We start from the raw sequence: 115,343 nt of genomic DNA on the forward strand, positions 1-115,343 counted from the left end.
TAGAAGGCTGTTCGGACCAGCGACGAACCAGAATTACCCACTGACGACAATTAGGGAAATGCCCAGTTGAAGGCGTCAACGTGACTGCGGCTAAGCTCCTGACATTTATGCTTAAGGAGTAAAAGCAATGACAGCCACCGACGCACAAGTGGGGATTGCTATGCGTGAACGAAAAAGGGGTAAGAATCAGGAACGGGAGGCGGCCAAAGCCAATCTGCGCGGCCGCAAAACAGTCCAGCAAATACGAGCAGTCGGGTTTGCTGCCCGTCAACTAGAAAGCGCGGACGTACAGACACGACCGGATGCTTGCTGCTGGTGGCCGATGTTAGAGAAAATGCTGACCGCGGCCCCGAGTTGGAAGCTAAGACATTGTTCAACTGGCTGTGCGAACAGCAGCCGGGCAAATACCGGGAGGGTCAACTGCGTACCCTGCAACGACGTGTCACGACCTGGCGGGCGCTGAACCAAGAGCAAACGGCCAGTCTGGACCAGATACGGGAGCCAGGCGAGATGATGCAGTTGGACAGCACCTGGATGACCGAACTAGAGTGACGCTGGAGGGACAACCGTTCAAACACATGTCATCCACAGCGTCCTGCCTTATTCCAACTGGGAATGGGGGCGTGACGCGGTAAGGAATCGTTGAGCGCGGTGCGCCTGGGCTTACAAAGCGCATTGCTGAAATTGGGCTAGGTACGCAAATTGTCCAGACAGACAACAGTTCGGCGGCAACCGCCCGCTTGCGCAGTGATGAAGAGGACGCGAGCGGCCGTACACCGATGAGTATCTGGCGCTGCTGGCCCGCTGTGGCCTGGCGCCGCAGACGTTGTCTGGGTGCGTCTGACGGGGAGGATGGGGATGTGGAATCGAGCAACGGCAATAAACAGTCGGTGGCGCAGCAGTTGTTGCTGCGTGGCGACCGCGATTTCGCCAGCCTGGCGGTGTATGAGACCCTTTTGTTTGACATCATGGACAAGCGCAACAAACGGCGCGGATGGGATTGCGCGGAAAGTGGCGGTGATGCGGCCGTTGTCAAGCCACGCCGCTGGCTAACTTTAGCGGAAACTGCGGCTGCGCGTCCAGTCAGGGCGACCTCGTTCGAGTACTGGAAGACTTATTCTGTGCTGCCCGTCGCTCATCGGCAAAATGGTGACGGTGGTTTATCCACACGGTGGTCGTTGGAGATTTATTACGCCCGGTCGACTGGTAGACCGACCGCCCGGCTCATTGGCAATAAGTCCGCCGGGTGATTACCGCCCGCGCATCATTGACCGGCTTGCTGCGCAAACCGGGGGCTTTCGCCGCTACCGGTATCAGGACGAGTTGTTCCCCTCGCTCGTCTTTCGGCAGGCGTGGGAGGCGCTGGACCGGCAGTATGCGCCACGCCAGGCCGATTTAGCTTATTGCGGATTCTGCATCTGGCGGCGCGTCATCTGGAGTGTGATGTGGCGGCGGCTTTGGAGCTGCTGCTGACCACCGGTCAGACGTGGAGCAGGTGGATGTGGCCGAACTCCTGCGTGTGGAAACGGCAGTCGTGCCGGCGCTGACGCAGCCGGTGGTGGATGCGCGCCTGTACGACCAGTTGTTGGTCGGCGGTGGCGCGCTGAGCGGTGGCGCGCTGAGCGGTGGCGCTGAACGGTGGCGCGCTGAGCGGTGGCGCGCTGAGCGGTAGCGCGCTGAGCGGTGGCGCGCTGGGCGGTGGGCATGACGACAGGCATGAATCAGAGCGAGATGGTGCGGCTGCATTGCAAGACGCTGCGGCTGCCGACGATGGCAGCGGCGCTTGAGGAAGGATGCGCTGCGCGAACTGGATAACTGGCCGCTGGATGCTTTTTGGCCCACTTGTTGGAACAGGAGGTGGCGACGCGGCAGCAGCGGCGCATTGAGCGTCTGCGGCTGGGTCAAGCTGCCGCCGGGAAAACGTTTGCCGTTTTTGACGAAGGCCGCTTGCCGCTGCGCATCCGGCGGCGGTTACCCTTTTTGCAGGCCGGGGACTTTGTCAATCAGGCCCAGAATGTGTTGTGCTTTGGTTTACCGGGCACGGGCAAAACGCATCTGGCGGCGATCAGTGAGCATCTGTTGGTGGTGAAAACGGCCGTTTCGGTTGCTGTTTACGCCGACCTTCAAGCTGGGGTGGGGCGGCTGTTGCCGGGCTAACCAGGAATATGAACTGGAACGAGAACTGCGGCGTTTAGACCGGTTTGGGGTGGTCATTCTGGATGATATTGGCTATGTGCAGCAGAGTCAAGGGAAGAGATGGAGGTGTTGTTCACCTTTTTGAGCGAGCGGTATGAGCGGCACAGTCTGGTGATTACCCCTCACCCTGGTCTTTTCGGGTGGGACAAGATGTTAAGGACCCATTGACGACGGCGACCGCCATAGACCGGGTGGTGCATCATAGCATCATCATTGAGTTTGGGCGAGACATCCAGGTATGCGCATGGAAGAGGCGCAACGGAGTCAGGCGGCGCTGCGACCAGAGGTGGGCGTAGGGCAACTTTTCATGGGGAGAAAATCGTGGCAAAAATGACGCCAGAAATCCGAGACCAACTCTTGTTCTGTTATCCCGACCCGTGCCTGTGTGCTCGGTGGAGTCACCCGCCTGGTTGCCTGGTTGGAAACGGCGTCGGCCTTCCGCTTATTGCAGTGGACAGCGGCGCAATCTGTCGCGGGCATGGCCCGTTGTATGGACCTGTGTCTTTCCGCAAGGAGCGGCGGCGGCAGATGGGACTGTGGTATGCCTATCGCCGGGTGCATGGCGTTTTGTACAAGCGGTATGTTGGTAAGTCGTATGGTTGACGCTGGCGCGGTTGGAGGAAACGGCCGTGTGGCTCAATGAGATATGGTGACAGATGGGAAGCATTAAGGAGGGCCTATGGTGGTGGTTGGCAGGCTGGCTGACGGCTTGTCGGGGCGTGTTTTTATGGGAACGGTATGGGCATTTCTAATTGTCGTTGATGGGCATTTCTAATTGTCGTTGACAGGCTGTTCGCGGCCCGACGGCTGCAACGCCGTCTATGCGCCGGTACTGGACCGATTTGGTCCGTAGTCAGTGAAGATGGTTGGCGAGTTGGTTAGCCAACCATCTCGCCAACTTAACCAACCCATTATCAGGAGAAACAACATGGCAAAATGTAAACTGAGCGGCCGTAAACCGATGAGCGGCAACAACGTCTCGTTTTCGCAAAGGAAGACGAAGCGTGTTTTCAAACCTAACGTGCAAAGCAAAAAAATCTACGTCCCCGAATTGGGGCGCAGCGTGCGCATCCAGATGTCCACCCGCGCCATGCGCACGGTGGACAAAGTCGGCCTGATGCCTTATTTGCGGCAGCAAGGGCTGGCCTTAAAAGACGTTTTATGAGAGCGAGAGCTAGAGCTAGAGCTAGAGCGAGAGCTAGAGCTAGAGGAAGAAGTCTACTCTAGCTCTCGCTCTCGCTCTAGCTCTCAAAGGAGAGACCAATGGCTAAGAAAAAAGGGCCGCGCCAGCTTATCAAGCTGCGCAGCACGGAGAGCAGTTACACCTATTACAGCCAGAAGAACCGGCGCAATACGGCCGCACGCCTGGAGCTGCGTAAGTATGATCCCACGTTAAGGCGGCATGTTACGTTTCGGGAAAGCCGGTAGGCAACGGGTGGCGAGTGAGGGACGCGGTTAACAAACAGCCCGCCAATCCGAAATCCGCAATCCGCAATCCGCAATCAAAATAACCTATGGATACTAAAATTCCTATCACCATCCTTACCGGCTTCCTCGGCGCGGGCAAGACGACGCTGCTCAACCACATCCTGCACGGCGACCACGGCCTGCGCATGGCGGTGCTGGTGAATGATTTCGGCGAGGTGAATATTGGGGTTCCCCAAAAAAGTGGACACACACAAGAGACAAATTGAGTCCACTTGTTTTGGAGGTAACCAATGAAAAAACAAATGGGAGAATATCCAGAGTTATTCAAAGCACAAGCGGTCAGCCTGCTGCGCCTAATCAACTGGCTCAGGATTTCGGCGCCAGCCAGCCGGCGGAAAAATGGTGTGGGGATATCACCTACGTTTGGACGGCCGTTGGCTGGTTGTACCTGGCTGTGGTGATTGACCTCTATTCCTGCCGTATCGTGGGCTGGGCGATGAATGCCCGGATGACCGCGCAATTGGTCAGAGATGCCTTTCAGATGGCTTGGCGGCAGTGTCGGCCCCAAGCAGGCCTTTTGTTTCACTCCGACCGAGGCAGTCAATACACCAGTCAGGAATTTCAACGATTGCTTCAGGCTTGTCAGGTCAAGGCGAGCATGAGCGGGACTGGCAATTGCTACCGACAGCATCGGCACTCTGCGTTAGGATACGTGAGTCCGCAAGCCTACGAAGCCAGTTATCAAAAACAGGCGTTAGCGGTATGACCATTATCTGTGTCTACTAAAACGGGGGGACCCCAGAAGAGGCCCCATCGGCCAAATGGATAAGTTATTTAAGTGCCATTCTAAGGACATTGAATAACACCCTGTGCCCATAAACAACTACCACAGGCCGGAAATTCATTGCCAAAACAATCCTCTTCGTTTGCTTCCGACAGCTCACAACCACCGCAGAAAGTGCAAGGCGCAAAGGCAAAGCTCTGCACTTTTTGCCGATACGTCACATAGTCATCGTCCAGCCAGATGTCCAACAGGTCCCGCTCGTTGACATTGCCGACAACGTGCCGCCGCGATTGGTGCGGCTTACCATGCAGGTAGCTGGTGTGCGTGTGCATCAGCGGCCAACAAGGACTGACGCCACCGTCCCAGCCAATAGAAACGGTACCGCTTTCGATGAAATTGCACGTCGCTGGCCCCGCCCAGACTATTCCCGGCAAAGGTAACATTGTAACCACTTTGCAGCGCCCGGAAAAAGGCAGCCTGCGTCTTTTCAGTCAGGTCCATACGTGGCAGGCTCAGTTTGGCGTGCCAGGGCGAATCCATGTAAGTCAGGTCGTGCAGGGTATGGGTGTAAAGCATCTCTGTCTGCATCTCGGCCGTATAGGGCATGACGTTGCTCACCGAGAAATGTTTGGCCCCAAGGGAACGGCCGATCCGCAGCACGTCGGGCAAATCGTGGATGTTACGAGCCATGGCCACAAACGCAATGCCAATTTCTGGGTGTGGTCTGTGGCTGCCCTGGCGCATTTTACGGAAGCGCGATAGGTTGGCAATCACTTTGGGCAGTTCGGCCCCCAGACGCACGTCGGCGTAACTTTCCGGCGTCGCCCCATCAATGGAAACCCAGATCACGTCCAGTCCGGCGTCAATCAACTCCCGGGACCGCTTTTCCGTGAGCATGGTTCCGTTGGTAATCAGTTCGGTGCGCGCCCCGGCTGCGTGCGCCTGCGCGATCCACTCTATGGTGTGTTTGTGGAACAGCGGTTCCCCCAACCCGCCGAAAAAAATCGTGGGAATTGGCGAGAGCCGCTGCACATTTTCCACAATCCGGTCAAACGTGGTTTGCCTCATGCGACCCAGGCTTTCATCCCAACTGTTGCGAATGCAGGTGCGGCAGGCGATGTTGCAGGCGTCGGTTGGCTCGACGTACACCTTGGTCAGATGGGTGACGGGTCGGTGCATTTGTACCTGGTTGCCGCTGTTTTCCAGGCGCACTTTGGCGCCTGGCTGCAAACCGTACTGCACTGCCAATTCTGGCGGCAAGATCAATCTTCCTTGCTCGTCAATTTCCCCCCAGAGTGTTGGCTTACTATTCATGCGATCACCTTGCCGTTATACTCAAAGGTGCCACTAATGCCCCCGTTTCTGGACGCAGTTTTCGGCGGCGCTAAGACCTGGCTAACCAGCGGCCAGTGCGCTTTTGACCCAACCAATCACTTCCGCATCTTTGGGGATGCGGCCGGCAGCGACCAGTTTTTCATTGATTACCAGTCCTGGCGTGGACAATAAGTTATAAGCCATGATTTGTCCGTAATCAGTGACCTTGATGATTTCAGCTTCAACCCCCAGAGTGGTTACTGCATTTTTGGCGGCCGCTTCTACTTTTTGACAGTTGGAACAGCCTGGACCTAATACTTTGATTTGCAACATACTTATCTCCAAATAATGTGCCTGCTACACAGACTGTAGTTCCGCAAAATCACTTCGACAACCATCGAAGTATATAATTGAGAACAGCGTGGTGTTAGTGACAAATGCAACGGGATTGATATGACTGTTCAGACAATCTTCCTGGGTGTCTATGCCGCCTCCGACACCATCCGGCACAACACCAGGTTCCCGGCCGCGTACAGCTCGTGGTGTCTACGCCAAAGTTTTGCCGTGACAGGCGAGAGTCGGAGCGCACTGGGGAGGCGTTGCTGACTTCGGGCAGGTTCAACTCGTGGCGCAGCCGGTTGGCGGACAGGGCGTCAATTTGCGCCGCCAGATAGTGAGCGCGGTGGTAGTACAATTCGGCCGTTTGTCGCAGCCCTTTTGTTTGCCTTTGAGCGCGTGCCACCATCTCAGTCATCTGCTGCAAATTGGCTAAAGGCTGCTGGCGGTGGGTCGTGTCCATCAAGATCCGTCCAGGTTCCGTGCGCCGACTTGTGCCTCCATCACCGCCCTTTTAGCGCCGCCGTAAACGTCCCGGCCAGGACGATGGGCACGCCCCGACTCCGTGCCTGGGACGTTGATTTCCAGCGCTCCCAGCATATTCAGCGCCAGGGCAAAGCAGACAATGGCGACGAGTTCGTAGCCCCAGCTATGCAGCCCGGTAAAGGCGCTGCCCAGCAGCGCGGCCGTCACGCCTAGAATCATAAACGTGGTCGCCAGCCCCACAGCGAAGCCCAGAAAAAGGGCAAAGCACGGCCGCGCGTGGGCGTTGTCGTACCGCCGACCTAGCCTGCCAGCAGCGGAATCATGGCGATATTGCAGGGGCCAATATTGGTGACAATGCCGCCGAGAAAGACGAGGCCAAAAGCGATGAGCCGGCCATGGTGGTATCAATTTCCATCAGGCAGGTTCCCCGGTTTAGCGGCGGCGTGAATGGCTGGACGGTGCGGGTTGTAGATGGGGCGCGGCCGTTTCCACGCTTATCAGCAACAGCAGCGTCATCAGTACGGCTGAAGTCAGGCACCAGGCGCAGACCGCGCCGATGACAAAGGGTTCCAGGTAGGTGAGGTAGATGGAGAAGAACACGCCAAAAGCGCTCATCGCCAGCAAGGCCAGCGCTGCCCGCTTATCACCCTGCCATTGGCCCCAGGCCCAGGCGGCCAGAATGGCGACGTAGCCCAGAACACCCAGGACGCCAATGGGGATGCCAAAGAGATAGGCGTATTCGCTGGTTTGCACGGCGTTGCAATCGCCGACCGGGCCGCAGACGGCGGCGACGGCCTGGGTTTCCACGTAGGCCAGGTAAGCGGCCACGCCCAGGCCAAGCACAGCCAGAATGGGCAGCACGGTCTGGATCCAGGTCGGGGGCGGCTTCCTTATTTTCCCCTGTCTGGCCTGCCACAGGCGCACGGCCGTATAACCCAGCGCCAACACCATGCCAATGAGGATCATCACCGCCAGTAGAAAGCCGTCACGGGCGGGTGGGGCGGCTGTGGCTGCCGGCTGGGGTAAATTCTCTGGCGTGAGCAGGGACGCGGCCGGTGCTGGGGCAACGGCCGTTTCTACAGGAACGGCCGTTTCTAACTCCGGCAGAAACCATTCCAGCCCCGGCGCCTGCGGCCAACCGACGCCGCCCGCCGCCAGATGGCGCTCAATCAGGTCGGGTAATTCGGCCGGAATCTGGGCAGAACCAATGAGAACGGCGTCGCCTATTAAAAGAAAAGGCACGCCAATGGCTTCTCGCGGTGCGCCCAGGGCCGCGCCCAGGTCAAACAGGTGATCAAACTCTTCGGCGTTGGTCAGTTCAATCAGTTCTAGCTGCCACTGGTCGCCATATTTCTCGGCCAGCGGCGGCAGCACATTTTCTTTGACCCAGGCGCAGTGGCCGCAGCCTTCCATCCAGAACATGACGGCTTTGACGGTGGGTTGTTCCTGGGCGTGGCTGGGGGAGGGGGCAACGGCCGTTGTGCTTATCAGCAAGCCAAGCAGCAGCAGAATAACAAAATACCACTTTATCTTTCTATTTTTTTTCTTCATCATTCATCCTTTATACGCGCTGATCAGGTAGGCGTTGGCGTCGCGCCACGCTTCTGTAATTTGGCTGAAACCGGCCTGTTGGAGCGCCTGTTTGATTTGATCCGGCCAGACGCGGTGGTCGCCGGGCGGGCCAGATTGGTCGGCGGCATCGGGCCGCCATTCTAAAATGGCGACCCATCCACCAGGACGGGCGACGCGCAGCATTTCAGCGGCTAAATCGCCCTCGACTTCGTGGTAAACAAAAGCGGTCCAGATGAAATCGGTAACGGCCGTTGCCAATCCAATCTCCGGCAGTTCCCCCAAAACGGGGATGACGCGCGCCGGGGGCAGCCCACGCCGATAATCTGAATTAACATGCGGAATTCTCCAGTTCAAACAGGCGGTGAACGGCCGTTTCTTTCATGCGACAAGATGACGCTTTCGGGATGTTCAATTGATTGACCAACACGCCATCCACCAAAATACCCGGCGATGAGCGCAGCTCATATTCAGCCATCATTTGTTGCCCTTTTTCCGTCTCCAGGTCAATGGGTGTATACGCAACCTGATTTTCGTCCAGGTAGGGCAGCACTTTCTGGCTGCGGCGGCAGTTGGCTGCCGGTAAGATGACAATCTCTTTCACAGGTTTTCCCTGTTGGTGAGATTGGTCCAATCTCCAAGATTGGACCAATCTCTACGTGGTCGGTTCGCCTTGAGCCGTATTATACTTCTCGCAGTAGGTGCGCGGCATCTCTTTGCTCTGGTGCAGCAGCTTTTCGTCGCGGACGAGCTGCCGCACGTAGTCAGCGGCAGGGAACTCGATGGCTTCGCGGGTGCAGCCGATCATGTACATCATCGGCTGCACCACGACCGGCACGTTGCGCTCGTAATCAAAGCTATAGACGCCCCGCCCACAGGAGATGGCGCACAGCCCGCAGCCCACGCAGCGGTCGGCGACGATAGGTCGAACAGCCCCAGGACCGGCGTGGCGATGGGGACCACCCCCAGTCCCTTCATGCCGGCGACAAACGAGAGGGTAAACAAGATGATAGTGATGACGACGTATAACATGGTGGCTCCTACAGACTACCGAAACAACCGGCAGCGCCGCCAACGCCCACTTCCACACCCCGACTTAATGTTTTTTCGCACGGTTTCGGTCTGTAAAAGAGCATCATGGCTCCGGCAAAAACCAGAAAGGCGGCAAACAGTCCCAGCAGCAGACGACGGTCTACATAGGGCGTCAGTCGCGCGCCAAAGGGGGCCAGGAGTACGGCCGTTATCAGCCCCGGCAGCCCCAGCCGCCAATTCACCAGCCCGCTGCGCCAGTAGTTGACAGAGGCAAACATCAGGCTGACCACATTGAGAAGAAGGGCAACGGCCGTGGCCTCAGCCAGCGGCACGCCCATGTAATAAAACAACGGTACAAAGAGGAACGCCGCCCCCAGGCCGGCCATCGCCATTAGTCCTGAAAAGAAAAAGACGACAACGGCGTTCACCAGGTAAAACATGGCGCTCAACTCGTTCATGGTGCTGTGCAACCGGCACAGTCCAACCAAAGCGGCTGGCCTTCTACCAACCGAAGGTAAGGCTCGGCTACCAGCTCACCGCAGCCGGTGCACACGGCAAAACGAATGATTTCCGCCGGTTCCTGCCAGTCGTAAGCCACTACTGGTCCCACCGTCATGATTTGTTCTGCTGGCGCGTCCCAGATTAGATTGACCAGTTCCAACTGTTCCGCTTCCGGGATTTGCGTCGGCGGTACGCCAGCCGAGCGCTTCTGCATGAAGGCCGATTCCTTGATTTGCTTTTGCAGCGTCGGTTTATAGGCCACGTGCACCGCTTTCTTGTGCGCCTTGTCAATCAGCGTCAATGCCAGTTTGCCTTTGGGGTCTTTGCTGATGTTACCCTTGCCAAAGGTGCAGCCGGTGGTGTTTGGACCAATCTGCATTAACGAACAATAAAGTTAAAGAGATAGCCGGTGAAAACAATTGCCGTGCCAACGATACCGATAAACATCATGATCAGGGGCGTCTTGATTACGCGCTTCAATATGAGCATCTCCGGCAGGCTGAGGGCCACCACCGACATCATGAAGGCCAGCACCGTGCCCAACGCCGCGCCTTTGGCCATCAGGGCGGAGACCACCGGGATAATGCCGGCGGCGTTGGAATAAAGCGGGATGCCTAACAAAACGGCCGCCGGCACTGCCCACCACGAACTGCGCCCCATAATGTTGGCGAGATAATCTTCCGGCACAAAGCCATGAATGGCGGCGCCGATACCAATGCCTATAATGACGTAGGGCCACACCTTGCCCACGATTTCTTTGGTGCTGCCGCCAGCATCGCGGATGCGGTCGTCCCAGGTGGGCTTGTAGGTGACGCCTGTATGTGGTCCGGCTTTGATCTGCCAGACAAAATCTTCCACGTAGCGTTCTGGTTTCAACCGGCCAATAATCATGCCGCCGATGATGGCGATGAGCAGACCGCTGACCATATACAGCCCGGCGATTTGCCAGCCAAACATGCCAAAAAGCATGGCTAAGGCGATTTCATTGACCATGGGCGTGGCAATGAGAAAGGAAAAGGTGACGCCCAGCGGCACGCCGCTCTCGACAAAGCCGATGAACAGGGGCACGGCCGAGCAGGAACAAAAGGGCGTGATGACACCCAAGCTGGCGGCCAGGACGTTGCCTACGCCTTCGCGTTTGCCACCCAGCGCCGCCCGCGCCTGTTCCGGGGTAAAGAAAGAGCGGGCCATGGTGATAAGGAAGATCATGCCGGCCAGCAGCATGAGAATTTTGGGCACGTCGTAAAAGAAAAAATTGACCGACTGCCCCAGGTGGGACAAGGGCGACAAACCGATGACGGTGTACGTGAGCCAGTCGGCAAAGTTTTGCAGTTGGCCCCAGGCCAGCCACCAGAGAACGGCCAGGGCAATAACCAGAGTCGGCAGCTTCCAGCCTTGTTTGGGTTGTGAAGTGGTGATTTGTTCTGTTGTTGTGGACATCAATACTGCTCCTCAATCAGTTTTGTATTTTGCGCCGGTGGTGCCGGCGAATAAGTCAATTTCTGGGTCGTGACCAGCGGTTCCTTCCGGGCCGCACAGATGCATTTGCAAGGTGACGCGGGTTGGATTTAGGAAGTCACCCAGCCATTGATGTATCGCGGCTAGAGTGGACACATCGGCTTGATAATAAATCCAACGGCCGTCCACGGCGTCACGCCTATCTTGCACCAACCCGGCCTGGCGCAGCACCTTCAGGTGGTGGGAAAGGAGATTGGCGGGCAATCCCAATTCCTCGGTCAACCAGCCATTGCAGGATGTACCGCGCAGCAGCGCAGCGAAAATACGCAGGCGGTTGGGGTCAGAGAGGGCCTTGAGAACGGCCGTCATGTTTTCTGGCACTAGTTCGTTTTCCATATCTTCCATGTTCATGATCTCACCCCAAATGCCTGTCGGAGCTGTCGTCAGGCAGAAAAGATTCAGTATCTATTGAAATAACTTCACTGGGAGTATATGCCTGTGTTGGTGGCAAGGTTCAGTGACATCTATCACAGGAAAATGTGACAAATGTAACAATTCAATAGGTATTGTACTATTTTAGCGACGACACTTGAGAAGTTCATCTACTTGCTGACTTCACTGACTAGAAAAGAAAGGGAGAGCATTGTCTGATATGCGAGCGACCTGGCAGCTAAGGAACAAGAGTTAATTAACTTACCCGCTGTGGCCGGTCTGCTGACAGGCCACAGCAAATGGACAAGTTATTTAAGTGCCATTCCTAAGTTGACCCCAAGGGGCTGTGTCTGTGGGTTTTGTGGGCAAGGTGGTGTGGCGGAACGGCCGTTGGTTGGCGGCCAAAGTCAGCCGATGGGTGGTTGAAAGCAACCAGAATTCATACACGACACGCAGCCAAAATCTTGTCCATATAGTTGCAATATGTACGTTTTTTAAGGGATCGCCGCGCAACCATTGCCGAAACTCACCTATTGGCACACAATCGGCTGGACTGGCTCTGTTTGAGAGAACGGGAGACTGGGAGAAGGGGAGAAGGGGAGACTGGGAGAACGGGAGACTTAGAGTTTTTATGGTTGATTCACACATGGAACAAGCAAAATCGCCGGGTTTCTGGCAAAAGCACGGCACAAAAATTGCCGCCCTGCTCTTTTGGCTGGTGGTGGTAGGCGGTTACTATGCCTATGCCCGCCAAAATGGACTGACCCTTGAAGAAAGCGTGACCAACATCGCCAATTGGGTGACCGGCAGTGTCTATGGGCCGCTGTTGTATATGGTGCTGTATGCGATACGGCCGTTGCTCTTCTTCCCCGCCACCATCCTCACCCTGCTCGGCGGCTTCCTTTTTGGGCCAATTGGGATCATTTACACCATTATCGGCAGCAATGCCTCGGCGATGGTGGCCTTTGGCGTGGGCTGGTTCTTTGGCAAAAATGTACTGAACAAGGAAGAAGACGCCGGGGTCATCCAACGATATACCCAGCGGATGCGCGACAACAGTTTTGAAACCGTCCTGATTATGCGCCTCATCTTCCTGCCCTATGATTTGGTCAACTACGCTTCTGGCTTCCTGAAAATTAGTTGGAAAGCGTTCCTGGCGGCAACGGCGATTGGCTCGATTCCGGGTACCATCTCCTTTGTCCTGCTGGGTGCGTCGTTTGGCACGCTGGATGAGCTGCTGGCGGGGGAGATTCAGGTCAATCCGGCAACGGCCGTTGCCTCTGTGCTGCTCATTGGGGTCAGTCTGGCTCTGTCGCGCTATGTGAAAAAGCGGGAAGCGGGGAGAGGGGAAGACGGGGAGAACGGGAGACAAGGAGAACGGGAGTAATGGTTAAGCGAATTGAGGTTGCCCCTTTTGATGAATATAACCGGGTGCTGGTGCAGAATGCGCATCCGGCCGACTGGCAGAACCCGACGCCAGACAGCCGTTACAATCTGCTCGTCATCGGTGGCGGGTCGGCGGGATTGGTGGCCGCAGTGGGCGCGGCCGGTGTGGGGGCGAAGGTCGCCCTCGTGGAAAAGCATCTGCTCGGCGGCGACTGTCTGAACGCCGGTTGTGTCCCGTCCAAAACCATCTTGCGCTCGGCCAAAGCGGTGGGCGACATTCGCCGGGCGGCTGAATTAGGTGTGCATGTGGGCGAGGTGACGGTGGATTTTGCGGCCGTCATGGAACGGATGCGCCGCATTCGCGCCGACATCAGCCACCACGATGCGGCGCAACGCTTCCGCGATTTGGGCATAGATGTGTATCTAGGCGAGGGACAGTTTACGGGGAAGCATACGTTTGAGGTAGACGGCCGTACCATCACCTTCAGCAAAGCAGTCATCGCCACCGGTGCTCGCGCCGCCTTCATCCCCATTCCCGGCCTGCAAGAGACGGGCTACATCACCAACGAAGGGGTGTTTGAACTGACCGCGCTCCCGAAACGGCTGGCCGTCATCGGTGCAGGGCCGATTGGGTTGGAGATGGGGCAGGCGTTTGCCCGTTTTGGCAGTGAGGTGGCTATTTTTGATATTACGGCCGTTGTCGGGGCGCAACGTGATCCCGAAGCCGCCGGACTCATCCTCACGGCACTGGCGGCGGATGGCATCCAATTCTTCCTCGAAAGCCAGACGCAAAAAATCGAGCGCGTGGGGGGCGAGAAAATCATCACCTTCACCCACGCCGGGCAGGCCGAAACGCTGGCGGTGGATGAGATTTTGCTGGCCGCCGGCCGTCGCCCGAACATTGAAGGGTTGAATTTGGAAGCGGCGGGGGTGGCCTATACCAAGAAGGGCGTCACCGTCAACGACCGCCTGCAAACGAGTAATCCGGCCATTTACGGCGCGGGGGATGTGGCAATCCCAGCCCAGTTTACGCACACGGCCGATGCCACCGCCCGCATTGTGGTGCAAAATGCCCTCTTTTTGGGGCGCAAAAAGTACAGCGACCTGATCATCCCGTGGACGATCTACACCGACCCGGAAGTCGCCCATGTCGGGCTGTCCGCTTATGATGCGGAGGCGCAAGGGATCGCGGTGGACACCTTTGCCTTTCAGGTGGAAGATACGGATCGAGGCCGCGCCGATAGCGATGATGGCTTTGTCAAAATTTACGTCCGCCAAGGAACGGATAAAATTGTCGGGGCGACGATTATCGCCCGCCACGCGGGCGAGATGATTAGTGAAATCACGACGGCGATGATGGCTGGGGCCGGGTTATCTACGATTGCCCAAACCATCCACCCGTACCCCACGCAGGCGGAAATCATCAAGAAAGCGGCCGATAGTTGGAATCGCACCCGCTTTACGCCGACGGTGGCGAAGTTGTTTGCGAAATGGCTTAGTTGGCAAAGATAGACAGGGAGAACGGGAGACAGGGAGACAAGGAGACTTGGAGACTTGGAGACCTTCTCCCGTTCTCCCCGTCTCCAAGTCTCCCGTTCTCTTCAAAAAAGGAGTTGGTATGAAGAAAATAGCGTTATTGTTGCTCATTCTGTCGTTGGCGGCGTGTGGGGGGGAAACGGCCGTTACCGAACCCACCCCATCTACCCCTGTCACAACCATTGTTGAATCCGCGCCGGAAGGGGCCGCGCCGCCACCCGGTTATGAAGGGCAAACATGGGCGGATATTTTGGCTGAGGCCGAAGGGCAAACAGTCAATTTTTATATGTGGGGTGGCAGTGACCTGATTAACAGTTGGGTGACGGGGTATGTGGCAACGGCCGTACAGGAGCAATACGGCATCACCCTGAACATGGTGCCCATCGTTGATGCCACCGAATACATCAACAAAGTGCTGGGCGAAAAAGAGGCCGGGCGCGACAGCGACGGCACTGTAGATTTGGTCTGGGTCAACGGCGAGAACTTCCGCACCATGCGGCAAGGCGATCTGCTCTACGGCAATTGGTCCCAATTTTTGCCCAGCGCCGCCTATGTCAATTGGGCTGATCCCAGCGTTGCCAACGACTTTGGCTTTGCCGTAGACGGCTACGAATCCCCCTACGGCAAGGCGCAATTTGTGATGATCTACGACAGCGCCCGCGTGCCGGAACCGCCACGCACCATCCCCGCGCTAATCGAGTGGATTAAGGCCAATCCCGGCCAATTCACCTACGCCGCGCCGCCCGACTTCACCGGCAGCGCCTTTGTGCGCCACATCTGCTACCACGCCGCCGGTGGCTACGAAACCCTGCTGGGCGAATTTGATCAGGCGGTGTTTGACGAAAAATCGGCCGCTTGCTGGGCGTTGTTAAACGAGATTGAGCCGTTCTTATGGCGCGAAGGGCAAACCTACCCGGAAAATCGCGCCCGCCAGATTGATCTGTTTGCCAACAGCGAAGTGAGCTTTGACATGGCGTACAACCCGGCCGAGGCGAGTAGTTTGGTGGAGAACGGCCGTTACCCCACCACCACCCGGACCTTCGTCTTCGATAGCGGCACCATCGCCAACACCCACTACGTCGCCATCCCCTATAACTCCCCCAACAAAGCGGCGGCGATGGTTGTCGCCAACTTCCTGCTCTCGCCGGAAGCGCAATTAAGCAAAGCCCAACCGGAAAATTGGGGCGATCTGCCCGTTCTCGACCCGGCGTTATTATCGGCCGATTGGCAGAGCCAATTTGCGGCCATCCCGCGTGGCACAGCCACCCTCTCTACCGAAGAGCTGGCCGCCGCCCGCCTGCCAGAACTACAAGCACCTTGGCTGACGGCGTTTGAGCAAGGCTGGCAGGAATGGGTGTTGCAGAGATGACAAGGTGACAAGGTGAAGGATGGTTTCCGACCTCTCCTCACTACTCTCCTGTGCTATGAAAAAGTTTTCAATCCTACTTATGCTTGCGCCCTCACTAATGGTGATCATTTTGCTGTTTGGAGGAGGGCTGTGGTTGGCGTTGCGGCAAAGTTTAGGTACTGTACCGGGTAGTGGGATGAGTGAATTGAGCTTGGAGGCGTATCGACGGGTGTTTAATGACCCGGCGTTTGGCCGTTCGTTGTTGTTGACGGTGTGGATTGCCGGGGTGAGTACGGCCGTATCCACCCTTCTCGCTCTTATTGCCGCCCTTACTTTGCGCCGCGCTTTTCGCGGCAAGCGCGTGGCGGCCTTTATCTTTCAATCCAACCTGCCCATTCCCCATCTGGTGGGGGCCATTGGCATCCTCTTTCTTTTTTCGCAGAGCGGCTTTCTGGCGCGGTTGGGACATACGCTGGGGCTAATTCAGGTTCCGGCCGATTTTCCGGCGCTGGTATTTGATCCGTATGCCATCGGCATTATTCTGGAATACGTGTGGAAGAGCAGTGTCTTTATGGGCATCATTTTGCTGGCGGCCATGCAAACCATTGGCGAAGATTATGAGCAAGCGGCGCAAACATTGGGGGCCAACCAGTGGCAACGATGGCGATTTGTGCTATTACCACTCTTACGCCCCAGCATCTTGTCGGCCTCCATTCTGGTTTTTGCCTTCACCTTTGGCGCGTTTGAAGTGCCGCTGTTGCTTGGCGCACGCTACCCATCCGCCCTTCCGGTGCTGGCCTACCGGCTCTACACCGATGTAGACCTGAATGCCCGGCCCGAAGCAATGGCGTTAAGCATCATCATCGCCGCGCTGATTACGATGTTGATTTTGGTTTACATGCAACTTTCTAAAAGCAGACCGTGAGAACTGGAGAACATGAGACAAGGAGAGGGTCTCCAAGTCTCCCCTTCTCCTTGTCTGGAAATGAATGAGTGACTATGACAACAACAAACTACGATATAGCCATCATCGGCTCTGGCATTGGCGGATCGGCGTTGGCGGCGATTTTGGCGCGGCATGGGCAGCGGGTGGTGGTGTTTGAGGCAAAGGCGCACCCGCGCTTTGCCATTGGCGAATCGCTGATTCTGGAAACGTCGGAGATGATGCGGGCGTTGGCTCATTTTTATGATGTGCCGGAGCTGGCTTACTTCAGCACGGAGAATTTCTTGCCGTTTGCCGGGACGACGCACGGCATCAAGCGGCACTTTGGCTTTTTGCACCATCAGCCCGGCCAACCGCATGATATTCGCCACACCTTGCAGGCGGTGATTCCCAAAGAGCCGCATGGCCATGAGCTGCACCTGTACCGGCAGGATACCGATTATTTCATGATGAGTACGGCCGTTGCCTACGGCGCCACCATCCACCAGAACACGGCCGTACAAGACATCACCCTCCACGACGATTACGTGACCATCATCCCGGCGCAAGGAGAGCCGGTGACAGCGCAATACGTCGTAGACGCGGGCGGCTTTCGCTCCATTCTGGCGCAAAAATTCGGCGTCCGCGATTTCGACCTGCAAACCCATGCCCGGGGGATGTTCACCCATATGATCAACGTCCCCTGCTACCATGAGATTGGCGGTTCGCAGGAGCAGTATGGTCTGCCCTTCCGCATGTCCGAAGGGACACTGCACCACGTTTTTGATGGCGGCTGGCTGTGGGTGATCCCGTTCGATAACCATGCCGAATCTACCAATCCGCTGTGCAGTGTGGGGCTGCTGCTCGACCCACGCCAGCACCCGCCGCGCCCGGAACTGACGGCCGAAGAGGAGTTCTATGCCTTCATCGCCCACTATCCCACCATTGCGGCGCAGTTTGCCAACGCCCGCGCCGTGCGCGATTGGACGCGGGCGGGCCGTCTGCAATACACCTCGACGCAAGTTGTGGGCGACCGCTGGGCGCTGATGGGGCACGCCGCCGGGTTTATTGACCCGCTGTACTCGAAGGGGCTGTATACGACGTTAACGGCCGTTTTCCTCCTCGCCAATCGCCTCCTGCAAGCCCAAGAAACGGGCGACTACTCGGCCGCCGCCTTTGCCGATGTGCAAACCGTGACGCAAAATTTCGTCCGCTCTGCCGACCGGCTGGTGGCGAACAGTTACCGCGCCTTCCGTGATTATCGGTTGTGGCAGGTGTATGCGGTGATGTGGCTGTTGGGCGCGTATACGGAATTGGTGAAGCTGAACATGATGCGGGCGCAAGCCGGTGATGACCGGCAGGCGTATGTGGACCAATTGGTGACGCTGAAGCTGGTGGGCGGGGGTTATGCCGAATTTGAGGCAGTGGCGGCGCGGGTGGATGGGATGATGGAGGGGGTGGATGTGGCCGATGAGGCGGCGGTGGCAACGGCCGTTGCCGAAATCAACCACATCTTCCGCTCGCTGGATTGGATTGCCGATCCGTTTTTGGCGTTGCTGGATGGCAAAACCTACCTGCCCAAGAACAAATTGCGCCTCAGTTTGCTCAAACCGGGGGCGGGCTTTATGCGGAGTGGGGCGTATAAGGCGCACTTTTTTGGCGATTTAACGCTGCGCGATTTGCTGGTCTATGGGGTGCAGGAGAAGGCGCGGTATGCGCGGCCGGTGTTGGCACGACGGAAGAAGAACGGGAGAGCGGGAGACGGGGAGAGGGGGAGAGGGTAGTGCAGACGTATTCGCATGGGTTGATAACGGCCGTTTTCGGGCGCAAATTCTCTCGTGATAAGCGGGCGGCTTTGCTGGCTGGCTCCGTTGCGCCGGATGTGCCGTTGGGCTTGCTCAGTGTGGGCTATGTGCTGGATCGGCGGTTTGTGCGCCCCCATTTGCCCGACAAAACGCGCTGTAGCCACACCTATAACGACCCCTACTTCCACAATCCGTGGTGGATTGCCGCGCACAACAGCTTGCACGCCCCCCTGCCCCTGCTGGCGTTGGGGCTGATTGGCTACGGCTGGCGGCGTACCGGCTGGGGGAATTGGCTCTTTTGGTTTGCGGTGGGTTGTGCCGGGCATACGGCCGTAGACATCTTCACCCACGCCGACGACGGACCAGCAGTCGCCTTTCCCCTCGATTGGCACACCCGCTTTCGCTCTCCCATCAGCTATTGGGACACCGCCCATCACGGCCGTACCTTCCGCCTGTTGGAGCATCTGCTGGATCTGTTGCTAATCGCCTATTTACTCTGGAAACGGTTATGAGAACGGGAGACAAGGAGACGGGGAGACTTGGAGACAAGGAGATGGGGAGACTTGGAGACAGGGAGACAAGGAGATGGGGAGACGTTCTCCCGTTCTCCCGTTCTCCCCGTCTCCCGTTCTCCCCGTCTCCCGTTCTCCTTGTCTTCATTCTGCTCGGTGTAGTCGCGCCCCTTGTGCCGCTGGTCATCTGGTCGTTTGCCCATCGTTGGTTTTTCCCGGCCGTTCTACCAACCGAATGGAGTTGGCGGGCGTGGGCGTATCTGGCTTCGCCAGCCTCGCAGGTGAACAAGGCGATGGTCAACAGCGTGACGGTGGCGCTGGCGGTGACGGCGCTATCGGCGCTGATTGGCTTGCCCGCTGGTCGGGCATTGGGCTTGTATGAGTTTCGCGGCAAAACGGCCGTCCTCTTCCTCATCCTCGCCCCGGCCATCATGCCCATGATCGCCGTTGTGATGGGCATCCACATCGCCTTTTTGCGCGTAGGGCTGGCCGACACCTGGCTGGGCGTGGTGTTGGTGCATTTGGTGCCGGTCATGCCCTACATGGTGCTGGTGCTGACGGCCGCTTTTGCCAACTACGACCTCGATTATGAAGGGCAAGCGCGAACCTTGGGCGCACGGCCGTTACAGGTTTTCCGTCACATCACCCTGCCCGCTATTTGGCCGGGGCTGATGGTCGGCTCGCTGTTCGCCTTCCTCATCTCGTGGAGCCAATACCTGCTGACGCTGATCATCGGCGGCGGGCAGATGATTACCCTGCCGGTGCTGCTCTTTGCCTTCGCCAACAGCGGCGACAATGCGATTACGGCCGCGCTGAGTTTGCTTTTTATTGCCCCGGCGCTGCTGCTCTTTTTGTTGACGGCGCGGTATCTCACGGGGCGAAATGTGGCGATGGTTTGAGGGAGAGGGGGAGAACGGGAGACTGGGAGACAAGGAGATGGGATTTTGACGGAAGTAGAGTTGGTTGGGTTGAATAAGCGGTATGGGAATCAGCAGGCGGCGGCGGTGGTGGATTTGTCGTTGACAATGCCGGGCGGGCAGATTACGGCGTTGTTGGGGCCGTCGGGCTGTGGCAAGACGACGGCGTTGAAGATGATTGCCGGATTGCTGACCCCCACCAGCGGCGACATTTTGTTCGAAGGCCGTTCCATCCTGCCCATCCCCGCCGAGCAACGAGGCGCAGTGATGGTCTTCCAAAACCACCTGCTCTTTCCCCACATGAGCGTCGCCGACAATGTGGCCTTTGGCCTAAAAATGCGCGGCGAGACCAAAGCGGTGATTGAGCGGCGCGTGGCCGAGATGTTGGAGTTGGTGCGTTTGCCCGGTTACGGCCGTCGCCAACCCCATCAGCTCTCCGGCGGGCAAAAGCAGCGGGTGGCGTTGGCGCGGGCGCTCATCGTCCAGCCCAAAGTGCTATTGCTCGATGAGCCGCTCTCCAATCTGGACGCCCATCTGCGCAACGAAATGCGCGACCTCATCTTTAACCTCCAGCGGCAGTTGGGCATCACGACCATCGTCGTCACCCATGATCAGGAGGAGGCGGTGATTTTGGCTGACCGCATCGCCCTGATGTTTGACGGCGTGTTACAGCAGGTGGGCGAGCCGAATGATTTTTACGAACGGCCGTACACCGAACCCATCGCGCGTTTCTTTGGCGGCGTCAACTTCATTCCCGGCCATAAACAGGGAGCGCGGGTAGAAACCAGTCTGGGTGTATTTCGGGCAGACGACGGCGACCATCTGCCCGATGGCCCCGTTAAGCTAACCATTCGGCCCGAAAACATACAATTTAGCCAAGGCCCCCAAGGTGAAAACAGCATACCGGGTTCCATTCTGAGCCATGTGTACGCCGGAACACACACCCGCTTCAAAATTGCCACGGACGATGTGGCCTTGCCACCGCTGGAAGTGGTGGCTGATGCCACCAGTCAACGGCGCCATCGAGATAACGAGAAAGTCCATATGCACTTGCCGACAGCCAAAATTTGGCTGTTGCCCAATGAGAAGGGAGCCGATGAATAGAGAAAAAACTATTTTGATCACCGGAGCGACTAGCGGAATTGGGTTGGAATTGGCGCGGTTGTATGCGCGGCAAAGTGGGCGGCTGGTATTGGTGGGGCGACGGCCGTTGTCCGAATTGAGCGATCCCCTGTTTACGGCCGCTACGTATTGCCAAGCCGACCTCGCGCAAGCGGAATGTGCTGAGCAAATCGCCAGCTTTTTGGCCGCACAAAGGCTTGATCGGCTCGATCTGCTCATCCACAATGCCGGTGTGGGCTATTACGGCGACATCGCCGCCCAATCGGCCGCCAGCATAGATGAACTGTTGGCGGTCAATCTGCTCGCGCCTATTCGCCTGACGTATGCGCTCTATCCGCTGCTGCGGGCGGCGCGGGGTAAAGTGGCTTTCATCAGCACGGCGGCAACGGCCGTTCCCACTGCCGATTATGCCGTGTATGGGGCTACCAAAGCGGCGCTCGAAGGGTTTGCCCGCTCCCTGCGCGTGGAGTGGCAGGGGCAAATTGCGGTGCAAACCATCCGCCCCGGCGCAACCGCTACCCCCATGCACGCCAAATTGGGCATCCCGCTGGAGAAGATGGATTGGCGCAAATTCCCCTCCGCTGAGGAAACGGCCGTCCAGATCGCCCGCGCCATCAAGCCAAACAAACGGCAGGCCACCATCGGCCTGAATAATCAACTGCTGACGTTTGCGGGGCGGAACGGCCGTGTTGTCCTCGACCCGCTTTTGAGAAGACAAGGAGAACGGGAGACTAGGAGAACGGGAGAACGGGAGAACGGGAGAAGGTCTTCCCGTCTCCTTGTCTCCTTGTCTCCTTGTCTTATTACTGGGGCGGCGGATGGCATTGGCCGGGCATTGGCGTGGGAATTTGGCCGCGCCGGGTATGCGGTGATTGGGGTGGATGTAGACGCAACACGAGCGGCAGTGACGGCGGCGGAACTGCAACAGGCGGGGCTGACGGCGCACTTTATCACGGCCGATTTAAGTAAGGATGATGATTTGGCGCGGCTGGTGGAAGAGATACGGCCGTTTGCCCCCCTGCAATGCCTCATCCACAACGCCGGTATCAGCGCCGTCGGCCGGTTTGAGCAGGTTGAGTTAGCCGCGCAAGAGCGGGTCATCGTTGTGAACTTACGCGCTCCTTTGCAGTTAACGGCGATGTTGGCGCGGGAAGGGTTGCTGACTGATGATGTCACTGTCGGCTTGTTGTCGTCGTTGTCCCATTACGCCAGCTATCCGGGAGCGGCCGTGTACGCCGCCAGCAAAGATGGGGTCGCCCATTATGCCCGCTCGCTTGCCGTCGCTTGGCCGCCAGCCCACACGCTGACCGTCTTTCCCGGCCCCACACGCACCGCCCACGCCCGCCGCTACAGCCCCGACAACAGCCGGGAAGCGAAGCGAATGCCGCCAGAGCAGGTGGCTGAGGTAATTGTGCGCGGGGTACGGAACGGCCGTCGCCGCATCATTCCCGGCGTGGGCAATCAGGTATTGGCCGTGGCGGGGCATCTATTCCCCCGCCTGCTGGAGTGGAGCATGAAGAAGGCGATTTTGGAGAAACTGGATGAGAATGGGAGAACGGGAGACAAGGAGATGGGGAGATGATTGATGAGCAGATGCGGTTGGTGAAGGAGAAGGTGTTTGCGCCGGTGGCACGGCGGTTTTTGGGTGTGCGTCCGTGGGTGTTTTCCCTGTTGGGTTTATTGATGGGCGTGGCGGCGGCGGTGGCCTTGTGGCAACAGATTTATTGGTTGGGAATGCTGTTTTGGTTTTTGAATCGGGCGTTTGATGCGCTGGATGGTTCGGTGGCGCGGATGGCCGGGGAGCAGAGTGATTTTGGCGGTTATCTGGATATTTTGCTCGATTTTGCCACCTATGCGCTGATTCCGATGGGGCTGGCTCTGGGACGGCCGTTGCCGGAAAACCTCATCGTCCTCAGCTTTTTACTGGCGACGTTCTATGTCAACGCCGCCTCGTGGATGTATCTGGCGGCCATTCTGGAAAAAAGCCGCCACATCCCCGGTCATCGGTTGACAACGGTGACCATGCCCACTGGTATCATCGGCGGCACAGAAACGATTATCTTTTACACTGTGTTTATCCTCTTTCCCGCCTGGCTGTTCTGGCTTTTTAGCCTGATGGCGTTGCTGACCGCCCTGACGGTCGTGCAGCGGCTCATCTGGGCGGCACGGCATGTTTGAAGAGACGGGGAGAACGGGAGACAGGGAGACAAGGAGAGGGTCTCCCTGTCTCCCATTCTCCAAGTCTCCCGTTCTTCCCATAAAAAGGAGTGTGACAAATGGCTCGACTGAAAACAGGGCAACCGGCCCTCAATGTGACCTTAGCAACGCTCGACGGCCGTTCGGTGGCGCTGGCTGATTATTGGGGCAACGGCCGTTCTTGCTTACTCCTCTTCCTCCGTCATCTGGCCTGACTGCCTTGCCGGGATCATGTGGCGCAGTTTGTGGCACATCAGGCAGAATTTGTGACATTGCAGGCCAATGTTGTGACCATCTCGTTCGGCACGGCGTATTGGTCGCAGGTCTGGTTGCAGGAAACAGGCTCCCCTTTCCCGTTTTTAATAGATGCGGATCGCGTGGCTTACCATGCCTACGGGCTGGAATCTTCCGTGTTCCGCTCGTGGAGCCCGGCCAATTTATGGTATTACACAAGGGCTGTCATGCAAAAGCGGGAAACGTTTGGCAAGCGGGGCAACCCGCATCAATTGGGCGGCGATTTCATCATTGACCCGCAGGGTATTGTGCGGCTGGCGCATCCCAGCCGGGAGCCGACGGATCGGCCGTCGCTGAACGAGGTGTGGCGCGCACTACAACAAATCAACGCGCAATTGGGTTGATTAAACCTGAGATGAAATGGTCAGCGGCCGTTGTCTGCCCTTGGTACCACATCAACCTGAAGCGCTTTGGCTGGGGCGGATGGGATGTGCTGAACCTGCTGCCAATCTCTCTGGCGCTGGCTTTTGTGTGCAGCCGTTTGCATTGCAGTCGCCCGGCAAAACGGCCTGACTGCGGCGAAGGTTTAGGATTTTAAGCGGCAGGTTGGTTGTGGAAGTTGTTGAGGGTGGCGCAAACGGTGGACAGAGAAGGGTCGTTTGGCAAACAAAAGTGGTTGTAGATTTTAGGGAATGAAGAGATGTTAGGTGGGAACGGCCGTTGGCGTTAGCAAAAGTGGTGGAGGGAGAATCGGCCGTTTTCCATTAAAATATGCAGCAACACTCAGCGCCGTTATCGGCCAAGTCAGTCAGCTTCGGCGCAGGTTTTAACAATTTTCGCTCAGACACAAAGGCAAGCGACAGGCGGGCAGGCCAGATACTCTGGATCACTTACCTTTTGAGAAGCGCCTTTATGTTAAGTAATCACACAACTTAGGGTTCATATGTTTTTAACCTGGTGAGATTGGACCAATCTCCAAGATTGGTCCAATCTGGAAACTCCAAAGTTAATTGCAAACGAACCCTTAGTTATTCACACAGGTAATGGAGATAGGAATGAAAACCGTTAAGATTCCATCGACTCTTCATGAGGTCTTTGGGAAAGAATCCACGCTTGTTGAAATGCTGCTGATTATGTTTTTTAGTGTCGGAGCAACTTGTGTCGTGTTCGCCAGTACCAAGGTTGAGTGGGAGGCGTTAGCAGCATGGAGGATTATCGTTATCTTAGTCCTGGCATTTGATATTTTTGCAGGGTTCATTGCAAACTTAACGTTTTCCACGAATGCGTTTTACCAGGCATCCAACAAAGCTCGCATGGCTTTTTTTGCTATCCATATACAGCCATTGATCTTTGTGTTTTTGACCGACAGTTCCCGTTCGCTCGGGATTGGCCTCTGGATTTACACAATACTTGCCGCACTATTGGTTAATAAACTCAAAGGTTATCCTGCACAGCGCGTCATTGCGGGGGCTTTGGTTGGACTGGGTTTGATAGGGTTAGTATTGTTTTCAGATAGAATCACGGTCTGGTTGCTGCTGGTGTTAGCCTTTTATCAATTGAAGGTCATCTATAGCTTTGCCGTCGATCATGACGCACCGAGGACTGTATGAGCCAATTTCAGGATGGTGTGCATAGTGTGTCGTTGTCTTTGGATAAAGCGCTTACCGTTCAGGCGATAGATATTCTCACACCCGCATTTCAGCATGGCCCCTTGATTCAGAACCTGTTTCCGCACGAAACGGCGCTTCGAAGCAGAATGTTTTTCCATTATCTTTTGCGAAAAAAGTGACTTGCTCGATGAAAAGTTATTTGGCATTTATGTTGATGGTGAACTGCGAGGTGTGGCATGTATTGAAGTCCCACAAGCCAAACATAGCTTTGGAAAAACATTGGCCTTCGTGGTTGAATCCATAAAACCGGTCTTCAAAATGTCACTTCGAAGATTCATTCTCCTTAATAACTATATGAAAACAACGCTCTCATCACGTCCGGAAGATCCTCATCACTACCTCGTTCTTATCGGGGTTGATCCTGCACTGCAAAAACAGGGTGCGGGGCGCGCTCTTCTGGACCATACTCACCAACTTGTGAAAAGCAACTCAAATTCAATAGGGATTGGATTGGATACGGAAAACCACCAGAATGTTCCGTTTTATGAACATTTCGGTTATGAACTGACTGGAACGGAATTGCTTGACCTGCAAACAGGAGACGCGCCACGTTTGTGACGGGGTGGCTCAAAAAGGTTGGGTGCATCGCAGCCGCGCGCTGATGATGCGAGATCGTTAGGCAATTCAGCCAGCAAGCAAGGATACATTTTGGCCTACAAATGGCGTTGAGAAATGGACACTAACCAATCACACCTACCGAATTTGACCAGGTAAGAATATCCTATAATCCAGATGTTGGAGGAACTCAGTCATGAGAAAAGTTATTGTGCTTGAACATATCTCCCTTGATGGTGTCATACAAGCCCCAGGCGGGCCAGACGAAGATACCAGCGGCGGCTTCACGTATGGCGGGTGGATAGCGCCATACTCCGACGCGATTCTCGGAACAGCCCTAAGAAAGCAGATGAACATGCCGTTCGACCTGTTGTTAGGACGCAAAACCTTTGATATTTGGGCGCCGTACTGGCCGCAACATGCAGACATATGGCCTGGCGTCAACACGGCGACCAAGTACGTCGTCTCGAATACCATGACGTCTAGCGAATGGCAGCCGTCCGTGTTTTTAACCGGAGATATTGCCGAAAAGGTCGCCGAAATTAAACGACAGCATGGGCCGGATTTGCACGTTTGGGGAAGTGGTCATCTCATTCAGACGCTCATCAAGCATGATTTGGTTGATGTGTTCTGGCTCATGATATATCCGATAACGTTGGGCGTTGGTAAGCGGTTGTTTGCCGATGGCACGGTCCCGATGGCGTTCAAGGTGACGGAAAGCAAAGTGACCCCCAATGGCGTCATTGTTGTGAATTATGAGCGTGAAGGCGCAATCACCACCGGAAGTTGATGAATATTCGCGCCGTGTCGGACCTCTGAAGGCAGGACCAGGGTGACACATTTCATTTTCACAACGGTCCGTGCCGATCAGCAGCAAATAGAAGCCGAAAGTCATGCCTCGCTTTCACTTGCAAAGATGAGAGGCGAGAAAGAAATCGCGAGTTTACGTCAAAGTTTACAATACAAAATGACGGTACTTTACAGAAACAAGTTGTTGGTTATTTCAACTCAGGCTAATAGTTCAAGGTTCTGGTTTCTGCTAACCAATATCCAGCCGATTTGCGAGATCGCCCGGAGGAATAACAATGCCTAAACATCGAATTTTCACGACAAAATTTGCCGGGGTATATCCGTTATATATTCAAAAAGCGGAACGCAAGAATCGTACGAAAGAAGAAGTTGATCAAATCATCTACTGGTTGACTGGCTATAACCAGGCGGGATTACAGGAGCAAATCGAACAGGAAAATGATTTTGAAACCTTTTTTGCCCAAGCACCATCCATTCATCCCAGTAGTTCGCTTATCAAAGGTGTAGTGTGTGGTGTTCGCGTGGAAGAAATAGAAGATCCGCTGATGCAAAAAATACGCTATTTAGACAAGCTGATTGATGAACTTTCAAAAGGGAAAACGATGGAGAAGATTCTCCGGCAATAGGTGGCCAGCCATCAGAAACAGCAGCTATTGAACGTTGAAAGCAAGTTTGGTGAAATCAAACCCACCTGAACAAGAAAAATCAGTCCGCTGGCAAGTGTTGTGGATAGCAGCAAGTGTGGGATGCGCTGCTCTACAAAACATCCATCAGCCGGGAGATTAAATTGACAACAACAGAGATAGGCCGCCAACGGTTGGCCCAGCAGCGGCTGGCACACAATCAATTTCAAACCCCAGAAGAGGTGGTGGCCTGGTTGGGCGCCGTCCAGGCCCAGGATTACCCGGGTACTCTGTGGTCGCTTGGTCTGCGCCTGCAGCCGACCACAGAGCGCGTCATCGAGCAGGCGTTCGACGAAGGCCGGATTTTACGCACCCATGTCATGCGCCCTACCTGGCATTTTGTCACGCCCGCCGACATCCGTTGGCTCCTGGCGCTTACGGCCCCGCGCGTCAACGCTGTCAACGGTTACCGGGTGCGCCAGCTTGAACTGGACGATGACCAGTTCAGCCGCAGCCAGGCCGTCATCGTCAAAACTTTGCAGGGCGGCCGCACACGTACCAGGGCTGAACTGGGCGCTGTGCTGACAGAAGCTGGTATCGGCGTACAAGGTCAGCGGCTGGCTTACATCATGATGCGGGCAGAATTGGATGCAGTGGTATGCAGTGGTCCCAGGCGGAATAAACAATTCACCTATGCCCTGCTGGATGAACGCGCCCCCCAGTCCCGCAGCTTGCCGCGGGATGAAGCGTTGGCTGAACTGACCCGGCGCTACTTCACCGGTCATGGACCGGCGGCCGTGTCAGATTTTGTGTGGTGGTCGGGCTTAACAACGGCCGACGCCCGGGCCGGTCTGTCTGCGGTCGCAGCGGACCTGGTCCACATGGTAGTCGGCGGCGAGACCTATTACTTCTCGCCGACTATGCCGCCTGCCTTTCCTTCTGAGACGGCTTTCCTGCTGCCCATGTTTGACGAATTCTGGCTGGGCTACACGTCTGCCGACCGCACCCGCCGAGGCGGCCCGGAAAAGGTGCAGAATGCCATGACCCGGCCTTCTGTGGTGATCAACGGTCAAAATGCAGGCAGTTGGCAGCGCACATTTAAGCAGAAAACGGCCGTTATCGAATTCACTGCATCCATCCCCCTTACCCCTGCCCAAGAAACGGCCGTGGCCGCCGCCGCTCAGCGTTATGGCGCGTTTGTCGGTTTGCCTGTTATGCTCATCAATATGTAAGGGTTCAGGCTGCGCCAACCTTTGGGGATATGTTTATGACACTGCATTGAGTCAAAAAATAATCTGACTTTTGGTGTTTCTGAGGTAACGGCTGATTGACTGACAAATCTCAGATTTTCACCGCGGAGAGCGCGGAGGACGCCGAGATTTTCTCTGGTACAGCCTCCGCGCTCTCTGCGTTCTCCGCGGTTAGATAAGTTTTGTCAGTCAATCAGGAGGTAACGGTTTATCCGCCATACTGTTGGGATAAGGCATCTTCGGAATAATAAAGAAGCCTTCAATGCGAAAATGCCTTAAGCGGATTCCGATGGTAGCGACTCTTGCAACCAGGCCCAATCATCTAATTTTCAGATTTTGATTTTAAAGTCTCTACCTCTTGCCCATCGTTACCAGCCAACGCCAGTGTCATGCCAGGTGAATGAACACGGTGGCAGCAGTGCCGACGCCCAGCCAATGCGCCAGTGGGTCACGCGGCTGAATAGTTGGGCCAAACCGGCGTGGTCGGTGGACACGGCCGTAGCACCCACCGCCGCCGACAGCGGCCCATACGCGCTCAGCAAATGCAGCCAGGGCGGGACGCCGCTGATGATTCCCTGCCCTTGCTGCGCCAGCGGCGCGGCAACCAGCCAACTCCAGGTAAACGCCAATAAAAAGTAGCCGCCCAACAGGCGAGAAGTGTTGGCCGCCATAAATAGTCGTCTCCGGGTTAAACTCTTGCCAGCCCAGCCGCCAATGCTTCTGCACAATCGGGGCCGGTACCAGTCGGCTGCTTTCGCGGCCCGTATGACGCCGCTAATGTATGCAGCAGCGCCATCAGCCGCCGGCGCCATTTATGCTTGTGGTTTAGCTTTATCTGCCTCCGGCAGGTTGGTAATAACGGCCGTACATTGATCCAGCCAATCCAGATACGTTCGCTCAATCGCCATGCCCAACTCCAGCGTCAGCCGCCACAGCGTGCGCATCCGATCAATCTGCGGGTCTTCCAGCGGCGGCATGGGGATCTGCGCGAATTCGGCCAGCCGCGCCGCGTGCCCCGCCCGCTGCCCGGCCACCAGTTCCAGCAAGGTCTGGTTGGTCAGCGTCCAGCCGAAGAACAACTGCACCAGAAACGCTTCCCGATTCACTGGCAGCGGCTGTGCCATGCGCAGCCAGCGGTCCAGCTCCGTTCGCCCGTCCGTGGTCAGATGGTACACCTTGCGGTTGGGACGGCCGTCTTGCACTTCCAGATCATAAGTCAGCCAGCCGTCCTCCTCCATTTTGCTAAGGCTGCGGTAAATTTGCGACTGGTCGGCCTGCCAGAAATGGGTTACCGATTCGTCAAACGCTTGCGTTTTCAGGTCATAGCCCGTCATCGGCATAACGGACAAAAGACCCAGGATGGCGTGGTGTAACGACATAGTTTTCTCCGCTGATCATCAAATTTGCACCTTGACAAGTATACATGATAAGTTTAATATATGCAATATCATATATAAACGTTATCCTGTATGGATAGTAAGGAGCAATTTTGCATGGCTTTGCAACTTAGCAGTACACAGGTATGGCAGGCAATAGAGAAAGAGTTGTTTGCTGTCGTTGGCATGGTCACGGCGCGGCAGGAGGCGCGCACGGCAGGCGTCGTCTACGTGACGCAGGCGGGCAAGTTGTACGTCGGCACGGGGAAGGATACCTGGAAGGCGCGGCACATCGGGGCCAATCCTCACGTCTCCATCACCATTCCCATCGCCAAACGGATTCCTTTCATGCCCTGGGTAAAAATACCGGCGGCGACGATCACCTTTTCCGGCGTGGCCCGCGTGCTGCCCGCCGCCGATGCGCCCCCCGACCTGCTGCACGCCATTTTTCGCGGCATGGCTGACGATGCGGCGCAGGTGGCCGAGTCTTGTCTGATTGAGGTGACGCCGCAAGGGGAGTTTCTCACTTATGGCGTGGGGGTATCGCTAATGCAGATGCGCGACCCGGCGCAGGCGCGTGGCCGGGCGGCAGTGGCCTGATCGTAAGGAAAAAGACGAAGCAATGTCAGAAATGATTTTCTTCCGCGAGTTAGGTGCTGGCCCACCGCTGTTACTGATTCATGGCCTGCTGGTAAACGGCGCCATGTTTGACCCGATTTTGCCGCTGCTCACGTCTCACTACCGCGTCATGCTGCCTGATTTATGCGGACATGGGCAAAGCGGCCGTTTGCCACCGCCGTACACTGTGCAGCGTCATGTGGCCGATCTGGTCGTTTTGCTGGATAGATTGGGCGTGGAACAGGCGGCGGTGTTGGGTTATTCACAGGGCGGGACGGTAGCGCAGCAGCTGGCTCACTGCCATCCCGACCGTGTGAACCGACTCATTCTCGTCTGCACCTACGCCTATAATTTGCTGACCTGGCGCGAACGGCTGGAAGGGTGGCTGATGCCCTGGTTGGTGCGCCTGCTCGGTTTGCGGCGGCTGGCCGGAGTAATGGCCGGTCAGGCGCGCGAGCTGACGTCACAACAAGCGGCGGAGTTACAGGAGATGATCGCCGCAAATGAGAAACGGCCGTCGCTGGCGGCAATCAAAGCTTTACAGGTTTTTGACAGCCGTCCCTGGCTGCACGAAATTAGCGTACCTACGTTGGTCATCGCTGGGGAGCAGGACAACGCTGTCCCTTTACACCACGCCCGTATGCTTTCACAGGCGATTCCAAACGCGGCGCTGCGCACTGTACCAGCCGGACACACCTTAATCTGGACCCACCCTGAACAGCTTGTGGCGCTGATTTTGGCGTGAATAAAGGCTCGCGCAGTTTGCACCGTCCTATGTGGGCGGCACCGTGCGGGCCGCAACCAAGGAGTACAAGTGATGACATCTCGTAACCAACTATCGCCAACGGCCGTTATCCCCTTAACCGGCAGTTCTCTCTGGCCGTTCCTGCTCATCACCTTTGGCGTCTCCTGGGTCTGCTGCTCGTTTTAGGCGGCTTTGGTTCGGCCATCGCTGGCGTCTGGCTCATCCAGCGACGTGGCGATCCGGCGCTGATCGGGGCGTATTGGCAGCGGGTGTTTGATTGGCGGCGCATCGGCTGGCGCTGGTATGGGCTGATTTTTCGGCTATATCCAACGGCCGTTTTACTTGCTTTCCTCATCAACGGCCGTCCGCCTGATTTTTCCCCGCTGCAAGCGCTGCTGCGCGAGCCGGCTTATCTGGCGGCTACCCTGATCTTCGTCTTCATCTTTGGTCCATTCTCGGAAGAGTTGGGCTGGCGCGGCTGCGTTCTGGATTGGCTACAAGCGCGATACAGCGCCTTCATAGCCAGCACAATCCTGGGTGTTATCTGGTGGGCGTGGCATTTGCCCCTGCTGCTGGCGCCCGGCTCTTTCTTGCAGTTGAGCGGCGGCGATCCCGTTTTTCTGGCCGGTTATCTGGGCACAGTATCCCCAGGTTGTTGCGTCGTGAAAACAGATATGAGCGAGTGACATCTGCTTAATGCAGGATAAATTCGCCGATCCGCGCCGCCAGTTCTTGTCGGGCACATTTTTATTCTGGCATCACCGAGACCAATTTGCTTCCCTTTAAAAACACCGATCGGTTATGTTCCCTGTCAACTGGAAAAGCATAATAGATGCGGCAATCGTATTCTGATGAATAACCTTCCGGGTACACATCAATCGAAATAGGAAAGGCAATTCTCCAAATTTCGGTGGGGCCTTTAGGTCGGTATTCGTCGCTTAGATAGAGATCATCAATATCAAGATTATCATCCGAGTTTAAAACCGTTTCCAATTCTTCATAGAGGGCTTTTTTCGATGGTGGGGTGATCTCTATGAGCTGCTGGGTCAATTTTTGCCAAACAGTTTGTTGGTAGACGGATGGCCCTTTTGTACCCCATACGGATACTTCGACCAGCTCCCTGGCTTGTGGAAAATCTTTATAGGACACCCAACTTCCCCCGTGTAGTGTCATCTCTCCAAATGTCGAGTTGATGAGACTTGGGGAAGGTCTAGCGAACCTCTGAATAATCCGGTGGAAGGATTCCATGGTTAAAATATCCTGAATGCTTCCAGGCTATCCGGCTCATCGTCGCTATCAATCGCAGTAAATGCCGCAGGCCAATGCCCTTCCCGAAACCAGTACCATTGAGCCTTGATTTCGAGAGGCGGTTCTCGGTCAGTCATCAGACAAAGAGCGATCAAACCAGCTGTCCAGCCCGCATGGTAAACGGCCGTGTTGGGTGCATAATTGCTATCTTCCGCTTCGTCATAGGGTACTCTTTTTTTCGCAAGTTCGATGACGATGCTTACCACTTGGTTGAAAAAATCTGCCAGGTCAGTTGAGTTCGAGACGTTGTTTTCGATGATCTCATCATACAGGTCTTGTTGTCGAATATGCAGCAGCGCAATCGGCAGGTCTTCGGGATTTCCCCATTTAGCCCAGGTATACAGACGAGGCAGTTCAGCATTTTTTATGGGCTTACCAATGTGTTCAAACCAAGGGATTGATTTTACAAGTTGGATGAATTCACCCAGTAAAACAAGCATAGTACCCTCTTGTTATGTGACCTTGCTTCGATAAGCTGCGCCGAACGCCACGGCCGTTTCCATTCCACTCCATCCATGCGGCGGTTTTGTCGTTTGTTAGACGGCCGTCTCCTTTACCCCATAGCACCCCGTTTGGGAATACAGGATGCAAGCTCGACCAATTTTCCTGCCGGGCCGTCTAACAAAGTAAGGATTCATGCGGCATGGAGTCTTCAGAACCGCCGCATAATCCGGAGTTGGACGAAGCCGCACTTAGCCGAAAATCTTGTATTTGGAATTTAAAGCCTGGGGATACCCGATAACCCTCACCTCACACCCCCCGACAAGGGTCATTGTAGCAGTCTGGACTCGAAAAGGTCAATACTAGAACGATTGCTTATTTGCGCGTTTCCCCCGGCTCGCCAGGATGTCGAAAAAAACAAGAGCGATATCCTGCACCTGGGGTTTTTTCCAGTCGGCGGGGTGAGCGCTTATCCCGCTGACTTGAGTAAACCGCAGCAACGGCCTCTTTTTTGCCATTCAATGTAATGTATATTTGACATACAGTAATAAATATATTACTATTTGTAAATCATAAATTACTTGATGTAAAGAAAAGAAGACCTGATAGGTTTGAAAAAATCTGTCAGGTCGGCAAAGGAGAACAATATGTCTTACAAAGAAAAGAATGTGGCCGTATCACTGGTAACGTTCACCCTTATTTTGGGATTCTATTTGGTGCAGATAACACGAATGTGGCGCGGCGGCGGTCTGACAGACGATGTCTTCGGCTTGTGGGCGGCCGTGGTTGTGCTGGGAATCATTGCCACCATTATCCTCACCATCATCGCCCATGTAGGTTTTGCCATTTTTGAGGTCATCAGGACGGGTGATGATGACCCCAAGATTGATGATTCTGAAGATGAACGTGACAGGCTGATTGATTTGCGGGGTACACAAGTGGCTTATCTTGTTTCATCCATCGGTACTCTGCTGGCAATGCTCACCTTTGCCCTGGGTTGGTCACCCTATGTGATGTTCAGCTTACTGATTCTCTCTGGGCTGGTAGCCCAGGTGTTGGGCGATATTTTCCGCTTAGTGATTTATCGCAGGGGGTTCTAAGATGGGTTCTAAAATAGGCAAGAGCCGCATTAGCAATAACATTCGCAAACTGCGTTTTTACCACGACGAGATGACTCAGGAGCAATTGGCCGAAAAGGTGGGCGTGACGCGGCAGACCATCATCGCCATCGAAAACGCCAAATACTCCCCTTCGCTGGAACTGGCTTTTCGTATTGCCCTTGTCTTTGACTCACCCTTGGAAGAAGTCTTCACTTATGAGCCTAAAGACGATCCTATTTAATGGTAATTTAAAGTGAACACAGGCAGAGAGAAACAGCTCGGACGAGCCTCCTCCATCGCGGTGTAAGCGAGGGGAGTTGCCGGCCGCTTCACTTGATTGAATGGGTCAATTAGACAGGGAAAGGATTAAGAAATGAAAGCAGCGGTTTATACAAAATATGGTTTACCAGAGGTGCTTCACCTTGAAGAGGTAGAAAAACCGGCGCCGAAAGAGAATGAGATATTGGTGCGCGTCTATGCAACGGCCGTGAACTATGGAGACCTCGCCGCCCGTAATTTCAAAAACATCTCCAATGCCGAATTCAATATGCCCACGCTTTTTATGCTGCCGGCTCGTTTCTCTTTTGGGTGGAGCAAACCGAAAAACCCTATCCTGGGCAATGAATTCTCCGGCCTTGTGGAGGCGGTGGGTTGCCAGGTCACCCGCTTCAAACCCGGCGACCCGGTCTTTGGTTATCGCGGCATGAACATGGGCGCTTACGCAGAATACCTCTGTATGCCGGAAACGGGCACAGTGACTCTCAAACCGGCCAATTTGCGCCACGCGGAAACGGCCGTTATCCCCGGCGCACTCATAGCCCTTAATATCCTGAAAAAAGTAAACATCCGGCCCGGCCAAAAAGTGTTGATCCACGGGGCCAGCGGGTCCATTGGCTCGGCGGCGCTGCAACTGGCAAAGGCGCAGGGGGCACACGTTACGGGCGTCTGCGGCACGCCCCGGCTGGCCTTTGTGCAGGCATTGGGCGCTGATGCAGTGATTGATTACACCAAAGAAGATTTCACCCAAAACGGTGAAACCTATGACTTGATTCTGGATGTTTTGGGCAAAAGCTCCTTTGCCCGCTGTAAAAATTCCCTCAAGCCCGGTGGCGTTTACCTGTTAGCCAGTTTTAAGATGAAGGCGGTTTTTCAAATGCTGTGGACTTCCATAGTTGGCGATAAAAAAGTGATTTGCGCCCTGGTCGGGGATAGTGCGGCCGATCTGGCGGTGATTAAAGAGATGGCAGAGGCCGGCCAGATAAAAGGGTTGGTAGACCGCTGTTTTTCGCTGGAGCAGGCGGCCGAGGCGCACCGCTATGTGGAAGCAGGACACAAAAGGGGCAACATAGTGATAATCATTGGTGGAGACCACGCATGAAAGCTGTCGTCATCACTTCTACCCAAACGGCAGTTCTTTGATTATGGAGAATGTGATGAAATTCAACGGGAACCCCTTGTTTGTTGGCAACCCTGAGCGCTACGCCGGCGTCCCGCCCATCAATGTTTACATCATGCGGGCAACCTTTTTGCTGATGGCCACCCTGCTGGCTAAAGATGTGTGGACCTATATTTTCACACCGGCTCTTGGGATACCCTGGAAGCGGTGGCCTGGAGTGTCTGGGCAGCCTTTGCCACTTTAGCCATACTTTGGGTCTTCCGCACAGTCCAGATGATTCCCCCACAGAAATTGGCCATAGACAAAATTTGAAGCAGTGGTGGACGCCAAGATTGTGACGTTGAGTGGCCATCCCTGTAATAATGATTACTTGTGATTACTTGATGTGTTCGGCTGCAGCAGACCTAGAGAAACCAAAATGGACTTGTCAGGCATACATGTCCGAGTACCTCATGGACAACCTGATCGAGAGGGATAGTTGTTTCTATCTCGTATGTGGCCCCACGTCGTAGTAGCGGCTCAACTGTTTTAAGATAGGAGAAAATTTCTTCGAGTTCCTCTGGCCGCTTTCCGTAGAGGTTATTCGTTCTGGTTCTCAATCGTTCTTCAAGAACCTCAGCCGGCGCGCTCAAAAGGATGATATCAGTGAATTGGGGATAGAAATTCACCTGGTTCTCGGCACAGCCACTTATAAATAGCACGGCTTCACTGGCAGAGTCTATCGCTTCTTGTAGCCGCGGCTCGCACCATTGTTGGTTGCCATCATGGTCGTGTTCCGACCAACCTGGTTCATCCATATCAATTGCTTTAAACCCGCGCTTCCGGATCTCTGCAATAACACTTGATTTCCCCGTTCCAGACATCCCTGTAAGTAAAACCCGCTTCATCGTTGTACATCCTCCGTGTATGCCAACGGTTTGCGTTACCCGCGTGTGGGTGGGCATTGACTATGCCTGGGAGCGGGAAAAACGCAAAGCCCGAAAAATGCTTGAAAATGGCCCTGGTTCCCCCACGTCGGGTACACGCTGTGTTGTTGGGCAGCCTCAAATTCTAGTCGCAACTGCCTGCCGGTAGGTATTGATTGCCCTTCTGAATCAATGTTGAGCAAGAGGCAAAGATGTGCAGCGTGTTCCTCAAAATGCTCAGCCGGGCAATGAGCCATTTGGTCAACGGTTCGATATTGCCGAGGATTGGCGGCTACGTTATGCCATGCTTCTTCAGACAATTCCTTGTCAACCACTCCCAGCCTCTTATCAATGACGAAGGGCGTATCCGGGTCGTCGTACGCCTCTCCGAAAATAGGGGCAGCCACCATACTGCCGGCGCCCACACCCACGCAGACTGTCTCGCGCAGCGACGGTAGGAGGTCTGCCAGTCTGGACTCCTGCATCCAGCGGCCCAATACTCTTCTTTGACGCTGGGTAGGGCGGCGAGTTCCAGCATGCCTTACGACTTCCAACCCAATTCGCACATGGGGCTGGCGGTTGATCCGCTGATGAACCGGTAGGCCATTGTAGGCCCGCCAGGGAAGGGGTAGATCGCAGTGGGAATGCAGAGGGCGCTGGACTCGGCAATCGGTTTGCCGAGTAGTTCGATAGTTCGACCAGCGCGTCGTGGATGCTCGTGTCTTTGACGCCAGCGGAAGTGAGAAGAAATTTCAAGATAGTTCTCCTTGCTGATTTAATCGGAGCCGAAAGGTTCCTCCAGTCCCTCTTATTATGATGTACCATGTGGATGCTGATACGGCGCTTGCCTTCACGCTTCTTTGGCAGTCAGGTCCTTGTCTTCCATTTCCCAGGCATGGTCCAGGACGTGAAAGGCGGTGTGCCGAATCAGGAAGCGCAACGGCCCATTCGCCCGCTTGCCGGCCAACTTGCCCTGTGAATGGTACTCCCGTATTGCCTGGCAATAGGCATCTCGATGCGCTTTCGCCCTTCATCAGTCAGCATCGCACCGTCCGGGGTGAGTACACCGACCTGCTTCGCCCAATCCTGCTCCGCGGCAAATGTATGACGGACGATGTGGTCCCGGTCTCGCCCTCCCCCTCACGGACCCTTCTGCATCTCAGCCGACACCCGCCGGCGCACATCGTCGAAAAACGCCCAGCACGCCTGCATCAGCATCAGCTCACGTTCCAATTCGTCACCCGACATGCCTTGCTTGTCTATGCTCGAAAACGCGAACGAGATGCCCCAGAAGTCAGTTGAGCCTGTCCTGGATACTGCTCGACCACGTCGACGTTCTTGATGGTGTCAAACGCCGCGTTCATTTGAGCCAGCTTTGCTACTTGTGAATATCGCGGAATATAGGAACGCAGCCTTTCGATTGCTTCCTCCCCGGTCTTCGCCCCGCGCTCCAGTCCGGGCCAATCAGGCGCCACCGCCACCACCTTCTTGCCCTTCGGCCCGATTTCTAACGTCACCCGAATACGGTTAGTCACAGTTCCTCCAATCAGCAGATCCTACTACCGCACACCTGAGATGGAGCGCAGTGCTGGTAATTCTATCCCACAAGCCAGCCAAGTTGCTAACAAGATCAAGTATGAGGGGGAAGATACCTGGCCTCATATGTCGTCGCTTCGCCCCTTTACACCAATTTTGGACGCATCGGTGTGGCGCAGCTTTCTTGCGCTTTGCGGTTGAATCCGTTATGCTGCCTTTCAGTTGACATGTGGGTCCTGATCCGGTGAACTGCGGCGGGAAATTGACAATTGATGATTGACGATTGACGATTGACGATTGAACCAGTCGCCAATCTCAGTTTTGTGAGCTGCTTGGTTTTCGTTCCGAAACGACGGCAAGCAGCGGTTTGTGGATACGCCCAGGTACATCAGGCGTTGGCTGCTTTATGAACCGTTTTCGCTTCTCCGATCTCAGCCTGCGACGCAAAATCCTTGGGGGATATGCCGTCGTTACCATTTTGCTGCTGCTGGTTTGCGTCTGGGCGATTGCCAATCTCTACCGGCTGGGGCAGGCCAGCGAAGCCATCCTCCAGGAGAATTACCGCAGCATTCTGGCGGCGGAGAACATGGTGGCCGCTCTGGAGCGGCAGGACAGCAACGTCCTGTCGCTGCTGTGGGGGCACAGCGGCAACGCCCAGGCGGAGTTTCAGGCCAACGCTGCCGAATTCCTCATTTGGCTCGGCCGGGCGCAGGACAACGTGACCATCGCCGAAGAACCGGCCGAACTGGCCGCCATCCAAACGGGTTACAGCGCCTACCTCACGGCCGTTTCCCAACTCAACAGCTTGCAAGAACAAACGCCCGAAGCCGTGCCGGATTTCTATCTGGAAACGGTCTTCCCCCTGTTCCAACAGGTTCGCGACAGCTGCAACCGGCTGCGCGACATCAATCAGGAGCAGATGGTCATCGCCTCAGACAACGCCCGGCGCGTCTCTGCCGGGGCGATCTGGTCTACGCTGCTGATTGGGGCGGTAACGGCCGTTTTCGGCCTGGCCTTTGGTCTCATTCTCTCCGACCACCTCACCCGCCCCCTCAAGGAGATGGCCGCCGCCACCGACAAAATTGCCGCGGGCGACTACGACGTACGCCTGGGCAGCCAATCCGGCGACGAAGTCGGCCACCTGGCGGGCAAAATCAAGGCCATGAGCCACACCTTGCAGGAATTCCATGCCCTTAATGTCGGCCAACTGCTGGCAGAAAAACAGAAAAACGAAGCGATCATCCAGGCCATTGACGACGGCATCGTGCTGCTGGATGGGCAGTGCCACGTCATGACCCTCAATCCGAAGGCGATGGCGATCTTTGGCGTCAGCCGGGAGCAGGCGCTTGGCCGCCATCTGTTTGACCTGACCCGGTATCAGCCGCTGCATGATGCGGTGAAACAGACGTGGGAAAACGGCCGTTTTTCCCCCCTCAACGAAGAACAGGCCACCCTCACTATTCAGCAAGGCGAGAAAACCACCCATTACCGCTTTTCTGTCAGCCCTGTCCAGTTGGAGCCGGGCCACCGGGGCAGCGTGGCGCTGCTGCTGCAAGATGTCACCCGCCTCAAGGAGCTAGACCGCCTGAAAAGCGAGTTTGTCATGACCGCCTCCCACGAGCTGCGTACGCCGCTCACCGGCCTGTCCATGAGCGTCGGCCTGCTGGTGGAGCAAGCCTTCCCGCGCCTGTCGCCTCAGGAGCAAGAGCTGCTGCTGGCCGCCCAGGAGGAGATTGGCCGCCTGCGCGCCCTGGTGGACGATTTGCTCAACCTCTCCAAAATCGAATCCGGCCGCATCGCCATGCAGCGCGAACCGGTCCCGGTGCGCTTCCTGATTGAGCAAGCCGTCTCGCTGCTGCAACAGCAGGCTGAGGAAAAGGGCATCCATTTGACTGGCGAGGTGGGGGAGGAAACGGCCGTTGTCCTGGCCGACCCCAACAAAATCCTCTGGGTTCTCACCAACCTCATCGCCAACGCCCTGCGCTACACGCCGCCAGACGGCCACATCACCCTGGCAACCCACAACGCCGGCAGCCTCACCTACATTTCCGTCAGCGATGATGGCGAAGGCATCCCCCTGGAATACCAGGCCAGCATCTTTGACAAATTTGTCCAGGTACAGGGGCGCTCCTCCGGCGGGACGGGCCTCGGTTTGGCCATCAGCAAGGAAATTGTGAAGGCCCACCAGGGCACAATTTGGGTAAAATCTGACCCTGGCGCAGGCAGCACCTTTACGTTTGTCCTGCCCAATGTCGTAGAGAACTAACCGTTCAGACCCGACAGGTTTAGAAAAACCTGTCAGGTCTTCGGTCACAGTAATGGAGAACGTAACATGGGTCAGCCAAAAGAACGCATTTTGATTGTGGATGATGAGAAAAATATCCGCCTGACGGTCAGCTATACCTTGCAGCCATTGGGGTATCAGGTGGAAACGGCCGTTAACGGCGAAGAAGCCCTGCACAAACTCAAAGAAGCCAGCTACAGCCTGGTCCTGCTCGACCTGCGGATGCCCGGCATGGATGGCATGCAACTCCTGCGCCACATCGCCCGCGACTACAGCGACGTGCCGGTAGCCATCATCACCGCCCACGGCACCGTCGAAAACGCCGTAGACGCCATGAAACTGGGGGCCATAGATTTCATCCGCAAACCCTTCACCCCGGCCGAACTACGCGATCTGGTAGCGGCTATTCTGGAGCGCCGCCAGATGCTCGCCACCGCCCAGCGCGATTACGCCGGGCTGCTTACCCTCGTCAAACACCTCATCAGCGTCCGTCAATTTGATGAAGCTGGCCGCTACGCCAAAGAAGCAGTAGGCCGCGACCCTTCCCGCCCGGAAGCCTTCAACCTGCTCGGCGTCTTGCACAGACTGCTCGGCCACGAGGGCGACGCCCAGAAAAACTTCCGCGTCGCCCTGGACCTGGACCCTGCTTACCAACCGGCGCGGGAGAACCTGAGCCGCACCGCCGACCCGGTGCGACGCCACGAAGCGCCCAATTTAGGGTAAGAGACCGGCAATCGCCAATCGTCAATCCACAAAAGGATCCCATGACTCCATCTTAGATCGTCATCATTGGCTGTGGCGGTTGGGCGGGCTGCTGGCTAATCAGTTGAGCATCGCCGGGCACAGTGTCGTCGTTGTGGACCACCACGAGGCGGCGTTTGGCACATTAACCGCCGAGTTTAGCGGCTGTCGCATCCATGCCCACGCCGTCGAACTGGCCACCCTGCGCGCCGCTAAAGTTGATCAGGCTGACTGCGTGCTGGTCACCACCGGCAAAGATAACATCAACCTGGTGGTGGCCCAAATCGCCCGAACGACCTTCGCCGTACCGATGGTGATCACCCGTAGACACACTGCGCATTTGCAGAGATTGAACCTGGTTAGTTGGCCAGATTTTTTCATGGGTCAGATGACCAGGTTGAGATCAAGCCATCCGCCTGCTGTCTCTCCACCCATTTAAATCTTCCTCAACAGGCAAAACACGCCCCCTTTTGATACAATTTTGTCTATGAACGCTTCCTCATATACTCCCGACCCCGCGGCCAAAGCCGTTTCTGATATGCAGACATCGGATGAGGTAGGCGCAGCCCTGGCTGCGTTCGTGCCTCATCCTAACCCGGCGCCACAGGACAATTTTCTGGAATTGCTCTTTGAACGCATGCCCATGGGAATCGCCATTCTTGACCGGGAGTTCCGCATTCAGCGGTACAACCCCACCTGGGAAGAGTTCGCCGCACGCTATGCCCCATCCTCCGGGGCGCCGTTAGCGCCAGGGGTTGGTTACTTCGACCATTTGCCTGGGGCTGAAGCAGTCGTGCTGCCTCTATTCAAGCGTGCCCTGGCGGGCGAGATCGTGCAGGGTAATGAACTGCGCCTGGAATCGGATGAAATCACCACCTACTGGAATATTGTCCTGGCTCCGCAGACTGAAGGCAACAGCATTGTGGGCCTCCTGAATGTGGCTGTGGATGTCACCGACCAGGTGAAGCTGCGCCAAAATCTGGAACAGCACGTCCAGGAACGCACACAAGAACTACAAGTGCTGCTAGATGTGGCCGCCACTGCCAATAGCTCTCTAAATCTGTCAGAGGTGCTCGAAAAAACGCTGGATTTACTTGTTGACCTGGTAGGCGCATCCCGTTCCGGGGTGATACTGCTTGACGAGGATACCGGTGACCTGTCACCCTATGCCCTCCGACCTGAGCAAGTTGTCTCGCCGGATGAACTGTCCACCATGCTCTCGGCCTGCCAATCTGTCCTGGCGGCCGGTCAAGCCTTGTACATTGCCCCCAATATTGACCAGGGGCTGTGTGAGCCTGGGGCGTTACTACCGCTGCAAACCAGGGGAGGCAGTTTAGGGGTGCTGGTCATCATCGGATCTGAGGGCGCCGCATTCTCCCCGGACAAAGTGGCCTTGTTTCAGTCCATCGCCGACCAGTTAAGTATCGCTGTTGACAATGCGCGTCTGTTCCAAAAGAATGAACAAGCGGCCATCGCGGCTGAACGCAACCGGTTGGCGCGCGACCTGCACGATGCGGTTACGCAAACCCTGTTTTCCGCCAGCATGATTGCCGAAGTGCTGCCCAAAATCTGGGATGATAATCCTGAGGAAGGCCGCCGCCGCCTGGAGGAACTGCGCCAACTGACGCGCGGCGCGCTTTCAGAAATGCGCACCCTGCTCATGGAATTGCGCCCAGCCGCCCTGACAGATACCGACCTGGGGGACCTGATTCGGCACCAGGTTAACGCCTTTATCGCCCGCACGCGCCTGGCGGTGACTTACGAACGCGATTGCACCGCCAATCCACCGGTAGCCGTTAAAGAAGCCTTCTACCGAATTGCCCAGGAAGCGTTTAACAATATCGCCAAACACGCCGAGGCCACCCAGGTCATGGTAAGATTGGAATGTCTGCCAGGCCGGGCAGAATTGTGGTTACAAGACAACGGCGTCGGCTTCGACCTCTACGCGCCTGATCACGAAGGGTTGGGGCTGGGTATTATGCAGGAGCGCGCCCGGAGCGTGGCAGCGCAGATTGAAATCAGCAGCCAAACCCACCAGGGCGCCAGTTTGCGCGTTGTTTGGCAAGAGGATGAGGCGTAGGCGGCGGCATAAAAGCCGGACGGTATCCGTTCTGAGGAAGCATACGACAAGCAAGAAAATAGTTGGTGAATTCAGGAGCGACAAGATGTCCGAAGCAAGTTCTATCCGGGTGATGTTAGTGGATGACCACGCAGTGGTGCGAAGTGGTCTGAGCGCCTTTTTAACGGCTTACAAAGACCTCGAACTGGTCGGTGAGGCCGCTAACGGGGAGCGCGCCATCTTGCTTTGTCAACAAGCACAGCCGGATGTCATACTCATGGATCTGGTCATGCCCGGCATGGACGGGGCGACGACCACCCGCAAAATCCGGGAGCAGTATCCACAGATTCAGATCCTTGCCCTGACCAGTTACAAGGAACAAGACCTGGTGCAGGGCGCTTTGCAGGCCGGGGCCATTGGGTATCTTCTTAAAGATATTTCTGCCGACGAATTGGCAAATGCCATCCGCGCCGCTTATGTCGGCAAGCCTACGCTGGCGCCCGAAGCGGCGCAGGTGCTCATTCAGGCCACTCGCACTCCGGCCGATAACGCTGGCGCCGACCTGAGCGGCCGTGAACGCGAAGTCCTGGCGCTTATGGTGCAAGGACTGAACAACAATCAAATTGCCGAACAGTTGATGATTAGCGTTTCTACCGCCAAGTTTCACGTCAGCAGTATTCTCACCAAACTCAATGCAACCAGCCGCACGGAAGCCGTATCCATTGCCCTGCAAAAGCACCTGGTCACATGACCAGGTAAAAAACTCTTCATGCGCCTAGCCGGCAAACTCCTCAACCTGCGGATGCGGTTGGGAAGTTTGTTCTTTAAACTACGGCCATGAATAACATGGCACGGGATGTAAATGTAAAGACGCTGTTTCTGGCCGAGGGCGAAAAGCATGTGCTGGAAGCCTTGCATTTGTTATTGGCGCAGCAAGCGGAATATGAGATTTTGGGGGAAGCCCGGTCGGCTGAGCGTTTGCTGGCGCATGTCTGCCAGCACTCCCCAGATGCCATATTGCTGGATTGGCATTTGCCCGGCTTTCACCCACATCGTCTGATCCCCACGTTGCGCGAATGTTGCCCCATCACCAAACTGATAGCGCTCAGCGTCAAGCCGGAATACGAAAAGGCGGCCAAAGAATACGGCCTGGATGGTTTTATTTCCAAGCAAATTCCCGCCGAATCCCTTTTGCAGGCATTAAGCGCCATCCTTTTTGACGAGAAAATAACAGTACAAACGAATGTCCACGGAACGAATGGTAACTAAACCGGATTATCGAACTATCAATTTGCTCTTTCTGCTCGTCTTGCTGCTGCAAATTTCTAATATGTTCTTATCGTGGCTGCCGCAATACGTGCGCTTGATTCTGAACCAACTGCTCTTCGTTTTCCTCCCGGCTTATCTCTATCTGCGCATCACGCGCCAGCCGATCCGTGAACGGGTAAGGTGGTCGTGGCCGGGCTGGAAAATTGCCGCTCTGTCCATGCTGATTGGTATGGCGCTCTATCCCCTCTCGGCGATCAGCAGCAGCCTCTTGCAGCCGCTTCTGGGCTACGTCAACTTTGCGCTGCCGGCTGATGCTCTGCCTGAGAGTGTGCTGATGGGCATTCTGGCCATTGTGGCTTATGCTGTCATGGCCCCGCTGTGTGAAGAATTTTTGTTCCGGGGCGTGATCCAACCCGTCTATGAGCAGCGCAGCCCGCTTTGGGGAATAGTTTTCACCGGGGGCCTATTCGTTATCTTCCATCTTTCTTTGCTCCAGGGAATCAGCATCATTCCGCTGGCGTTGGCGCTTGGGTTTGTCAACTATCGCACCCGCTCTTTGCCAGCAAGCATCCTGACGCACTTCGGCGCGAATGCACTGGCTGCCATGGTATTGACTGACGCGGTGTTTCCCATTGGCGCGCCGGAACTGTTGTTTTCTGCGCCTGTACTGCTTGCCAGCCCTATCGTGGCCTTGATGGCGTTCGCCCTTTTTACTCGACTCACCCGGGGCGCAGCCGCACTGTCGCCTGCGCCGCCACCAGGGCAACATCCTCTCAAGTTAAGTGCAAGCTGGCCCCTGCTCGTCGCGGTCTTACTCTACCTGGCGGTGGTCGGCGCTGAGTTCTTCTCCGCGCGTTCCCCTGCTTTGTCAGCTTCTCCGCTGCACCTGCAAACGGCCGTTTGGGAAAGCGCCCAACAATCCCTTTTTGAGATTCGTAATCCGGCCGACGACATCGTGGGCGAGGGGGAGTGTCTCTGGCAGCGGGATGGCGAGCTGATTGACCTTGCCTGCACCTCCACCGTCATCGCTTATGAGGTGCGCCTTGGCAACAGCTATTGGAGCAGCGCCGGCGGCGAACGCCGGGACCATTTTCGGTGGCAAGCGGGTAACGGCCGTTTGATTTCCGGCCAAACTGTCATGAATCTGCAAGAAGGGGCGTATCGCGCCGACATCCAATGGACGACAGACCTGGACGGCATCCTCATACAAATTGAGGTACAAGGAGAGCCAGAGCAGATCTTCCACCTGCCCTGGAGTGAAACGCCTTTGGCGGAAAACGACGTCCTGCCCCTTTTAACCGATTACGCCGCTCCCTGGCAATTAACGGCCGTTAATCTTGAGCCGGGGATGCGCGGGCAAACGGTGCGATTTCACCCCTTCGTTTGGCGGCAAGACACGCAAGATAACGGCCCCACAACCATTCCCTGGCTGGTGACAGTGGTCGGCCGAGAGACGATTCATACCCCGGCCGGCACATTTGACGCCTGGAAAGTCACCTTTGGCAACCACCACACTGTGTGGCTCGATGACAGCGTTACCCCGGCACAACCCGTCCGTTTCTTCAATGGTACTGAAACGTGGTCGCTCAAGTGAGATTCGCGGGGAGTCAAGACGATACATGCCTGTTCGATTTTGAAAGACAAAAGCATAAGGACTTCTATGAATATTGAATCTATTATCCACTTCCAAGAAAAACCAGAACCCTTCACCCCAGGCGAACCGCTCTTTTGGAATGACCCGCACATCTCCACGCAAATGTTGAAGGCGCATCTTGATCCCCATCATGACCTTGCCAGCCGCCGCCCAGAAACCATCCAGCGCTCGGTGGATTGGCTGGTCGCCACGCTGGGGCTTCAGGCTGGCGACGCGGTGCTGGACCTGGGCTGCGGCCCCGGCTTGTATGCGGCCTGCCTGGCGGAGAAAGGGCTGCGTATCACGTATTCCCGGCGCTCGATTGACTATGCCACGCAGTACGCCCGGCAGAACAATCTGAATATCCACTACCGTTATCAAGATTACCTGACCCTGGAAGACGAAAACCTCTATGACGCTGCTCTGCTGATTTATGGTGATCTGTGCCCGCTCTCACCCATACAGCGCCGAACCCTGCTCGCCAATGTGCGTCGCGCCCTCAAGCCCGGCGGGCGGTTCGTTCTGGACGTCACCACGCGCGCTCACCGTCAAAAGTATGGCAACCGGAATGGCTGGTACGCTGCGGGACAAGGCTTCTGGAAGCCAGGACCACATCTGGCTCTGGAAGAAGGTTTCGACTACCCGGAACAAGCCATTTTTCTCGACCAGGTGATTGCCATCGAGGAGAACGGCAAAGTCTCGGTGTATCGCAATTGGTTCCAGGATTACTCACGCGAGACCATCACCGGCGAACTGGAACAGGCCGGTTTTGCGGTGAAAAGCGTCTGGAACGACCTGCTGGGCACGCCGTTCACCAAGAATACGGAGTGGATAGGTCTGATCGCACAGAAAGATTCGTAACCTGAGATTATTGGAGATTCCTGATTGACTGACAAAACTTATCTAACCGCGGAGAACGCAGAGAGCGCGGAGGCTGTACCAGAGAAAATCTCCGCGTCCTCCGCGCTCTCCGCGGTGAAAATCTGAGATTTGTCAGTCAACCAGGGAGATTCACAGTCTGTCGTCGAGGAACACATCTTTTCTTCTGAGCAATGAAGGATAGACCATGAAAAAATCTACAAGAAGGGGGCTGATGGCAACGGCCGTTTCCTTAACCTTGCTATGTGGCATTCTAGCCCTGATCGCCCCACGATTTGGCAATCTTTCGATCACCCTGCCGGTAGAACACAAGCCTGTTTTTGACGGCGAGACCAGCCTCTATCCAGGCCGACTCTATGTTAACGAGAACAAGCTTGTTGATGCGAATGATCAAGTTGTGACGCTGCATGGGCTTATGCCGCCGGACCCGGCAGTGCTATCACGCAATGGACGGTTTAACCGTGCCTTCTTCGATCGGATGGCAGCTTCCGGCGCAAACGTGATACGCATTCCCGTTCACCCGGAGCGTTGGGAGCGCGACCCCGATTACCTGTGGCGCTATCTCGATCCGGCTGTGGCCTGGAACGGCGAGAACGGCCTATACACCATCATTGACCTGCACTTTATCGGAGACATTGGCACAGACCGTGGCGCGCAAATGCCTGATATTGGCACGCCCAGCAGGGATTTTGCCGTCGCTTTCTGGCAGCAGGTTGCTGCTTATTTCAAGGATACGCCGCACGTCATCTTCGAGATTTTCAACGAACCAGCTGAAATCTCAGCCGAAGCTTGGCAGACACACGCCCAGGCGCTGGTGGATACCATCCGTGCCACAGGCGCGAAGCAGTTGATCATCGTCGGGGGAATCGAATATTCCCGCGACCTGTCCTGGGTGTTGGATAGGCCGATCCATGACGACAACATCGCCTATGCCGCCCACATCTACCCGGCGCACAGCAGGTATTCCTGGGATCACTGGTTTGGCAGTGTCTCAGAAAAATATCCCGTGGTGATGACGGAATGGGGTTGGCTGGAAACCGACCCGGGTGGAAAACAGACGTATTTGGTTGGCCAGCAAAAGAGCTATGGCGAACCGCTGCTGGAATACCTGGAGCAGCATGGAATCGGCTGGGTGGCCTGTTGGTACGATGACGAATGGAAACCCGCTATGTTCGAAAAAGGTATTGAACAGTACACGCCCTTCGGTCAATTTGTTGGGCAGAGATTGTCGGGGCAATGAATTTATCTAACTGGAGGAAATATCATGAATATAAACGAATGCCAACGTGAAATGCGTTCCAATTTTTTGGGCGGGTTTGCCGGGCAGCTAGTTTCCGGGCTTATCTGGCTTATCGCTGCTGCGCTCGGAACCTGGCTCTCGCCAACCGCGGGCATGGCAGCGCTCTTTTTTGGCAGCATGGGTATTTTCCCGCTCACCCAACTGGGGGTGCGGTTGATGGGGCGACCTGGCCGGGTAAGTCCAGAAAACGGGTTGTGGCAGCTTGGTTCACAGGTTGCTTTTACGGTACCGCTCAACTTTCTGCTGGTTGGCGCAGCGACGCTTTATCGGGAAACGTGGTTTTTTCCGGCGGCCATGATTGTGGTGGGGACGCATTATCTGCCCTTTATCACTTTGTATGGCATGAAGATGTTTGGTCTGCTGGCAGGGCTGCTGGTGCTGGCTGGCGCTGGTTTGGCGCTGTATGGGCCACCGGTTTTCAGCCTGGGCGGTTGGGTAACGGCCGTTACCCTGATCATTTTTGCTTTTCTGGGGCGGCGCCTTGTTTTACAAGAAGAAAAGCATTGAGAATACCAACCCGTTGGAGGGAAACGTGGCCGCGAAAGTTTGGTCTTTCAAATCAGTTTTCTTGCTTACGGCCGTTATCCTGGCAATCTTTGTCGGGCGCACGCTGCTGGCGACAACATATGTTGTGCCCCGGCTGTTTGACCTGTTCAGCAGCTTGACTCTGCTGGGGGCGCTGGCTGTTTTACTGCGGGACTCGCGCCACCTGCAAAGGTCTGATTGGCTCACAGCATTGAGCCTGGGCACATTAGTTGGCGGGGGAATGCTGTTTGCCACGCTCTTTTCGCCTTATCCGTTTTTTGGGCTTGTGGGTAATCACCTGGGGCAGGCGATCGTCCGAGGGGTTTTAACGGCCGTTGCCGCCCTGGGTGGGCTGGTGATTATGCGTCAGGGTGGGCCGGTGCAGTTCCATGCTGCCGCTGGCAACTGGCGCAAGGCAGGCCAGGGCATTCTGGTTGGCCTGGTTGTGGGGCTGCCGCTGGCGGTCTTGAACGCCTTGGCGCTGCAGCTTACCCAGGGACAGACAATCCAATGGCAGAATCCATTGGCCGCCATGTTGGACGCCCTTCAGCCGGCCATCGTTGAAGAGGCCATCTATCGCTTTGCCTTATGGGGTTTATTGTGGCTGCTTTTGCGGCAAAGTCTTCCCGGTCAGGCAGTCTGGCTGGCGGGGTTACTGGCAATGCTGGTGCATAATTATTCCCACTTCGACGACCTGTTTATCCAGTCGCCGTGGGCTGCCCTGGGGATGGGCGCTGTCCTGGCGCTCGTCTGGGGTGCGCCGCCGCTCATCCTTGCCCGCCGCCGCGGTCTCGAATCCGCCGTCGCCTTCCACTGGATTCAGGATGTCGCCCGTTTCCTGGCGGGTTTCTAATTGCGAATTCTAAAAAGAGTGTGCATGGATGAAAAAATATCAAATTCTTATCAGCAATTCTCAACTTGCCCTGGTGTGATAGTAGGGGCGGGGTTGGTGGTCTTCACGGATGTCGGTCTGATCATCTTCGATTCCATGGCGTCGGGCAGGACAAAAGGACTGCTCCCCGTGGCCGCTCGCGTGGCCCAGGTGTGGCGCAAGTCGTGGGGTGGGGGTTTAACTCCCAGACGCCCAGAATGTCCCGCCCCAAAATCTTCACCCGCGCCCCAATCGCCCGCACCGACATCACCTGGTCGGTCAGCTCCCCATTTTTGCGGCTGCCACGCAGCAGCGGCCCGCTCTGGCGGCGGTAACGCTGGTAGTCGGCCCGGGCCGCCAGCAAGTCGGCCGAGCGAGCAGGCGCTGGTGGATATGGGGTGCGTTTTATTGACTTCCCCGCCCACCCAACTATAATTTCCCCATCCTAGCAGGTTGTCGGAAAGTAGAAATTGGATACACGGATGACACGGATTTAACGGATTTACACCGATTTTCTGGTGATGTATCCGTAAAAATCCGTCGAATCCGTTCAATCCGTGTACCTATCCTGAGTTCTCCGACAGGCTGCTAGGCATGATATTCCGCGATAGTGGGCGAATGGAAGAAGCAATTGCTGCATTCAACGAAGCTCTAACAATCCAGAAACCGCTTGGGCAACCAGTGAAAATAGCGATTACTATTGAACATTTAGGCATTATCCACGAGCTGCAGGGGCAGTACGCGGCGGCGTTGGCTAAATATCGGGAGGCGCTGGCGTTGAAGCAGCAGTATAGTTCGCCGCAGCAAATCGCCATCGAAGAGAACCACATCCGGCGGGTGTTGGGCAAAATGGGGGCGGGCGCAGGCGGGTAGGCGGCCCGCCCCTCAATCCCCTCCCAAAGGGAGGGGAAGCGGCTGGCTCCCTCTCCCTTTGGGAGAGGGCCAGGGAGAGGGAAGTGCGCCGGTTATTAAATTCCGGTTCCTTAACGAACCTCGAGTCTTACCGTGACCTCAGCGCCTTCCTCGAGCAGTTCTGCTCGACGGACCTTGTCCTTGAGGGGCACAATGTAGAAGCCCTCTTTGGGAAACAAGGATGTCTTCCATACAGTTTTGCCAATTTGAGCCGTGACCGGGATCATTCCCCAACCATACGTCACGAATCCTGATATCGCTTTTAGGTCGTCGCTCTGCTTCGTTGGAACGGTAACAAAGTAGAATGGGGACGGGCCTTTCCAGAACCAAATCTTGCCACTAAACTCGATGTGCATGGGTACACTCTATCGAACACCTGCCGCCACGACTTGCTGCAGGTTGGTCATTACGTCAACAATCCTCGCCAACAGTGTATCATCCATTTGTTGCAAGCGTCGGTGTTTTATGATTGGGGGTTATCCAAAGAGAATACCGGCCTTGCCACCCATCATCATTGAGCGCTGTTTGTATCTTCTGGCATGGTTCAGCGAGCGAAACATCCCGCTCCCAGCAGAGGAGGGGGATGCTTCGTCAAGCTCAGCACCGGCGCTTTAGCCCCAGGCCAAAAAACGACGCTCCGTAAACAGGGCTGCGGATTACGGCCGTGAAATGGCTTTGGCGGTCATGGTCCTGCCCGCAGTTGGCCACAGCCGGCGGCGATGTCTATGCCCCGGCGCTGACGGATGGTGCTGGGCAGCCCATACCCGGCCAAAATCGCCTGAAACTGGCGCACGGCCGTCTCCCCCGCCGGCCGCCCGCCATAACCCACCGTCGGATTAAGCGGTATCAGGTTGACGTGCGCCGCCATCCCCTGGAGCAGCCGCCCCAGGGTGTGCGCCTGCTCCGGCGTGTCGTTTTGTCCTTCAATCAGGGTCCACTCGAAGAAGATACGCCGCCCCCGCTTTGCCACATAATAGCGGCAGGCGGCCATCAGCTCAGCCAGCGGCCACCGCCTGGCCGGGGGCACAAGCGCCTGCCGTTCGGCGTCTGTCGCCCCATGCAAACTGACGGCCAGACGAAACGGCCGTGCTTCATCTGCCAGGCGCACAATCCCCGGAACCACTCCCACCGTACTCAGGGTGATATGTTTGGCGGCGATGGCCAGCCCGTTGTGGTCTGTCAGGATGTCTACGGCCGTCATTGTATTGTCGTAATTATGCAGCGGTTCCCCCATGCCCATCAGCACAATGTTGCGCAGCGGCAGGCTTCCCGGCGGCAGTTGGCGATTGGCAAACAACACCTGGGCCACAATTTCACCCGGCGACAGATGGCGTATAAAGCCCATCTGCCCGGTGGCGCAGAAAACGCAGCCCATCGCGCAGCCCACCTGCGTGCTGATGCAGGCCGTCGCCCGCGGCGCGCCATCCCGCCCCTCGAACTGCATCAGAACCGTTTCGATGGTCTGCCCATCGGCCAGACGCAGCAAAAATTTGCGCGTCTGGCCGTCCGTGCTGGAGAGGTCAGTTACGGCCGTTGGCAGTTCCAGCGTCGTTTCGGCTTGCACACGGCCGTGCAGATCCGCCCGCAGCCCGGTCAGATCGCCCTGCCGCCGGTACAGCCCATCCCACAGCTTATCCGCGTGGTAACGGCCGTAGCCCCAATCGGCCAGCAGCCCGGCCAGCGCCGGGCGGGTAAAATCGTACAGGTTGATGGTCATGTGAAGATTGTATACTCGTTAGCCCCACGCAGGGCCTGATCCAGATCGGCGATTAAATCGGCCGGGTGTTCCAGGCCGATGGAGAGACGCAGCAGGTTGGGCGGCGTCAGCGTGCCCGGCGATTCAATGGAGGCGCGGTGTTCGATGAGGCTGTGGGTTCCACCAAAACTGGTGGCGCGGGTGAAGAGCTGCACACGGCCGGCGACGGCCAACGCCGTTTCAGCGTTGCCATGGACCAACATGGACAGCAGCCCACCGCCGCCGGCCATCTGGCGCACGGCCGTTGCAAACGCTTCATGGGTCGGCAGGCCAGGGTAGCGCACCGCGGCCACTGCCGGATGGTCGGCCAGAAATTCGGCGATGTGTTGAGCGTGGGCGGTTTGGGTGCGCACCCGCGTCGGCAAAGTCTGGATGCCACGCAGTGTCAGCCAGCAGTCGGCAGGGGAGGGGACGGCGCCGCCGATTTTTTGGATGAGGCGGATTTGCGTAAACAAGGGCGTCTCTTCGCGGGCGACGACGATGCCGCCCAATACGTCGCTGTGGCCGCCCAGGTATTTGGTGCTGGCGTGGATGATCAGGTCGGCGTTTTGCAGGAACGGCCGTTGCAGCACCGGCGTGGCGATGGTGTTGTCTACCAACACGGCCGTGCCAGCGGCATGGGCCAACTCTGTCACAGCGGCAATGTCGCTGATGTTAAGCTGCGGGTTGGAAGGCGTCTCCACAATCACCAGCCGGGTCTCTGGCCGCAGCGCGGCGCGCAAGTCGTCCAGGTTGGTCAGATCTATAAAGGAAACCGCCAGCCCCCAGGGCGCAAAAACCTCGCGCAGCAGCCGTTGGATGCCAAAATACATATCCCCCGGCGCGATGATGTGGTCGCCCGGCTTCAATGCCTGCAAAACAGCCATCATCGCCGCCGAACCGGAAGCGAAAGCTGCTGCTGCCGCGCCCCCTTCCAGCGCTGCGACAGAGGCTTCCAGGGCGGCGCGGTTTGGGTTGCCGCTGCGGGTGTAATCGTATCCATGTGGATAGCTGCCATCCGCCTGTCGCTCGAAGGTGGTGGAAAGGTGAATCGGCGGCGTCACAGCGCCGGTCGCCGGGTCAATAGTCTGGCCGGCGTGGACGGCCAGGGTTTCGATATGGCTTATATGAGTCATCGTTGGTTTCCTTATCATTTGAGTCTGGCGAAAATTACACCGATTTTTCAGATTGGACCAATCTCCAAGATTGGTCCAATCTGGGCCATGTAATTTCGGCTCTTCAGGATTTCATGGGGGTAGGCGACTGTGCGGGTACAAGACCCGCCCCTACATTTAGCGATACCCCACGAGATCCGAAAGACCCATAACTTGTCCATTTGCTGTGGCACGGTCAGGAGGCCGGCCACGGCGGGTAAGTTAATTAACTCCTGTTCCTTAGGGTTCGTTTGCAATTATGTAATGGTCACGATTTGGTTGGAAGCACTGTCATTCTGACGAGTCTTCGAGGAAGAATCCCCTTTCTGCCGAAAAATAGGGATTCTTCGCTCCGAAGACTCCGCTCAGAATGACACTGACCAAATCGTGACCATTACACAAATGTAACACACTCTTTGCCAAATCGCGCGTTTCAAATGAGTTGAGCAGGCAGGGCGGGACGGCGCGGCGCACCATTGATTGCCAATCCCCCATCGCTAACTTTGCCTGAGCCAGCATCAGCAAACTATTCGCGTCGTGGCGGCAGGCGGCAGCCGCCACCAATCCACCGTTTGTAAAACACACTTGACATGTAAAGCAAACTTTACTATACTATGTACAGTTAACTTTACATCGGAGAGACAATGAAAAACCGATTGTTAGAATTACGTGTCGCCAAAGGATGGAGCCAACAGGCGCTGGCGGAGATGGTAGACGTTTCTCGCCAGACCATCATTTCCCTGGAAAATGGGCGCTATAACCCGTCTATTCTGCTGGCTTTCCGGCTGGCGCGCCTGTTTAACCTGCAAATTGAAGACATATTTCTTTATTCAGAAGAGGAGCAGTGATATGGATAAGCATGCAAAGTGGCTATCAAGCAGAGTTCGGCTAGGATGGGCGAGTATGGCAGTGGGAGCTGCTGTTGGTCTGGCAGGGATTTTGCTTGAATTGCGCAGTGCCAACCTGTCGTTTAATCCCGCTATCATCACGGGTCTGGGAATCTTGTGGGTCGGGATTGGTGTGGGCATTGTTGTCCGGTATCGCGCCGCACTGGTTGATGAGCAAGCGGCCAGGCGCCTGACGGCGGCTGAACTGGATGAGCGAACTGTGCATATTCGGAACCGGGCGGGCAGCCGGGCTTATTGGGTCTCAACGGGACTGGTTTATGCGGGTTTGATGTGGGTCTCCTTTGCCGCTAATGGCGACCTGCCTGAATTGAGTGGGGATACGTTGTGGTATTTTCTGGCAGCCTGTGTCATAGCGCCGTTTGGGGTGTATATCATCAGCATTTTGGATGATCAGCGGAAATTGTAAGTGTAAAAATCGTAGTAATCATTCACCCCGCCGCCTGAGCTTGTTGAAGGGGAATGGGTATTGACAGGCTCAATCTACGGGGACGTGAACGGTCACCAAATGGGAACGGCCGTTTCCCTATAACTTGTTGAGCGCCAGAGCAACGCCTTCGGCTGTCGTCAGCAAGGGATCTGCATCTGTCGTCAGGTTTAGCCCTGTTTTGGCGGCAAAAGCAGATGCTTCTGCTTTGACATGGTGGGCTGCGCCCGGCTGCCGCAGAACCAGCGCCAGCAGCCGAGAGCCATCTGTCTGCCCAGCCTGCGCCAGCGCCTGCCCGGCCGACGCCAGAACGGTTAAGGTCATGGCTTCGGAATTAAGGGAAACGGCCGTTGCCAACCCCTCTTTCAATGTTTGTCGCGCCGCCGCCAGGTCGCCTGCCAGTAAATGCGTTTGCCCCAGGCCATCCAGGGCGGCGGCGGTGATCAAGCCGTGCCCCATCTCCCGGCCAAGCGCCAGACTGGCCTGATACTGCCGTTCCGCTGCGCTTGTGTCGCCGGTGGCGCGGGCCACACTGCCCAGGTTGAGCAGATTGATCGCCATTTGTGACCTGTTTTCGGCGGCGGCGGCCAGATCGTAACTTTCCTGGTAACAGGCGCGCGCCTGCTCATAGTCGCCTTGCACGTTAGCGATGTTGCCCAGGTTGATCAGGCAGACAGCCACCCCAGAGCGATCCGCCTGGCGACGGAAAATGTCCAGACTTTCTGTGTAATAGGCGGCGGCTTCGGGGTAACGGCCGTTATTCTTCGTCAACACGCCCAAACTGTTTAACACCCCGGCGATGCTGGACGGCTGACCGCAGAGCCGGTACAGGGTCAGGCTTTGTTGCAACGAAGTCTCAGCAGCGGCCAGGTCGCCTAAATGGCGCTGCGCCCGCCCCAACATCTCCCAGGCGTCAGCTGTGTAGGGCGTTGATCCGGCCGTTTTTTCCAGCGTGGGCAGGCAGGCCAGCAGCCGCGCCTGGGCTTCGGCGTAACGGCCCAGCGCTTCTTCGTGTTTGGCAAGCTGGTGCTGGAGTCGCGCCGTCAGCGGACCCTCCGCGCCAATGTCTTGAATCGCTTCCGCCAGCCAGACGACAGCCTCCAGTGACCGGCCGCGGCGCAAGTAGAAGAGGGATAAAGGCGGCAGGATTTGGGTGAGAATGGCTTCCGCTGCCGGTTGTGACCAGTCTGCCAAAGCCCACTGCCAGGCAAAACGGCCGTTTTCCAATTCCAGTGCCATCAACCGAAAAGCGGCTTCCGCCTCCGCTCCGGCGCTTTTGCTGCCTTGAGCGGCCATAAAAGCGGCATAGTAGCCAGCGTGGGCGCTCCGTATCTGCGCCCACGCAGCCGGGCTAACTTGCTCCTGAGCAAACAGCCGGATCGTTTCATGCAGTTGGTAACGGCCGTTCGCCTGCCGCTGCACCAACGACTTATCCACCAGCGCCGATAACTGCCGCAAACCGGGATTGGAGGAATTTAACCGCGGAGGGGCGGAGGGCGCAGAGGGTTCCGTCATCAAATCTCCGTGCTCGCCGCGGTTCCTTTCTGTTTTCCCGGTAATAGTCAGGGCAGCTTCGCCAGCAAAGCCACCGCGAAAAACGGACAGCCGCGCCAGCATGGTTTGTTCCGTCTGGGTCAGCAGTTCCCAGGAGTAGTCGAACGCCGCCCGCAAACTGCGCTGGCGCGGCGGCATGTTGCGCAGGTCACTCGTCAGAAAATCGAGATGGCGCTCGATGGCGGCGGCGATGTCGCGGCAGGGCACGGTGCGCACCCAGGCGGCGGCCAGTTCCAGCGCCAGCGGCAGGCCACCCACCATCTGGCAAATACGCAGGATGGCTTCGCGTTCGGCGGCGGCGTTAAAGCCCAGATAAACACGCCGCGCTCGCTGGATAAATAGCTGCGGCGCGCTGAAGGCGATCCAATCAGCAGCCGCTTCCGGCGGCAGGTCCAGCCCACCAATTTCCACCAGCCACTCTTCATACAGATTGAGCCGCTCCCGCGAGGTGACGATGAGGCGCAGGCCAGGAGCGGCTGCCAGCAGGTCGGCAATGAGACCAGCCTGGGGCAGCAGGTGTTCAAAGTTGTCCAGCAGCAGCAGTAGGCGGCGGTCGCGTAGGTGTTGGCGGAGTTGTTCGTCGGGTGCTGTCGGGCCGCTGAGTTTTAGACCAATGGTTTCGGCGATATGGGGGGCAACGGCCACTTCGGCTTTGCTCAGTGCAGGCGTTTCCGTGGGCAAATCGGCCAATGGTACAAAAAAAACACCGTCGGCAAAGCGCGGGTCCGTCAGGAGACGGGTGGCCGTTTCCAGTGCCAGCCGTGTTTTGCCGGCGCCGCCGGGACCGAGAATGGTCAGTAAACGGCCGTCCGGCTGTGCCAGCAGGTCAGTTAACTGCGCCAGTTCCGGTTCGCGGCCGACAAAGGAGGCGGCGCTGGCGGGCAGGTTGTGGGGAGAGGGGGAGAGGGGGAGAGGGGGAGAGGGGGAGAAAGGGAGAACGGGAGAGGGGGGAGAGGGGGAGTGTGTTGGTTTTGATGGTTTCGTAGAGGGCGAGGGTGTCGGCGGATGGTTCGATGCCCAGGTTTTCGGCGAGCAGGCGGCGGCAGGTTTCAAACTGCGCCAGGGCGTCACTGCGCTGGCCGTTTAGCGCCAGCAGGCGCATGAGTTGGCGGTGGGCTTCTTCGCGCCAGTTGTCCAGCGCCAGACTGCGCCGGGCGTAGGCGATGCCCTCGGTGGTGGCTTGCCGCGTCAGGGCGTCGTCGGCCAGACGGTGCAGCAGGTCTATCACCAGCAGGCGCAGCCGTTCCCGCTCCAGCAGCGCCCATTCGTCGAAGGCAGGGGCGTCGGGAATGATGAGACCGTCCAGAAAATCGCCGCGGTAGAGGGCAACGGCCGTTTTCCAGGCGGAGGGTGGTTCGGAAACGGCCGTTTCTAAACTGGTTACGTCCAGGGTGATCCGGTCCATATTAAGGCTGATGGTGTGGTGGGTGAGGGTCAGAAACGGCCGTAGTTGAGTTGGCAGCCGGTTCAGTGTCACGCGCAAACTGGCCCGCGCCGCCGCGTCTGGCGTTTCGCCCCACAGCAGGGAGGCCAGCGATTCTCGCGAAGAAGGTTGGCCGGTGACCGCCAGATAAGCCAGCAAGGCCACTCCTTTCACGGGCAGCCTGCTTGCCAGCAGTGCGCCGTCTAACCGTACTTCCGGTTTACCCAACAAAGTCAGTTGCAGTGTCGCTTGATCATGCATGTCATCGCTGCCTGTTACGCTGCTGTTACGGTTCAGTAATGCTGGATGCTTATACTGACATTATAACGATGGTCATTCTGTTGTCACGGATTTGTTATGTCTCAATCACTTCAATACCCTTACACCATATACCTGATGCGCCTCTGGCAGGACAGTGAAGGCGAATCAGCCTGGCGTTTCAGCCTGGAAGACCCGCACACCAATGCCAGGCGCGGTTTTGCCAGCCTGGATGAGATGGTGCTTTTTTTGCAGCAAGAAACCACAAAGGATACGAGGAAACGTCATGAACCGTAAACGAGATAGTGTGTTGAGTTTGATTGTGGCTCTCCTGGTGGTGATGGTTGGGCTGGGGCGGGTAACGGCCGTTGCCCACGCCACCACCTACACCGTCACCACCACCGCCGACAGCGGCCCCGGCTCCCTGCGCCAGGCCATCCTGGACGCCAACGCCAACCCCGGCGCGGACACCATCACCTTCGCCATCGGCGCGCCCGGCTCCCAACAAACCATCCAACCCACCACCGCCCTCCCCACCATCACCGGCCCCGTGACGATTGACGGCTGGAGCCAGGGCGGCAGCGGCTACACCGGCCCGCCCCTCATCGAACTCAACGGCGCGTTGGCGGGTCCTCAGGCCATCGGCCTCACCCTCACCGCCGGCAGCAGCGTCGTGCGCGGGCTGGTGGTCAATGGCTTTGCCATTGGCGGCTCTGCGGGCGGCATCCGCCTGCAAACGGGCGGCGGCAATTGGATATACGGCAACTACATCGGCACAAACTTCGCCGGGGATACCCGCGTTGCCAACACGCGTGGCATCTGGATTGACGGCGGTTCCAGCAACAACCGCATCGGCACGAATGCCGACGGCGTGGACGATGTGGCCGAACGCAACGTCATCTCGGCTAACGTCGAGCAGAACATCTGGATTTACCAGCCCGCCACCACCGGCAACTTGATCATGGGCAACTACATCGGCCTGAATGCGGCGGGCACGGCGGCCGTGGGCACAAACAATCAAACGGTCGCCGCTGCCGGTATTACGGTGCAGGAAGCCAGCTACACCGTCATCGGCACCGATGGCGACGGCCAAGGGGACGCGCTGGAAGGCAACGTCATCAGCGGCAGCATGCTCAACATCAACCTGACCGGCACAAGCAACTTCAACGAGAGCCACCATAACCGCATCTCCGGCAACCTGATCGGCACGAACGCCAGCGGCACGGCCAGCGTGGGCATCCAGGCGGAAGGCGTGCGCGTCTACGTCGCTTACGATAACCTCATCGGCACGGACGGCGACGGCGTTTCCGACGAATTGGAAGGCAACCTGATCTCCGGCAACATTGATTTTGGCGTCATGCTTCAGCAGACCGGATCACGCAACACCGTCGTCGCCGGCAACAAGATCGGCACGGACATCACCGGCATGACCGCCATCCCCAACGGCACCATCTCTTCGCCCCGCGCCGGTATCCTGCTGGGCGGCTACGGCCACCGCATTGGGACTAACAGCGACGGCGTCTCTGACGATCTGGAGCGCAACCTGATCTCCGGCAACACCAATGTGGCCACTTACGCCATCTACTTCAACAACGTGCCTGACCCGGACGCGCCGCCCACGATCATTGCCGGGAACTGGATGGGGGTGGACGCCACCGGTCTGGCGGCGCTGCCCAACAACGTCGGCATCAGCAGCACATCTTACGCCCCCACCACCATCCGCGACAACGTCATCTCCGGCCACACCCACGAGGGCATCAGTACCCATACATCCAATATGCTGATTATCGGCAACCGGATTGGCGTCGGCACGGATGGCGTGACGCCATTGGGCAATGGGCAGGACGGACTTTACCTATCGGGCAACAATAATCTCATCGGCGGTACCGGGCCAGGCGAAGCCAACATCATCGCCCATAACGGCGGTTCCTTTTACGGTGGGGTCAGAATTAGCAATACTGGCCTGAGCAACACCATTCGCGGCAACCGCATCTACGCTAACTCGCAGTTGGGCATTGACCTGCGCTGGCCTGATGGCGTGAACGTCAATGACCCGGATGACCTGGACATCGGCGGCAATAACCTGCAAAATTACCCCATCATCACCTTTGCCCAGTCCTACGCCAACGGGACAACGGTGATTCAGGGTGTGTTGGACAGCAACCCCAACATCACCTTTACCCTGGACTTTTATTACAGTTCTGAAGCCGACCCCAGCGGGCATGGCGAAGGGGAGTATTACCTGGGCGAAACCAGCGTCACCACCGACGCGGAAGGGGATGCTACCTTTGACGTGACCCTGCCCGCCACCATCCCGCCGAACCAGTTCGTCACCGCTACCGCCACCCACGCCGACGGCGGCACGTCGGAGTTTTCGCTGGCCCTGCCCGCCGGAGGGGTGATGGACGTGCCGATTCAAGGGTTGAGCGCAGCCCACACCACATCCGGCTACAGCAACGACCCCGTCACCTTTGCCGCCAGCATCAGCGCCGGGACAGGGGTCAGCTACGAATGGAACTTGGGGGATGGCAGCCTGGCCGCCGGGCCGTTCGTGGAACACAGCTACGCCGCGCCCGGCGTTTATACCGCCACCGTCAGCGCCAGCAACAACAGCAGCAGCGCCCAGGCGCAAACGGTTGTCACCATTGTCGAAGCGGCCAATATCAACGGCCGTGTCTGGAATGACCTGGACCTGGATGGCATCCTGGGCATTGGCGAAGGCGGGCTGGCCGGGATTACCGTGACCGCCAGCGGTCCCACCGGGACGATCCAGACAACCACCGACGCCGACGGCCGTTACCAACTCTTCACCCCATCCCCCGGCCTATACACCGTCAGCGCGGCCGCAACCAATATGTCCCCAACGTCCGCCAGCCCGATCCCGATACCGATGGGCGAGGATGGCGGCACGGTCGTAGACTTCGGCCTGCATGAAACGCCCCCGGCCGGATTTGGGATCATCGCCGGGCGGTCCTGGGTAGACCTGGACGGCTCCGGCTTCCCCGAACCGGGCGAGGAGCCGCTGGCCGGTCTGCAAGGAGATATAATCGGCTATCAATTTCCCCTGCAGACGATCACCACCGACAGCAACGGCCTTTTCAGTCTGCTCGTACCGTCGAATCGCACCTATCTCATGTGGGTCTTCGCCGCTGGCTTTTTCCCCGATGAGCGCGTATTTGGCACGATCTGGCTGAGCGCCAATGCCCCGTTGATGAACCTCCATGCCCCCTTCGCCCGAGGCGGCACGGTCAGCGGCCAGGTGGTCAATACCGGCGGCGCCGGTGTGCCCAACACCCTCATGCATATCGGCTCGCCCATCAGCGCTACCTTTACCAACGCTAATGGTGACTATCTCTTCCTCGAACAAGAGCCGAGTGAGAACAAAGGCTTGGGAATAGTACCGACACACCCGTATGTCAACTACAACGGGGATGGTTTCCGCGTCTTTCCCTTGCCGCCCAACAGCTCCGTCGTTGAAAACTGGCTGGTGGAGCGCGTCGGCCGTCTGACAATCCACGCCCAACAAACCATCGGCGGCCAGACCTTGCCGGTGGGGAACATCTTCTTCCGCTTGCAGGGCAGCGGCGTGGATCAACTCATGGTCACAAACCTAAGCGGCCAGGCATGGGCCGACCTGGACGCCGGGACATATACCGTCACCGTGCTGCCTGAATTTCTGCCGCCCGATACCATCGTTGCCCCCACTTCACGCACTGTCGTTATCACCAATAACACCTTTGTCAATGCGGAATTTGCTGTGACTCTGGCGCAATCGCTGGCGGTGGGCTGTGAAGTGGCCGGACAGGGTTTTCCCTGCACGGTGGAAGTGTACGACGCCGACGGCAACCTGGCAGCGACGGTGGATTTGACCAGTACCAACCCGGAGACCGTCATCACCAACCTGCCGCCGGGCAGCTACGAAGTGGTCATTATCCCCGCCGAACCGGGCTGGCCGGAAAGTTCCGATGTGGTGGTGCTGGATGGCAACACCCACGCCGAAGTCGGCTACCCCTTCAACCCCAGCAACCTGCAAACTATCGCCGGGTGGGCCTATTGGGATCGCTGTTACCCATTGGGGCAGCGCGGCAATACCAACTATTGCACCGAGACCAACATCCCCAGCAACAATGACATTCCGGTGACGCTCTATAATGCGGCGGGAACGGTGATCAGCACGACGGTCACGGCCGTTGGCGCGGGCTGGACCACCGGCTACTACGCCTTCCCCAACCTGCCGGCAGGCAATTACCGGGTCGAAATCAACTTCCCCGGCGGCTTCGTCCCCCAAACGGCCACTTCTGCCTGGCGCAACCTGACCGGCTTCGGTTCGCCGGAATATCTCAACTTCGGCTACACCCGCACCGAAAACCGCCTGTTAACCGGCTACGCCTTCTACGACGTGAACAACAATGGCAGCTACGATGTGGGCATAGACGACCCCTTCCCTGGCGCGGCAATCGCCATCACCACTTTGAGCGGCGCGCCTATCGCCACGCACACCACCGCGTCCGACGGCTCATTTACCGAGCAGCCGATCACCAGCGGCGAGTACCGGGTGGAGATGAATACGCCCGACCTGCAATTGACGCGCATCGCCATTGTCCCGGCGAGCGGCGGCATCCCCTGGGTGCAGTTCCCCCTGCCGCCCAACGATACCCGCCCGCGGGCCATCGTCTTTGTAGACAGCAACCAGGACGGCCAACTTAATCCGGGGGAACAGCGGTTGGGCGGCGTGGACGTACACCTGGTCAGCCAATCGTGCGGCGGGATTACCGGCCCCATCGAAACGAAAACGACCAACACCGATGGGCTGGTACTCTTTACCAACCCGTTGACTGTGCGAGCGATGTTGGCCGCGCCCGGCAATCCGCCCGGCTGCGTCAAAATCGTCACTGGCAGCCTGCCGCCGGGCGTAGCCCCGGCCAACCTGAACGGCGCGGCTATGCCCAAAAACAGCGGCGTCCCCGTTCTGCTGCCCGTTTACCCACAAGGCACGCTGTTGGTGCAGACCTTTTGGGACGTGGACGGCGACGGCATCCATGACAGCAACGAACCATACCTGAGCAGCGGCGCGGCGACGGTCGGCGGGCAAACCAAGAGCATCAGTGAATACGGAGCCACCTTTGTCCTGGACGAAGGCAGTTACAGCCTGAACGTGGTCGCTCCGGCCGGTTACACAATCAGCACAGCGCAGCCGATCAGCATCGTGGTCGGATCGGGGACGACGACGCGCAAGGTGGCGGCGCGGGTAGCGGGCGGCATTAACGGCGCGGTCATCGGGCCGCAGGGGGCGATGGGCGGGATAACAGTGCGCCTGACCCACGTGGCGACCAATCAAACCTACGACACGGTGGCGGCGAGCGGCTGCGCAGGCTGGTGCAGCGACGCCTTCTACCAGTTCAGCAATCTGCCCACCGGCCAATACCGGCTGAGCATTCCCACCCTGCCGCCGGGCCATCTGCTGGCGAGCGAGCCGGTGGTCAATTACACCGTCGCCGGGCAGAGCATCCAGCAAAACCTGATGCTCAACCCGTTGGGCCACCTGAGCGGCGTGGTCTACCTGGATGACAATGTGAACGGCCAGCGGGACGGCGGTGAAGCGGCCGCGACCGGCTATGTGGTGAGTTTGCTGAATGATGGAGGGCTGCCGGGGCAAACGGCCGTTCCCGACGCCAACGGTTTCTACCTGTTCACCGAGTTGAGCGCGGGCGTCCGTTACCTGGCGACGGTGGATTTGTACGTCAGCAATGCGGCCAGCCTGAGCGACAGCCTGACGGAAGCGCCGGGCTGGTTCCTGCCGGGGACGCAGCCGGTGCAGGCGAACATTGGCATTTACCAGGGAGGAACGGAGCATAACTACAACACGGTTTACGGCCGTGTCAGCAGCGGCGGCGCGGGTGTAGCCGGGATACGGATCGGCTACTTCCATTGGGTGCAAGGGCAGGGCTGCCAGCAGAGCAGCCCCATCTGGCAAAATCTGGAGACGACCAGCGACATCAACGGCGATTACAAGCTGTTCACCCACATGCTGCCGGGGAACGGCTATGCCTACTGCATCACCGCCCGCGAGCCGGAGGGCTACCAGCAAAGTTATAACCCAGCCACCCCGGCCACAGGCTCCAACTTCAGTTACACAACCACCGGCGGGGCCATCGTGTACCATCCCGGTTATTGGGGACGGGACATCACCCTGCTCCCGGCGGGGGACACTATGCAAGCGTTGAGCGGCGGCACGGCCGTCCACTGGTCGGCCTTCCGCGATGACAACCTGAACGGCGTGTGGGATGACGACGAACCGGCGCTGCCCGGCGTGAGCGTGGGCGGCGATTCGTCCGGCGTCATCACCGGCCTGGGGGATGGGGCGCAGGCGCTGGCGGTGGTCGCGCCTGCCGGGTATGCGCCGCTGCATGGCAATACGGTATCCCTCTGGCTGAACGGCGCAGACGTGACCCTGCCGCCTCTGCCCTTCCGCTTTGGCGGGGCATTGAGCGGGCAGGCGTTCAGCGACGAAGATGGCGACGGCTGGCTGCGGCGCGGCGAAAGCGGCGTGGCGGGCGTGAGCATCACCCTGAGCGGCGCGACTTCGGCCAGTGTTGTGACGGATGCGAACGGCCGTTTCAGCCTGCCCAACCTGCCCAACGGCAGTTACACGGTGAACGTCATCCCACCGGCGGGATATGCGGCAGTGCCGCAACAGACGATCCTGCTGAACAATGGCGGGGCGCTCTCGGTGGCGCTGCGGCCGTTGGGCCAGCTTTCCGGCGCGGTGTATGACGATTGGGACGGAGACGGGAAGCGCGGCGTGGATGAACCGCTTGTCACCATGCCGATCACGGTCACGGTGGCCGGGGTGGGCAGCCAGCGCACGACGTTGGGCGCGTTTCAGTTTTGGCAGGTGGCGGCGGGCAATGTCACCATCACCCCCTGGTGGCCGGCGGTGAATTCGGCGACGGCCAATCCGGCGACGAATGGCGCGGTGGGGCTGCCCGCTGTGCCTGCCGGAACCGTGCGCGGCACGGCCTGGCTGGATGGCAATGGGGACGGCATCCGCCAGCCGTGGGAGTCGCCGCTGGCGGGTGTGGTGTTGACGGTGGCGGGGCAAACGGCCGTGACGGATGTGGCGGGTCGCTTCAGCTTTTACGGTGTAGCGGCAGGGACGTATGGGGTAACGGCCGTTTTGCCCAATGGTCTCACGGCGCAGGTTGGCCCGGCGGTGGTGAGTAATAGCCGGGGCGCGGTGGTGGGGATAACGGCCGTGCCTGGAAGTGGGTTTAGGGTTTATTTGCCGTTGGTGATTCGTTAGGAGGTGCGGTCGGGCGCTGCCCGACCGTCTCAAATGGAGATAAAACGATGAAACAAAGCATGTGGTTATTTTTGGGATGGGTCGTGGGGTTGGCATTGCTGGCAGGCGGGCAGCGGTTGGCGGCGGCAACGTCTGTATTGAGCGCAGTCGAAACGGCCGTTCTCAATCCCCAGGCCCCTGCCGTCGCTCCCTCACTCATCAGCTTTCAAGGTTTTCTGAGCGACAGCAATGGCGATCCGGCAGCCGATGGCAGCTACCCGATGCAGTTTGGGCTGTACAGCGCCAGCAGCGGCGGCGCGGCCATCTGGGCTGAAAGCCACGCCAGCGTGGCCGTGAGCAAAGGCTATTTTGCCGTGCTGCTGGGCAGCGGGAGTTGTACGGCGGGCTGCCCGCTGGACGCCGCTGATTTCAGCAGCGCCACGCGCTATTTGCAGAGCAGCGCCGATACGGGCAGCGGCTTTGTCACGTTTCCGCGCCAGCAGGTAGCGTCTGCGCCTTATGCCATGCAGGCGGACGTGGCCGCGGCGGCTCCCTGGAGCGGCTTGACCGGCGTCCCGGCCGGTTTTGCCGATGGCATAGACGATGTGGGCGGCCAATATGAAAATGTCATTACCGTGGCAGGCAGCGGCGGCGATTTTACATCGGTGGCGGCGGCGTTGGACAGCATCAGCGACGCCGGGGCCGGCAATCCGTACCTGGTGCGGGTGATGCCCGGCGTCTACACGGAAACGGACCTGGTGACTGTGAAATCTTACGTCCACGTGCAGGGGAGCGGGCCGTTGGTCACGGTGGTCACCTCGGCGCGGACGGGCGGTTCGCCGGGCAATGCGGCGGCGACGGTGGATTTGTTGGATAACGGCCGTTTGAGCAGCATTACCATCCGCAATACCGGCACGGGGACGTTTGGTATTGCCCTGTACAGCGCCCAAAGCACAAGAACGGCCGTGGTAGACAATGTGGTCGCCGAGGCCATTGGCGCGGGGGGCACTGGTCATTACGCCGCTTATTGGAATGACGCCGAAGCGACTATCCGCGACAGCACACTGCTTGCCAATGGCGCAACCGGCTTTGGCACGGGCGTCAATGCGGGCCTGGGTATTGTCAACATCAGCGGCGGTTTTCCGCAGCCGTTGATTACAAACAGCCGCTTACTGGGCGGCAACGGTAACGCCGACGGCTTGTCTTGCGCCGGAAACAGCGGCACAGGCTTTGCCATCCAGGGCGTAAACGCGGCTCCCCAGGTGTTCGACAGCTATCTCTGCGGCGACAGGCGCGGCATTTTCCTGGGCACCAATGGCCAGACGCGCCTGCACAACTCGCAGCTTTGGGTAAGCAGCACCGGCGGTTCCTTCATGGTTGAGACGACTGCCGCGGCGACGGTGGTTATGGCGAATTCCGGCGTTTTCTATGCCGGCAACAAGCATACGGGGACAGGCGGCTTCGTGTGCGTGAACAGTTACCAAGCCAATTACACGCCAGCCAGCGACGGCACAACGCCGGCGACGGCTTGCAACTAGGGGGAGAGCATGTCTATCAACAAGAAAAAGATGGTATGGCTGCTGGTGATAACGGCCGTTCTCCTCACCTTCTCTCTGGCTGCGGCCAGCGGGGAACTGCTGCCGCGCAGCCTGGTCAGTGGCGGGGGCGGCATGGTCAGCGAGGGTGGTCTGGCGCTGCGCAGCGCCATTGGCCAGCCGGTGGTGGGTGCAGTGGAAAATGGACTGGCGCTGTGCAGCGGTTTTCTGTGTGGATCGGGCGCGCCGCCGGTGGGCGGCAGTGATTTCTACGTCTATTTGCCGCTGGTGATTCGTTAAATGTTTGTAGCGCGATTTAGCAAATCGCGTTACGTGTGTATGGGAGAATGATGATGCGAAAAAATCTGTGGTTCTTGCTTGTTCCGCTGTTGGTGTTGGCGATGATGCTGACCTGGCGGCAAACGGCCGTTCGCGCCGACGCCGCCCTGGTGGAAAAACAGCCACTCGACCCGATCCTGGTGGAAATGGCTCAAAGCAGCGGCATGGTTCCGGTAATTGTCGGGCTGCAAGTGCCTGGATTTGCACCGCAAGCGGCCGATGAAGCGGCGCAGATGGCGGCTATTGACCGGGCGCAGACGGCCGTTCTCGATTCATTAGCCGGTCACAACATCCAAAATGTGAAGCAGTTCCCCTACATTCCCTACATGGCGCTGTGGGTGGATGAGGCGGCGCTGCTGGCTTTGTATGAGATGAAGGGGGTAACGGCCGTTACCGAAGACCAGGTATCCGCCCCCCACACCAGCAGCAGCAGCCTGATCATCCGTTCCGACAGCGCCAACAGCCTGGGCTACCGCGGCCAGGGGCAGACGGTGGCCGTGTTGGACACCGGCGTGCAGCGCCTCCATGCCGACCTGAGCGGCAAAGTTGTGTCCGAGGCGTGTTACTCCACCACCAGCGCCGGGAGCGGATCGACCAGCCTTTGTCCCAACGGCAGCAGCAGCCAGACCGGAACCGGCGCGGCCAATCCGCCCGCCAATTTTGTCGCCGGGTATGATCACGGCACGCACGTGGCTGGTATCGTCGCTGGGGTTGCGCCCCAGGCGACCATCATCGCCATCCAGGTTTTCTCGCGCTATTCAGACGTGGCGGGCGCACCGCCCAGTTTTCTAACCCCCTGCGCCAACAGCGGACGGCCGTCGCCCTGCACCTTCTCTTATGCCTCTGACCAGATATTGGGTTTGCAGCGCGTCTATGCCCTGCGCAACAGCTACAACATCGCCGCCGTGAACATGAGCCTGGGCGGCGGCTCCTACACGAGCAACTGTGACAATCTGAACGCCGCCCTGACGACCACGATTCTCAGTCTGCGCTCGGATGGGATTCCTACCGTGATCTCAGCCGGCAACAACGGCTACCGGGGCAGCATCGGCTCGCCGGCCTGCATCTCCTATGCCGTCAGCGTGGGCGCGACCACCTCCACGCCTGGCCCGATGACGCCTAATCTGGTGGGCAGTTACTCCAATGCGGCCACCATTATGACGATGTTTGCTCCCGGCGGATCGATCCAAGCGGCCGTGCCCACCTGGGCCACCAACTGCGGACCGGGCATAGCGCCGATCAGCAACCGCTGTTACAAGCAGGGCACGTCTATGGCCGCGCCGCACGTGGCCGGCGGGCTGGCGGTGATGCGTTCGGCCGCGCCCAGCGCCACCGTCAACCAAATGATCAGCGCCTTCACCAGCACGGGCCCCATCATCACCGACGGCCGTCCTGGCGGCTTTGTAAGCAAACGGCGGCTGGACGTATACGCCGCCACCTGCCAATTGGTCGGCTGCGATCAAGACGATTTCCGCACGATGGTGTTGGGGCAAATTCTGGTGGGCACGGTAGGCTCCGGCAGTGATTATAACGACGTGTATTACGTCAACGGCACGGCCGGGCAGCGGCTGCGCCTGAGCATGACCCGTTCCTCCGGCACATTAGACCCGTTCCTGGTGCTGGTTGATCCCTACGGCAGCTTGGTGGCGTTGAATAATGATGGCGGCGTCGGCACGAATGCGCTGATTGATCCGGTGATTTTGCCTTTTTCCGGCCGTTACACCATCTATGCCAACAGCGCAGGCGGTTCCGGCGCTTACCAGATCACGGTGGGCACGGGCAACTATGCCGCCGACCCTGTGCCGACGATTCTGAGTATGAGCCGCACCTCGGCCACCATCAACAGCCCGGCCGGTTTCTGGGTGGGCATCACCGGCAACAATTTTCTGCCCAATTCAGTGGTGCGCTGGAATGGCGCCAACCGGCCGACCACCTTTCACAGCCCCACCTTTGTTTGGGGTTGGGTGCAGCCGTCTGATACCAGTGCCTTGGGGACAAACAGCATGACGGTGTACAACCCCGCGCCCGGCGGCGGTACCTCGTTTGCGCAGGGCTTCCAGATTACCGGGGAACCGCTGGGCGTGAGCGAAATGTTAGCGCCGCTGCCGGACAGCAGTGTGCCGGTGGGCGTGCAGGAAACGTTCGCCATTAGCTGGACGCACCCGATCAGCTCCTGGCGGGTGATGCAGAACATTGACATCCGCCTGAAAGATGTGAGTGACCAGACAGCTTTCTGGATTCGCTTCACCGAGGGCAGTCCCACCAGCACCATCGCGCTGTTGAACACCAGCGGCGACATGATCGCCAGCCGCCCGCTGGTCAGCGGGCAGCCGGGCCAGCCGGAAACGTTGGAAGTGCCGGACCTGGTGACGATGCACATGGCCGATACCCTCTTCTTCGGTTCCGGGCGCACGGTGATCATCAGTCCGACGGTGAGCTTTGGCGACCTGGCTCCGGGGCGCTACATGGTCGAGTTTACGGTGAACAACGACGAAGGGGAAGTGCAGGATGCGGACGTGGTGGGCGCGTTTTACGTGCTGCCGCCGGGCTGTGACACGGCGCTGACCGGAGTGCAGATCAGCGGGCCAGATGTGGGCGCGGTCAACACCAATTATCAGTTCACGGCCGTTATTACCCCCACGGCGCTGTCTGACGTGAGCTATACCTGGCAGCCAGAACCGGTGAGCGGGCAGGGCACGGCCGCGGCCACGTTTAACTGGTCGCAAGCCGGGATGCAGCCGGTGAACGTGGTGGCCCAGCATTGCAGCGGTTTTCTGGCCGACGTGGCGACGGTGGGCATTCGCACCACAATCGCGCCAGACCTGGAAATCAGCAAAACAGCTCCGGCAACGTCTATGGCTGGCGACCCGATCACCTACACCCTGACCATTACCAATCACGGCGGCACGGACGCCACCGGTCTGGCGATCAGCGACACACTGCCGCCCGGCGCGACTTACGTTTCCGGCGGCAGCTACAACGGCAGCCAGGTGAGTTGGACGATTCCCACACTGCCTGGTTATGGCTTTGCCTCGCAGGTAACGGCCGTTGTCAACGCCAGTGACACCATCAGCAACAGTGTGTACGGGGTGACGGCGGCGGGTGGTTACAGCGCGGTGGGGCAGGAAACGGCCGTGACGCGCCTCGTGGACGCCCAGGTGACGCTGACGCCGCTGCTGACCGAAACCCTGCACTACGCGGGCGGCCAGAGCACCGACATCACCGTGCCCTACGGCGCAGTCTTTGCCGACACGGTGCTGGCTTACGAGGAATTGGCCGCACCGGCTCATCCGCTGCCGGCCGGGTATGCCGGTCGCGCTTTCCGCTTGAGCGGCTATCAGGAGAACCAGATGATGGCGGAGTTCGTGTTGGCGGAAACGGCCGTTGTCACCATCACCTATGCCCAGGCGGACGTGGCCGGGTTGGATGAAAATCTGCTGGCGGTGCAGTACTGGGATGGCGGCGGCTGGTCGTGGGCTGGCGTGACCTGTACGCGGGACGTGCAGGCAAACTGGGTAAGCTGCCGTGTGCCGAATGCGCCGCTGACCGAGTATGCGCTGGCGGAAGCGCGGTCCACTGTGTACCTGCCGATGATTACCAACGGAACGCCGCCGCCTGCGCTTTCGGCGACGATTACCGGCATCACGCTGGCGGGCAGCCAGTACGCCGCTGCCTTCCAGACGACTGGTTTTACGCCGGACATCATGCACACCCACGTCCACTTTTTCTTCAACACGGTGCCGCCGGAGCAGGCGGGCGTGCCGGGGGCGGGGCCGTGGTATGTGTATGGCGGGGGCAGTCCGTTCAGCGGCTATGGGTTGGCGGATCGGCCAGTGGGGGCGACGCAGTTGTGCGTGCTGGTGGCGAACCATGATCACAGTGTGATTCAGGGCACGGGGAACTGCGTGAGTTTGCCGTAGGGTTTTGTGGGGGGGAGCTTTGGGGGGAACGGCCGTAAATGAGGGCGGCGCAGGGTTTTGGGATGCCCTGCGCTGTTTCTTGTTGAAAGCGCTGACTTTTACGCAAAACGGTTAATCTTCATTCTGGCTGCGAAGATCAACCCAAAAATGATGTAAGCAAAAGGGTGAAATGGGAAACGGCCGTTGTAAAACATGGTTTAATTTGCTCACTCCTTGCTCTTGCCAATCATCAATGAGATTGAGCAGAGTAACAACTTCGGCATTATTTCTTGCTGCCGTATTGACCTCGCCCAAAATAGCATCAAAGATCATGTTTTGGACATAGCCAACCATCGCGGAAGAACTCTCGCCCTTGGCATAAGCATGTTCTTCGGTGATAAACCGCCTGATGCCATTTTGGACATACAACGTGGTCAAAACCTTGTCCTTTTGCAGAGGTTTTCCCAAACGTTTGCATTCGATGTAAAAGTTACGAGCGCTTCGTCTGGGATCGGGTTCCAAATGATCAATGTACCCCCAATAAAAATCTGGTATTTTCTTTTTGCGCGGTGAATCTGGCGTATCTTCAGCATTGGGTGGGTTTCGCCCTTCTGCTGTGGGTGGATGATCGAAGCCTTTGTTTTGTATGTGCAGAAGCCTGTTAGCTTCAATCAAGCAGAAGTAAAGTTCGCTGTTTAACGCTTCTTCGTTTGCCTGAGACAGCACGAAGCTGGTCTTTTGCTGCAAGAGGATGAGCGCCAGGATAAGCGATTCAATGACCCGTTTTTCATGGTTGTTCCAAATTGATAATTGTGAGAGACGAGGTTGGCTCATGGATGCGACTGGTATTATTTGACAGATTCTTGCATATTTATAGCTTGCAATAATGTTGCTTCGGCATCTTCGCGGGCAAGACTGCGTGTCCACAAGCGCCGCTCATTGCGTTTGATAATAAATATATCGGTGTCGGTCACGGCGCGTACCATACCTTCAATGTAAATTTGCGAGCTGACCGGCTGCCGTAATGTCTCATTTAATCGTTTTAGCAGCGCCTGCCACTCATCTTCATCTGCTCCCTCAATGGCTGGCAAGGTTTCGTTGTATTCTTGGGTGGAAAAAATGACAGCCAGCATAGGCGCACGGCTGGGACGAATGATTCGCCACCTGAATTCTCCACCAAGAGATTCTAACTCCCGGTTCCATGTTCGCAGAAAAGCGTAAAGATACCCTTCTAGCCCACGTTCCATTTCCCGGTTGCCATGCAAATGAGCCAGCGTACCTTGTTGTACATTAGGATATGGTTCAACTGGCTTGACTGCCTCACTGCTGCCGCCACGATAGAAAAACTCCAACCCTGTTTCGCACATATCCAGAATTAGATCACGTTCAGATTCATTGAGTTCATAAAGGTCAAAGATCGTTTCATCCAGCCGGTTTTCTAAAAAATTTCGCCTGTTTCTGATTTCTTCTGCCGATAATCCATCTGGATTAATGGTGCTCTGAGGTGTTGGATCCCAATCTCTTAGCTCGTCAACAATTGACACGATTTTTTCTCTTAAGTCCAAATTGTTCGGTAGTCGGATTGGGGTGTTCATTAGCTCATATAAGTATATTTTATGACGCCATGTTCCCCATGAGCCAGCGGTCATAAAGAAATAGTACCTTATTAAGGAAGACCACAATATTGCGGTTAAGACCTTTCTTTGCCAATCTAGTGCATTATCAACATTAATCCCATATATGGAACTTTGATAGCAATACGCTTCATTTTCAAGCCGCGTATCAATTAATCCATCTGCACCAGATGCTTGAGTAATACCTTGCTTAACTAATAACCTCCAACCCGCGTATACGTCTTGGCTGCCGTGAGCTCTAACTTCGTCAGGTGTAAAATCCAATAAGTGTTGCATGACGGAGCCATACCTTTTAAATTTGGGGACGGGCAGTTCTCTGTATTTTTTTAACCAGTTGCTAGGATAACTTTTAGCTGTGTCACGAGCTTGCTCATACCCTCTTCTAGGTTCTGGCCATTTCTGAACACTTGCTAAGTCTTGAAGTGAACTATTTAAAGTTAGAGTATTTACTAATTTTGCGTCGTTATGATTTCCCCACCAATAAGTTTTCCAAAGCCAGTCGTTTTCCTCCAAATCACATTGTCGTATGCGATGCAAATCTGGCAAACTCAAGACAACTGTTTGCATATTGTCTACAAATTCTGTTTTCTTGGCTGACCAGTACTGGACAAAATGATCAAAATCAGCTTCTCCCGGCTTGTATTGAACAAAAGAGAAGGGTGATATGGCGCCACTAAAAAATGCGTCACGCACATGGAAGAAATTCACCACTTGATGAATCGTGTTTTCGGACAACCAACGCTGACGAAACTGCAAACTTTTTTCATGGCGTTTTAGCAACACACCATAGGATACAAGTAGGCCGCACTCCCCATCACCTTTCAACAAAATTGACGTGCGGGCAATAAAGGCTTGAGACAGTTCATTATCGCCAATTGACCAATCGAATACGCGACACCATCGCTGCGCCTGTTCCTGGGCAGCATGAAGCTCTCGTGTGCCTTCATTCTGTTTCAAGTAACCCCACGGTGGGTTGCCAACAATAACGTCAAAAGAGTGTGGCGAAAAAGGCAGCGTATCGGGAGAATTCAACAATTCGACAAACTCAGCGCGGCCGGCAAAGCGGTCGTTTTGATCTAAATAACCCCTGATGAATTCTTTTTCTGAGTTCAATAGGCCAAAGGTGTTGGCCTGATACAGAACATGATAATGTGTTGAATCTGCGGGATACTTGGGATCAAAAATCAAATAGGGTAACGGTTTTTCCCCATTGGTCTGTTCAATCTGCGCTAAAATATCTTTTGGTTCCTGATAATGGAGTAGAGCCAGATATAAACTAAAGGCGGCGACGTGAATGGCTTCCTCGTTGATTTCAATACCAGTTATTTGTTCGCGGAGGATTTGGCGCAGTTCGGCAGCACTTAATGGTTTCCGGGACAAGCTTTCTCGGTAGCGAACGATACGCCGGAAAGCCTGAACCAGAAAAATAGCCGAGCCACAGGCAAAATCCAATATGCGAGGCTTTGTTGCCAATCGTTCAGGGGTCAGGATTTGCGATAGAACATATTCGACCAGAACACTGGGCGTATAATGGGTTCCTTTATCTTTGATGCTTGATTTATGATAGAACTCTTCGTAGATGCTGCTAATCAATTCGATAGGAATAATCTCGAAATCATACGCCCAAAGAAACAATTTGGGTTGTCGGAAATCAGCGTTACCTAACAGGAATCCTCGCAGTAAATCTAGATGCCCTTGTGTAATCTCGCTTTCTTCGTTAACGTCCCGCGGAAACATGTCGCCATTAAAATGTTCAGCCAGTTGATTAAAAAGAGCATAAGTGAAATCTTTATTCCGCAGCACACGGGTATAACGCCGATCTTCATTATTGGAAAAGATAACCCCTGATTCCGGGGTTTCTAAAATTCGCAACCATTCAGCTTTCCACTTTGGGTGGCTTCTGTTTTCTGCCACCTGCCTGAAATAGTCAGGAGTTAATATCCCGCGATCTTCAAGATAGCGAACAAAAATAGAGCGGCCAATAACAGCATGGATATGCCTTTGCTTAACCTTTTTATCAAGCGCAAGGAGATTGAGACGAACAGCCTTTAAATCCAAAATAAGACGTCTATCGGCGCGGCGTCCTGCTTTTTCAGCGCTTTTGTCCCGGAAAACTTGGCCGGATTCTATAAGTTCGCGGCGATATTGAAAGAGTACATGGCTTACGCCGGCTATTTGGCGGACAACAGCTAACGGCTGAATGTTTTCCCACTCGGAAACAGTTTGCGCCGGATAATTATTGAGGCTGTATACCTTTAACTCGCCGGGCACGGCAATAAACAGATAGTGGGGACGCGCCATGCACCAAACACGGCGAAAGATATTTAGCAATGTCGCGTCATCGTTTTCTTGAGAGGTACAGAAAACGATGACTGGATCGTTGTTGACGAAAAAGATTTTTTCTGCGCCAACAGTTTGAGCAAGGGATAACCAATCACCTTTTTCTACCCAGGTTATATCCTCTGATGATTCGGATTTGGGCAAATTGGCAGCGTTCAACAGCGTCCCATCGGTGTAGTTGAGACCTTCGTAAACAGCGTCTAGAAACGCGTGTGGTGATTCCAGTGAATCAGGCAAAGCCGATTTAATCATTGAGGATTTCTCTGCAAAAACAACAAGACCTGCTGATACTCTTGTAGAACAATATTTCTATATTCTACCACAAAATTTCCGAAATGTAGACATAAACTAAGAATTCAGCAGACTATTCTTGGATGACAAGATGTCAGTGTTGGGTCATTTGCGAGCCGATCTGCAACGAAGTTTAGGTGATCCAATGATTTTGTCAACAGTTTGTTGGTGGGGGAAACGGCCGTTCCCCCTCCCAATTTGCGCGTACAGGTGATGGGGCAAAACCGTCTTAGAGGCGTCCCTGGTTCTGCAACCATTTCAGCCCCTCGCGGGCGCTGAGCGGAGCCAGTGGGGTGGCGGCAATGAATGCAACCACCGCCTCGGCGTTCGTTTTAGAATATTCACGCAGCGCCCAGCCAATTGCTTTCTGGATAAAAAACTCATCCGAGTCCAGGTTTTCCCGAATCAGGCTGAACAACAAGTCGGCGTCGGTTTGGGTTTTGTAGGAGAGTTGGAAGAGTAGGGTGGTGCGCCGCAGCCAGAAATTGTCGCTGACGCGCCAGGCGGCAACGGCCGTTTCCCGCACCTGTGGATAACGTTGAAAATGAATCGCCACGCTGCCCCCCGCCACGCTGTCTACCGTGTCCCACCATGATTTTGTCACAATGAGATATTCCAGCACCGACACAAATTCGGGTGGCTGCTTCTGGATCAGCCGGTCTAAAAAAGCGAAAGCGCTGTATTGGTATTCGCGCTCTGGCAGCGCCCACAATTCGCGCAAGATCGCCTCAAGTTCGGTGGGCTGCGGCAGGCCATAGGTGGCGACGAATTCCTTCAGCAGCGCCCGGCGCGCCGGGGTTTTGATGCCTAAATAGGGGAATTGGTCACGCATGTATTTAGACATGGGCACAGCTTCGGCCGGGTTGGCGTGCTGTGCCAGCAGTGTTTGCAGGGCTTCAATATAGGTAGACATAGGCGTTATTGTGGCAGAAAACGGCCGTTCTGACGACAAAAAACAACCTCAATCAGCCACCCGTCAGTAGTCCTATAACGGCCGTTTCCCATCCCAATTTATGCGTGGTTGTGTTGGTGGAGCAGAACGGCCGTTCCCCACAACGCAAACGCCGCAAGGCCGTTGTCTTCCCGTCTGCCAAGCGCCCGGCAGCACACGGCCGTTGCCGGTAAGGTAGAGATGGTATGCAGCCTGTGGAAATCCCTCTATCTCTGCTCTCAGGAGTAAACGATCATGATGCGAACCATTATTCTTGCTCTTTCTGCGGCGACCTTCATTGCTTTGGTTGCTTTGGGCTGGCTGGTTTACCGTGCGTCTCCCGGTCCTGACAACCAGGACATCCTGGGCGTCACTCTGGGCAAATCGGACAACGAGACCGGTCTGGCCTTTATCTCTGGCCGCCGTATCGAATGCGTCCCGGAAGCCGATGCGCCCTACACCTCTACCTGTACAATGACGATAGCCGGTCAACTGCTGACCATTCAGGCGTTTCGCAATGGACCGGAACAGCCCAATCAGGTTGGCGGTGGCTGCCAGGCTGTTTATGCCGGGCAAACCTGGCCCTGTGCCATCAGCTCGCGTCACGTTGACGTGCATTGGTTCGCCCATATCAGCGATCCCTTGGGGCTGGACGCGGCGCAACTGACCACCCTGCGCCAGCAATATTTCATGGAGAATCTGCCGGAAGAACCGTTTTTGACCGGCATGTTGGTCGCGCCGGTGCTGGCGGCGCTGGCAGTCTTGGCGGGGTGGTGGGCCTGGAAACGGCCGTCTACCTGGCGCGGGTGGGGAACGGCCGTTGGCCTGAGTATGGTCTCACTGATTGGCGTGTTCGTCCTGGCGATCAAGCTCACCAGAGGCTTTTGGGATTAGGGCGAAAGAAAGGCGCTGCTGTACAGAGTGCATTTTCTGCTTGGTTGCTGCGCGCAGCAGCGGCGACGGTCCTGACATTGGCCGGGGGATCAGGGTCGGCAGTTGGCTGCCGGATGTCAGGCTGGCGCGGGTCAATTTTGGCAATGACATGATCGCTCGGCCCAATTGCCATAGAGGATATGGTAGCGCAGCCTCAAGATGCCCGCTGCGGGTCGGTGTGACACGGCTTCTGCGAATTGACAGGTGGGCAACGGCCGTTTACCATCCTGTCGGCTGGTCTGTGGGGATGCGGCTCTGTTGGGCAAGCAAATAGAGGACCACAATCTGCCCAAATGGCACTAACCAGAAAAGCTGCCACCAGCCGCTGTATCCGGCATCCTTCAGCCGTCTGGCGCCGGCAGCGATGAATGGCAGCAAAAGGATGACACCGACAATTTGGTACACCTTTTCATGAACAATTGTAGCAACGGCCGTTACCAGCAGCACAAACGCAAAAAACCACCAATACTCAAAGCGCGTTGCCGTATCAGAGAAATTAGCGAACTTGAGAAACCCGGTGTTCACCGCATCCAGCGGCGTTATCGGTTCATCTTTTTCGATGAGAATCAGATCGCTGGTGTCAACCTCAAACGCAGCGGCCAAAGCCCGGGCGGATTCCAGGGAGCCATTGCCACCATTTTCTAAACGTTGAATTGTTCGTAAGCTCAGTCCACAAGCCTCGCTAAGCTGTTCTTGCGACCAATTTTTCGCGGTGCGTAACTTCTTGACCAGGTTTGATTGAATCCTCATGTATGTGTCCTCCCAATTTTGTGGTCGGTAAAACCAGGCGAAGTATAGCCGGGAAAATGACGCCCTGTCTACGACAATTTGACGACACCTCAGCGACAGAGGGCGCTTCTCTGCTTCATATTGGAAATTTGTAAGAGAGAACGGCCGTTTGGCAATGATGAACCATGTGCGGCAGCAGTTGTAACTTTTTGGCTGTTCGGGGATATTATCTGTAACAAGCAATGATGACCTTTCACGATTTGTATGAACAGTACGCCCCGGACGTTTACCGCTTTGCCTTCTGGCTCAGCGGCAGCGCCGCCGACGCCGACGATATTACCGCGGAGACATTTGTGCGCGCCTGGGCCGGCAGCCAGAAGATTCGTACGGAAACTGTCAAGGCGTATCTGTTCACTATCGCCCGCAATCTGTATCTTAAACAGGCCGCCCGCGCCAGACGAGAGGTGGCGCTGGATGAGACGCTGGTTGCCCCGCTGCCTGAACCTGACGGACAGTTGGCGAGACGCGAGGTGTTGACGGCCGTTTTCCGCCAGCTGCATCAGCTATCCGAAGCCGACCGCACCGCCTTCATCCTGCGCATCCAGTATGAACTGCCTTACGCCGAAATCGCCCGCATTCTGGCCATTTCGGAAGCGGCGGCCAAAGTAAAGGTTCACCGCGCCCGGCTCAAGCTAACGGCCGTGCGCCGTGACTATGAGGAAGCCTGACATGACGATTACCCGAGATGTTATCCTGGATCTGCTGCCCCTGTATCTAGCGAACGAAGCCAGCGCCGACACGCGGGCATTGGTAGAGGAATTCTTAAACGGCGATCCGCAGTTGACCAAATTGATCGAGCAGTCGAAGGTAACGCAGTTTGATTTCGAGGTTCCTACACCTCTGACAAAGGAGCATGAAATGAAAACATTTGAAAAGACCCGGTTTTTGCTGTTTCAGCAGAAATTATTCCTGGCCCTGGCAGTGGCAACCACGTTATTCCTCGTTGCCTTTCGCTTCGATGAAACCGGCGTGACATGGTTGTGGGCTGCGACGCCGGGTATGGGTTGGGCGATGCTTGGCGTTGCGTCCCTGTTTTGGATTGCCTTTCTCAACGCAAATTGGATGATGAACCGTGAAGGGTAGGGACGTATACCTGATGAGGGCACAAGGTCACATCTGACAAGGTGACAAACATGTCAGATTATGAACTTTGCGAGTATGGTCAGCCCCTGATGTAGACTCAGCGGGGACGACTGCCAGGGTAAAACGGCCGTTCCCGTATCCTTTAGCGCCGCTCAATCACCAACGGGCTGCCGTTAATGTCTGTCGTCGTGGAGAGGACATAACCGCCATAGGTGCAGTCGCCCTGCACCACTTCGCGCACCTGCCCGCTCACCGTCAGGTGATGCACTGTCTGCGGCAGCAGCGGGAATTCCAACTCCGTCGGGAAGGCAGCCGTGCCGCCGACTGTGCCCGATTCGGCCGTAATTGTGATCAGCGTCCCATTGCCCAGCGTAACGGACACAATCTGCGATTCCGCGTTGGTGGGGGATGTGACTGGCTGCACCGCCAGCAGTTCCGGCGTGGCCTGCGGGCAAGGATACGGTGTGGCTGGCGGCCCTTCGGTGGTCGTTTGCGGAGCAACGGCCGTTTCATAAAACAAAAACCCGGCCATCACAACCAACAGGATTAGAACAATCACAAGAATACGTCGCATGGCGCTCACCTCACCAGATTTGGGTCTACAATATATTGCCACCAGTTATAGGCCACGCCGTTGGCCGCGCCGGTGATATGCGGCAGGCGGCGGAACCACCATTGATGATGGGCGCGAATGTCGCCATTCCCCCAATCGGCGCAGTCCACAATGCGCGTTTCGCCAGACAGGTTGGGAAAGTCCAGCCAATTGTCGCAGCGGGCGGGCACGCGGCTCTTATTGCCCCAATCGTAGTCGCGCACACTGTTGGGGGCAAAGTGCATCAGCCCCACTTCCGCCTGGCCGGGATGCGTCTGGTCATATTGGATAAAGCGCTGCCACAAATTGTTGGCCCCTTTGGTGTTGCGGTAAGTATGTTTCATGATGGACTCGGCGCGGTGGCCGAACGCTTCCAGCATTTCACCCACGCCGCGCTGGTAGTTGAAGCCCATGATGATAAAGCGTTTGTTGGCCCGCGCTGTTTGCGTCAGCGGCGGCGCGTTGCACCAGAATGCGCCCGGTCCACCCATGATGGATTCGTAATACCCGGCGTAAGGGAAGGCAAAAAGCCAGAACTCGTCTATCGCCCCGTTGTTGACTTTGTTGATCATGTCAAATTCGGCCAACAGGGCGTCGTAGTCTACGGCGTCGGGTTGATGGAAGCCGGTGCGCGCTTTCCAGGCGGCCACAAAGTCGTCGGCTTTGTAAGTGAAGCCATCCTGCTTACGCGGGAATTTGTCCACTTCCAGGCGCTCGACAATTTCATAATTGCAATAACCATAGCTGATGTCGCGCAGGTCGGCGATGTAACCGGCGCTGAGGGCGTCGGGGTCGCCCCATTTAAGAACTTCGTTGAGCTGTTTGCCGCCCGCGCCCGGTACGGTGGGGTTGTGGATGATGAGGGAGACACGCTTGCTTACCGGCGTGGGTTTTTGGCCGATGGGCTGCACGGCCGTTGCCGATTTCCTGTCTTGCAGTTTGTTGTTGAGCCAATCTAACCACGTGTTCAGTTGTGATTCCAGTTTACTCATGGCAAAGCCTCGTTGGGTAACAATTTGCCCAAAGATGTCGCATCTCTGGGGAGTTACGCTCTATGTTGACAAACTTTGCCCTTTTTGTAAAGCAGTTGGCCCCCTTTCAGGTGCGACGCACTTTGCCAAAGTGCGTCGCACCTTTGCTCACTGGTATTTCACCACGGAGTTAACCTCAGTGCCCTCCGTGTCTCCGTGGTAAGCAGCTGCGTTATTTCACGATAAGCGGCAGGTGCAGCGTATAGGCTTCCACCGTCAGACCACCGGCCAACTGCCCGCTCTGGCTGTTGGGATTGGTTACAACCACATCGTAGGTTCCAACGGGCACGCTGCCGGGCACAACGGCCGTTAACTCACCAGCCGTCAGCCAGACCACGTTCTCCAGTGGGTAGTTAGCGCTGCCCGCTGCCAGCGTCACCGTCGCCCCGTTCAGGAAGTTGGAGCCGGTAATCGTTACCACCGCCAGACTGTTGATTTTCACCCGGTTTGGGCTGACGCCGGTCACATTTGGCTGTGCGCCGTAAACGGTGAAGCCATTGGTCAGCACGGCCGTTTGTGTATCCGGGTTGGTCAGGCGCACCGTGTAGATGCCTTCCGGCACGCTGCCCGGCACGTCGGCCAGGACTTGCGTGGCCGAAATCACCAGCACATTGTCCAGGGCATAGGTGGCCGCCCCTTGCACCAGGTCTACCGTCAGGCCGGCCATGAAGTTGCTGCCGGTCAGAGTAACGGCCGTTACCTGCCCCACATTGCTTTCTTCCGGCGTCACCGCCGTCAGCGTCGGCGCTTCGGCCGATAACAAACTCAGCGATGCCTGCCAGGTGGTGCGGGCATACCCGGCCGATTGTAAACTGGTGAAGCTGTACAACCCGGCCGGCCGGGAGAAGGTGACGGTGTAGCTGGAACTGTTGGCGATGCGCGTGGGTGGGTAGGGGCTGATGTCGAAGTTGGTAAACCCTTCGTCCATCACCACCGCCAATTGATACGTCCCGGCCAGCGACAGGTCTACCAGAATGTTGGAATGGAGGCCGTTTTCCAGGGAGACGCCCGACCAGGCATAGGCGGGTTGGGGGATGGCCTGAATGGCAATCTGGTAGCTGACGGCGGCGGCATTGCCACCGGCGGCGACCAGGCGCAGGCGGGCATCGGCCGGCAGGGTGACGGCCGTCCACACAGTTTCTGTGCCGTAGATGGCTGGCAGGGTTGTCGTGGTCGTCACGGCGTCCCACAATTGCAACGAGACGGCATCGGCGGCGCTGCCGGTGATGGTGATGACTACGTTCGCCAACATCTCCGCGCCGACGTGAATCGGCAGCCATTCTTGGCTGAAATCATTGCCGTCGCCGCCAAGCTGACCGCCCACTTTGGTATAGGGCAGGGCGTCGTTGTCGGCCGTTGGGCCGCTAATCACCACATTCCAGGCTGCGCCAACGGCCGAATCCTGGTCCACGACCAGGTTATGGACTCCGGCGGGCACAAAGTAGGTCACGGCCGTGTCATCCTCCACCGTTTTCTGGATAAATTCATCGTTAACCAGCAGTTGGTAACGGCCGCTGTTTTGCCCCAGGCCGAAGGTGTACAAGCCGGCGTTGGGGAAATTGACGCGCACCTGGCTGGCCGCGCCATCGGCCGCCGTCACGCCAGACCAACTGGTGTTGGGCTGCGGGATGGCGCGGAAGCTGAGGCTGTAATTGACGGCGGCGCTGTTGCCAATGGCCGCCCGCAGGTACACGCGGGCGTCGGCGCTAAGGTCCAGCGTGCGCCACGTTGTCTCCTGCCCGTAGACGGTGACGCTGTCTATCAGGCTGCCGTTGGCGTTCAGCACATCCACCCGCAAGGCATCGGCAGCCGCGCCGTTGATGGCGATGGACAGGTTGACGGCCGTTGCCTGCCCCAGGTGAATCGGCAGCCATTCGTCGCTGAAATCATTGCCCACGCCGCCCAACGCGCCGCCGCTGCGGGCATAGGGCAGGCTGTCGGCGCTGGCTCCCACACTGCCAATCACCACATCCCAATTAGCGCCCAGACCAGAATCTTGCTCCAGGTACAGGTCGTGCATCCCGGCCGGCACGTAGTAGGTGACGTTGGTGTCGGTTTCGGCCGTTTTGCGGATGTGGTTGGTGTGATTGGTGGTGAGGCGGAATTGGTAACGGCCGTTATCCACCCCGTTGGCAAAACTGTACAGGCCGCTCTGCGGGAAGATGAGCCGAATGTGGCTGTTTTCGCCCACCGCCGCCGCCAGACCATCCCAGGTGTATCCGGCGCTGGGGATGTAATAGAAGACCAGGGAAATGGTGGCGGTGGTTGTGTCGTTGTTGCTCAACTGGATGCTGTTTTGGCCGGTCAGCAGGCCGGTCCCCCAGACCGTTTCGCCATCGAAGGCACGGCCGTCCCAGACGACGCTGCTGCTGCCGTTGGTCAGCGCCAGGTCTACATCCGCGCCGGAAACTGCCAGGGCAAAATTGAAGTCCAGGCTGCCGCTGGGCACGGTATACAGCGGCGTCACCGATTCACCGGGAGCCAAAACGCCGTCAAAGGTGAAAAAGCTCTCTCCGGCGGTGGTCGCGGCGATGCTCGCCGTCCAATCGGCCGCCGGATAGGCCGCGTCTTGCAAGACGACCACCTCGTGCCAGCCGGCTGTCACCATCATGTCGTAGGTTGTATCGGAACTGGCCTGCGGACCACGCAGGTTCAGGGCGTCGTCCAGCACCAGATTGGCAAAACCGCTGGCCGCCTCCAGACTAAAGCGATAGAGGCCGCTGGCGGGGAAGTTGACCATGATGACCGAATGGGCCGTGCCGGCCAGCGAGAAGCCATCCCAGGTGGTCGCGCTGGCCTGGGGCACGGCCGTTACCTGGATGGTATAGGCCAGCGGCCCATTGTTGCTGCCGCTGATCAGGCGCAGTCGGTTGGCTCCGGCGCTCAACTCAAAAGTCATCCATCCTTTTTCCGTGCCCATAAAATCTGGCGAGACAAAAGATGGCGTGGCGCTGCCCGCCTGGTACACCTCCAGGCGCAGGCTGTCGTTGGCTGCGCCGCTCAGGCTCAGGCTCAGGTTGACGGTGGCGGCGGCATCCAAAGCCAGCGGCAGCCATTCCGCGGCGAAATCGTTGCCCGCACCGCCCAGGTGTCCGCCTGCTTTGGCATAGGGCAGGCTGTTGGCCCCAGCGCTCAGCAAGCTGACGCTGACGCTCCAATCTGCGCCAACGGCCGTATCCTGCACCAGGCTTAAGGCGTGGGTCCCGGCAGGCACGTAATATACCACGTCGTCGCTGCCGCTCTCTACGGTTTTTTGGATGAAGGGAGCGCTGCCCACGTCTAGCAGGAATTGGTAACGGCCGTTGACGGCGAAGTCGAAGGTATACAGGCCGGACGTGGGGAACTGCACGCGGGTGTTGCTGTGCGCGCCGCTGGCGTTGGCTTGCCCAGACCAGGTATAGGCCGCTGTGGGTAGGGCATTCAGGCTGAGGGAATAATTGACCGGTCCGCCAACGGCCGTCAGGTGAATCAGGCTCAGCCCGGCCGGTAGATCCAAGGTCATCCAGGTGGTTTCGCCGGTCTGTACGGTTTGGGCGGCGCTGACGGCCGTTCCACCCGACCGCACCTCATTCACCGCCACTTGCAAGCTGTCGCCCGGCGCGCCGGTGGCGGTAAGGACCAGATTGGTCTGCGCCGCGGCGGCCAGGTACACAGGCAGCCATTCTTCGACGATGGCGCTGCTGCTCTTCTGGTAGGGCAGACTGTCGGCCGCCTGGCCGGTGTAGGCGATAGCCACGCTCCAGTCTACCGAGCCGCCAGCCGCGCTTTGGCTGATGGTCAGCGTGTGGACCCCAGCGGTTACGTAGAAGACGGCCGTGCTGTTGGCGACGACAGTTTTTTGTAGGTAGTTGTTATCCAGGGCAAACTCATAACGGCCGTTGGCGTTTACGCCAAAATCGAAGCTGTACAGCCCACTGTGCGCGAAAATGAGTTTGGCCTGGCTGTTGACGCCGGTCGGCGCCGCCTTGCCCTGCCAGGTAAAGGGTACGGCGGGCAAATCATAAAAGTTCAGACTGAAATTGGCCGCCTGCCCGCCCGGATTGTGCAAGGTGAACTGGTTGACCCCTGGCGTCAGCACCACTGTGCCCCACACCGTCTCGCCGGGTTCCACGTCATCGGCCCAGATAAGCGCGTTGGCGCTGTCGCGGACCTGGAACGGGACTGGAACAGCGCCGGAGGAGATGGTCAGGGCAAAGTTGGCGGCGCGGCTGCCGCCCGATTGAAAATACGTGGGCGAGAGGGTCGCGCCAGGATTGATGACGCCATTCAGGGAATAAAAGGGCGTTCCGTTGTTGTCTGGCTGTAACAAGGCCGCCTCGTTGGCATACGCCAGGGAGCCTATCCCGGCTGAAAGGATGATGACGGCTGCGAGGATCAAGAAGAGTCTAAAAAGATAATTCAGTGGAGAATGTCTGCTCACGTTCATTACAACCTCCTGAGTTGTACATCAAAAAAGAAACGGTCAGTTAACGGTTAGCTAAGGTAATGACCCATAATCGGAATTATACTGCCCGCCAGGGGCCATTCTGGGGAAGTAGTGCTAATATCCTACCAGTGTATTGTGCGGCAAACGGCCGTGAGCGGCCGTTTGGCCGAAGAGAGTAGGGGGAAATTTGTGGATCATGTTCCTTACGGCGCTGCCGTGCTGTGTTAGAATACCTGACAGTAGGCTTCATCAGTGGTTCACCCACCACCACGAATGAAAATCCACAGCTTTCACAGATGGACACAAATTTTTTATCTGGGAAATCTGTGGACTATTTTCAAGGGAAACTGACGAAAATGGATCACCTTCAAAACGCTTTGCTTGCTTTGGAAGATGGCACGTTGTGGCCGGGCGTCGGCTTTGGCGCAGTTGGCGACGCCACCGGTGAAATTGTTTTCAACACCAGCCTTAGCGGCTACCAGGAAATTCTCACCGACCCCTCCTATCATGGTCAGATCATCACCTTCACCATGCCCCACATCGGCAACACCGGCTGCACGCCGGAAGACGACGAAAGCGACCGCGTTTGGCCGGCCGGATTGGTGGTGCGCAGCCTCAGCCCGGTGGTTAGCAGTTGGCGCGCCCGGCAGAGCCTGCCAGATTATTTGGCCGAACGCGGCGTTGCTGCCATGACGGACGTGGACACACGCGCCCTGGTGCGCCACATCCGCACCCATGGAGCGATGCGCGCCGCCTTCAGCACGGCCGATCCCGACCCCGACCGTCTCCTGGCCCTGGCCCGCGCCGCCCGCGACATGAACGGCCTGGATCTGGCCCGCGAAGTCACCTGCCCCGAACCCTACCGCTGGACCGAAGCGGCGGATTGTGGCAGCCCAATCGCCAATCGCCAATCCTTCGGCAAGCTCAGGACCAATCGTCAATCGTCAATCGCCAATTCCACGTCGTTGCCTACGATTTTGGCATCAAGCGCAACATCCTGCGCATGTTGTCTGCCTATGGCTGTCGGGTGACGGTGGTCCCGGCGACGACGACGGCGGCGAAAGCGTTAGCCCTGGAACCGGATGGCATTTTTCTCTCCAATGGGCCGGGCGACCCGGCGGCCGTCACTTACGCCATCGAAGCGGTGGGCGAGCTATTGGGGCAGAAGCCCATCTTCGGTATCTGCCTGGGGCATCAGATTTTGGGGCTGGCATTGGGGGCGCAGACCTATAAGCTCAAATTCGGCCATCGCGGCAGCAATCAACCGGTGCAGGTGGCCGAAAGCGGCGCGGTGCAAATCTCCAGCCACAATCACGGCTTTGCCGTTGACGCCGCTGCCTTACCCGCTGGCGTCGTCGCTTCGCATATTAATCTTAACGACCAATGCTGCGAAGGGCTGGCCGCGCCTGCTTACCGCGCCTTCTCCGTGCAGTACCACCCGGAAAGCTCTCCTGGCCCCCACGACTCGGACGAACTGTTCGCCCGCTTTGTGGCGCTGATGGGGGAGTGAGGGGGCGGGGAAACGGCCGTTAATCGCATAAACTGCCCAAACCGCAACCCCTTTGTCCTTTGTCCCTTTGGATTAAATTCCTCCCTGGAGCAACTATGGCAATTTTTGACTGGCTGTTCGGGCCGAAAGTGCCCCAAATCACTGTTCAGGAAGCGCAGCGCCGCCTGAAAACTGAACGCGACCTGATCATCCTCGACGTGCGCCAGCCGGCCGAAACCCAAAGCGGCATCGTCCCCGGCGCACTCCTCATCCCCCTCACCGATTTGGGCCGCCGCCTGGACGAACTACCCCGCGACAAGCCCATCCTGACCATTTGCGCTTCCAGCCACCGTAGCCCGATGGCCGCCCGCCGCCTGGCCAAAGCGGGCTACACCGTCACCGACGTGGCCGGTGGCATGGGGGCCTGGACGCAGGCCGGTTTGCCGATCAAGAAGGGGAATTGAGATTGGATGACCCGTCCTAAATACAATTGACACATTGGTGACTATTCAGGACGGGCCACCTGGCAAAACTGATGGAAAGGTTTACTCACCGGCATTCGTCTTCATGAGTAGAAACGGCCGTTCTTCGCTCACACAGCATCACCGAACGGCAAAAATTCATACTCTGGAGGACAATTGTTATGAGTCAAACCTATCGTTTTCGATTTGTTCGTCAGGCGGCCGCGCTCATCATCCTCGGCTTGCTCGTCTTTTTTGTGGCGCAGGGGTCGGCGGCCAGCGCGACCCCCGAAGCGCCAACCGCCCCCGAAGCGGCGCTTTCATTCGTCAATGTCAGCGCCCCGGCCATCAACTGCCTGTTCGACGCCGACTGCACCATCACCGTAGACGATACCACTGCCCTGTTCACGTTCGACGGCATGGGCGGCGCCGGCTTCCTGCAATCTCGCGGTTGGCCGCGTGGGGAAGTGGGCACGGCCGGCGCCGGACTTTACCCCTACCTGTACCGCGTAGACATGCGCGAATTGGTAGGGCCGGGCAATCCCGCCTGCATCACCTCTTTTGCCCTGGACTTTGGCCCGGTGGTGCCGCTGGATTACAACGGTGATGGCAGTGTGGATCATGGTTTTGTCGTCACCGGCGGCGGCTTGGGCAGCGTCGCGCCATCGGCCATTGACCTGACGACCGGGCGGCTGACCTTTACCTTCGCCACACCGGTCTGCGGCGATTTTTCACCGGCGCAGAACAATGGCGTCAGCAGCTTCTTTTTTGGTCTGGTCTCGCCTTTCCGCGACAAAGAGGTAACGGCCGTTCTGAACAACAATTGGGCCGCGCCATTGTCGCTGCCCGCTCGCGCGCCAGATTTCAGCGGCGCGCCGGCCCTGTCCGTTTTCCCCAGCAGCGGGCCGGCTGGCGAGCCGGTGCAGCTTATTGGCAGCGGTTACACGCCCGGCGGTTACCCCGGCACAATTCGCTGGAACGGAGCAGACGTGGCGACGCTGCCCATCCCCAACGGCGGCGCGTTTACCCAGCCCTTCACCATCCCCGCCGAAGCGCCCACCGGTGACCACACCATCACCGTTTGTTCGCTAAACCCCTGCGCTACCGGCGAATTTGAGCAGTTAGCCAGCGCGCCGTTTGGGGTAGACGGCCGTTCGCCGTCCACTCTCCCCTACCATCTCTATTTGCCCCTGATCAGCAAACCGGGTCTGGCTGCCGCCGAACCATTCAGCTACGTCATTGATCCCAGCGTTACCCCCATTCAGGCTGAACTGCCAGGGCTGGATGGCGGTGCGCCCCGGCCATTGGCCGCCATGCGCGACCCCCGCGGCCAGGTCAGCACCTTCGTCGCCAACGAATTGGTGGTGCAAACCGATGACGCTGCCGCCCTGGCGGCGCTGGTGGCGCGCACCGGCGGCGAGATTCTGCTGGCAATCAATCCGGCCGACGCCGGGCTGAGTGACCTGGCAAATATCTACCTGATACGCGCCAACCTGAGTACGGCCGATTTAAGCAGCCTGGCAGCCAACGTCACCGCCCTGATCCCGCCGGAAATCGGGTCAGCCGGTCGCTTTGCCTATTCCAGCAATGATGGCGCGCGGGTGTTTGCCCTGGCAGCCGAAGAAGCAGTCGGCGGCCTGACCGTCGGCGTCAACTGGGTCAGCGAAACGGCCGCCATTCCCACCAACAGCCAGGAAGCGCCCGCCGGACCAGAAGTAGGCGGGGTGGTCTACTCGCCTAATGCCTACACCTGGGCGCACTTTGCCAGAGGAACCGTGCAGAACATCGGCGTACCAGAAGCGTGGACGCTGATGTCGCGGGCCGGCCGATTGGCGAACCGCGTAGACCTGGCTATCCTGGACGGTGGTTACTTCCCTAACTCAGATTTTCCGGCCGGCATGACGTACATCTCGGTCATTCCCTTCATCACCGACCCGCGCAACGTGAATGGGGTAGATGGCAGCGCGCCTTTCCACGGGACCGATGTGCTGCAAACGGCCGTTGCCCGTTCCGATAACAACTTCGGCGTCGTCGGCGTGGCCGCACCCATCGCCCGTCCCATCGCCGTTTTCACCTCGTATGATTATGTGGTTTCCATTGCCGCCGTGTTGGCCGCCCGCACCGCCGGCGCGGACATCATCAACATGAGCTACAGCGCCAACGTGCCGGCTGTCTTCGGTTGGACCGTGTGGCCCTTCGAGCTGACCACCGTTGCCCTGCGCGCTTCCGGCGTCTTACTCTTCGCCTCGGCCGGCAATGCCGGGCAAAACGTGGATGGCGAAGACTGCTTCCTGGGCATCTGTTGGGAACATACCTGGCACACCCCCTGTGAAAATGATGGCGTGTTATGCGTCGGTGGTCTGCGCTGGAACTCGCAGATGCGCGCCACCAATTCCAACTTCGGCCCTCGCGACGTGGACATCTTCGCCCCATACACCGTCTACCGGGGACAATCCCCGGCCTTTCCTGGCGCAGGAACTACTGTGGACATGGTGAATGGAACCAGTTTCTCCTCGCCCTATGCCGCCAGCGTGGCGGCGCTGATTTGGGCCGCGAACCCTTCGCTGAACGCTAACCAGGTATGGGACCTGATGCGCACCACCGCCCACAGCAGTCCAGACGGCCGTGTCAACCGTTACGTCAACGCCTATCAGGCGGTGCTGTCGGCCATTGGCGTGGGTATAGACGCTACGCTCACTGCCCCCACCAACGGCGGCACGTATCCCAAAGGGCATCCGGTGCGCCTGAGCGCCAACGTCGGTTATGTGACAACCGGCAGCGCCATCCCGCCCCAGGTGCAGTGGCGGGTAGATGGCGTCCTGGTCAACAGTGTCACTTATGACCTGGACAGCGGCTCCCACCTGCTGTACCCGGAGACCTATGTGCGCAACCTCAGCGAAGGCTCGCACACGGTCAACATTCGGGTTACGGCAGGAACGGCCGTCGTAGAACGCAGCGCCACCTTCACCATCCAAAACTCGCCACCAACAGCCACGATTGATCAACCGGCCAGCAGCGCGTCTTTCTGCCAGGGCGAAACAATCATATTTCGCGGTTCGGCGTTTGACCCCAACCAGCCGGCTGGCGTGCCCGACAGCGCCTTCGCCTGGCGTTCCAACGTCAACGGCGGCTTGGGCACAGGCGCCACCCGCCCCATCAGCACGCTAAGTGTAGGGGCGCACGTCATTACGCTGCGGGTAACAGACGATGGCGGTTTGTGGGATGAGGACAGCATCAACGTAACCATTCTCAGCGCCTCTAATCCGCTTTGTATAGACCTGCCGCCCTCGGCGCAAATTACCAGTCCGGCCAATGGGGCCTCGTTCGAGGCCAACAGTTGGAATGGCACACATTGGTACAGACAAATCACCTTTACTGGTATTGTGGATGATCCGGAAGATGCCACCAGCGCGCTCAACGTGCAGTGGTTTTCTAACCGGCAGGGGTCGTTGGGCACGCCATCGGTGAATCCAACAACTGGGGTAACGACGATTACGGCCAATATCCTGGTACTGGATTCGTGCGGCTCCACCCACACTATTACGCTGCGGGTAACAGACAGCTTCGGGAACGTGACGGAAGATCAGATTACGATTTTTGTCAGCCTGCTGTGTTAAATCGGGTAGAGACGTTGGAGTGCAACGTCTCTCTCTAGAGTTGTCAAATCTTTAAGATTTGACAACTCTAGACCAAAGTCAACAGAACCTCAGCAAAAAGCCCTGACCATCAGGGCAGGGCTTTTAAAGATTGGGTAATCGGGTGAAGATTGGGCGTGGGCCTAACGGTGTGGGCCTAACGGCGTGGGCCTAACGGCGTGGGCCTAACGGCGTGGGCCGCGGGAACGGCCGTCACGCGAGCCGCCATCTCTGGACCCACCACCGCCACGATTGCCGCCGCCACCACTGCGATTGCCCCCGCCGCCACTGCGCGGGTTGTCACTGGCGCGGGCCTCGTCCAGGCTCCAGCCTTCCAACACGGCGCGGCGCGACAGCCGCACTTTGCCTTCGGGGCTGATGTCCGTCACCATCACCATCACCTCGTCGCCGACTTTGATGGCGTCTTCGACGCTGCGCAGGTGGTCGCTGGAAATTTGGGAGATGTGCACCAGGCCGTCGGTCCCGGGAATAAATTCCACAAACGCGCCAAATTCGGTGGTACGCACCACTTTGCCGGTGTAAATCTGGCCCGGTTCCGGCGATTTGGTCATGGCGCCGATGGCTTCCACGGCCGCTTCGGCCTTCAGCCCATCCACACCGGCCACATAAATCGTGCCGTCTTCCTGAATGTCCACAGACACTTCGTAGGTCTCTTCCAGGCTGCGGATGGTTGCGCCGCCCTTGCCGATGACCGCGCCAATTTTGTCCGGGTCAATCTTGATGGTTAACATGCGCGGCGCAAAGGGGCTTAATTCTTTGCGCGGTTCGCTGATCGTTGCCAGCATTGAATCCAAAATCTGCAAACGGCCGACACGCGCCTGTTCCAATGCCTGGGCCATTAACTCTTGAGTCAGACCGCTGATTTTAATGTCCATCTGGATGGCGGTGATGCCTTCGCTGGTCCCGGCGACTTTAAAGTCCATGTCGCCCAGGTGGTCTTCCATGCCCTGGATGTCCGTCAGCACGGCGTATTTTGCGCCATCGCTGATCAGACCCATGGCCACGCCAGCTACCGGGCGCTTAATGGGCACACCACAGTCCATCAGGGCCAGGGTGGAGGCGCAAACGCTGGCCTGGCTGGTAGAGCCATTGGAGGACAGCACTTCGGAAACGACGCGAATGCTGTAGGGGAACTCTTCTTGCGAAGGAATCATGGGCCGCAGCGCATTGCCGGCCAGAGCGCCGTGGCCGATCTCGCGCCGTTTGGGGCCGCGCAGGGGCCAGGTTTCGCCGGTGGAGAAGGGCGGGAAGTTGTAATGGTGCATGTACCGTTCCGTCTCTTCGGGGGCCAGGCCGTCTAGTTTTTGCGCTTCGCGCATGGTTCCCAGGGCGACGATGGAGAGGACCTGGGTCTGGCCGCGGCGGAAGAGGCCGGAGCCGTGGGCGCGAGGGCTGAGGCCAACTTCGGAGGAAAGGGCGCGGACGGTGGTGTAGTCACGGCCGTCGGGACGGATGCCGTCATAGAGGATTTGGTGGCGCACGGCCATTTTCACCTCTTTGGCGATGATCTCGCGGATCGCTTTGGGGTCGGCTGTGTCATCTGCGGTGATGAAGCTGTTGACAACTTCTTCACGCACGGCGTCTATGGCGGCGTTGCGGTCTTCGCGTTCGGTGGTGGTGCTGATGATCTGTTGGATGCGGCCGGCCAGGCGGGCTTTAACGGCCGTTTCCAATTCACTATCCACACTCGCCAGGGTAACGGCCGTCTTTTCCTTGCCGATGGCGGCGCGCATCTCTTCTTGCACGTCAATCAGCGGCTGCATCGCCTGGTGGCCAAAGGCCAACGCCTCGACAAACAGGCTTTCGGGCGCTTCGTTGGCGCCCGCTTCCACCATGATGATGGCGTCGCGGCTGCCAGCCATGCGCAAATCCAATGTGCTGTTTTCCATCTCAACGTTGGTCGGATTAACCACAAACTGCCCATCAATATAGGCTACACGCACTGCGCCAATCGGCCCATTCCAGGGAATGTCGGAAATGGTCAGGGCGGCGCTGGCGGCATTGACGGCCATAATGTCCATCCGATGCACGCCATCCGAAGAAAGCGTGGTGACGATGATCTGCACTTCATTGCGCATACCGTCGGGGAATAACGGCCGTAACGGGCGATCAATCAGGCGCGAAGTCAGCGTGGCGTCGGTGGTCGGGCGGCCTTCGCGGCGGAAAAAACCACCGGGGATACGGCCGGCGGCATACATTTTCTCTTCATAATCGGCGCTCAGCGGGAAAAAGTCCAGCCCTTCGCGCACATTTTTGGACATGGTGGCCACAGCCAGCAGCAAACAGTCGCCCACGCGAATGGTCACTGCGCCGCCGGCCTGTTCGGCCAATTTGCCGCTGGCAAAAGTAATCGTCTTACCGGCCACGGTGGTGGTAAAGGTATGTTCAGGTAACATGATAAAGCAAACCTCCAAAAACATCTTGTGTTGAATAGGGCAGCCACTGGCAGCCGCTAAGGGTTCCATCCATCTGGGAGTTAAGCCAAAGCGACTGTGAACGACGCGCCGCAGCGGCTGGGAACAGCCACTATTTTGGGCGCAGCCTGTTTCTATTCAACCGGTTGATAAGATGTTGAGGCCGGGGGGTTAGGGACTGGGGACTGGCTCTTACCGGTCATTCTGGGTAAGGGTCACTACCCAATTCCTAAACCTATCTCCCTGGCGTCAACGACAGGAGGGCGAACTTCACGTTCGCCCTCCGTTGAGACAATAAAATTTTAGCGACGCAAGCCCAGACGCTTGATGATGGCGCGATACCGTTCCGGGTCTTTTTTGCGCAGGTAGGCCAGCATACGCCGCCGTTTACCCACGAGCCGGAGCAGACCACGACGTGAGCTTTCGTCGTCTTTGTGCAGCTTCAGGTGTTCTTGCAACTGCTTGATGCGGCGATCAAACATCGCAATTTGCACTTCGGCTGAACCTGTGTCGCCCTCATGGGCGCCAAACTCAGTAAAAATTTCGGCTTTTTCTGCCACTTGTAAAGGCATTGGACAATCCTCCAGTGAAATGATATGCAGCCCGGCAGCCGTCGCGCCGAATAGCGTCGTGCTTTCGAGCCGAATCAGGATTATAACGCAGGTTAATCAGCTTGCCAAAGTCGCGGGGAGAGCCGTGTTCAGGAACGAGATTTGAATAATCTGCACGTTTAGATTGGACAAATCTTCTGAGATTTGTCCAATCTTTGCAGTGTTCAGTGTACGGGACATTGAAAACTATGGGCTGGGCAGCGACAGCTCTTGCCGGATGGCGTCCAGCATCATCAGGGCGATGAGGTCATGGATGGCGTGGCCGCTTTGGAAGGTGTCCGGTTGGGTAAAGTCGTGGGGGGCGACCCGTTCTTCCATGTGGACATCGTTTTCTTTCAGGCCGCGATTGGGCAGTGTGGCAGCGATAATGTCGAAATCGAGTAAGGGGATGTTGTATTCGGCGGCCAATTCGCGCAGGATTTGGTTGTTGATGTTGTCTGGCCCTTCGATGCGGTCTGCTTTGGTGACGAGGATGGGGATAACGCCGTTGGCGATGGCAAATTCCACCACCTGGCGCATGTTGTAGCGGTAGCCAGAGGGCGCGCCGGCGTCGTTGGAACCGAGCTTGGCAAAGAGGATGCTGGGATTGTTCAGGCGAAATTCGCAGGTTAACACGTCTTCGTTGGCTTCGCACCATTTTTTATCGGCCCACATCGGGTCGAAGACCGACCAGGAGTGCAGGCCATTGCGCGCGGCCACGCCGTAGCGGGCGAAGTGGCCTTTGTACTGGTCAATGGTCGGCTGCAAATAGGCGTAATCGCCGAGGTTATAGCCAGCCGGATTGTCGAATTTGCCCATGAAGTTGGGATTCAGGCTAGTAGAGTCGCCCAGTTTGGAGAAGGTTTGGCTGTCACGCCCCTGCGCCTGGCCGACGGCGTAAATTTCGTGTAGATGCTGCCGCACGGCCGGCGGCAAGATGATAAAGTCGGTGACAGGGATGTCGTTGACGGGGATGGGAGTGGGGGTTGGTGTGGGGGGCACGGCCGTTGCCGTGGTTGTGGCCAATACAGGTGTATTGGTTGGCGGCAAGGTGGCGGGCAGGGCTACGGCCGTTGCCGCTGCTGGTTTGTCTTGCGCTGCCGGGACGACGATAGGTTCAACGTTGTTTTCTAGCACGGCCGGTACAGTGGCGATGGGGGCGGGGGTAATGACGGCCGTTTCCCCTGCGCTGCCACCACACCGCGCCAGCGCCAACACCACCAGAATTCCCACCAGGAAATGATGAAGTTTATAGTGCATAAAAATCCTGCCCAAAAAAATTGTAACGACGAAACCCGTCGCTAAACCACAGCGGCTCTAACTGGTGGCATGTTCACAATACCAGATGAGCAACCTTCGGGTCTTGGTCGCTGCCCCGATTCTACCATAACAACACAGTTACACTGAGGGAAAATGACACCGAAATTCACAAGGGAGACCTCATGCGTGGGCTGCACCCACCGCCACGAATGGAAACCCTGGGGGCGCAGGCGTCTCGCCTGCCGGTCAGTTATCACACCGTCAAAGTCAAATCCCTCGAGTAGCGGAATCGCTCGTGTGGCATCATTGGCCTGACCACCAGTCCGGGGGCCGGGTCGTAGCCGCGGCTGTAGGGCAGCCGCCAGGCCAGGTTGTCTTCGCCTTATTGACAAGATAACTTTACGGTGTATATTTATGATGTAAATTAACGATGTAGAACTATTTGCGAGGATCTTATGGCGCGACCCAAGAAAAACGAGCAACAAACGGATTTACGCGAGCGCATCATGACCGCCGCCTGGGCGCAAATTGCCAACGATGGCGCGCCTGCCCTTTCGCTGCGGGCCATTGCCCGCGATCTGCATATCACTGCCCCGGCCATCTACAACTATTTCCCTGACCGGGATGCCCTGGTGACGGCGCTGATCGTGGCGGCGTTTGATTCGTTTGCCGATGCGCAGGAAACGGCCGTTGCCGATCTACCCTCTGCCAATCACAAAGCGCGGCTGTTGGCTTTGGGCCAGGCTTACCGGACATGGGCTATCACCTACCCGGAGCGCTACCAACTCATCTTTGGCACGCCCATTGCTGGATACCACGCGCCACTGGAAATTACCGGCCCGGCCGCCGCACGCAGCCTGACAGTCATTGTGGACGTGCTGGCGGCGGCAGATGCGGCCGGCGAGTTGCAAGTTTTGCAAATTGTGCCCATGCCGCCGGAGGTAGACGCGATGCTGTGCCAATGGCAAAGCGGTCGCGCCGCAAACGTATCGTCCACGGCGCTTTACCTGGCGCTGATGATGTGGGCGCAGGTGCATGGCCTGGTTTCGCTGGAGATTGGCGGCCAGTTTCCCTCTTTTGTCGTTGATTCAGGGGCGCTGTACCAACATGAGTTGGCGCGGTTGACCCAACAATTGATAACCGTGGTGACCACATGAACATTACCCAGATCAAACTCAGTTTTTCCAATGCTTACCTGGTGCGCGGCCACAAAACCATCTTGGTGGATATGGGAATGCCTGGTGAAGAGGATAAAATTAACCGGCCTTTCCCGGCCGTTACTCCCGATCTACTCCTCGACAACGCCTTTGACCTGAATTCATTTGGGGTTGAGGGGTGTATTTTGCCCACGCCTGGGCACACCGCCGGCTCTATTGCACTGCTGCTGGCGGATGGCACGGCCGTTGTCGGCGATGTGATGATGGGCGGCGTGATGGGTGGCGCCCTATTTGGCGCGCGCCCCAACTACCATTATTTTGCTGAGGATGTAACGGCCGTTCAAAGCAGTATCCGCAGCCTGTTGGCCGCCGGGGTACAAACTTTCTACGTCGGACACGGCGGCCCGCTGCGCCGTGCCGATGTGGAAAAACGCTTCGCCGGAACCGCCTGACTAACCAACGGACAAACAAACCAGAGATAAAACCATGACCAACCTACACGTCGTTTTCGGAGCCGGCCCCCTGGGGCGTTACACTGCAACAGCTTTGCTCGAAATGGGTCATATCGTCCGCCTGGTCAACCGCTCTGGCCAGATGGCCGACGCCCCGGCCGGGGCGCAAATCGTCGCCAGCGATGCCTATGACCTGGCGCAGAATCGAGAAGTGACGCAGGGGGCGACGGCCGTTTACCAATGCGCCCAACCCCACTACCACGAATGGGCGGAAAAGTTCCCCCCTTTGCAGCGCGCCATTCTGGAGGGAGCAGCAGCCAACGGGGCGAAATTGGTGGTGGGTGATAATTTGTATATGTACGGCCGTCCCAGCGGCCCCTTGCGCGAAGATTCTCCCGTCAACCCTCACACCCAAAAAGGCAAAGTGCGCGCCGCCATGGCCCAGGAAGTGCTGGACGCCCACGTCAGCGGCAAAATCCGCGCCGCCATTGGCCGCGCCAGCGATTTCTTTGGCCCCTACGACACGGCGCTGACCGATTATGCCATTCGCCCGGCCGTAGCGGGCAAGCCAGTTAACTTGCTCGGCAAAACCGACCAGCCGCATACCTTCACCTACGTCAAGGATTTCGGCCGGCTGTTGGCGACTTTGGGCACACGCGAAGAAGCGCTGGGGCAGGTCTGGTTTGCGCCTAGCAATCCGCCCATCACCCAGGCGGAATTAGTGCGGCTGATTGCCGCAGAGTTGGGTCAACCGGTTAAAAGCCGCACGGCTGGCCCGCTGATGATGCGCTTGTTGGGACTGTTCAATAAGTCTATGGCGGAGACGATGGAGATGATGTACGAGTGGACGGCCCCCTTTGTGGTAGACACGTCCAAAGCAGAAAAGGCGTTTGGGCTGCAAGCCACGCCGCTGAATCAGGCGCTGCGGGAGACGCTGGCCTGGCGTTAATTAACTGCGTGGCGCCGGTGGCACGAGCGCGAGACCGGCCACAGCAAATAGACAAGTTATTTAAGTGCCATTCGTTAGCGCCGTTCGTGGCTGCGCAGTTTGACGACTGTCACTCCCACCGAAATGTCCGGGCCGCAACAATGATTCCCCCAACCAAGATACCGACAAGTACCACGATTTCCGTCACATGCTGGTTGATAGGCTCCCCAAACCATAAGCCTCGCAGTAAAGTGGTAACGTGAGTCAGGGGGATAAAACGGGCTACATTGCGAACAGTCTCCGGCATCATCTCCAGGGGCAGCGTGATACCCGACAGCATCATCATGGGGATGAACAATACGTTGCCCATCACCGTCGCTATCCGCGTGTTGGGCGCCAAACTGGCAATCACGTAGCCTAGAGCCAGAAAAGCGGCGGCGCTAAGGCCAATACCGGCCAGCAAGAGGAAGGGGTTCCCGGCAAACTGAACCCTGTAGACGCCAATGCCCAGTGTGAACAACAGCAAAATGCCGAGTAGAATCATGACAAAATAGACCATCACGTCGCTGACAAGATAGGTCAGGGGCGTAAGGGGGTGGCGCGAAAACGGCGCAGTACGCCCGCATCCCTTCGTGCCGATGTTTCGATGGGCACGGCCGTTAACCCAACCACGGCAATCACAATGGCGGCATACGTCGGCGCGTAAACGTCTAATTGTCCAAGACCGCCAAACATGGGCATTGGCTCGTTGCCAAAGATGAACCCCATTACCACCAACAGCAACGGGGCAAATAACAGCGTAAAAAATACTGCCATTGGTTCCCGCAAATATAATTTCGCTTGCACGACCACAAGCTTCTGTGCCGCAGACCTCTGTATCATTTTAATCCCTCATCTCCCTACCGGTCAGAGTCAAAAACACATCCTCCAACGTTGGGTGTTCAGTACGCAAGTCAGTAAATGGCGTTTGATTGGCCTCCAGCGCATGGACAACACTGCTGAGCAGCATTTCCTTTGGCCCATAAACAACCAGGCGTTGGCCCAATCGCTCCACACGGGTAAACCCGGATACCTGCCGCATCATTTCTTCGTCGAATGGGTCTGCTACTGTGAAGCTCACGCGGCTCTCGGCCGGCAGCGAGGCGATGAGGTTAGCGGGTGTATCAAGCGCCACGATTTTCCCCCGATCAATAATTGCTACGCGGTCGCACAATCGCTCGGCCTCTTCCATGAAGTGGGTGGTCAGGTATACGGTTTTGCCTTGCTGCCGAATGCCTTGCACCATATCCCACATGTTTCGCCGCGACTGCGGGTCTAGCCCGGTTGTTAGTTCATCCAGAAAGATAAGTTCCGGGTCGTTCACCAGGGCCAGGGCAATGAAGACGCGCTGGCGCTGGCCGCCGGAAAGTTTGGCAAGATAGTGATTTTCTTTATCGGCAAGCCCCATTTGGTTCAGCAAGTGGCGTGTGTCAACGGAGTGAGGGTAAAAGGCAGCAAACAGGTCCAACGCCTCCAGCACTTTGATTCGGGCGGGCAAAGCAGCAGTCTGAAACTGGATGCCGATCTGTTCTCGCAGGGCATAGCCGTCCCGACATGGCTCCCGTCCCAACACCTGGATTCGACCACTGTCCGGCTGTCTCAATCCTTCAATGCACTCGATGGCAGTTGTCTTCCCGGCTCCGTTTGGGCCAACCATACCAAAGATTTCGCCCCGGTGAACAGTGAAGGAGATGCCGTCCACCGCCCGGACGCCCGGATATTGTTTACATAAGTCTTCAACGTCAATCACGCTGTCCGCTAAATGGTTCACTGTCTTGCTCCCCTAATATAAATTGCTCCAGGTCAGGCGGAATAGCGGCGATTTCCACAACCATCCGCCCTTCTGGGAATTGTTGGATCAGTTGGCGCAGCAAATTGCGCAGTTGCACGGCAGTTTCCAACCCCATTGCCGCCAAAGCCTGCCAGGTAGGGTCCTGGGGGGTAATGATGGGCACAGCGACCATCAGATCTTTCCCTTTGTCTGTAATGTGGACAGGATTGCGTCGCCGGTCGCGTGGGTCGCTGCCCCGCTCGGCCAATCTTTTGCGCTCCAGTGCGTCAATGGCCCGGACCAACGCGGATGGGTCCAGCCCCAGCCGCTGGCTGATCTCACTGATGGTCAAAGTTTCAAATTGCAGCATACGGAGGATGCCATATTGTAAACTGCTCAGGGTTTCGCCTTGCTCGCGCAGCCGCGCTTCAAGCCCCTGATTAAAGAACTTAAGTAGGAGTGCGGCGTAGAGCTGAATGTCGGCAGCGATGGGAAAAAATTCACCTTCTTGCATACAGTTTCCTGTTAATTGATAGTATTAATTATTGATAGTATCAATTATATAACCGGCAAAAGAAATGTCAATTCCGCTTGGATAGTTTGGTCGCGGCCAACGTTAGCCGGATTGTGGAGGGCCGGGTAGCAGCTGGTAGATGACAAGACGGGTCATTCTAATTGTCGTTGACAGTACCACTTTGCTGCTCCATGAGCGGGACGACTCGTTGGCTGTGAGCCGCGTCATCTTGCAAAAGGTGATTGAGGGTTTCACAGAGCAGGGTAATCATGTCACCTGCTTTGCCGTGCCTCTCGTCAGAAACTCTCGTCTATTCTAAAATGAGCTTCGACTATGATCGGCAATCTCTATCCTTGCTGCGCGACCCTGCTTTGGTGGCTGTCGGCCTTCATCCTGCTGACTGGCTTCGCCGCCACCGCCGCTGGTCAGATTGGGCCACCGCCCGCTTTGCCCTGGCGTGCCCTGACATCCACACCCTGGCCGATGTCCCTACCGGCGCGCAGCGGGTCAGCGACCCCATCGGCGCGACTATACCATCGGCTGCCGCCAACAGCGCCCGACCCTTGCCCGCCGTGCCGCGAGCCGAAAAAGGCAAAGCACGCGAACCGAGATTGACCAGCGGCTGCGCCGGGTTGGCAAAGGGAGTGGCCTGCCAGTTTTGCGCCAAACGTTCCTGATTATCCATATACACCTCCCAGGTAATATAGCCGGGAAAGGCATCCCGCCGCAAGACCTGCCACTCCGTCGGCGGCAGCCGCCCGCCATAACGTGCGCTCGGCGCGCCCGGCAGCTCCTCCCGCCGCCGCTGACCATAGGCATACACCCCGGCATAAGCGGGCAGCTTCAAAATCTGGTACACCTGCCCGTAACTCGGCTTCGTCCAGACAATAATGGCCTGCCCCACCAGATTGCGGTCCTGGCGCGGCAGGCGCAAGCCAGCCGTTTGCAGATGGCAGAGTACCGCATGGGCGCTGCCCAGCCGCCGAAACAAGCGGAACACCTGCCGGATACTGGTCTGCACCTGCTCGTCCGGCGTCAGGATAACCTGACCATTGGGCAGCCGTTCATAACCAACAGGCAGGCGCAGCGCCAGTTCACCCCGTTTGGCTTTGTTCAGGCGCGCCGCCTGCATCTGTTGACGCATGACATGCCACTGCGCCTCCGAAAAAGTGCCCTTGACGCCGAGCAGCAGGCGGTCATCATAAGCGCGGGGATTGTAGACACCGCCGCTGTCACTGACCAGAACGTGATTGAAGGCGGCCAGGTCGAGCAGTTGATACCAGTCGGCGCAGTTGCGTGCCAGACGGGAGACATCCGTCACCAGGAGTATGCCGACTTTGCCGGTGCCCACATCGGTGAAGAGGCGTTGAAAGCCAAAGCGGTCACTGCGGCTGACAGCCGATTTGCCCAGGTCATCGTCAATGATATGGATGCGGGCGTCGGGCCAGCCCAGGGTGCGGGCGCGGGCGGCAAGCTGATATTGCAGGTCCTGGGATTCCTGGTGTTCGGCCACCTGGCGCAACGTAGATTGACGGACGTAGATGTAGGCCCAGCGCTGAAGATGCTGGTCATTGATCTTGGGATGAGGGGTCATGAGGGGTCTCCTGTGCCGGCAGTGCGGCTGTGCGGCGCTTCTCGGCCGTCAGATATTGGTAAAGCAGGGCAGCCAGTAGTTGGCTCAACTCCTGCTGCCGGGTCGGCGGCAGGGATTCCCAGACCAGTTGAAAGGGGGGTGTTTGGGGTGGCATGGCAGTTCTCCTCGGGATTATGAGATTGCAGGATTTGTACCAGTCTAGCCAATGCCAGCAGGGTATGGATATGAACCAGCGGCCCTGGCGGCTGGGCCGGGAGTGGGGCGGCAGGCAGGGATTCGGTCTCGTCCGGGACAGGGGAAGCCCAGGTCTGGGGAATGCTGACCGTGCCAATTTGGGGGTGACTGATGAGGTAACGAGGGGTACCACCGCCCCGAGAACGGATGGTTCGTTTAACGGCTGCCGTTTGTCCCGCCAGGGGATGATTTGGATGTATAATCCGCACAACCCGCGGGGGTTCTATCGTTATAGGGGTTTTATTTACGCTTTGTCCCCCTCAACCTGATCGACCCCACGGGCCATAGGGAGTGTGGTGCATCCGACGATTGTAGCGAGCCATTACCACACACTTCCGGGTTTCAAGAGGCTCTCTTAAATGCGTGGAATTACTATGAAGATAATTTTGACCTACCTTTTGAAGGGAGCCAAAATATAACGCAAGGCTTCGGGCCAAGCCATGATGGGGTTGATTATGGTGGGGGATTTTCAGTGCATGCCCCAGCAGAGGGAGAGGTAGTACAAGATAGATTTAGAGACCCACCCGCAGGGATGTGGATGATCCAAAACAGAACGACTGGAGATATCCTTACATGGTCACGTTGGCGTACTGATCCTGGATGGCAAGGAGAGTTATACGAATCCGATCGAGGCAGTGATGGTTTACTGGAACCCGAGAGGTTATTACAAACTGGAGAGTGGGAAGATATACGAGACGGTAATCCGAACACTGAGGCTAACTGGAGCCACAGCTCTGGAACTATGATCCAGGTCAACCATGCCTATGGTTTGGCTACTACTTATATTCATACTGTCCCAGCCTTAACAGTTGGTCAGCAAGTGCAACAAGGTGACATTGTAGGGGAAACAGCCAATAATGGGTGGAGTTCTGGAACCCATATTCATTACAGGCTAGAGTTTACGTATAGTGGCAGAACGATTTATTTGAACCCATTAACCCCACCCCGCCAAATCGTTCATTTATTACCTTAATGAAGCCAAACGGGAGATATAAAAATGAAATCACCATTCAGGAAAACTGTTCGTTTGAATCTTCTCAATAATTTGTTATTTATGACATTATTGTTTGTTGCTTGTGAAGCGGCATCAGTAGCTGAGACAACAACCGTAACTCAAGAAAGAGATTTGGGTAATGCTCCAATTATCTCGGCAACTCCACAGAAAATATCTACGATAAAGGCCACTGTAACGATTACTCCTGTGAATACAGAAACGTTACCTGCGCCAACCATGACTACTTCACCTTCAGATACGCCTTCACCACAGCCTACCCAGACATTCATGCCGACCCCCTCACCTCTTGGTGGCTGGCTAGTGTTTGAGTCTGCACACGAAGATACAAATGGAGATGATCTGATTGATATTTCCGACAACATTCATATATACAGCATGAACCTGAGTACAAACGAATTGGTCCAATTGACGTATGACAGTCATAGAGACACACTACCTTCCTGGTCACCTGATAGGAGTGAAATAGTTTTTGCCTCTAATAGGAGTGGAAATGCTGACTTATACGTCATGAATGCGGATGGCTCTAATTTGCGGCAGCTAACCCACACACCAGAAAATGAAACAACACCTATTTGGACAACAAATGGGCAGCAAATCATCTATGTTTTAGTTCGGACGCTCGAATATGGCTTGCAAGAAAGCCACTTGTACATAATGTCAGCGAGCGGTGAAAATAATCATCAACTTGTTAACCTGCCTGGGAATAGTATTGATCCAGACTTGTCTCCAGACGGTCGATTTCTGGCATATACACAGAAGGAACCTGTCTTGTTCGAAGAGGAAACTCGCACCAGAACGGTGGTTTATCTTTACGATATGCAGTCAGGCAAAAATATCCGTATCACATCTTCGGCATTTGAATCCGACAGAGGGCAGTTTCAGAAAGCAAAATGGTTACCTCGTGAAGGTTGGTATCTCTCTATGCTTCAAGTACCAGGCGACATGAATCCTGTCGGCCTGAAAGTATTTGAATTAACCTGGGATGATGAAGCACCTTTACTCCAGCAAGTACTAGAATTTGATGAGGGATCAGGAAATTATACTTGGGGACCTAATGGCGAATGTCTCATATCAGCTGATTATCGCACCCTTATTAATGAAGAGGGTGAAGCTATCATGACAACTGACCTTTTCACGATACCAATCACAATTCCCGAACCTCAAACACAACTACAAGTAGATCCGGCCATGCAAAGATCCGAACATGTTCTTCAAGGAGAAGGAACTTGGCTTACAAATGATCCTTATTATGAAGGGAATCTCGATTGGGCGCCTTGATGAGAGTTCAAATAGATTTAGGGGACATCCCCTGCTCTGGATAGGTCTTCTATTTGCCGTTGAGCGCCCTCCTGCTGGGGCGAGGTCTCCATTTGGCTGCTGTGGCTGCCTCTCAGCCCGTAGGGATGCTCTCCAGACCTGGCCACGCCCCGCTGGCCATTCTCCAAGAATTGGTGTAGGTAGTATTGAGTGATAACGGCCGTTCTGCCCACAGTTCATCAAGTTCAGCCAGGGGATGGGGGGGAAACGGCCGTGCTGCCCACTATTCATCAAGTTTAGCCAGGCGGTGGGGTGGGAAACGGCCGTTGCCACAACCTCTTCTGTAGCTGCATCACCCGCCGGGACAACGGCTGTATCGCCGGAAAAGTCGCGCAAAGCCATCACCAACGCCGCGATCACCAGCACAAAATAGAGACAGCAAACAACAGAAACGGGACTTGTTGGCGCATGACGCCATAGTGTAACGAATCATGGCCTTGAAAGCGAACGGCCGTTTGCCTACAGACGCAAACTTGGTTACTCTTTGAATTCATGTTGTCTGTCCCTCTGCCTCTTTACGCCTTGTGTTCAATTTTTTTACCGGAGACTGCATGAGTGGTTTAATCCACCACCACGAATAAAAACCCTGGGAGCGCAGGCGTCTCGCCTGCCAGGGCGGGCGAGACGTCCGCGCTCCCGTTTACGAAGGAGGTTCAATGCTTGCATCATTCCGTCGTTTGTTGGTCATTTATAAAGGCTATCGTTTCCGGCTCATCGTCTCCCAGGCGCTGCTCATGGTTTCCGCCCTGTCTACCATCGGCGTGGCTACCCTCAACCAGCGCATGATCAACGAGGGGCTGCTGGCGCAAAACGTCCAGGTGATCATCACCACTGGCATTACCATGTCGCTGCTGGCGGTTGTGTCCGGGTTGGCGATGGCGGGCACGGCCGTTTTCGCCGTCTTTTTTGCCCAGGGCACCGCCTACCTGCTGCGCGCCGAGCTGTACCACAAAATCCAGACCTTCTCTTTTGCCAATTTCGACCAGTTTCGCACCGGCAATCTCATGGTGCGCCTCAGCACCGACGTCAACCAGATCGCCAACGCCGTGTTGTATTCGGTGATTCTGGTCATGTATGCGCCCTTTATGGTGATTGTGGCCTATACGCTGGCAATCATCCGCACGCCCAGCCTGGTCTGGATTTTGTTGGTGGTCACGCTGGTTGTGCTGGTGGTCATGGCCGTCATCGTGCCGCAAATCTTCCGCGCTTACAACCAGCGGCAAAAGCGGCTGAGTGACCTGAACGACACCTTGCAAGAAAACCTGGCCGGGGTGCGCGTGGTCAAAGCCTTTGTGCGCGAAGAATTAGAAAAAGAGCGTTTTGCCCGACGCGCCGACGATTTACGCCAACCTGCCTTTGCCGCTGCTTTCCGCGTGGCCCTGCTCAATCCCTTGCTCGCCGCTATCGCCCAGATTTCCATCGGCGCGGCCATCTGGATTGGCGGCACGCAGGTGTTAAGCAGCACGGCGCTGAGCGTGGGTGAACTGGTGACGTTTACGCAATATCTGGCGCAAGTGGTCACGCCGCTGGCGCTCATGGCCGTTGTTGTGCCCTTTATTTTGCGTGGCGATGCGTCGGCGGAGCGGTTGTTTGAGGTGTACGACGCGCCGCCGCTGGTGCAAGACAGGCCTGATGCGCGCACGTTGGCTGTAACGGCCGTGCAAGGCCGCGTATCCTTCGAAAACGTCAGCTTCGCTTTCCGCCGGCCGGATGGCAAATTCGACCCGCCGGCGATCAAAAACATCAACCTGACGGTCGAGCCGGGTGAACGCATCGGCATCCTCGGCGCAACCGGCGCGGGCAAGTCGGCGCTGGTGAATTTGCTGCCCCGCTTTTACGATGTAACCGAAGGGCGCATCACCATTGACGGCGTGGACGTGCGCGACGTGACGCAAGAAAATTTGCGGCAGATTGTGGGCATTGCCTTACAAGAGGCGGTGCTGTTCCAGGGCAACGTGCGCTTTAACCTGAAGTTCGCCAATCCCGACGCAGAAGACGAAGTGATGATCGCCGCCGCGCAGGCCGCCGATTCCTTCGGTTTTGTGAGCAATTTACCGGAGAAGTGGGATGCGCCGGTAGCGCGGCGCGGCTACAACTTCTCCGGTGGGCAGCGGCAGCGGCTGGCGATTACGCGCACGCTGGCGGCGGAACCCCGCGTCCTGGTGCTGGACGACAGCACCAGCGCGTTGGACGTAGCCACAGAGAGCCGCGTCCAGGGCGCGATCCCCGGCTTTAGCAACAATGTCACCACCATTTACATCGCCCAACGCATCAGCGCCGTGATTGATCTGGACAAGATTGTTTTGATGGAAAATGGCGAAATTGTGGCCAGCGGCACGCACGAATCGCTGCTGGCCGACAATGCTTTGTATCAACAGATTTATGAATCGCAGCTTGGCCGCGACGTAACGGCCGGTTTGGAGGTAGCGGCATGACGACGGTAACACGTGAATCCTTTACACTCAAGGGGCGCATCGAAGCCCGCAAACGCACGCCGGTAACGGAGAAAAAAGACGACACGCTGCAAATTGTCGGCCGGCTGGTGAATTATATGGCCGGGGGAAAGGACCGTTCCAGGTTTATCATGGCGTTGGTCGTGCGGTTTGGCGCAGTACTGGCCCTGATCGCCATTCCCACCTTAACCGGCACGGCCATTAATGTGGCGAGTGACCCCAATGGCAGTGTGACCGAGTTGCAGCGCTGGGCCGGCCTGGCGATAGGGGCTGGTTTTGTGTTTTTGCTTTTGAGCGCGACGGCCGAACGGGTCTTTTCCGGATTGGCGACGCACGGTTTGTACAACTTGCAGCGGGATTTATTCGACCACATGCAGACGTTGTCGTTGAGCTTTTTTGACCGGCAGCCGTTGGGCGAACTGATGAGCCGGGTGACGAATGATACGGAGACGGTGGCGCTGTTTTATGAAAGCGCTGTCGCGCAGATGATCCGGGCGCTGTTTCAAATCATGCTGATTATGGTGATGATGGTGCTGGTGAACTGGCGGCTGACGTTGGTGGCGCTGCTGGTGGTGCCGGTGATATTGGTGTTAACGGCCGTTATCCAACGCATCTCCATGCCTGCCTTCATCAAACTCCAGCAAGAACTGGGCCAGCTCAGCGGCTTTCAGGAAGAAACCATCTCCGGCCAAAAAGTCATCATCAGCAGCCGCCGCCACGATTGGGCCGAGGAAAAAAACGAAGAGCAGGCCGGTGAAGTGTTCGACGTCGCCAGCAAGGCCTTCTTCACCTCGTTGCTGCAATTCCCGCTTACCCAATCCATGACCATGTTACAAATCACGCTGGTGTTAACGTTCGGTTCGCTGATGAGCCTGACCGGCCAGGCCAACATCGGCCAGGTGATGACGTTTGTCGGCTTTACCGGGCTGTTGGCGTCACCGCTCTCAGAAATCGCCAACCTCACCGCCACGACGTTGAACGCGGTGGCCGGTGGGCGGCGGGTGTTCGCCATCATAGATGAACAGCCGACAGTGGTGGACGATCCTCAGGCGGCCAATTATGCCTTCAAAGGTGGCCGCGTGGAGTTCGCCGAAGTAGATTTCAGCTATGTGCCGGGGCGCAAAATTCTCAAGCGCAACAGCTTTGTGGCCGAACCAGGGCAGAAAATCGGCATCTGCGGGCCAACCGGCGCGGGCAAAAGCACCATCATCAACATCCTGACGCGCTATTACGACCTGGATAGCGGCGCGATTTTTATAGATGGTCAGGACATCAGCCATCTGACGCAGGCCAGTTTGCGGCAGCAAGTGGGCGTGGTGCTGCAAGAAGCGTTCCTTTTCTCCGACACGGTGATGAACAATCTCAAGTACGCCCGCGAAGGCGCGACCGACGAGGAGTGCATCGCGGCGGCGAAGCAGGCCAATGCCCATGAATTCATCGTCAACCTGCCGCAAGGCTACGACACAATGATGACCGAACGCGGCTCGAATCTGAGCCAGGGTCAGCGGCAAATGGTGACGATTGCGCGGGCAATGGTGGCGAATCCGAAGATTTTGGTGCTAGACGAGGCCACGAGCAACGTGGACACGCGCACGGAAAAGCTCATTCAGGAGGGTTTAAACCGCCTGATGGCCGGACGCACCAGTTTTGTGATTGCCCATCGCCTCAGCACCATTCGGGACGCGCACAACATTATGGTGGTCAACGGCGGCGAGGTGGAGGAGTTTGGCCCGCACGAGGAACTGATGGCGAAGAAGGGCTTTTATTTCAATCTGTACATGAGCCAGTTTAAGGGCAAACTGCCGGGTAGTGAGGCGGTGGATACGAGCGGGTTTGTCAGTACGTGAGTATTGATTTGGGATTTCGGATTTCGGAGTGTAGTGGAACGGCAGGGTTCATCAAGCGGAACATCTTCCTTAAAAATTTACGCTGCCATTGTCATGCTGAGCGGAGTCTTCGGAGCGAAGCATCCCGCTCCTTAGCTGGCGGTGCTGATCGTCTTGCACGACCTGAACCTGGCGAGTTTGTACGCCGACCGGGTGGCGCTGTTGGTAGACGGCCGTTACCTGCTCATCCTCTTTGCCCATGGCTTGAGCGGTTTGCGAATGCAAAACAGCAGCATGATGCGCGAGCTGGCCAGTCATGGTTATGTCGTGGCGGCCATGGACCACACCTACGCCAACGCCATCACTATTTTCCCCGACGGCCGCGCCATCCTTTACGACCCGTGCCGTCTCTTTTCCGTCTTACCCAACTGCGCCACCAACTACGTGGACGGCAGCACCCTGGTGCGGCAGTGGGCCGACGATATGGCCTTTTTGCTGAACACCATCGCCGCCTGGGACGAGACGACCGGGGGCATCCTGGCGGGCAAGGTGGCAGTGGAGCGGGTAGGCGTGTTCGGCCACTCCACCGGCGGTGGGGCAGCGCTGCAATTTTGCCTGGACGACTCTCGCTGCGTCGCCGGATTGGGCCTGGACGCCTGGCTGCTGCCGGTTGACCGGCGGGCGTTAACCGAACCCCCGCCACAGCCGTTCCTCTTTCTCAACACGCCGGACTGGCTGGGTGCGGAGAACCAGGCTCACGGCCGCGCTCTGCTGGAAGCGCTGAACGTAGGCTTTGAGTTGACTCTGGCGGGGACGGGCCATTATGATTTTAGCGACATCGTCCTGCTCTCGCCGCTGACGGCCCGCCTGGGCATCTCCGGCGAAATTGACAGCCTGTACAGTTTGCAGCTGCAGAACCAGGTCGTTTTGTCCTTTTTCAACCGGTATCTGCGGCTGGCGGATGATGATTTCCTGGAACGGCCGTCGCCCTACCCGGAGTTGACGATCCGGCGGGTCAAGTGAAGATAGGCTGGGCGGGAACGGCCGTCGCTGCCTTCGGTCCGGCCCGGCGCTGTGGCTGTATCAGGCGCAGTTGAAGGAGAATCTATGAGCAAAGTTAACTCTCCATTGCCTACATCACAGCCCCCCAAAGCGCTTATAATAAAACTGCAAGTCCATCGTCGCTGCGGTCGGCGACTACCAAATTCGCATTAGGAGGTGATATTGAGCATATTCTGTTAGAATTTCTCCGCATCACACCCCGCATCAATCCTCCCTGGTCACTTTATTTACCTCAGTCCATGATCACTTAAAGGAGATAGATGATGAGTCACAAATCCGTTACACTTCGCTCAACGGCCGTTCTGCTCTTCTTCATCGCCATGTTGGCGGCCATTTTTTACACAGCCGGCCGCACAATTGCCCAAACGAATTCCCCAGACGCATCCCCAACCGTTCATCTCACCAGCAACGGTATCCGGCTGGAGAGCGGCCTTCCCCTGCCAGCATTCCAATTTTTGCCGCCGCAAGTCTCGGCCGATGGCTCCGTTCGCCCGCTAGGCGGTCGTTTTAGCGCCATCGGCCGGGTAATAGACCCCATCCAGGAGCCGTACCTCAACCAACCCCGCTTCACCGTCTTTAACGAAGACACCAACAGCGTCCTGGAGCAATATGGGGCAACCGGCGGATTCTACGCCTATAACTCAACCGAGGCATTTGGCGAAACATCGCGCGGCGGCGTTAATCCGGTTATCGCGCAGCAGTTAGCCTGCCAGGTTCTCTACGGCAACAATCAAATGCTGCTGCCGGACAATAGTCTCATCGGCACGCCTGATGTGCAGTTTTGTGACTACGATTTCAGCAGCAACCCGTATGACGTCTCTCCCATTCAGGCTGCTGCCGCCGACGCCGCCGGGCGTAGTTTGGGCAGCGCCGAGACCATCGGCATTGTGGTGCAGGTTCCGATGGTGGTGAAGACCGGCCAATTCAGCCAGGTGCCTCAGGTAGAACTTGGCGGCGCGGGCGGCCATATCTCGCTGCTGTTCCGCACTACCGATGTCACTGAAGGGGGCTTTTCGTTAGACAACCAGGTGCCGGGCTTGGGCGCGGTGGCGCTGCCTTTCTACGGCCGTTCGCTGCAATTTCTCGGCAACTTCCCCACTCGTGATCTGGCCGATGTGCAGACCGAAGTGGAAGCGCAGGTCGAAGGCAGCTACCCCGATGCGACCAGCATCAATGTGCCGCCGCCGGTCTTACGCTATATGGCTGGCGATGCCGCTCAGGCGCAAACTGTGTTGGAGCCGATGTTTGAGTTTGAAGATATTGAAGTGGTGGTGGACGGCGAGACGATCATCCTGCGCGGCATTATCATACCGGCGCTGGAAACGGGCAGCGGTGGCTTTGGGCCAGATGTAGCCATTATCTCCCCGGACGAAGGCAGCCCCTTTATGCCGGGAACGGCCGTTGACCTGACAGGTTCTATCACTGCCGGGCAAGCCCCCTACACCTACACCTGGAGCCTGAACGATGGCACGGTGCTGGCAGCAGGCACACTGGCTGTGCCAGGGGAAACTTCCACCACGGCCACCGATTTACCGGCCGATTCCCATGGCGGCTTCCCGGCCCCGATTATCGTCTTGCTGGAAGTGGAAGATGGCGTCGGCGCAGTGCGCCAGGATACGCTCACCCTTGTCCCGGCCGTCGCCCCCAGTCTCTATCTGCCAACTATCACAAAGAACAGCGCGGCCAGTTTGTCGGCCTCGACGACTCCCTTCCAACCCCTGGCTGAGCGTGGACCGGCAGCGATAACGGCCGTTTACCGCTTTGGCGTCCATGCCGGTTCCGACTATCCCCCCTACGGCGCAGGCGGCGCCGACCTCCCCGGCGTCATCCCCGACGCCTCTGGCTTCCGCACCGCCATGCTCAACTACGGCTGGACCTCCACCTACAATTGGTGGAACGCTTCCGCCTGGGAAAAAGATTGGCGGGATTGCGGTCTGGGCGGCATTGATTGTTCCCAGGGCGTAGACCGGGTAGATTTTGCCTACTACGCTGGTCATGCCGGCGCTGGTGGTCTCAGCCTGCCTTCCAACAAAGATAGCTCCTGGTTCGATGGGGCCAACGCCCGCTACTCCACCTTGCGCTGGGCCGGGTTTGCCGCCTGCCAACCCCTGCGCGTCCAGGGCTTCCCGGCCGGTTCAGAGCCAATCCGCCGCTGGTTCGGCGCATTCCAGGGCGCTCACATGCTGCTGGGCTATAACAGCAACATGCGCGATGTCGCCTTTGGCCCCCGCCTGGTAGACAACATGCGCCCCGTCACCTTCTTCGGCATTACCCTGTTCCAACGCAGCATTCGTGAGGCCTGGGTGCAAACCGCTTTCCAAATGAACGCCGGTAAACCGGCCTACATCTACGCCATCGGGACCAATGGTGTTAACCCGGTCAACAACGTGCTGCCGCGCTCTGGCGATCCGGCGCTGCCCCGGCCCTATCCGGTGGCTTCTTACAACTGGGTCTGGTGGAATGAGTAACTGAGCGCAAGTCGGGCGAGACGGGTGGGGATTGAGGTCTTGGTGAATTGTAAAGCATCTCCTGCAAAGTGCCGTGAACCATGCCGATTCGCGGAATATAGCTTCGTAGTGGGCATACGTCTCAGAACCTTGTCCGGGCCAGTCCGCCGACGGCCGTTCAACCAGCCTTCACCCACGCATAGCCCACTCCCCAATGATACGAGGCTTGCTTCCGGGGAAATGGCCTTGAGAGGGTGGTCATTTGGTGGTGTTAAGAGGAAGCAGCGTAGCCCTGGGGCTGTGCCCAGGCACAATCGGCGTGACAAGGTAAAAAACATACCCATACCAGGCTGAGTAGTGGCGGTACAGCTCAATCTCCGCCTGTTCCGCATCCAGAACGCGCTGCGCCTCGGTATTGTCCCCGTACTGCTCGCGCAGCGCGGTGATGCGTGCGGCTATGGGATGATAGTAATTGTCCCACCAGGCGCTCTCCGGCAGCACAAAATGGCCCAGGGCGCGATAGCCTGCGGCCGTCAGGCGGGCCAGATTCTCCTCGATGGTAGCCATTTCCGGGTACTCCATTCGCCAAAAAGCGGCGGCCTCGGCGGGCGGGTTCGGTTTCAGCCAGGTGAGATCGGTCACGGCGACAAAGCCGCCTGGCTTCAGCAATCTGCGCCACTCGCGCAGCCCTCGCTCAAAGCCGATGATGTAGATCGCCCCCTCCGACCAGATCAGGTCGAACGGCTCGGCGAAATCGAGGTCGAACATGGAGGCGTTCAGCGGTCGGATGCGCTCGGACAAGCCGGCCCGCGCTGCCCGGCGGGTCAGGTCGTCTAAGAAGGGCTGGTGGTTATCAACGGCCGTTATCATCCCCCCACTCGCCCGCGCCAACACCACCGTCTGCGCCCCAGGGCCGCAGCCAACATCCAGAATTCGGGGGGCGGGGGGCAGGTCGGGCAGCATAGCCAGGGCTTGCCGCGTCGCTTCATCGCTGCCGGGCGCTTCGCGGGGTAAATCGCGGTGAACGGCCCAGAAAATCTCTTGCGCGAATGAATGGGTCATCGTTTCTCCTTTTCACGTAAAACCCGGCTATAAACCGGCGCTGTCGTTGCGACAACTTGTCGTTGCGACAACTTGTCGTTGCGACAACTTGTCGTTGCGACGACTTGTCGTTGCGACTACTTGTCGTTGCGACTATTTGTCGTTGCGACTACTTGGCGAATGGGGCAACATGCCCCGCTGCATGGCGACGGCAATCGCCTCCGCCCGCGATTCTACCCCCATCTTGTTGTAGATGTTGGTCAGGTGGGCTTTCACGGTGCGCTCGGCCACGCCCAGCTGTTGGGCGATCTCTTTGTTGCGGTCGCCGCGGGCCACGGCCGTTAACACCATCAGCTCCCGCTCCGTCAGGGTTTCATCGGCAACGGCCGTTGTCCCTTGTTCGACCGGTTGCGGCTGCAGCGCCCGCTGCAAAATCTCCGGTTGCAGCAGCGTCTCCCCCTGCGCGGCGGCGCGAATGGTGCGAAACAGCGTCTCGCGGCCGGTATCCTTCAGCAAAAAGCTGCGCGCCCCCGCCTGCAACCCCTGGCGCAGCAGATCATCCTCGTTGTAGGTAGTCAGGATGATGATGGCGATTTCCGGCCATTGGGCGCGAATGTGGCCGATAGCTTCCAGGCCATCCATGCCCGGCATCCGCAAATCCATCAGCACGACATCCGGCTGTAATTCCCCGGCCAGGCGCACGGCCGTTGCCCCATCCGCCGCCTCGCCCACCACCGCAATATCCCCTTCCAGGCTGAGAATCAGCTGCAATCCCTCACGCACCACCAGATGGTCATCAACAATCAAGACGCGGATCATAAAACCTCTTTAGCGAGAGCGAGAGTACCCTCTTCCTCTAGCTCTAGCTCTCGCTCTGGCTTACTCTTAGGCGCAGGGTGGTTCCCGCGCCGGGCTGGCTTTCGATGCTGAATTGGCCGCCGGTTAGCCGCGCCCGTTCGCGCAGCCCGATCAGGCCATAATGCCCGGCCGGGGTAGACTGCTGCGGGTCGAAGCCCCGGCCATTGTCGCGCAGGGCGAGGTGATAACGGCCGTTATCCCCATCAATAGTCAGCCAAACGGCCGTTGCCTGGGCGTGGCGGGCCACATTACTCAACCCCTCGCGCACAAAACGGGCCGCCTGCTCCGCCCCCTGCTCATCTAACGCCCATGTCTCCGGCAGCACCAGATGGCAGGGGATGCCGGTCATCTGCGTAAACTGCGCCGCCTCGCGCTCAATCGTTTCTGGCAGCGATGCCGGGTAAGCGCGTAAATCGTCAATGGCGCGGCGAGCGTCTTGCAGCGTGGCGCGGGCGCGGCTCTTGGCCTGCGCGGCAATCTGCGCCGCGCGCTCTGGCTGCTCCCGCTCCAGGCTGGCTTCCAGCGCTTCCAGTTGCAATACCAACCCGGCTACCCCTTGCGCCAGGGTGTCGTGCAGCTCCCGTGCCATGCGCTGTCGCTCGGTTTGCAGCGTCAACTGCTCCACCCGCTGCGCGTATTCGGCCAACTGCCGGTGGGCCGCTTCCAATTCGCCCAGCAGCCTTTGCGCTTCCTGTCGGGCATTCATCTGCTGCACAAAAAGCAGCACATAGGTAAAGACAAAGAGCAGCATGACCGTGGCCAACATTAGCCAGGTGGTCAGCGCCTGCTCCCCGCCCACCCAGGCCAACGTCAGCAGCAGCAAGACCAGAAAGCCTACCAACGCCGCCAGGGAACGCCGCCAATCTTGCAGCATCCCCACCGTCTCCCCGGCCAAGGCCACAATCAGGCCAAAGGCGATGGCCGCGCTCTGGCTGAGCCACACCAGCGCCAGGATGAGCGCTACCTGGAGCGGCAGATAGGCGGCCAGGCGACGGCCGTCGGATACAAAGAAGGGGCTGAGCAGGTGCAGCAGGGCGTGGCCCCCCATAAGCAGGGTGAAGAAGATGACCTGGGGCGGTTGGCGCAGGCTGGGCGTCTCGTAGAGGGCGACGATGGCGAGGAAGGTCAGCGCGGCCAGCAGGATGATGAAAAACGGCCGTGTGGTACGCAGTTCCTCTCTGATTTGCGGGTCAATCGGCAAAAAACGGCTCATGGCCTCCATTATAACAGCATCTCCCCCGGTGGATATTGTCCGAAAGGGCATTGTACCAAAGGGCAGTCCCGGCCATGCCCAAAAGCGCGATGTGGCCGAGGCCGGACTTTGCTATCTTATAGGCGTTAGAGGCCGCGATTACCCCAATCTGCGGCACGAGGAGATACCGATGAACGACATCATGATTGAAGTAGAAGGATTGCGTAAACAATATGGCGATTTTGTCGCCGTGGCCGACGTGGGTTTCACGGTTCGGCGCGGCGAGATTTTTGGACTGCTTGGCCCCAACGGCGCGGGCAAAACCAGCGCGCTGGAATGCCTGGAAGGGATTCGCCAGCCAGACGCGGGCAAACTGCGGGTGGCGGGCATTGACCCCACCCGCGAAGCGCGTAAGCTGCGTCAGGTGATTGGGGTGCAGCTTCAGGCGGCCGGGCTGCCGGAAAGCATCACCCCGGATGAGGTGATGGCTCTCTTTTGCCGCTATCAGGCTGTTGCCCCGCGCTACGATTTACTGGAACGCTTTGGCCTGACAGTGAAGCGGCGCACCCAATTCCACCAGCTTTCCACCGGGCAGCAGCGCCGTTTGGCGTTGGCGCTGGCTATTGCCCACGAGCCGGCGGTGCTCTTCCTCGATGAGCCAACGGCCGGGCTGGACGTGAACTCGCGGGCGG

General features: G+C 57.4%; 113 protein-coding genes and 2 pseudogenes (1 of these 115 running past the window's edge). 71 read left to right on the top strand and 44 right to left on the bottom strand.

All coding sequences use genetic code 11. The features are described 5' to 3' along the window. The first annotated feature begins 354 nt into the window (after window positions 1-354). The 9 genes and pseudogenes from IPM39_28530 to IPM39_28570 all read left to right on the top strand — a co-directional run bounded on the left by IPM39_28530 (window position 355) and on the right by IPM39_28570 (window position 4,390). Window positions 355-552, top strand: coding sequence for a hypothetical protein (locus tag IPM39_28530; GenBank protein ID MBK8989962.1), 198 nt, complete (start codon window positions 355-357; stop codon window positions 550-552). 308 nt (window positions 553-860) lie between these two features. Then, window positions 861-1,250, top strand: coding sequence for a hypothetical protein (locus IPM39_28535; protein ID MBK8989963.1), 390 nt, complete (start codon window positions 861-863; stop codon window positions 1,248-1,250). After that, window positions 1,228-1,473 carry a hypothetical protein gene (locus IPM39_28540; GenBank protein MBK8989964.1) on the top strand — a complete coding sequence of 82 codons (246 nt, stop codon included), beginning with the start codon at window positions 1,228-1,230 and terminating at the stop codon, window positions 1,471-1,473. Before IPM39_28535 ends, IPM39_28540 begins: the two co-directional genes overlap by 23 nt. Before the next feature lie 28 nt (window positions 1,474-1,501). Then, entirely contained in the window at window positions 1,502-1,672 is a 171-nt protein-coding gene (locus IPM39_28545; GenBank protein ID MBK8989965.1) for a hypothetical protein, read from the top strand. 161 nt (window positions 1,673-1,833) lie between these two features. Next, a complete protein-coding gene (locus tag IPM39_28550; protein MBK8989966.1) occupies window positions 1,834-2,157 on the top strand; it encodes an ATP-binding protein in 324 nt (107 codons plus the stop codon). Between the two features lie 967 nt (window positions 2,158-3,124). Next, on the top strand, window positions 3,125-3,361 hold the full coding sequence (gene rpmB, locus IPM39_28555) for a 50S ribosomal protein L28 (protein MBK8989967.1): 237 nt from the start codon (window positions 3,125-3,127) through the stop codon (window positions 3,359-3,361). A gap of 98 nt (window positions 3,362-3,459) precedes the next feature. Continuing rightward, on the top strand, window positions 3,460-3,624 hold the full coding sequence (gene rpmG, locus IPM39_28560; protein ID MBK8989968.1) for a 50S ribosomal protein L33: 165 nt from the start codon (window positions 3,460-3,462) through the stop codon (window positions 3,622-3,624). An 86-nt stretch (window positions 3,625-3,710) separates the two neighbouring features. Then, a pseudogene (locus IPM39_28565) lies at window positions 3,711-3,848 on the top strand (GTP-binding protein). Window positions 3,849-3,886: 38 nt separating this feature from the next. Next, entirely contained in the window at window positions 3,887-4,390 is a 504-nt protein-coding gene (locus IPM39_28570; protein MBK8989969.1) for a DDE-type integrase/transposase/recombinase, read from the top strand. Window positions 4,391-4,470: 80 nt separating this feature from the next. Here IPM39_28570 and IPM39_28575 read toward each other — a convergent pair whose 3' ends face one another. From IPM39_28575 to IPM39_28635, 13 genes are all read right to left on the bottom strand, one after another. Beyond that, the gene (locus IPM39_28575) at window positions 4,471-4,740 is read right to left on the bottom strand and encodes an SPASM domain-containing protein (GenBank protein MBK8989970.1); all 270 of its coding nucleotides are present in this window, start codon (window positions 4,738-4,740) and stop codon (window positions 4,471-4,473) included. Further along, window positions 4,709-5,722, bottom strand: a complete 1,014-nt coding sequence (locus tag IPM39_28580; GenBank protein ID MBK8989971.1) for a radical SAM protein — start codon at window positions 5,720-5,722, stop codon at window positions 4,709-4,711. Before IPM39_28580 ends, IPM39_28575 begins: the two co-directional genes overlap by 32 nt. 81 nt (window positions 5,723-5,803) lie before the next feature. After that, entirely contained in the window at window positions 5,804-6,055 is a 252-nt protein-coding gene (locus IPM39_28585) for a TM0996/MTH895 family glutaredoxin-like protein (GenBank protein ID MBK8989972.1), read from the bottom strand. A gap of 94 nt (window positions 6,056-6,149) precedes the next feature. Further along, window positions 6,150-6,521, bottom strand: coding sequence for a hypothetical protein (locus IPM39_28590; protein ID MBK8989973.1), 372 nt, complete (start codon window positions 6,519-6,521; stop codon window positions 6,150-6,152). After that, a complete protein-coding gene (locus tag IPM39_28595) occupies window positions 6,521-6,763 on the bottom strand; it encodes a hypothetical protein (protein MBK8989974.1) in 243 nt (80 codons plus the stop codon). Before IPM39_28595 ends, IPM39_28590 begins: the two co-directional genes overlap by 1 nt. Before the next feature lie 213 nt (window positions 6,764-6,976). Further along, window positions 6,977-8,098, bottom strand: a complete 1,122-nt coding sequence (locus tag IPM39_28600; protein MBK8989975.1) for a vitamin K epoxide reductase family protein — start codon at window positions 8,096-8,098, stop codon at window positions 6,977-6,979. Beyond that, window positions 8,099-8,470 (bottom strand): hypothetical protein, encoded by a 372-nt coding sequence (locus IPM39_28605; protein ID MBK8989976.1) that lies wholly within the window; start codon window positions 8,468-8,470, stop codon window positions 8,099-8,101. Beyond that, window positions 8,445-8,717, bottom strand: coding sequence for a hypothetical protein (locus IPM39_28610; GenBank protein MBK8989977.1), 273 nt, complete (start codon window positions 8,715-8,717; stop codon window positions 8,445-8,447). The genes IPM39_28605 and IPM39_28610 overlap by 26 nt, the downstream gene beginning before the upstream one ends. Before the next feature lie 51 nt (window positions 8,718-8,768). Beyond that, window positions 8,769-9,203 carry a 4Fe-4S binding protein gene (locus tag IPM39_28615; GenBank protein ID MBK8989978.1) on the bottom strand — a complete coding sequence of 145 codons (435 nt, stop codon included), beginning with the start codon at window positions 9,201-9,203 and terminating at the stop codon, window positions 8,769-8,771. After that, window positions 9,154-9,603, bottom strand: a complete 450-nt coding sequence (locus IPM39_28620) for a sulfite exporter TauE/SafE family protein (GenBank protein MBK8989979.1) — start codon at window positions 9,601-9,603, stop codon at window positions 9,154-9,156. Before IPM39_28620 ends, IPM39_28615 begins: the two co-directional genes overlap by 50 nt. Beyond that, window positions 9,600-10,025: a hypothetical protein gene (locus IPM39_28625; protein MBK8989980.1), complete on the bottom strand. Its 426-nt coding sequence runs from the start codon at window positions 10,023-10,025 to the stop codon at window positions 9,600-9,602. Before IPM39_28625 ends, IPM39_28620 begins: the two co-directional genes overlap by 4 nt. After that, complete coding sequence (locus IPM39_28630) at window positions 10,025-11,086, bottom strand: permease (GenBank protein ID MBK8989981.1); 1,062 nt, start codon at window positions 11,084-11,086, stop codon at window positions 10,025-10,027. Before IPM39_28630 ends, IPM39_28625 begins: the two co-directional genes overlap by 1 nt. A gap of 12 nt (window positions 11,087-11,098) precedes the next feature. After that, complete coding sequence (locus IPM39_28635; GenBank protein ID MBK8989982.1) at window positions 11,099-11,515, bottom strand: winged helix-turn-helix transcriptional regulator; 417 nt, start codon at window positions 11,513-11,515, stop codon at window positions 11,099-11,101. Window positions 11,516-12,167: 652 nt separating this feature from the next. Here IPM39_28635 and IPM39_28640 point away from each other — a divergent pair. The 17 genes from IPM39_28640 (at window position 12,168) to IPM39_28720 (ending at window position 28,404) form a co-directional block, all read left to right on the top strand. Next, window positions 12,168-12,923 carry a TVP38/TMEM64 family protein gene (locus tag IPM39_28640; protein MBK8989983.1) on the top strand — a complete coding sequence of 252 codons (756 nt, stop codon included), beginning with the start codon at window positions 12,168-12,170 and terminating at the stop codon, window positions 12,921-12,923. After that, the gene (locus tag IPM39_28645; GenBank protein ID MBK8989984.1) at window positions 12,923-14,434 is read left to right on the top strand and encodes a mercuric reductase; all 1,512 of its coding nucleotides are present in this window, start codon (window positions 12,923-12,925) and stop codon (window positions 14,432-14,434) included. The genes IPM39_28640 and IPM39_28645 overlap by 1 nt, the downstream gene beginning before the upstream one ends. A gap of 106 nt (window positions 14,435-14,540) precedes the next feature. Next, complete coding sequence (locus IPM39_28650; protein ID MBK8989985.1) at window positions 14,541-15,827, top strand: ABC transporter substrate-binding protein; 1,287 nt, start codon at window positions 14,541-14,543, stop codon at window positions 15,825-15,827. A gap of 55 nt (window positions 15,828-15,882) precedes the next feature. Next, a complete protein-coding gene (locus IPM39_28655) occupies window positions 15,883-16,731 on the top strand; it encodes an ABC transporter permease subunit (GenBank protein ID MBK8989986.1) in 849 nt (282 codons plus the stop codon). A gap of 74 nt (window positions 16,732-16,805) precedes the next feature. Then, window positions 16,806-18,512, top strand: a complete 1,707-nt coding sequence (locus IPM39_28660; GenBank protein ID MBK8989987.1) for a tryptophan 7-halogenase — start codon at window positions 16,806-16,808, stop codon at window positions 18,510-18,512. Further along, the gene (locus IPM39_28665) at window positions 18,512-19,045 is read left to right on the top strand and encodes a DUF4184 family protein (GenBank protein ID MBK8989988.1); all 534 of its coding nucleotides are present in this window, start codon (window positions 18,512-18,514) and stop codon (window positions 19,043-19,045) included. Before IPM39_28660 ends, IPM39_28665 begins: the two co-directional genes overlap by 1 nt. Before the next feature lie 41 nt (window positions 19,046-19,086). Next, window positions 19,087-19,944 carry an ABC transporter permease gene (locus tag IPM39_28670; protein ID MBK8989989.1) on the top strand — a complete coding sequence of 286 codons (858 nt, stop codon included), beginning with the start codon at window positions 19,087-19,089 and terminating at the stop codon, window positions 19,942-19,944. 126 nt (window positions 19,945-20,070) lie between these two features. Further along, a complete protein-coding gene (locus IPM39_28675; protein ID MBK8989990.1) occupies window positions 20,071-21,066 on the top strand; it encodes an ABC transporter ATP-binding protein in 996 nt (331 codons plus the stop codon). After that, window positions 21,059-22,666: an SDR family NAD(P)-dependent oxidoreductase gene (locus IPM39_28680; protein ID MBK8989991.1), complete on the top strand. Its 1,608-nt coding sequence runs from the start codon at window positions 21,059-21,061 to the stop codon at window positions 22,664-22,666. The genes IPM39_28675 and IPM39_28680 overlap by 8 nt, the downstream gene beginning before the upstream one ends. Then, entirely contained in the window at window positions 22,663-23,262 is a 600-nt protein-coding gene (locus IPM39_28685) for a CDP-alcohol phosphatidyltransferase family protein (GenBank protein MBK8989992.1), read from the top strand. The genes IPM39_28680 and IPM39_28685 overlap by 4 nt, the downstream gene beginning before the upstream one ends. A 263-nt stretch (window positions 23,263-23,525) precedes the next feature. Beyond that, the gene (locus IPM39_28690; protein ID MBK8989993.1) at window positions 23,526-23,918 is read left to right on the top strand and encodes a redoxin domain-containing protein; all 393 of its coding nucleotides are present in this window, start codon (window positions 23,526-23,528) and stop codon (window positions 23,916-23,918) included. An 11-nt stretch (window positions 23,919-23,929) separates the two neighbouring features. Beyond that, on the top strand, window positions 23,930-24,112 hold the full coding sequence (locus IPM39_28695; protein ID MBK8989994.1) for a hypothetical protein: 183 nt from the start codon (window positions 23,930-23,932) through the stop codon (window positions 24,110-24,112). A 457-nt stretch (window positions 24,113-24,569) separates the two neighbouring features. Continuing rightward, complete coding sequence (locus IPM39_28700) at window positions 24,570-25,124, top strand: hypothetical protein (protein ID MBK8989995.1); 555 nt, start codon at window positions 24,570-24,572, stop codon at window positions 25,122-25,124. Between the two features lie 180 nt (window positions 25,125-25,304). Continuing rightward, complete coding sequence (locus IPM39_28705) at window positions 25,305-25,742, top strand: GNAT family N-acetyltransferase (GenBank protein ID MBK8989996.1); 438 nt, start codon at window positions 25,305-25,307, stop codon at window positions 25,740-25,742. Between the two features lie 193 nt (window positions 25,743-25,935). Next, window positions 25,936-26,529, top strand: a complete 594-nt coding sequence (locus IPM39_28710; GenBank protein ID MBK8989997.1) for a dihydrofolate reductase family protein — start codon at window positions 25,936-25,938, stop codon at window positions 26,527-26,529. A 295-nt stretch (window positions 26,530-26,824) separates the two neighbouring features. Then, window positions 26,825-27,175, top strand: a complete 351-nt coding sequence (locus IPM39_28715; protein ID MBK8989998.1) for a DUF2200 domain-containing protein — start codon at window positions 26,825-26,827, stop codon at window positions 27,173-27,175. A gap of 161 nt (window positions 27,176-27,336) precedes the next feature. Further along, entirely contained in the window at window positions 27,337-28,404 is a 1,068-nt protein-coding gene (locus IPM39_28720; GenBank protein MBK8989999.1) for an AlkZ family DNA glycosylase, read from the top strand. Between the two features lie 386 nt (window positions 28,405-28,790). Here IPM39_28720 and IPM39_28725 read toward each other — a convergent pair whose 3' ends face one another. Both IPM39_28725 and IPM39_28730 read right to left on the bottom strand, forming a co-directional pair. Continuing rightward, window positions 28,791-29,093, bottom strand: a complete 303-nt coding sequence (locus IPM39_28725; GenBank protein MBK8990000.1) for a hypothetical protein — start codon at window positions 29,091-29,093, stop codon at window positions 28,791-28,793. Window positions 29,094-29,234: 141 nt separating this feature from the next. Continuing rightward, entirely contained in the window at window positions 29,235-29,801 is a 567-nt protein-coding gene (locus IPM39_28730) for a PadR family transcriptional regulator (protein MBK8990001.1), read from the bottom strand. 114 nt (window positions 29,802-29,915) lie between these two features. On the opposite strand from IPM39_28730, the gene IPM39_28735 reads away from it, so the two are divergent. The 3 genes from IPM39_28735 (at window position 29,916) to IPM39_28745 (ending at window position 31,847) form a co-directional block, all read left to right on the top strand. Beyond that, on the top strand, window positions 29,916-30,398 hold the full coding sequence (locus tag IPM39_28735; GenBank protein ID MBK8990002.1) for a hypothetical protein: 483 nt from the start codon (window positions 29,916-29,918) through the stop codon (window positions 30,396-30,398). A gap of 22 nt (window positions 30,399-30,420) precedes the next feature. Then, window positions 30,421-31,161, top strand: coding sequence for an alpha/beta fold hydrolase (locus IPM39_28740; protein MBK8990003.1), 741 nt, complete (start codon window positions 30,421-30,423; stop codon window positions 31,159-31,161). A gap of 269 nt (window positions 31,162-31,430) precedes the next feature. After that, window positions 31,431-31,847, top strand: a complete 417-nt coding sequence (locus IPM39_28745) for a CPBP family intramembrane metalloprotease (GenBank protein ID MBK8990004.1) — start codon at window positions 31,431-31,433, stop codon at window positions 31,845-31,847. 61 nt (window positions 31,848-31,908) lie between these two features. Here the strand turns inward: IPM39_28745 and IPM39_28750 are convergent, their stop codons facing one another. Together IPM39_28750 and IPM39_28755 are read right to left on the bottom strand one after the other, a co-directional pair. Beyond that, the gene (locus IPM39_28750; GenBank protein ID MBK8990005.1) at window positions 31,909-32,409 is read right to left on the bottom strand and encodes a hypothetical protein; all 501 of its coding nucleotides are present in this window, start codon (window positions 32,407-32,409) and stop codon (window positions 31,909-31,911) included. 2 nt (window positions 32,410-32,411) lie between these two features. Further along, window positions 32,412-32,909 carry a hypothetical protein gene (locus IPM39_28755; GenBank protein ID MBK8990006.1) on the bottom strand — a complete coding sequence of 166 codons (498 nt, stop codon included), beginning with the start codon at window positions 32,907-32,909 and terminating at the stop codon, window positions 32,412-32,414. Between the two features lie 648 nt (window positions 32,910-33,557). Between IPM39_28755 and IPM39_28760 the strand changes: the two genes are divergently transcribed. The 4 genes from IPM39_28760 to IPM39_28775 all read left to right on the top strand — a co-directional run bounded on the left by IPM39_28760 (window position 33,558) and on the right by IPM39_28775 (window position 35,650). After that, window positions 33,558-34,010 carry a hypothetical protein gene (locus IPM39_28760; GenBank protein MBK8990007.1) on the top strand — a complete coding sequence of 151 codons (453 nt, stop codon included), beginning with the start codon at window positions 33,558-33,560 and terminating at the stop codon, window positions 34,008-34,010. Between the two features lie 13 nt (window positions 34,011-34,023). Beyond that, window positions 34,024-34,251: a helix-turn-helix transcriptional regulator gene (locus IPM39_28765; GenBank protein MBK8990008.1), complete on the top strand. Its 228-nt coding sequence runs from the start codon at window positions 34,024-34,026 to the stop codon at window positions 34,249-34,251. A 132-nt stretch (window positions 34,252-34,383) separates the two neighbouring features. Further along, window positions 34,384-35,388, top strand: a complete 1,005-nt coding sequence (locus IPM39_28770) for an NAD(P)-dependent alcohol dehydrogenase (GenBank protein ID MBK8990009.1) — start codon at window positions 34,384-34,386, stop codon at window positions 35,386-35,388. Between the two features lie 55 nt (window positions 35,389-35,443). Next, complete coding sequence (locus IPM39_28775) at window positions 35,444-35,650, top strand: hypothetical protein (GenBank protein MBK8990010.1); 207 nt, start codon at window positions 35,444-35,446, stop codon at window positions 35,648-35,650. 160 nt (window positions 35,651-35,810) lie between these two features. Here IPM39_28775 and IPM39_28780 read toward each other — a convergent pair whose 3' ends face one another. Continuing rightward, window positions 35,811-36,293 (bottom strand): AAA family ATPase, encoded by a 483-nt coding sequence (locus IPM39_28780; GenBank protein ID MBK8990011.1) that lies wholly within the window; start codon window positions 36,291-36,293, stop codon window positions 35,811-35,813. Window positions 36,294-37,134: 841 nt separating this feature from the next. Here IPM39_28780 and IPM39_28785 point away from each other — a divergent pair. Further along, window positions 37,135-37,290 carry a hypothetical protein gene (locus tag IPM39_28785; protein MBK8990012.1) on the top strand — a complete coding sequence of 52 codons (156 nt, stop codon included), beginning with the start codon at window positions 37,135-37,137 and terminating at the stop codon, window positions 37,288-37,290. Window positions 37,291-37,570: 280 nt separating this feature from the next. Here the strand turns inward: IPM39_28785 and IPM39_28790 are convergent, their stop codons facing one another. Continuing rightward, the gene (locus tag IPM39_28790) at window positions 37,571-37,846 is read right to left on the bottom strand and encodes a hypothetical protein (protein ID MBK8990013.1); all 276 of its coding nucleotides are present in this window, start codon (window positions 37,844-37,846) and stop codon (window positions 37,571-37,573) included. A 482-nt stretch (window positions 37,847-38,328) separates the two neighbouring features. Here IPM39_28790 and IPM39_28795 point away from each other — a divergent pair, with 482 nt between their 5' ends. From IPM39_28795 to IPM39_28845, 11 genes are all read left to right on the top strand, one after another. Then, window positions 38,329-40,113 carry a HAMP domain-containing protein gene (locus IPM39_28795; protein ID MBK8990014.1) on the top strand — a complete coding sequence of 595 codons (1,785 nt, stop codon included), beginning with the start codon at window positions 38,329-38,331 and terminating at the stop codon, window positions 40,111-40,113. 66 nt (window positions 40,114-40,179) lie between these two features. After that, window positions 40,180-40,854, top strand: a complete 675-nt coding sequence (locus IPM39_28800; protein ID MBK8990015.1) for a response regulator — start codon at window positions 40,180-40,182, stop codon at window positions 40,852-40,854. Window positions 40,855-40,933: 79 nt separating this feature from the next. Continuing rightward, entirely contained in the window at window positions 40,934-41,311 is a 378-nt protein-coding gene (locus tag IPM39_28805; GenBank protein ID MBK8990016.1) for a TrkA family potassium uptake protein, read from the top strand. 99 nt (window positions 41,312-41,410) lie between these two features. Continuing rightward, on the top strand, window positions 41,411-42,952 hold the full coding sequence (locus IPM39_28810) for a GAF domain-containing protein (GenBank protein ID MBK8990017.1): 1,542 nt from the start codon (window positions 41,411-41,413) through the stop codon (window positions 42,950-42,952). Between the two features lie 112 nt (window positions 42,953-43,064). Further along, window positions 43,065-43,682, top strand: a complete 618-nt coding sequence (locus IPM39_28815; protein MBK8990018.1) for a response regulator transcription factor — start codon at window positions 43,065-43,067, stop codon at window positions 43,680-43,682. Between the two features lie 95 nt (window positions 43,683-43,777). Then, the gene (locus IPM39_28820; protein ID MBK8990019.1) at window positions 43,778-44,200 is read left to right on the top strand and encodes a response regulator transcription factor; all 423 of its coding nucleotides are present in this window, start codon (window positions 43,778-43,780) and stop codon (window positions 44,198-44,200) included. Beyond that, a complete protein-coding gene (locus tag IPM39_28825) occupies window positions 44,190-45,794 on the top strand; it encodes a CPBP family intramembrane metalloprotease (GenBank protein ID MBK8990020.1) in 1,605 nt (534 codons plus the stop codon). Before IPM39_28820 ends, IPM39_28825 begins: the two co-directional genes overlap by 11 nt. Before the next feature lie 66 nt (window positions 45,795-45,860). After that, a complete protein-coding gene (locus tag IPM39_28830) occupies window positions 45,861-46,694 on the top strand; it encodes a class I SAM-dependent methyltransferase (GenBank protein MBK8990021.1) in 834 nt (277 codons plus the stop codon). Window positions 46,695-46,926: 232 nt separating this feature from the next. After that, window positions 46,927-47,952, top strand: a complete 1,026-nt coding sequence (locus IPM39_28835) for a glycoside hydrolase family 5 protein (protein ID MBK8990022.1) — start codon at window positions 46,927-46,929, stop codon at window positions 47,950-47,952. Window positions 47,953-47,976: 24 nt separating this feature from the next. After that, the gene (locus IPM39_28840) at window positions 47,977-48,519 is read left to right on the top strand and encodes a hypothetical protein (protein MBK8990023.1); all 543 of its coding nucleotides are present in this window, start codon (window positions 47,977-47,979) and stop codon (window positions 48,517-48,519) included. Window positions 48,520-48,544: 25 nt separating this feature from the next. Then, the gene (locus tag IPM39_28845; protein MBK8990024.1) at window positions 48,545-49,390 is read left to right on the top strand and encodes a hypothetical protein; all 846 of its coding nucleotides are present in this window, start codon (window positions 48,545-48,547) and stop codon (window positions 49,388-49,390) included. A 121-nt stretch (window positions 49,391-49,511) separates the two neighbouring features. Here the strand turns inward: IPM39_28845 and IPM39_28850 are convergent, their stop codons facing one another. Continuing rightward, window positions 49,512-49,772, bottom strand: coding sequence for a hypothetical protein (locus IPM39_28850; protein MBK8990025.1), 261 nt, complete (start codon window positions 49,770-49,772; stop codon window positions 49,512-49,514). A gap of 254 nt (window positions 49,773-50,026) precedes the next feature. Between IPM39_28850 and IPM39_28855 the strand changes: the two genes are divergently transcribed. After that, complete coding sequence (locus IPM39_28855; GenBank protein MBK8990026.1) at window positions 50,027-50,281, top strand: tetratricopeptide repeat protein; 255 nt, start codon at window positions 50,027-50,029, stop codon at window positions 50,279-50,281. 110 nt (window positions 50,282-50,391) lie between these two features. Here the strand turns inward: IPM39_28855 and IPM39_28860 are convergent, their stop codons facing one another. The 4 genes from IPM39_28860 to IPM39_28875 form a co-directional block, all read right to left on the bottom strand. Further along, window positions 50,392-50,676 (bottom strand): DUF1905 domain-containing protein, encoded by a 285-nt coding sequence (locus tag IPM39_28860; protein MBK8990027.1) that lies wholly within the window; start codon window positions 50,674-50,676, stop codon window positions 50,392-50,394. 326 nt (window positions 50,677-51,002) lie between these two features. After that, a complete protein-coding gene (rlmN, locus tag IPM39_28865; protein ID MBK8990028.1) occupies window positions 51,003-52,037 on the bottom strand; it encodes a 23S rRNA (adenine(2503)-C(2))-methyltransferase RlmN in 1,035 nt (344 codons plus the stop codon). Next, a complete protein-coding gene (locus IPM39_28870; protein ID MBK8990029.1) occupies window positions 52,034-53,191 on the bottom strand; it encodes an aminotransferase class V-fold PLP-dependent enzyme in 1,158 nt (385 codons plus the stop codon). The genes rlmN and IPM39_28870 overlap by 4 nt, the downstream gene beginning before the upstream one ends. Window positions 53,192-53,500: 309 nt before the next feature. Continuing rightward, window positions 53,501-53,770, bottom strand: a complete 270-nt coding sequence (locus tag IPM39_28875) for a hypothetical protein (protein ID MBK8990030.1) — start codon at window positions 53,768-53,770, stop codon at window positions 53,501-53,503. An 83-nt stretch (window positions 53,771-53,853) separates the two neighbouring features. Between IPM39_28875 and IPM39_28880 the strand changes: the two genes are divergently transcribed. Both IPM39_28880 and IPM39_28885 read left to right on the top strand, forming a co-directional pair. Then, window positions 53,854-54,057: a helix-turn-helix transcriptional regulator gene (locus IPM39_28880; GenBank protein MBK8990031.1), complete on the top strand. Its 204-nt coding sequence runs from the start codon at window positions 53,854-53,856 to the stop codon at window positions 54,055-54,057. 1 nt (window position 54,058) lies between these two features. Then, a complete protein-coding gene (locus IPM39_28885; GenBank protein ID MBK8990032.1) occupies window positions 54,059-54,523 on the top strand; it encodes a hypothetical protein in 465 nt (154 codons plus the stop codon). Between the two features lie 117 nt (window positions 54,524-54,640). On the opposite strand, the gene IPM39_28890 is transcribed toward IPM39_28885, so the two are convergent. After that, entirely contained in the window at window positions 54,641-57,148 is a 2,508-nt protein-coding gene (locus tag IPM39_28890; GenBank protein ID MBK8990033.1) for a tetratricopeptide repeat protein, read from the bottom strand. A gap of 727 nt (window positions 57,149-57,875) precedes the next feature. Here IPM39_28890 and IPM39_28895 point away from each other — a divergent pair. The 5 genes from IPM39_28895 to IPM39_28915 are packed head-to-tail and all read left to right on the top strand — an operon-like array spanning window position 57,876 to window position 70,852. After that, window positions 57,876-58,073 carry a hypothetical protein gene (locus IPM39_28895; protein MBK8990034.1) on the top strand — a complete coding sequence of 66 codons (198 nt, stop codon included), beginning with the start codon at window positions 57,876-57,878 and terminating at the stop codon, window positions 58,071-58,073. After that, window positions 58,063-65,079, top strand: coding sequence for a carboxypeptidase regulatory-like domain-containing protein (locus tag IPM39_28900; GenBank protein ID MBK8990035.1), 7,017 nt, complete (start codon window positions 58,063-58,065; stop codon window positions 65,077-65,079). The genes IPM39_28895 and IPM39_28900 overlap by 11 nt, the downstream gene beginning before the upstream one ends. A gap of 47 nt (window positions 65,080-65,126) precedes the next feature. Further along, window positions 65,127-66,596, top strand: a complete 1,470-nt coding sequence (locus IPM39_28905) for a hypothetical protein (GenBank protein MBK8990036.1) — start codon at window positions 65,127-65,129, stop codon at window positions 66,594-66,596. A 9-nt stretch (window positions 66,597-66,605) separates the two neighbouring features. Further along, a complete protein-coding gene (locus IPM39_28910; protein ID MBK8990037.1) occupies window positions 66,606-66,893 on the top strand; it encodes a hypothetical protein in 288 nt (95 codons plus the stop codon). 50 nt (window positions 66,894-66,943) lie between these two features. Next, window positions 66,944-70,852: a S8 family serine peptidase gene (locus IPM39_28915; protein MBK8990038.1), complete on the top strand. Its 3,909-nt coding sequence runs from the start codon at window positions 66,944-66,946 to the stop codon at window positions 70,850-70,852. A gap of 111 nt (window positions 70,853-70,963) precedes the next feature. On the opposite strand, the gene IPM39_28920 is transcribed toward IPM39_28915, so the two are convergent. The 3 genes from IPM39_28920 to IPM39_28930 form a co-directional block, all read right to left on the bottom strand. After that, entirely contained in the window at window positions 70,964-71,665 is a 702-nt protein-coding gene (locus tag IPM39_28920; GenBank protein ID MBK8990039.1) for a hypothetical protein, read from the bottom strand. Window positions 71,666-71,679: 14 nt separating this feature from the next. Beyond that, window positions 71,680-75,057 (bottom strand): N-6 DNA methylase, encoded by a 3,378-nt coding sequence (locus tag IPM39_28925; GenBank protein MBK8990040.1) that lies wholly within the window; start codon window positions 75,055-75,057, stop codon window positions 71,680-71,682. 268 nt (window positions 75,058-75,325) lie between these two features. Beyond that, entirely contained in the window at window positions 75,326-76,009 is a 684-nt protein-coding gene (locus IPM39_28930; protein ID MBK8990041.1) for a DNA alkylation repair protein, read from the bottom strand. 8 nt (window positions 76,010-76,017) lie between these two features. On the opposite strand from IPM39_28930, the gene IPM39_28935 reads away from it, so the two are divergent. Beyond that, the gene (locus IPM39_28935; protein MBK8990042.1) at window positions 76,018-76,221 is read left to right on the top strand and encodes a hypothetical protein; all 204 of its coding nucleotides are present in this window, start codon (window positions 76,018-76,020) and stop codon (window positions 76,219-76,221) included. 61 nt (window positions 76,222-76,282) lie between these two features. Further along, window positions 76,283-76,921 (top strand): hypothetical protein, encoded by a 639-nt coding sequence (locus IPM39_28940; GenBank protein MBK8990043.1) that lies wholly within the window; start codon window positions 76,283-76,285, stop codon window positions 76,919-76,921. 258 nt (window positions 76,922-77,179) lie between these two features. On the opposite strand, the gene IPM39_28945 is transcribed toward IPM39_28940, so the two are convergent. Beyond that, window positions 77,180-77,710 (bottom strand): DUF805 domain-containing protein, encoded by a 531-nt coding sequence (locus tag IPM39_28945; GenBank protein MBK8990044.1) that lies wholly within the window; start codon window positions 77,708-77,710, stop codon window positions 77,180-77,182. A gap of 221 nt (window positions 77,711-77,931) precedes the next feature. Here IPM39_28945 and IPM39_28950 point away from each other — a divergent pair, with 221 nt between their 5' ends. Together IPM39_28950 and IPM39_28955 are read left to right on the top strand one after the other, a co-directional pair. Next, window positions 77,932-78,417 carry an RNA polymerase sigma factor gene (locus tag IPM39_28950; GenBank protein MBK8990045.1) on the top strand — a complete coding sequence of 162 codons (486 nt, stop codon included), beginning with the start codon at window positions 77,932-77,934 and terminating at the stop codon, window positions 78,415-78,417. A 1-nt stretch (window position 78,418) separates the two neighbouring features. After that, window positions 78,419-78,832, top strand: coding sequence for a hypothetical protein (locus IPM39_28955; protein ID MBK8990046.1), 414 nt, complete (start codon window positions 78,419-78,421; stop codon window positions 78,830-78,832). 142 nt (window positions 78,833-78,974) lie between these two features. On the opposite strand, the gene IPM39_28960 is transcribed toward IPM39_28955, so the two are convergent. The 3 genes from IPM39_28960 to IPM39_28970 all read right to left on the bottom strand — a co-directional run bounded on the left by IPM39_28960 (window position 78,975) and on the right by IPM39_28970 (window position 84,875). Beyond that, a complete protein-coding gene (locus tag IPM39_28960; protein ID MBK8990047.1) occupies window positions 78,975-79,406 on the bottom strand; it encodes a hypothetical protein in 432 nt (143 codons plus the stop codon). 5 nt (window positions 79,407-79,411) lie between these two features. Further along, window positions 79,412-80,416 (bottom strand): hypothetical protein, encoded by a 1,005-nt coding sequence (locus IPM39_28965; protein MBK8990048.1) that lies wholly within the window; start codon window positions 80,414-80,416, stop codon window positions 79,412-79,414. 211 nt (window positions 80,417-80,627) lie between these two features. Beyond that, a complete protein-coding gene (locus tag IPM39_28970; protein MBK8990049.1) occupies window positions 80,628-84,875 on the bottom strand; it encodes an IPT/TIG domain-containing protein in 4,248 nt (1,415 codons plus the stop codon). Between the two features lie 362 nt (window positions 84,876-85,237). Here IPM39_28970 and carA point away from each other — a divergent pair. The 3 genes and pseudogenes from carA (at window position 85,238) to IPM39_28985 (ending at window position 90,448) form a co-directional block, all read left to right on the top strand. Beyond that, window positions 85,238-86,391: pseudogene (carA, locus tag IPM39_28975) on the top strand (glutamine-hydrolyzing carbamoyl-phosphate synthase small subunit). A gap of 95 nt (window positions 86,392-86,486) precedes the next feature. After that, on the top strand, window positions 86,487-86,834 hold the full coding sequence (locus IPM39_28980; GenBank protein ID MBK8990050.1) for a rhodanese-like domain-containing protein: 348 nt from the start codon (window positions 86,487-86,489) through the stop codon (window positions 86,832-86,834). 179 nt (window positions 86,835-87,013) lie between these two features. Continuing rightward, window positions 87,014-90,448 (top strand): S8 family serine peptidase, encoded by a 3,435-nt coding sequence (locus IPM39_28985; protein ID MBK8990051.1) that lies wholly within the window; start codon window positions 87,014-87,016, stop codon window positions 90,446-90,448. Between the two features lie 203 nt (window positions 90,449-90,651). Here IPM39_28985 and IPM39_28990 read toward each other — a convergent pair whose 3' ends face one another. The 3 genes from IPM39_28990 to IPM39_29000 all read right to left on the bottom strand — a co-directional run bounded on the left by IPM39_28990 (window position 90,652) and on the right by IPM39_29000 (window position 94,751). After that, window positions 90,652-92,883 (bottom strand): polyribonucleotide nucleotidyltransferase, encoded by a 2,232-nt coding sequence (locus IPM39_28990; GenBank protein MBK8990052.1) that lies wholly within the window; start codon window positions 92,881-92,883, stop codon window positions 90,652-90,654. 320 nt (window positions 92,884-93,203) lie between these two features. Next, entirely contained in the window at window positions 93,204-93,473 is a 270-nt protein-coding gene (gene rpsO, locus IPM39_28995) for a 30S ribosomal protein S15 (GenBank protein ID MBK8990053.1), read from the bottom strand. A 225-nt stretch (window positions 93,474-93,698) separates the two neighbouring features. Further along, window positions 93,699-94,751, bottom strand: a complete 1,053-nt coding sequence (locus IPM39_29000; protein ID MBK8990054.1) for a hypothetical protein — start codon at window positions 94,749-94,751, stop codon at window positions 93,699-93,701. A gap of 455 nt (window positions 94,752-95,206) precedes the next feature. Between IPM39_29000 and IPM39_29005 the strand changes: the two genes are divergently transcribed. The 3 genes from IPM39_29005 to IPM39_29015 are packed head-to-tail and all read left to right on the top strand — an operon-like array spanning window position 95,207 to window position 97,309. Next, a complete protein-coding gene (locus tag IPM39_29005) occupies window positions 95,207-95,908 on the top strand; it encodes a TetR/AcrR family transcriptional regulator (GenBank protein ID MBK8990055.1) in 702 nt (233 codons plus the stop codon). Next, entirely contained in the window at window positions 95,905-96,360 is a 456-nt protein-coding gene (locus IPM39_29010) for a hypothetical protein (protein ID MBK8990056.1), read from the top strand. Before IPM39_29005 ends, IPM39_29010 begins: the two co-directional genes overlap by 4 nt. Window positions 96,361-96,394: 34 nt before the next feature. Continuing rightward, window positions 96,395-97,309 carry an NAD-dependent epimerase/dehydratase family protein gene (locus IPM39_29015; protein MBK8990057.1) on the top strand — a complete coding sequence of 305 codons (915 nt, stop codon included), beginning with the start codon at window positions 96,395-96,397 and terminating at the stop codon, window positions 97,307-97,309. A gap of 109 nt (window positions 97,310-97,418) precedes the next feature. On the opposite strand, the gene IPM39_29020 is transcribed toward IPM39_29015, so the two are convergent. The 6 genes from IPM39_29020 to IPM39_29045 all read right to left on the bottom strand — a co-directional run bounded on the left by IPM39_29020 (window position 97,419) and on the right by IPM39_29045 (window position 101,360). Next, entirely contained in the window at window positions 97,419-97,847 is a 429-nt protein-coding gene (locus tag IPM39_29020; protein ID MBK8990058.1) for an ABC transporter permease, read from the bottom strand. A 20-nt stretch (window positions 97,848-97,867) separates the two neighbouring features. Further along, window positions 97,868-98,104: a hypothetical protein gene (locus tag IPM39_29025; protein MBK8990059.1), complete on the bottom strand. Its 237-nt coding sequence runs from the start codon at window positions 98,102-98,104 to the stop codon at window positions 97,868-97,870. 67 nt (window positions 98,105-98,171) lie between these two features. Next, window positions 98,172-99,098, bottom strand: coding sequence for an ABC transporter ATP-binding protein (locus IPM39_29030; protein ID MBK8990060.1), 927 nt, complete (start codon window positions 99,096-99,098; stop codon window positions 98,172-98,174). Beyond that, a complete protein-coding gene (locus IPM39_29035; protein MBK8990061.1) occupies window positions 99,070-99,612 on the bottom strand; it encodes a MarR family transcriptional regulator in 543 nt (180 codons plus the stop codon). Before IPM39_29035 ends, IPM39_29030 begins: the two co-directional genes overlap by 29 nt. Before the next feature lie 388 nt (window positions 99,613-100,000). After that, a complete protein-coding gene (locus IPM39_29040) occupies window positions 100,001-101,206 on the bottom strand; it encodes a recombinase family protein (GenBank protein ID MBK8990062.1) in 1,206 nt (401 codons plus the stop codon). Then, on the bottom strand, window positions 101,181-101,360 hold the full coding sequence (locus IPM39_29045; protein ID MBK8990063.1) for a hypothetical protein: 180 nt from the start codon (window positions 101,358-101,360) through the stop codon (window positions 101,181-101,183). The genes IPM39_29040 and IPM39_29045 overlap by 26 nt, the downstream gene beginning before the upstream one ends. A gap of 618 nt (window positions 101,361-101,978) precedes the next feature. On the opposite strand from IPM39_29045, the gene IPM39_29050 reads away from it, so the two are divergent. From IPM39_29050 to IPM39_29080, 7 genes are all read left to right on the top strand, one after another. Continuing rightward, entirely contained in the window at window positions 101,979-102,413 is a 435-nt protein-coding gene (locus IPM39_29050; GenBank protein ID MBK8990064.1) for a M23 family metallopeptidase, read from the top strand. Window positions 102,414-102,437: 24 nt separating this feature from the next. Continuing rightward, complete coding sequence (locus IPM39_29055; protein MBK8990065.1) at window positions 102,438-103,733, top strand: PD40 domain-containing protein; 1,296 nt, start codon at window positions 102,438-102,440, stop codon at window positions 103,731-103,733. A gap of 235 nt (window positions 103,734-103,968) precedes the next feature. Next, window positions 103,969-104,145 carry a hypothetical protein gene (locus IPM39_29060; protein ID MBK8990066.1) on the top strand — a complete coding sequence of 59 codons (177 nt, stop codon included), beginning with the start codon at window positions 103,969-103,971 and terminating at the stop codon, window positions 104,143-104,145. Window positions 104,146-104,428: 283 nt separating this feature from the next. Continuing rightward, entirely contained in the window at window positions 104,429-106,207 is a 1,779-nt protein-coding gene (locus IPM39_29065; GenBank protein MBK8990067.1) for an ABC transporter ATP-binding protein, read from the top strand. Then, window positions 106,204-108,072, top strand: a complete 1,869-nt coding sequence (locus IPM39_29070; GenBank protein ID MBK8990068.1) for an ABC transporter ATP-binding protein — start codon at window positions 106,204-106,206, stop codon at window positions 108,070-108,072. Before IPM39_29065 ends, IPM39_29070 begins: the two co-directional genes overlap by 4 nt. Window positions 108,073-108,225: 153 nt before the next feature. Further along, on the top strand, window positions 108,226-109,074 hold the full coding sequence (locus IPM39_29075) for a hypothetical protein (protein ID MBK8990069.1): 849 nt from the start codon (window positions 108,226-108,228) through the stop codon (window positions 109,072-109,074). A 299-nt stretch (window positions 109,075-109,373) separates the two neighbouring features. Continuing rightward, on the top strand, window positions 109,374-111,581 hold the full coding sequence (locus IPM39_29080; GenBank protein MBK8990070.1) for a hypothetical protein: 2,208 nt from the start codon (window positions 109,374-109,376) through the stop codon (window positions 111,579-111,581). A 237-nt stretch (window positions 111,582-111,818) separates the two neighbouring features. Here IPM39_29080 and IPM39_29085 read toward each other — a convergent pair whose 3' ends face one another. The 3 genes from IPM39_29085 to IPM39_29095 all read right to left on the bottom strand — a co-directional run bounded on the left by IPM39_29085 (window position 111,819) and on the right by IPM39_29095 (window position 114,672). Then, on the bottom strand, window positions 111,819-112,622 hold the full coding sequence (locus IPM39_29085; protein ID MBK8990071.1) for a methyltransferase domain-containing protein: 804 nt from the start codon (window positions 112,620-112,622) through the stop codon (window positions 111,819-111,821). 132 nt (window positions 112,623-112,754) lie between these two features. Beyond that, window positions 112,755-113,420, bottom strand: a complete 666-nt coding sequence (locus IPM39_29090) for a response regulator transcription factor (protein MBK8990072.1) — start codon at window positions 113,418-113,420, stop codon at window positions 112,755-112,757. Between the two features lie 43 nt (window positions 113,421-113,463). Next, entirely contained in the window at window positions 113,464-114,672 is a 1,209-nt protein-coding gene (locus IPM39_29095; GenBank protein ID MBK8990073.1) for a sensor histidine kinase, read from the bottom strand. A gap of 169 nt (window positions 114,673-114,841) precedes the next feature. Between IPM39_29095 and IPM39_29100 the strand changes: the two genes are divergently transcribed. After that, window positions 114,842-115,343, top strand: the 5' portion of a protein-coding gene (locus tag IPM39_29100; protein ID MBK8990074.1) for an ABC transporter ATP-binding protein. 410 nt of this gene lie beyond the right edge of the window; the window shows 502 of its 912 coding nt (coding positions 1-502); the start codon lies at window positions 114,842-114,844; its stop codon lies beyond the right edge, outside the window.

This window comes from Candidatus Leptovillus gracilis, from assembly GCA_016716065.1.
In the GTDB taxonomy this organism is placed as follows: Bacteria; Chloroflexota; Anaerolineae; order Promineifilales; family Promineifilaceae; genus Leptovillus; species Leptovillus gracilis.

Coding starts and splice junctions, on each gene's coding strand:
- IPM39_28780 (MBK8990011.1), bottom strand. CDS start 36,293: ATGAAGCGGGTTTTACTTACAGGGATGTCTGGAACGGGGAAATCAAGT.
- IPM39_28940 (MBK8990043.1), top strand. CDS start 76,283: ATGATGCGAACCATTATTCTTGCTCTTTCTGCGGCGACCTTCATTGCT.
- IPM39_29090 (MBK8990072.1), bottom strand. CDS start 113,420: ATGATCCGCGTCTTGATTGTTGATGACCATCTGGTGGTGCGTGAGGGA.
- IPM39_28730 (MBK8990001.1), bottom strand. CDS start 29,801: ATGTCGTTACACCACGCCATCCTGGGTCTTTTGTCCGTTATGCCGATG.
- IPM39_28980 (MBK8990050.1), top strand. CDS start 86,487: ATGGCAATTTTTGACTGGCTGTTCGGGCCGAAAGTGCCCCAAATCACT.
- IPM39_28655 (MBK8989986.1), top strand. CDS start 15,883: ATGAAAAAGTTTTCAATCCTACTTATGCTTGCGCCCTCACTAATGGTG.
- IPM39_29055 (MBK8990065.1), top strand. CDS start 102,438: ATGAAATCACCATTCAGGAAAACTGTTCGTTTGAATCTTCTCAATAAT.
- rpmB (MBK8989967.1), top strand. CDS start 3,125: ATGGCAAAATGTAAACTGAGCGGCCGTAAACCGATGAGCGGCAACAAC.
- IPM39_28740 (MBK8990003.1), top strand. CDS start 30,421: ATGTCAGAAATGATTTTCTTCCGCGAGTTAGGTGCTGGCCCACCGCTG.
- IPM39_28775 (MBK8990010.1), top strand. CDS start 35,444: ATGAAATTCAACGGGAACCCCTTGTTTGTTGGCAACCCTGAGCGCTAC.
- IPM39_29050 (MBK8990064.1), top strand. CDS start 101,979: ATGATCCAAAACAGAACGACTGGAGATATCCTTACATGGTCACGTTGG.
- IPM39_28675 (MBK8989990.1), top strand. CDS start 20,071: ATGCCGGGCGGGCAGATTACGGCGTTGTTGGGGCCGTCGGGCTGTGGC.
- IPM39_28825 (MBK8990020.1), top strand. CDS start 44,190: ATGGTAACTAAACCGGATTATCGAACTATCAATTTGCTCTTTCTGCTC.
- IPM39_28625 (MBK8989980.1), bottom strand. CDS start 10,025: ATGCAGATTGGTCCAAACACCACCGGCTGCACCTTTGGCAAGGGTAAC.
- IPM39_28860 (MBK8990027.1), bottom strand. CDS start 50,676: ATGCACATCGAGTTTAGTGGCAAGATTTGGTTCTGGAAAGGCCCGTCC.
- IPM39_28650 (MBK8989985.1), top strand. CDS start 14,541: ATGAAGAAAATAGCGTTATTGTTGCTCATTCTGTCGTTGGCGGCGTGT.
- rlmN (MBK8990028.1), bottom strand. CDS start 52,037: ATGACCATCAACCTGTACGATTTTACCCGCCCGGCGCTGGCCGGGCTG.
- IPM39_29045 (MBK8990063.1), bottom strand. CDS start 101,360: ATGCCACCCCAAACACCCCCCTTTCAACTGGTCTGGGAATCCCTGCCG.
- IPM39_28695 (MBK8989994.1), top strand. CDS start 23,930: ATGAAATGGTCAGCGGCCGTTGTCTGCCCTTGGTACCACATCAACCTG.
- IPM39_28905 (MBK8990036.1), top strand. CDS start 65,127: ATGAAACAAAGCATGTGGTTATTTTTGGGATGGGTCGTGGGGTTGGCA.
- IPM39_28930 (MBK8990041.1), bottom strand. CDS start 76,009: ATGTCTACCTATATTGAAGCCCTGCAAACACTGCTGGCACAGCACGCC.
- rpsO (MBK8990053.1), bottom strand. CDS start 93,473: ATGCCTTTACAAGTGGCAGAAAAAGCCGAAATTTTTACTGAGTTTGGC.
- IPM39_29040 (MBK8990062.1), bottom strand. CDS start 101,206: ATGACCCCTCATCCCAAGATCAATGACCAGCATCTTCAGCGCTGGGCC.
- IPM39_28810 (MBK8990017.1), top strand. CDS start 41,411: ATGCAGACATCGGATGAGGTAGGCGCAGCCCTGGCTGCGTTCGTGCCT.
- IPM39_29095 (MBK8990073.1), bottom strand. CDS start 114,672: ATGAGCCGTTTTTTGCCGATTGACCCGCAAATCAGAGAGGAACTGCGT.
- IPM39_28950 (MBK8990045.1), top strand. CDS start 77,932: ATGATGACCTTTCACGATTTGTATGAACAGTACGCCCCGGACGTTTAC.
- IPM39_28885 (MBK8990032.1), top strand. CDS start 54,059: ATGGATAAGCATGCAAAGTGGCTATCAAGCAGAGTTCGGCTAGGATGG.
- IPM39_28820 (MBK8990019.1), top strand. CDS start 43,778: ATGGCACGGGATGTAAATGTAAAGACGCTGTTTCTGGCCGAGGGCGAA.
- IPM39_28630 (MBK8989981.1), bottom strand. CDS start 11,086: ATGTCCACAACAACAGAACAAATCACCACTTCACAACCCAAACAAGGC.
- IPM39_29000 (MBK8990054.1), bottom strand. CDS start 94,751: ATGCACTATAAACTTCATCATTTCCTGGTGGGAATTCTGGTGGTGTTG.
- IPM39_28660 (MBK8989987.1), top strand. CDS start 16,806: ATGACAACAACAAACTACGATATAGCCATCATCGGCTCTGGCATTGGC.
- IPM39_28585 (MBK8989972.1), bottom strand. CDS start 6,055: ATGTTGCAAATCAAAGTATTAGGTCCAGGCTGTTCCAACTGTCAAAAA.
- IPM39_28900 (MBK8990035.1), top strand. CDS start 58,063: ATGAACCGTAAACGAGATAGTGTGTTGAGTTTGATTGTGGCTCTCCTG.
- IPM39_28840 (MBK8990023.1), top strand. CDS start 47,977: ATGAATATAAACGAATGCCAACGTGAAATGCGTTCCAATTTTTTGGGC.
- IPM39_28670 (MBK8989989.1), top strand. CDS start 19,087: ATGGGGAGACTTGGAGACAGGGAGACAAGGAGATGGGGAGACGTTCTC.
- IPM39_28680 (MBK8989991.1), top strand. CDS start 21,059: ATGAATAGAGAAAAAACTATTTTGATCACCGGAGCGACTAGCGGAATT.
- IPM39_28770 (MBK8990009.1), top strand. CDS start 34,384: ATGAAAGCAGCGGTTTATACAAAATATGGTTTACCAGAGGTGCTTCAC.
- IPM39_28685 (MBK8989992.1), top strand. CDS start 22,663: ATGATTGATGAGCAGATGCGGTTGGTGAAGGAGAAGGTGTTTGCGCCG.
- IPM39_29080 (MBK8990070.1), top strand. CDS start 109,374: ATGATGAGTCACAAATCCGTTACACTTCGCTCAACGGCCGTTCTGCTC.
- IPM39_28830 (MBK8990021.1), top strand. CDS start 45,861: ATGAATATTGAATCTATTATCCACTTCCAAGAAAAACCAGAACCCTTC.
- IPM39_28700 (MBK8989995.1), top strand. CDS start 24,570: ATGAAAACCGTTAAGATTCCATCGACTCTTCATGAGGTCTTTGGGAAA.
- IPM39_29010 (MBK8990056.1), top strand. CDS start 95,905: ATGAACATTACCCAGATCAAACTCAGTTTTTCCAATGCTTACCTGGTG.
- IPM39_28985 (MBK8990051.1), top strand. CDS start 87,014: ATGAGTCAAACCTATCGTTTTCGATTTGTTCGTCAGGCGGCCGCGCTC.
- IPM39_28715 (MBK8989998.1), top strand. CDS start 26,825: ATGCCTAAACATCGAATTTTCACGACAAAATTTGCCGGGGTATATCCG.
- IPM39_28755 (MBK8990006.1), bottom strand. CDS start 32,909: ATGCTTGTTTTACTGGGTGAATTCATCCAACTTGTAAAATCAATCCCT.
- IPM39_29035 (MBK8990061.1), bottom strand. CDS start 99,612: ATGCAAGAAGGTGAATTTTTTCCCATCGCTGCCGACATTCAGCTCTAC.
- IPM39_28925 (MBK8990040.1), bottom strand. CDS start 75,057: ATGATTAAATCGGCTTTGCCTGATTCACTGGAATCACCACACGCGTTT.
- IPM39_28760 (MBK8990007.1), top strand. CDS start 33,558: ATGTCTTACAAAGAAAAGAATGTGGCCGTATCACTGGTAACGTTCACC.
- IPM39_28990 (MBK8990052.1), bottom strand. CDS start 92,883: ATGTTACCTGAACATACCTTTACCACCACCGTGGCCGGTAAGACGATT.
- IPM39_28960 (MBK8990047.1), bottom strand. CDS start 79,406: ATGCGACGTATTCTTGTGATTGTTCTAATCCTGTTGGTTGTGATGGCC.
- IPM39_28965 (MBK8990048.1), bottom strand. CDS start 80,416: ATGAGTAAACTGGAATCACAACTGAACACGTGGTTAGATTGGCTCAAC.
- IPM39_28945 (MBK8990044.1), bottom strand. CDS start 77,710: ATGAGGATTCAATCAAACCTGGTCAAGAAGTTACGCACCGCGAAAAAT.
- IPM39_28800 (MBK8990015.1), top strand. CDS start 40,180: ATGGGTCAGCCAAAAGAACGCATTTTGATTGTGGATGATGAGAAAAAT.
- IPM39_28855 (MBK8990026.1), top strand. CDS start 50,027: ATGGAAGAAGCAATTGCTGCATTCAACGAAGCTCTAACAATCCAGAAA.
- IPM39_28920 (MBK8990039.1), bottom strand. CDS start 71,665: ATGAGCCAACCTCGTCTCTCACAATTATCAATTTGGAACAACCATGAA.
- IPM39_28895 (MBK8990034.1), top strand. CDS start 57,876: ATGTCTCAATCACTTCAATACCCTTACACCATATACCTGATGCGCCTC.
- IPM39_28590 (MBK8989973.1), bottom strand. CDS start 6,521: ATGGACACGACCCACCGCCAGCAGCCTTTAGCCAATTTGCAGCAGATG.
- IPM39_28645 (MBK8989984.1), top strand. CDS start 12,923: ATGGTTAAGCGAATTGAGGTTGCCCCTTTTGATGAATATAACCGGGTG.
- IPM39_29005 (MBK8990055.1), top strand. CDS start 95,207: ATGGCGCGACCCAAGAAAAACGAGCAACAAACGGATTTACGCGAGCGC.
- IPM39_28915 (MBK8990038.1), top strand. CDS start 66,944: ATGATGCGAAAAAATCTGTGGTTCTTGCTTGTTCCGCTGTTGGTGTTG.
- IPM39_28870 (MBK8990029.1), bottom strand. CDS start 53,191: ATGACTCATATAAGCCATATCGAAACCCTGGCCGTCCACGCCGGCCAG.
- IPM39_29060 (MBK8990066.1), top strand. CDS start 103,969: ATGGGGGGGAAACGGCCGTGCTGCCCACTATTCATCAAGTTTAGCCAG.
- IPM39_28735 (MBK8990002.1), top strand. CDS start 29,916: ATGGCTTTGCAACTTAGCAGTACACAGGTATGGCAGGCAATAGAGAAA.
- IPM39_28710 (MBK8989997.1), top strand. CDS start 25,936: ATGAGAAAAGTTATTGTGCTTGAACATATCTCCCTTGATGGTGTCATA.
- IPM39_28620 (MBK8989979.1), bottom strand. CDS start 9,603: ATGAACGAGTTGAGCGCCATGTTTTACCTGGTGAACGCCGTTGTCGTC.
- IPM39_28880 (MBK8990031.1), top strand. CDS start 53,854: ATGAAAAACCGATTGTTAGAATTACGTGTCGCCAAAGGATGGAGCCAA.
- IPM39_28580 (MBK8989971.1), bottom strand. CDS start 5,722: ATGAATAGTAAGCCAACACTCTGGGGGGAAATTGACGAGCAAGGAAGA.
- IPM39_29020 (MBK8990058.1), bottom strand. CDS start 97,847: ATGGTCTATTTTGTCATGATTCTACTCGGCATTTTGCTGTTGTTCACA.
- IPM39_29025 (MBK8990059.1), bottom strand. CDS start 98,104: ATGGCAGTATTTTTTACGCTGTTATTTGCCCCGTTGCTGTTGGTGGTA.
- IPM39_28635 (MBK8989982.1), bottom strand. CDS start 11,515: ATGAACATGGAAGATATGGAAAACGAACTAGTGCCAGAAAACATGACG.
- IPM39_28575 (MBK8989970.1), bottom strand. CDS start 4,740: ATGCACACGCACACCAGCTACCTGCATGGTAAGCCGCACCAATCGCGG.
- IPM39_28750 (MBK8990005.1), bottom strand. CDS start 32,409: ATGGAATCCTTCCACCGGATTATTCAGAGGTTCGCTAGACCTTCCCCA.
- IPM39_28595 (MBK8989974.1), bottom strand. CDS start 6,763: ATGATTCTAGGCGTGACGGCCGCGCTGCTGGGCAGCGCCTTTACCGGG.
- IPM39_28815 (MBK8990018.1), top strand. CDS start 43,065: ATGTTAGTGGATGACCACGCAGTGGTGCGAAGTGGTCTGAGCGCCTTT.
- IPM39_28910 (MBK8990037.1), top strand. CDS start 66,606: ATGTCTATCAACAAGAAAAAGATGGTATGGCTGCTGGTGATAACGGCC.
- IPM39_29085 (MBK8990071.1), bottom strand. CDS start 112,622: ATGACCCATTCATTCGCGCAAGAGATTTTCTGGGCCGTTCACCGCGAT.
- IPM39_28955 (MBK8990046.1), top strand. CDS start 78,419: ATGACGATTACCCGAGATGTTATCCTGGATCTGCTGCCCCTGTATCTA.
- IPM39_29065 (MBK8990067.1), top strand. CDS start 104,429: ATGCTTGCATCATTCCGTCGTTTGTTGGTCATTTATAAAGGCTATCGT.
- IPM39_28835 (MBK8990022.1), top strand. CDS start 46,927: ATGGCAACGGCCGTTTCCTTAACCTTGCTATGTGGCATTCTAGCCCTG.
- IPM39_28600 (MBK8989975.1), bottom strand. CDS start 8,098: ATGATGAAGAAAAAAAATAGAAAGATAAAGTGGTATTTTGTTATTCTG.
- IPM39_29015 (MBK8990057.1), top strand. CDS start 96,395: ATGACCAACCTACACGTCGTTTTCGGAGCCGGCCCCCTGGGGCGTTAC.
- IPM39_28725 (MBK8990000.1), bottom strand. CDS start 29,093: ATGGCGGCCAACACTTCTCGCCTGTTGGGCGGCTACTTTTTATTGGCG.
- rpmG (MBK8989968.1), top strand. CDS start 3,460: ATGGCTAAGAAAAAAGGGCCGCGCCAGCTTATCAAGCTGCGCAGCACG.
- IPM39_28640 (MBK8989983.1), top strand. CDS start 12,168: ATGGTTGATTCACACATGGAACAAGCAAAATCGCCGGGTTTCTGGCAA.
- IPM39_28785 (MBK8990012.1), top strand. CDS start 37,135: ATGTGGATGCTGATACGGCGCTTGCCTTCACGCTTCTTTGGCAGTCAG.
- IPM39_29070 (MBK8990068.1), top strand. CDS start 106,204: ATGACGACGGTAACACGTGAATCCTTTACACTCAAGGGGCGCATCGAA.